The organism is Bacillus sp. 1A (assembly GCF_052682215.1).
In genome coordinates this window covers 3,235,291-3,350,633 of record NZ_JBQYLZ010000001.1, presented here as the reverse complement: position 1 = coordinate 3,350,633, position 115,343 = coordinate 3,235,291, and the positions used below count along the sequence as shown (strand labels likewise).

The window sequence follows — 115,343 nt, the reverse complement described above, 5'->3', positions numbered from 1 at the left end:
TTGCCAGTTCTTCTTGGGTCCAACCTTTTTCTGCTCGACAAACTACAATTTTATTATGCAACAATAGTAACACCCCTTGAGATAATTGTAATTTATTTTTTACAAATTGTAAATTATTTTTTACAGTATATTTTTAAAATTAAAAATCCTCATAAAAAAAGACATAAAGATTTCTCCCATGCCTACTAATCTTCTACTTCTTTACTATATGTACATAATGCGCTGTTTCAAAAACTTAATAAAAAAGAGAACTACTCTTCAAGCACTTCTCTCTTTCATCCAAACGATACATATAAAATAAATTATTAAAAATATACTATATAAACTCCATAACGTAAGTATTGCAGCTACACTTAAATAAAGAGTTTCAGGTAATAAGCGATCATAAAAGTCTTTTTCCTTGCAACTACCGCAATTACTGCTAGAAAAGAAGGAAGTAAGAACATGAAAAATACAGTGATATATACTTCCTTATCAAGCTCTTGATTGCTATACGGATTGAAATATAGAAAAACAATTGAAAGGATAAAGATACTTTTAGCAGCTACTACCCCTATATAATTCTTCATCATTCCCCGCCTTCCAATAGCAATGTACTTAATACTTTCCATTCCTGCTATCTATATCTTCCGCTCCATACAGAACTCTCTTTGGGTTCACAACAATTAAAACAACTGCAACTACTAAATAAAAAATCGCGTTATACATGATTAGATCGATTAAGTTTCCGTTTATGATGCCAATAAAGAAATTAAAGAATTGATGGATAATGATTGGAATGATTAGATTTTGATTTAAGTTATAAAATGCAGTCATGACGATTTTTATAGATATGATAGAGATCATAAAAAATAGAATATATTTAATTAGGTCCATGCCTACAAATCCTGTAGTAAACCAAATAGGTAGGTGCCACATTCCCCACCAAAACCCTATAATTAACGAAGCTATTAATGGTGAATGCCTCTTTTGGAGTTCAATTTGCGCAAAACCTCTCCATCCTATCTCTTCTCCCAATGGCCCCGCAAGAAAGTTTTTAACAAAGAAATAGATTAGCATTCCCCGTGAAGTGACAGTAAAAATAGAGTCTATTTCACTATTTTTAGACACGACAAATAAAATCATTAAAAATATGAAAGTTTGAATCACACTCACAACAAGTATTACAGAAACTTTAAGTTTATTTTTGAACTTGTCTTTTACAAATTGTATAAAGCTCTGCCCTGGATAGATTTTTTTAAATAGTACGGCAAAAGCAAAAGTTGAGGACCAAGACGATATACAAAACATTACATCAAAGATCCATGTAGGAAATTCCAACATACTTATAGCACCTACAAGCAAGAAAAGCGGCAAAAAAATGATATTGGTTAATACAATAAAACTCGCTACTGGTTTTGTTAGTTTCTTTTCTCTATTCATGCACAATCCCCATTTCAAACTAAGTATTTCGTAAACATAATAGTATTTATATTTACAGATACTTTCAGCTTAAACCTGGGGGTTACTCACAGGTCAATACATGTCTGCATTATTTTACAGGTGCATAAATTTCTAAAAATATACGTTCAAGTTCCTCTTCATATGTGGTAAGTAATATATTTATATACACTAGACCAAAAAGTTCATACCCTTGTTCTATCGCTGCTTTTCTTAAACTGGATTCCACATTATGATCAATACTTTCCCCACCAGTTGCCCACCTTCCATCTTCAATAACAGTATAAATACATTTTGGATGCGATAGAATTTCCCCTTCTAATTCTTTATCAAAGTCTTCTACTTTTCTTACGATTATAAATTTATCTTCTATAATACCTTCTTTATTAAAACTTATAACTCTTCGTAAAGATGTTAAAGTAACTGCTTTTTTTAAACTATCCGTATTCTTTTTCAAAGATTCATATTCATCATACGCAGTAAAATGCTCTATTTCTCCGTTTACTTCTAAAGGTTTCATTTCTTTTATTACGTATTTCCCTAAAAATTTCTTTATTTTTTCACAATCTTCTTGTACAATTTGAACCTTTTTTAAAAGAAGCTTTTTATATTCTATCTCCTCTAAAACTTCTTGTTCTTTCTCTTCCAACAATGATTTTATTCCCTCTATACTCTTACTTTTTCTTAATTCCTGAATTTTTTTTATTTCGATATCCATTTCCCTATAGAAATTGACCGTTGTTATATCATATATATCAAAATTATTATATTTTCTATACCCATTCTCAATATTTTGCTTCGGCTTGACCAAATCTTTTTCCTCATAAAACTTCAAAGTATCTCTAGATACATCTAAAAATTTAGCAACTTGTCCAATTGTATACATTACGTTCTCCTTTATCATTGCTACTTCATCTTTTACATTCATACTGCATATTCTGTGAACTATCGAATTCTCCTTCCAACAGTCATATCTTTTTTCATAAAAAAAGACACAGAGATTTCTCCCCATGCCTACTAATTCCTACTTCTTCACCGCATGCACATAATGCACCGTCTCAAAAGCTTTTAAATAATCGTTTCGTCCTTCAAAATATAATGTATGAATATCCTCTGGTGATAAGTGCTCATAAATGAGTAAGCCTACCTTCTCTAACAGTGCTTCCATTTCAGCATAAGAAAAACACGATTTCATCGGTTCTCCGCCTACTGCAGCCATTTTCACCATATTTTCAACTCGATTGGACAATCCTTTTTCCGTAAATAAGTTTTCATCCGGATAATCGAATACGATAGAGCTCCCCACTGGAACCATCTCGAATAAATTTTCTATTAAACTAGAAAGCTCCTCTTTCGTTAAATAGTACGTAACACCTAATAGGCTAAAGAAAGTCTTTTTATTTTCAAATCCTTCATTGCATAACTGTTCACCGGAAAATCCTTTCGTGAAATCCATCGAAACAAAATGAAGGTTGTTTGGAATCTCAAACTCCGCTTCTTTTATTCTCTCCTTCTTAAACCTTTGCGTAGAAGGATGATCCAGTTCAAATATTTCTATTTTATTCTCTAGCTCTCGGTGTCTGAAACTGAACGTATCTAAGCCTGCACCGAGTATGACGTATTGTTTTGCTCCTAATGTAATCTCATGTAGTAATACTCTTTCACAATATGCCGCACGTGCTAAAGGTGTTGGTGATAATTGAACTTGCGTAATCCACTTTAATATTTCTTTCGGATTATCTTGAAACTGCTGTGCAATGTCTGTATTGAAAAACTGTATTCCTTGAACCATATTCGTTTCAATATCATTACGTTCTTTTTGTGGAATAAAATCTTTAGCTACATAATCATCAAAGATTTTAGGACAATCAAATTCACTATGATATGCCCTGCTGAAAGCTGATACTAGAGACGTTACACTTGATTCACCTTTTTTCACGCACATACACTCCTTCATTTTTACAACAAAAATAGGGTTCCCCTGGCCAGGAGAACCCTATTATACACTTTATTTTTATGTTGGTAAATTATAGCATAAATAAGTTTTTTTGTCAAGTTTTCAGCCTACTACTATCCGACACTTTGTATATTCTCTGGCAGGAAAATTGAAACTACATACACAATTTTCTGCATTATTTATCCATTCTTTTTTGAGCAGTATTAGTATCTTGAGATACTGGTATATGTTCGGTAGCTCTAGATAAACCTATTTTTGGCATATTAACATAGATTGCTTCAGAAGCACCTTTTTCTATTTGATACGTTTCGTGAAAAACACCGACACTTCCATTATCTTCAATCTTATTATTGTATGATTTCCAAGCATTTGAATGATTTTTCCCGTGAGCATAGTTTACTAATTCATCGAATCCCTTCCAGTATTGAATTAAAACCACCTTTCTCCAACTAAAGAAGAATTCTGTATGTAAGAAACCCCATTGTGGGTTTTGATACAATTCTTTAATCATAGGTCCCATAGCATTAAAAACTGGTATCCACTTCCAAAATTTTAATAGGTTATTAATACGCATACCAATAATAAAAACAACAAATTCTTGATCCTTACTATTGGCTATATGCCTGCCGTTAAAAATTTTATCCCCCACTTTACTCCCCCTTTTTTACTGAACATAAATCATGTGTAACTCCCAAATTAACCATAACACTTTTCCATTAATTTTCCAATCACTTCAACATAGATTATGAAAGGCTGTATTTAATAATAAAGGGTATTTGTTTCCTATCTTTTTATTATTAAATCTCCTTTTCACCAGGAACATTTTCATAATATATTTCAATAACGTTAGCATTGCCGCCCCCTTTCTAAACAGAATATTTTTAGTTCATTTCAGTTAGGACAACATCACACTACTTCAATTTCACAACAAAAATAAGCTTTTTTATAAAGTTTTCAACCTACTAACACTCCGACACCTTGTATATTCTCTGGCAGGAAAATTGTCGATTCACATCGAATGTTCCAAATTATAAAAAATACATTTGGAGGCCAATATGAAACGATTCGTCATTATTACCGTAGGAAAAACACACAGCGGAAAAACTACATTTGCAAGAGCATTAGAAAAAGAGTTACCCCACTCTTTCGTTATGGATCAAGATAACCAAGCAGAATTTATTAACGTGCATTATGAAAAGTTACAACCGGCTGGAGGTGCTAATACTTTTAAGCACGGCCTTTCAAAATTCATTGTTAATTATGCGAAAGAACATACAAATTTACACCTTATTATTTGCAACTCCAATCGCAGTAAAAATGGAAGGTTATTTTTACTAAACGAATTATTTCCACAAAATGAATATGTACGCATACTCGTTCACTTTGACATTCCAGATGATGTACTTTACGAAAGGGTAGATCGAAGCACGCGCAGTACCAATATTTTTAGAGGTAGTTATTCTAGTTTCAAAGAAGTTCTGAATCGCCAACAGGCCGAGTCACTTCACGAAGATGTCGTAGATCCTATAGAAAACGAAGCTGACTATTTGTTTGTAATTCGTAATAGCAAAGATGTAAACTCTATTATCGAAGAAATTATTCATCTAGCTAAAGATTTGTCCCCTACTCCAAAATAAAAGAATTTAAAAATTACATAATCATAGATTATTATGCAAATCCTTCCTCTAAGCGCCGAACATGGTATATAATGATAAGATAATCTACTTCTATATGCTCAATTTTACACAAAACAGCTCATGCATATGAAAGAAAAGAGGTATAAAAATATGAAAACAAAACAAACAATCGCTGCGTCTACACTAGCTTTAGCAATGATTGCTGGCGCAAACTCTGCTCATGCGGAAGTAACTGATGCTACTCCTCAGCAAAGTACGGGAGATCGATTAGCTGAACTTAAGCAACATAGACAAGAGTTAGATGCGAAATTGCAGCAACACAAAGAAAACGTGGATCAAACATTGAATGAACTTAACCAAGTTAAGGAAAATGTTGATACGAAGGTTAATGAACTACATGAGCGTAAACAAGTTGCTGATGAAAAAATTAACGAAATGAAACAACGTAAACAAGAGTTAGATGCAAAACTGCAGCAAGATAAGCAAATCGCCGAAGATAAAATCGCTGAAATTAAAGAACATAAAAAACAAGTAGAAGACAAAGTTGCTGAAGTTAAAGAACATAAGCAAAATATCGATAACAAAGTGAATGAGATTAAAGAACATAAACAAACTGTCGATGAAAAAGTGAATGAAATTAAGCAACATAAAGAGAACATTGATCAAAAGGTTAATGAACTTAAGGAAGTTAAAAAACAAGTAGATGAAAAATTAGCTGAGTTAAAGAAAGCGAAACAAACTGCTGAGGACAAACTTGCTGAGCTAAAAGAAAATAAGCCTAACACTGGGAACACATTAGAGGAACTTAAGAAAATTAAAGGCAATTTAGATAGTCTTTCCGCTAACTTAGAACTAGCTAAACAAGATATAAAAAACAAACTAGCTGAATTACAAAAAGCTAGAGAAGATTTACTAAATAAAATTAACGAAATGAAACAAGCAAAACAAACTGTTTCAGACGATTTAACAAAGAAAAAACAAGACTTAGATATTAAAATCAACGACTTTAAACATACTGAGAAAAAAATTGACGACAAATTAGCTGAGGTACATACAACGAAGCAAAATGTAGATAACAAAATTAATGAAGTATCTCAATCGAAACAAACTGAAACAAAGACTGGTACTACAAACACAAACAATAACGCTAGAGAACTTCCTAACGCTGGTAGTGAGCAATCAAACAATATGGCTTTAGGTATGTTATCTGTCTTAGGCGGCGTTTTATTAGTAACACGAAATAAAATTAAAGCGTTATTCTCAAAATAAAGCCCTTATAATTATATTTTATAAAAAGGACAACCGCACATTTATGTGCGATTGTCTTTTTTCTTTATATTAACTTCCCATCTCGAAGCGTCAATATACGATCACATACATCAAGCATTCTTTCATCATGCGTAATCATAATTGCTGCTTTTTGACTTTCTTTCACTTCACGTTTCATCATTTCCACAACTTCACGTGCGCGTTTTGAGTCTAAGCTTGCAGTTGGTTCATCCGCTAATATTAAATCAGGGTTGTTCATGAACGCACGAGCGATTGCTACCCTTTGTTTTTCCCCACCAGATAATTGATTTGGATAATGATTTTTTCTTTCGCCTAATCCAAATGCTGCTAATAAATGATCTGCTCGCTTTTCGGATTCTTGTTTACTGTCTTTTTTTAGCTTCGCAATGTAAAGCAATTGTTCTTTTACATTTAAATACGGAACAAGATTCGCGAACTGAAAAATGAAGCCGATTTTTTTCAAGCGAATGTCTGTCATTTCCTTTTCTGATAACTGCGTAATATTTTGCTCACGAATGTAAATATCCCCTTTTGACGGTGATAATAACGCACCCGCGATTGATAATAACGTACTTTTCCCTGATCCAGAAGGACCGACAATTCCGATAAACTCTCCAGCTTTCACATTAAGCGACATCGGATGAAGGGCTGTTACTTCCGTATTCCCTTCTCCGTACACTTTACTTACTTTGTCTAATTTCAATAATGAAGTCATTACATCCCGCCTCCAATTGCTTCTAATGCATCAACTTTTAATACTTGGTATAACGAAATAAGTGTTCCTAAAATACTAATGACGATGAAGATTGCTGCATATTGTGCAATCATCGGTGTTGTTAATAAGAACGGCATACCCGCTGGTAAAATTTGTTCTAATCCTTGTACAAGAACAATACTGATTACCATCGCAACGACTGATAAGAATAACGCCTGTACGACTAAACTATTTGCTAAATAAGAGTTTTTTGTACCGATTGCTTTTAATACGCCTAATTGCTGTGTTTTTTGCAATGTAATGACGTAGAAGAATACACCGATTAGTAACGCAGCGATAACAAGTAAGAATGCAATGATCATCGTTAATGTTCCTTGCTCTTCTTTAAATCCTGGAATACTTTGCAGTACTTCTTTTTTATCGATAACATGTACATTTTTAATTTCTTTATCTGTATTCAGCGCAATTGCACTATAATCTTTTTGGTTTGGTTGTGAAATAGCGCCCCATACGTCTTCATTTACATAAACGACTGGTGTATGGCTAAACATTTGATCTTTCGTAAATCCAACGATTTTAAATTCTTTCTTTGAAACAGGATCGATAATTGTATCTCCAATATCGATTCCTTTTTCTTTAATTGATTCATCAGCAACCATTTCGTTGTTTGCTGTGCCTAATTTCTCACCTTTTACAATTTTCGGTTCTAAAAATGAATCACGTTCACTTGAGAAAATAGCAACATCCACTTTTTTCGAACTATCTTTCTTTTCATACGTTGAAACTTTCACACGAAACGGAACGGCCTCTTTCTCGCCTACTTGATTTACTACGTTATCTACATCATCTTTCTTAATTTGTGAACGAAGTAATTTATTTTCCGCATCCTCTGCTAATACAAACTTATTTGCCTCCATATTTTGAATCGATGAAGCATTATCATATGATAGTCCATTTGCTAATCCTGAAATAACAAGAACTAAAAATGATAATAACACCATAATCAGTCCGATTAATCCGTATCTTAATTTTGATTGTTTCAATTCACGCAGAGCTAAAAACATTTCGCTCGCTCCTTCCTCTTTCTTTCTATGCACTTATCATAAAAAAGAAATATGAACGGAATATGAACAGAAGATTACAGAGGAGAAGATTTAATTTTTGGAAAGTATTGAAAATAATCAGAATCCTTGATACAATTCAGTCAAATAATCTTGACCGAGTAATTTTATTTGAGGAGTTGATCTTGTTGAAGCCCATGTTAACACTCACTACTTATAGCCAATTAAAAGCAATAAGCGATCCACTTCGTGTCGAAATGATGATGCGTCTATGCGAACGTCCTTATACAGGACAACTACTATCTGATAAATTCGGCATTCCAAGGGCTAAAATTCATTATCATTTAAAAGAATTAGAAAAGAATGGTTTTATAGAAATTGTTTATACAGAAGAAAAGAATGGCATCATTCAAAAGTTTTATCAATCTGTCGCTAGAGGCTTCACCCCTGCCGCGGACCTATTACCTCATTTAGAAATATTAAGCGAATCAGGTCGCCAAATCTTTTTACAAATGACAGAAAGAACGAAAAGCCATATTCTCGCTGCACCAGAAGAAGCTTTTACATTACGGAAAGTAAGCGAAGACCCAGCAGAGTGGAATTACGTTTCATCTTGCTGGGAGTTTGATGCTACGCCAGAACAATTTCAAGTGTGGGTGAAAAAGTTTCATGAATTAATGGCTGAATTAAATGATATCGCAAAAGATGGGGATAAAGATCCAAATAGTAAATCATATTACATTTCTACTACTGCACTACAAATCGATGAAAAAGCAATGCAGCGCTTTGTGAAAAAAGAAGAAAAATCGTAATACGATTTTTTTTACAGTAACGGTCAAATTTATTTTACCGAATAATTTTTTTGTAAAGGAGTAGATTAAATGGACTTATTAAAAAATCGAAATTTCCTCTTATTGTTTTTAGGGAGAATTTTTACAAACATAGGAGATAGTTTGTATTATGTAGCCGCGATGTGGCTCGTATACAAGCTGAGTGGTAATCCTTTTTATTCTGGATTGGCTGGTTTCCTTACATTATTACCTTCTGCATTACAATTTCTTACTGGTCCATTCGTTGATAGATGGTCAATAAAAAACACTCTCGTCATTACACAAATTTTGCAATGCATGCTTATTTTAATCATTCCTATTACACACTACTTCGATCTATTAACAGTTCAACTACTACTCATCATCATGCCCATCGTAGCCTTTATCGAACAATTCGCCTATCCCGCACAATCAAAAGCTTTACCACTTCTACTGCATAAAACACAACTATTAAAAGGAAATTCTCTCTTTTCATTTGCGTATCAAGGCATTGATTTAATTTGCACGACGCTTTCTGGCATATTAGTAGCACTACTTGGCGCAATCACTTTATATGTAATTGACTCTATTACATTCGCGATTACTGCCCTTTTGTTCTTTTCATTGAAAATGCCAAAGCAAGCAGAAACCAATACATCACTTTCAACTAAACAATATTTCACTGATTTAAAAGAAGGTTTTTCGATTGTCTTCCGTTCATTAATGGGCGTATTCTTAATCGGTTCAGTAGTCGCTAATTTTTCAATTGGTATGACAATGGCAATACTCCCTTCTTTCGCTGATTCTTTAGGAGGCGTGAAATCATATGGCTTCTTCTTAGCTGCTATATCAGCAGGTAGTCTCATCGGTGCATTATTCAGTTCATGGGTTGGCAAACGTAATGTTGGCCGTGTCTCTATTATTAGCTTTGCAGCCGGTGCTATCTTTTGGTTTCTCTCTACGATCGTACCGTTTCAATGGCTGTCTATTCTCTTATTCGGTCTAGCTTGGATTCCAATTGGTGCGACCAACATATTATTTGCGACAATTAGTCAAATTGTAATTCCAAATCAGTATATTGGACGCATAAACTCAGTCATGCGAAGTATGGGCACAATTGCTATGCCATTTGGTTCTTTAATTGGTGGATACACCGCAAATATATTTAGTAGTCAACTCATTTTCGCGCTCGCTAGCATCGGGATTTTATTTATTTCTCTCGTATGGCTACTTCATCCGAAATTACGAGCATTGCCGAAAGCTGATGAGATTACAGCGGATACTTTTGGGGTTCGGTTTAAAGAAGAACGCGGGAAAGGTGCGGCTTTATAGTAGGAACAAATTTAACCCCGTTCTAAATTTCGGACGGGGTTATAATTATAGTTATTTAATTTTGAATGAAAAATACTTCACTAAAAATATAACAATAGCACCAACTAAAACGTTCAATTACCGATTTGATGGCCAAGACCCCTGCATTTTCCTTAATTGAATAATTTGGCCTGTATGATAGGCATCATGAAGCATGATGTCCAGTAATTTCTCCTCAAGTGAATTTTGTTCAAGCTCTTTTTCGGAAATTGAGCTCAATACCTGTCTTAAATTACGCTGAGCATTTTCAGAACGTTCAACAACTTTCTTCCATTCCGTGTCATCATTGGATTGCTCGGTAAGATAAAAGGTGTCATTACCGTCGAGATTATGTATCCATTCACGGCCTTCTAAGTTTGCAGCAATCCTCTCTTTGTAATAAATGAGATGATTAACACTCTCCCAAATGGTATTCGTTGCCTCATCAGATGGTTTCCACATAGCCTGTTCGGCTGTAAGTCCTTCTATAGCATGTTTAAACGGTGCATACCAACTCTCTTTATCGAATGTTGAATCTAGTACGTTTAATAACAAGTCAATTCGTTTCAAAGTAATTTCCTCCCTACACAGTTCAAGTTTTAATACAATCCTTATAACTCTGTAGAGATTCTACATGTTTAAATAAACTTCCTCCTGAGCTCACTCCACAAACTCGTCCGATTATGTAATGAAAATGACTCACATTTTTTTCACTTTACACGTATACTAGAAACCAAAAAAGAAGAGGCCCTTCCGAATCAGCCTCTTCCATCTATTTCGGAAGCTCCACCTGAACAGTAGTCCCTTCCCCTTTCGTACTATACACTGAAACGTTTCCGTTATGCAGTTCTACAATCTTTTGCACAATCGATAATCCTAAACCGCTACCTTCTACGTTTCTTGCCCTAGCTGTATCTACTTTGTAAAAACGATCAAATATACGATCCATCTCTTCTCTTTCCATACCGATTCCGTTGTCTGATATAGAGATCATCACACTTGATTCTAATTCTTCTACAACAAATTCAATCGTTCCACCATCGTTTGAAAACTTAATACTATTCGTGAAAACATTACTCCATACTTGATGAAGTAAGTTTTCATCACCTTGAATTGTAATGTCCGGCACATCAAACTCAACAGCGATATCTTTCTCACGCCATTTCCATTCGAGCATAAAAATGACGTCTTTAATTTGCTTCTGCAAACTAAACTCTTTTATTTGCAACACTTTCTCTTCTTTATCTAATGAAGCAAGCGTAAGTAACTGTTTACATAAACTAGACATTCGCTTACTTTCACCCTCAATAATTCGTAAGTAATGGTTTCTTTCTTCTTCACTCATCTTTTCTGTTTGCAACGTCTTCGAAAAACCTTGTATAGAAGAAAGCGGCGACTGGAATTCATGTGAAACGTTTGAAACGAATTCTTGTCTCATTTCATCTAATTCTTTTATACTTTTCGTCATCTTTTGAAAATTAGTTGCTAATGTACCAATTTCATCTTTTCGATTTTCATCTAATTCGATATCATATTCACCACTTGCAATCTTTTGAGTCGCTTTCGTAAATGTTCGAATGGGACGAACGATATAACCTGCTGCAATCGCTATAAAGACAATACTTAATAGTACGATAAACCCAAGTAATACCGCTAAGAAAATTCGCATCTCGCCAAATTGGTTCTGAATGTCAGGACGAATAAATAAAGCGTACTGTTTATCACCGTGTTGCACTGGTACACCGACACTATTTATTAATTCATTATCGAAAAAACCTGTAATAAAGAGACGTGTTGGATACGTAGAAACACCATTAAACGTTTCCCCTTGCAATACTTTATGAACCGTATCATCACTAATAGACGTCTTACGAAACGCATTACCGATACGTTTTCCATTCTTTTGATCATCGACAATATAAATTTCATACCCTAGCTTCGCAATAGAATGTAAATACGCCTCTTTGTTTTCTTCACTTTGCTTTTCATATAACGATTTAACTTCTTCCGCATACATTAAAATCTTTTCGCTATTGTACGGTTTTAACTTCACTTGATAGTACACATTTGTTAATAAAAAACCGATAATACTGCTCAGTAGCATGATCCCAACCGTCATAAAAACAAATCTAGAGTATAATGATTTCATTTTATTTCAACTCCAACTTATAACCGAGTCCGCGTACTGTCGTAATTTGAAAATCATCCGTTCGTTTTGAGAAACGATCTCGCAGCCTTTTCACATGAACGTCAACTGTTCGTTCATCTCCTTCAAAATCCATTCCCCATACTAATTCAATCAGTTCTTCTCTTGAAAATGTTCTCCCAGGATAACTAGCTAATTGTGATAATAATTCAAATTCCTTTAACGGAAGTAAAATCGTCTGGCCGTTACACTTCACCTCAACACCTTTACGATCAATTGTCGTCCCGTGAAGTGTGATAATGTCTGCACTTAGCATTTGATAACGGCGTAATAAAGCTTTCATACGGAAAATGACTTCAGCTGGTTCAAATGGTTTTACGATATAATCGTCCGTACCAGAAATGAATCCTTTTTCTTTATCGACTAACTGATCCTTTGCAGTTAATAAAATAACTGGTATATCATGATACTTCCGGATTTCTTCACATAACGTATAGCCGTCAACGAACGGCATCATAATGTCTACGATCGCAAGATGAATATTTTCCTTCTCTAATACTTCTTGCGCTACCTTTCCATCTTCGGCCTCAAAAACTTTAAACCCCTCTTTTTGTAAATGGTAATGCAATAATTCTCTAATATGCTTATCATCATCAGCTAATAAAATATGTATCATCTTCATTAAACCCTCTCTCGTTCATCCTTCTACATCACTACATTAAGAAACAATTGGATTTTTTGCAAGAAAAAGAAAAGGATTCCTTAGAAGATGCTTTTGTTATCATTGTGGTCAGCTGCTTTATTTTTCTTATAACTTGATGATCTACTCTGGTGTACGAATAAGTAATTTAATACTTTTTTAGTAAGTGACATAAAGGAATTCAGTAATAGCCCACCTAAACAAACGGTTAATATAGTTCCAATACCAATTGGTCCATGTAAAATCGTTGCCATTATTAAGAATATAAGGTAAATAAATGTTCGTGAAATAAAGATATTCGTTCTAATTAGTTCTTGTATGATTAAGGTTAATCGATCAATTGGAATGGGAGCAAAATTTGTTTGTAAATATATCGCAGTTCCTAATCCTGTAATAACTAGACCAATCCCAAAATAAATCATTTTACTGTACCATATTTCAGGTGTAATTAAATTGCGTAATAAAAATAGCCACACATCAATACCAATACCCGTTATGAATGCTGTTAATAACCCTAGTACCTCTGGTCTTTGTCTTTTTAATATCGAATTACAACATATTAATAATAAAGCTATTATTATTTCCCAGCTTCCCACAGTAAGCCCCATATTTAAAGAAAGTCCTACTAAAAGTGCATCAAAAGGTGAAGTGCCAAGATCTGATTGTATTGTGAAAGAAATACCCAGGGTTAATATTAAAATTCCTAATACATAAAAAACATACTTCATTTTAATCAACCTCTTCATCGTCATTTTTGTTGCATTTACTATAAAAATATTTTATATTAAATGTAACTTCAAATTATTGTATTTGCAATAAAAATAAAAGATAAGGAGTTCATTATGAAAGAAATTCTTCGTGAAATTGGCATGATTGCAAGGGCATTAGATTCTATTAGTAATATAGAATTTAAAGAATATGAGCTTACAAAAGGTCAGTATTTGTACCTTGTACGAATATGCGAAAACCCAGGAATCATTCAAGAAAAGCTATCTGAGATGATAAAAGTAGATCGTACAACAGCAGCCCGTGCTATCAAAAAGCTTGAAATCAATGGATTTATCGAAAAGAAAGAAGATGAATCTAACAAGAAAATCAAAAAACTTTTCCCAACAGAAAAAGGGGAAAATGTCTATCCTTTTATTAAAAGAGAAAATGATTATTCCAATACTGTTGCATTAGAGGGATTTTCCGAAACAGAAGCGGAAACTATTTCTAATCTTCTTCAAAGAGTAAGAAAAAATATAGAAAAAGATTGGGAATTTGTAAAAAAGGGAAATAAGAGAATTTATTGATTATATAAAGGAGCGAACTATTTAAATGACTACACATATAGAAAAGTGCATCCTTGAAGATATACAAAAACTTCAAGAAATTAGTTATGAAACATTTAATGAGACTTTTAAACATCAAAATTCACCCGAAAATATGAATCACTATTTGGAAAAGGCATTTAACTTAAAGCAATTAGAAAAAGAATTATCCAATATCTCTTCTCAATTCTTTTTTGTCTACTTTAACAATGAAATTGCTGGGTATCTGAAGATCAATACTGATGATGCTCAGTCTGAAGAAATGGGCGATGAATCACTTGAAGTGGAGAGAATTTATATAAAGGGCTCCTTTCAAAAACATGGTCTTGGTAAATATCTACTAAATAACGCTATTGAAATTGCAATAGCAAATAATAAAAAGAATATTTGGCTAGGCGTATGGGAAAAAAATGAAAATGCTATTGCTTTTTATAAGAAGTTAGGTTTTGTACAAGCTGGCTCTCACTCCTTTTATATGGGAGATGAAGAACAAATTGATCTTATAATGATTAAAACACTCATATAACTTTTTTTGAAAGGTGGGCTATTGTGTATATTCCAAAGTATTTTAAAGTCACAAATGTTGATGACATTTTGGATTTTGTTCAAAAAAACTCTTTTGGAACAATCGTCACAACAAAAAAAGAAAAACCAATCGCAACTCATTTGCCCTTTGGATTAACTAAAAAAGGTGATGACTATTTTATTACTGGACATATGGCTTATGGGAATCCTCAGTGGCGAACATTTGAAACTTGTGAAAATGTTCTTGTAATGTTTCAGGGACCGCACTCTTACATCTCTTCTTCTTGGTATGAACATGAAGAAGTTCCAACATGGAATTATCAAGCCGTCCATATATATGGTAAAGCAAGTATTTTAGATAAAGAGGAATTAATAGATGAATTAACAACAATGCTGAAAAAATATGAAAAGCATCGTGAAAGTCCAGTATTATGGGATAAACTTTCCCCTGCTCTCTTAGAAACTGAGCTGAAAGGTATAGTTGGATTTAAAATTAAAGTGGGAGACATCCAGGCTGCCTATAAATTAAGTCAAAATCGAAATGAGACGGATTATATTAACATTATTGATAAATTGTACGATGAAGGAAATCCAGATGCGAAACAAATGGCGGAACTCATGGGGAGTAGATTAAAAAGGCACATATAACCCATTGTTATTCAACTCTCACATTTCAAAATTAAAGAACAGACTGGAGCGTTCTATCGGCAGTTTTTCTTTAGAATGTAAAAGATTGAACTGAAAGTTAATGGCGTTTAATAAAAAAAGAATCTATTTTGAAAAAAGATTATTCAAAATAGATTCTTACGTTTTAGTATTAAGATTATTTTAATGAAAAGTAATTTCTATGCTTTAGAAATATCAACGAATCCTTCTCCAAATACGTCACGAACATCGTGTATAGCAATGAACGCAGCCGGATCCGTAGTTTGAACAATCCTTTTTAGCTTTACTACTTCTTGCTTATTAATAACAACATACAGAATTTCCTTCGGAGTTTTCGTGTAATAACCATGGCCTGAGTACACGGTAACCCCTCTGCCCATTAATGTAGTTACCTTCTCCGCAATTTCATTCGGGTTATCAGAAATAATCGTAATAGCCTTCTTCGGATTTAAACCTTCAATTACAAATTCCATCACTTTCGTTGCTACATATAACATAATAATTGTTATCATCAGTTTTTCTGCACCAATGATGAAATAAGATGAAAACGCAACAATTAAATCGAAGAACAGTAAACCATAGCTAATGCTCCATCCTAAATATTTATGCGTCATCCTTGCTAAGATGGTAGTACCTGCTGTCGTTCCACCAACGCGAATAATAAGACCAATTCCGCACCCAATAAATATTCCTCCGAAAATGGCATTTACAAGCATTTCATCCGAAGCAATCGTCCAACCTTCTGTTAAATGAAGAAATAGCGAGTTCGTAACTACAGCGATAATCGTATAAATTGTTGTAATCTTATTTAAAAATTTATAACCAGCTATTAACAAAATCGCATTTAAAATTAAGTTAACTAAGCCTGGTGACCATTCAAATAAATAATACGTAATAATCGTGATACCAGTTACTCCACCCTCACCAAACTCGTTCGGGATAACAAACAAATTGACACCTAACGCAAAAAGAAATGCACCAATAATAATAAAAATAATGTCTGTCGTTCTTTTTTTCATACAGTACCTCACTTCTTATGTAAATATTTATTCTGTCATAAACTCTCACCATTATATCGTGGAATATTCAAATCGAACAGTGGTTTATTTTTATTTTAATATAGGATGATAAAACAACTTTATCCTATATCCACATGTAATTTAAAAAGTAAAACAACTGTATTTATTATGTACTACAAGTAAAGTTTTGATTTCACATGCAGTTGATGCTAAAAAATGAATATAAACACTCGCACAAACTTCGAATACAAAGCAAATAGGCGAAGCTATAGAATAGACTTCGCATCAAACATTTGCTTCCAGGGATTTATATTCATACATTCCAGAAATAATTTTACTTATCTTTCTCCATATATTCTTTAATCTTTCGTTCTTCCCACTCTTTTCCGAATACCCCAAATGGAAAAGTTGTCAAACCGTGTATAACGATACCGATCCCCCAACCTGCAAGTGGATATAAAAACCATAATTTACTTGAATCCGAGCTTATATTTATAATAAAAAGCATTAAGTTCACTAGTATATAAACCGTTAAATGAATGTAAAATGCTTTTAAATTCTCCATTCTTTTTTTAGCTCGTAAATAAACCTCATCTTGCTCCACCCTTAAACACCTCTTTCAATATTTTTTTTAAACTCGCTCCGATCTAAACATCATATTCTAATCGAAAATCCCTTATTCTCAAAAATTCACAAAATAAAAAATTCTTCTTCATTGCAGAAAGATTGCAGGTGCCAGTGAATACCCTTTTTTGTTCGTAGTACGATACCTTTTAAAAAAATAAAAAATCAAATTTCATAATAGAAATAAAACCTTTAAATCTGTATAATAAAATTAACAGTGAAATTTTAATACAGAAAGGTTTTGGTAACATGCTAGGTATTGATGTCAAAAAAACAGATGAAGAATTAATTATTTCATGGCAACTAGCTAAGATTCAAATTCCATTAAGTGAAATTATTGAAGTTACAGAAGATGAAACCTATGCTGGTGTAGAAGAAGAAAACGTAATCCGAATTGGAACAGCATACGCTACAACAGATCGGATTTTAATCAAAACAGTAAAACAAAATTTTTTATTATTTACGACGAATAGAGTCGCAATTTTGAATAAAATCAATGCATAAGCAGTACGATAAAACATTTGTCTGAATAGTTTTATCTAATTCAACTGTATACCCGAATTTTTAAAATCATTATAGATACAATGATTTACTTTAATCCCGAATATAAAATAAACAAAAAGTACCCAGCAAATAATCATACATATGATCATTTGCTGAGTACTGCATGATACATTTGTTATTTACAGTAATCTAATTAAGACCAAATCCAAACATCATCATTATTTTCAACGTCGCTCTTTACATCATGAACTTTTTCAATATGATTCGTTGTGTTCCAGTTAATAGAACTTCCACCCCAGCCTACAAACTTCATATCAATTTTTACTTTCTCGCCCGTATGAAATACTTGTCCCTTCGTTAAGAAAACATCAATATTAACTTTCTTCCCGTTTAGTGATGGATACTCAACTACGACATATTTAGTAGAACTTTCTCCCTCCTCTTCCCTCGTTCCTACTTTTGATACTTCCCCAATCACATAATCAGGAGAACCATCTTTTTTCATATGCATACCTAATTTATTTGACGTATTTTCAACTGTATTTGCAATCATATATTCAGTAAAATTACGCATCATAGATCCAGTAGCTTTTACTTCATCTCCGACTTTCACGTTTGAAAGAGAATCTATATACACACTAACAGGTTCTTCATATTGCTTAGATTTTACGAAAATTACACCGTTATCTACTTCTACTACTCGCCCTTCTAACGTTGAGAAATCCGATTCAATAGAAGCTGCACTCGCTTTTGTTACTTCTAGTCCTGGTAAATTTGTTCCTGATAATGCTGCGATCCCTAAAGCACCTGCTAAAATTAATTTTTTCATACCCATTATGAAACATCTCCATTCATGATGATTTTATTTTTGATTGGATATGACCAACCTGTAACTATTATAGTTACAGGTTGTACGAAATAGCAACCATCTTTCTTATGCAATGTTGCATAAGAAAGATGGTTTTTAAATATATTCAACACAAATGTTAAATTCTTGCATCACAGCAGGTAAACGGATTGATGATGAAGAAAATAAATGTGATGCATCATATTTATCAATGCTACAGTTTGTATAATTGTAGTCCATTACATTATGTAAGAGAAAGAAACAGTAAACAAAAACATAGACAAAAGTAGGCAAAGTAGTTATTTACACAAGAGTATCAAATCCAGGTCAGAAAGATGATTTAGAAAATCAGGTTGAGTTTCGCAAATGCACGAGGGATGATTGTAGATAAAGTTATCAAAGATATTGGTAGCGGATTAAACTACAAAAGAAAACAGTGGAATAACCTGATTGACAGTTGTATGGAAAGAAATATTTCGACGATCATCATTGCACACAAAGATAGATTTGTACGTTTTGGATATGATTGGTTTGAAAAGTTTCTTCGTAAAATGGGAGTGGAAATTATGATTGTTAACAATGAAAAACTATCTCCTCAAGAAGAACTTGTTCAGGATTTAATATTTATCATTCATGTATTTAGCTGTAGAATATATGGGTTGAGAAAATACAAAAAGAAAATGTCGGAGGATGAAGACTTATGAAAAGAGCATATTTAATAGAAATCAAACCGACAACTGAACAAATTAGTAAAATCCGTCAAACTATTGGAGTGTGTCGATATGTATATAACCTGTATATCTCTAAAAATAAAGAGGTATATGAGTCGGAGGGGAAATTTCTTAGTGGCTATGACTTTTCCAAATGGCTAAACAACATTCATACAAAAGAGTGTGACCAGTGGATTAAAGAAGTGTCGAGCAAAGCGGTAAAACAAGCGATTATGAATGGAGATAAAGCTTTTAAGCGATTTTTTAAAGGTTTATCTAAGTTTCCACGATATAAAAAAAAGAAGAAGCAAGATGTGAAGTGCTACTTTCCGAAAAACAACAAAACAGATTGGACAGTAGAAAGACATAGAGTAAAAGTTCCTACAATTGGTTGGATAAGGTTAAAAGAGTATGGATATATTTCAAAAAATACAACTGTAAAAAGTGGTACAGTATATCAAAGAGCAGGAAGATACTATGTGTCTATACTCTGTGAAGTGAAAGAAGTAAAATCAAATGTAACTCTAAATGCAGTAGGTCTAGGAATTGATTTGGGAATTAAAGACTTTGCTGTACGTAGCGATGGAAAAACTCACAAAAATATAAATAAAACAGTACAAGTAAAAAAGATAGAAAAACGGTTAAAACGTGAACAACGCTCTTTATCACGCAAATTTGAAAATATAAGAAAGAGAGGTGAACAACCTGCTGTTAATAAGAGAGCGAATATAGATAAAAACATTCTTAGGGTGCAAAAACTACATGCTAGGCTAGCAAATATTCGATTAGCGTATGTAAAGTCTATTGTAAATGATGTGGTGAAAACCAAGCCAACGTTTATTACAGTAGAAGATTTGAATGTGAAAGGTATGATGAAGAACAAACATCTATCTAAAGCTGTAGCACAACAATGTTTTTATGCTTTTAAAACATTGTTATCAACGAAATGTAGGGAATATGGAATTGAACTACGGCAAGTGGACAGATTCTATCCATCTTCTAAAACATGTTCATGTTGCGGTCAAAAAAAGTCGGATTTAAAGCTGTCTGACCGAGTATATACATGTGATTGTGGAAATGTAATAGACAGAGATTTAAATGCATCTATCAACCTTTTACAAGCAAAAAAATATACAATACTAACGTAAATAGATTGTATATATGTACGGTGGGCTACATCGGAATTTACGCCTGTGGAGTGTCACAGCAAACTGTAGTAGCAAGTGATTAGCGAGGCAGGGCACGTAGAAGCAGGAATACTCTAAGAATATACATTTGTCTATATTGTTAGTAGCAGCGGAGTTAACATGTTAATAAAACCAAAGAGGTTACAAGCAGGAGATACCGTGGCGACAGTAAGTCCTTCATGGGGCGGTGCAGGTGATTCTGAAATAAGATGGCGATATGAGCAAGGAGTAAAAAGATTAGAGGAAATTTTTGGTCTTACGGTTATTCCAATGCCAAATAGTTTAAAAGGTAGCGAATTCATTTATAACAACCCACAAGCCCGTGCGGAAGATTTAATGACAGCATTTAAAGAGACGCGCGTGAAAGCAATTATTGCAAATATTGGCGGTGAAGATAGCATTCGCTTACTTCCTTATATAGATTTTAATGTAATACGTGAAAACCCGAAAATTTTTATGGGATACTCTGACGTTACTATTTCACATTTATTTTGCCATAAAGCAGGTCTTTCCTCTTTATACGGTCCAGCAATTTTGACCGATTTTGCCGAAAATATAGAGATGGATCCATATACAGTTGAAATGGTAAATCGGACTCTCTTTTCAAATGAGACAATTGGCGAGATTCAACCAGCTCATGAATGGACAAGTGAGCGTTTAGAATGGATAGAGGTAAATAAAGATACAAGGCGTACGATGCAACAAAACAATGGCTATGAACTACTTCAAGGCTCTACTACCGTACAAGGACGCTTAATTGGTGGTTGTATAGAAGTATTGGAATTTGCAAAAGGAACGGAGCTTTGGCCTGAGAAAAAATATTGGGAGAATCGTATCCTTTTCTTTGAAACTTCTGAAGACCATCCAGAACCAAGCTATATAAAGTATTGGTTACGAAATTATGCAGCACAAGGCATTCTGCAAAAAGCAAAGGGCATCATTTTTGGTAAACCAAAAGACGAAATGTATTATGAAGAATATAAACACGAAATACTGCAAGTAATGAAAGAACATAATTTAGAAGATTTGCCGATTCTTTATAATTTAAATTTTGGCCATACCGAGCCGAAGTTTATTTTACCTTACGGTGCGATGGCAGAAATTGATTGTGAAAATGTATCCTTTTCTATTTTAGAGAGTGGCGTGGAATAAATAAAAACACTCCTATGAGATATGACTGTGAATTGATACTTTTTAAAAGTATATAATTGGAGGGAGATTACGTTTATGGAAGTAACATTTACAGTAAGTAAATGGGATGAAAAACCAATCGATGATACTAGAAAAGATTTCCCTATTAATATTGCTCATGTTGAATATGATATTGATGGTGAATTAAAAGGAAAAGCTTTTGTTGAATACTTATTATATTATTTAGACTCAAATATAAATGATGGTCACTTGGCTACTGCTAAAATTTCTGGATTTTTACACTTTGAAGGAATTTATAAGGGGCAACAAGGGACATTTACAGCTATAGAGCAAGGAATATTCGATAAAGGAAATTTAGATTCCCCAGGAACAATTATTAAAGCTACCGGTAACTTAGAAAATCTGAGAGGATCCTATCATTATCAGTTTACAGGTCAAACTAGTAAACTGATTTTAGAGTTTGAATTTTAGCAAAATATCCTATAATTTAGTGGAAAGGACATTTCTTGTAATACTAGGAATGTCCTTTTTGTTGACGGGCTTATTCATTACTTTTCCTATCAATTAAAGAATAATCCCTGAAAAGCTCCCCTTCATAACTTCTTTTTCAAGTTGATTCACACATATAAACATCGCAATAATCTTTGTACGTTTTCTTCATCAGGTTCTAATTGTTCAATTATTACGTCACAAAGAATATTTACTATTAATTAGTGACTTTTGATCAAATGAAAACCGCCTCTTATAGAGTACAGTTTTACTTATATCCATTCTTATGCAAATTCTGAAGCATATTCTTCGTATACCTTTAATGTATTAAGCAATCGAGCTGATTCAATCATGATTTCGTTCGATGAATCAGTTACACAAATGACAATAAATCGATTATCATCTCTGCCTCCAAACAATCCTTCTGATTCAAGTTCCATTAACACATTTAACGTTTCTTTCAACAGTGTATTTACTCGTATATTAAAGTCATCTTCGACAATATCATGATATTTCTTAATAATTTTGTTCACTTCATCAAACATTCCGAAATCGTCCCATTCGCTCCACTCAATAGCGCCGTATCTATAATAATTGTATAAAGGGTCCGATTTATTAACTTTGATTAGTCTTTCTTTATTAGCCACTGGTCCAATGCTATTGACACAATCGTCTGTTAATATGGCGTACCCATATATTGTGTCGACACCGCACCTAGTTATAAGTTCGTTATAATGACAACGGATTGCATTTTTCAACTCAACATAAAAACTTTCTTGCAGTTGCATTTTCATCGTATTTCCTCCGTTTTTTGTAGCGACCTGTCGTTACATATTTCAATCTTAACATGAAAATCAACATGTAACGTTAACTGAGCCAAAATAAGAAAAACCGAAACTAAAAATCATTTCGGTTTTTCAATCTAAAGAAGTCTATATTTACTTTAAAGAATGTACAAACAACCCGCTGCGCAGTTTTGGTTCAAACCACGTTGATTTTGGCGGCATAACTTCTCCAGCGTCTGCGATTGATAATAAAGCTTCCATTGATGTCGGATATAATGAAAACGCTGCTTTATATTCACCGCTCTTTACAAGGCGTTCTAGTTCTTCTAATCCGCGGATTCCTCCGACAAAATCGATGCGTGAATCAGATCGCGGATCGTGTATTTCAAGTACTTGGCTTAATAAATGATCTTGCAGAATAGATACATCTAAACCTTTCACGAGATCATTCGCATCAAACGTTTCCTCTTTCACTGTTAGTTTATACCACTTCTCGTTTACGTACATACCAAATGTTTTCGGCTCATTTGGTTTATACGGAGACACAGCTGCTTCTTCTACATAAAAGTATTGCGTGATTTGTTTTAAAAACTGTTCTTCTGATAAGCCGTTTAAGTCTTTTACAACTCGGTTATAGTCCCAAATGGATAATTCATCGTGAGGGAATAAGACAGATAGGAAGAAATTAAACTCTTCTTCTCCAGTATAATTCGGATATTGTTCTCTTCGCATGAGCCCTACTTTTGCAGCTGATGCAGAGCGGTGATGTCCATCTGCAATGTAAAGACTAGGAATATCTTCAAATGCGTTTACTAAATTTGCAATTACTTCTTCATCAGCTATTTTCCACGCAACATGCCTAACGCCATCTTCTGCTGTAAATGTAAAGATTGGCGCATGTTCTTCTTTCCAGCTTGCAATGAAACGTTTCACTTCTTCTTTTGTACGATACGTTAAAAAGATTGGCCCCGTATTTGCGTCACACACATCTACGTGGCGAATACGATCAAGTTCTTTTTCATGACGCGTTCTTTCATGTTTTTTAATTGTATCATCTTCATACTCGTCAATCGATGTACAAACGACAAGGCCTGACTGCGTTCTTCCTTGCATCGTCAGTTCATAAATGTAAAGCGCTGGCTCCTCATCTTGAACGAACACTTCTTCTTGTATAAATTGCTTTAAATTTTCACCCGCTTTTTCATATACGCGATCATCGTACGGTGAAAGTGCCGGGTCTAAATCAATTTCTGCTTTATCAACGTGTAAGAAAGAATATGGATTCCCTTTTACAACTTCTCTTGCCTCTTCACTATTTAATACGTCATACGGTAAAGCTGCTACTTGTGCTGCTTTTCCTTCTACTGGACGAATAGCACGAAACGGTCGGATTTTTGCCAAGTTTCTCTCTCCTTTACACAATCATTCGAACAGCTACAACACCTGTGATTTTGCTTATATTTTCCACAATATTCTCTTTTATTATATCATCAATTCCGTTATCAATATCAATCATTGTGTACGCCCAAGAATGTTTACTACGATTAATCATATCCGCAATATTAATATGATGTTCTGCTAAGCATCCTGTAATTTGTCCTACCATGTTCGGAACGTTTTGATGCATGATTGTAATACGTTTCTTTCCTATATAAGGGAGTTCGACGTTTGGATAGTTTACTGAATTACGAATATTTCCTGTCTCTAAATATTCACGTAATTGGCGCGCTGCCATGATTGCACAATTTTCTTCTGATTCAGATGTAGATGCACCAAGGTGAGGAGTCGCAGTTACATTTTTCATCTTTATCACATTCTCATTCGGGAAGTCCGTTACGTAATGCGCAATAACCTCTTCTTCTAACGCTGTTTGAAGAACCTTTTCATCTACAAGTTCTCCTCTAGAGAAATTGAATAAACGCATTCCTTTTTTCATCTTCTCTACAGCATGTTCCCCAATAATTCCCTTCGTTTGATTCGTAAGAGGAATATGAAGTGTAATATAATCACATGTTGCGAAAATTTCATCTAAACTAAATGCTCTTTGTACATGTGTAGAAAGGCGCCATGCTGTTTCAACTGAAATGTAAGGATCATATCCGACAACGTCCATCCCTAAAGCTAACGCATCGTTCGCAACTAAAGCACCGATTGCGCCGAGGCCAATTACACCTAGACGTTTCCCTGCAATTTCTGATCCAACGAATTGTTTTTTTCCTGATTCAACAAGCTGCGGTACTTCTTCACCCTCTAAATTTTTCGTCCAGCTTACACCGTTAATAATGTTACGTGAAGACATAATCAGGCTGGCGATAATAAGTTCCTTTACTGCATTGGCATTCGCTCCTGGTGTATTAAATACTACAATCCCATTTTCTGTACATCGCTCGACAGGAATATTATTTACACCAGCACCAGCTCTTGCAATCGCCTTTAAGTCTTTTGAAAATTCTTCTTGATGTAAAGAATAGCTGCGAAGTAAAATACCGTCTGGGTGATCCATTCTATCCCCTACCTCATAACGCTCTCCGTCAAAAACTTGCAAACCCTTTTCCGCAATTTGATTTAACGTTTGAACACGAAACATATCCCCATCTCCCTATCTATTCTCAAGCTCAAATTCCTTCATATAATTTACTAATTGCTGTACACCGTGCACTGGCATCGCATTGTAAATACTAGCACGCATACCACCGACTGAGCGATGTCCTTTTAGCGTAACGAGACCGCGTTCTTTCGCTTTTTGTAAAAACTGATTGTTCAGCTCTTCTGATGGTGTTGTAAACGGAATGTTCATAAGTGATCGATACGTAGGATCAACTGGTGAAGTAAACAATTTTGATTCATCTAAGAAATTATAAAGAAGTGAAGATTTCATTCTATTCTGTTCTTCAATCGCAGATACGCCGCCTTGCTCTTTTAGCCACTCTAGTACAAGTTTCGTTACGTAAATACTAAAGGATGGTGGTGTATTATATAAGGAGTTATTTTTGCTGTAAGTTTCATAGTTTAACATCGTAGGACAAGAGCGATCTGCTCCCCCAATTAAATCTCTTTTTATAATTGCAATCGTTAAGCCCGCTGGCCCTAAATTCTTTTGCGCTCCCGCATATATAAGGCCGAACTTCGTAACATCATATTGTTCTGATAAAATATTTGAGGACATATCCGCAACGAGCGGTACTCTATCTAAACGTGGAACGTCCACATATTTCGTCCCCTCAATTGTATTATTCGTTGTAATATGTACATAATCTAGTTTTTCATCATTTGGTAAACCATCCAGTTTAGGAATTGTAGTAAACTTCTCTTTTTCAGAAGAAGCAAGCACTTGTACTTCCCCTATTTTTTCAGCTTCTTGCATCGCCTTTTTAGACCATGAGCCAGTTAATACGTACCCTGCTTTTTTGTACGTATTCATTACATTTAACGGTATCATAGAGAATTGTAATGACGCACCGCCTTGTAAAAACAGTACTTCATACTCATCAGGAATGTTCATTAATTCACGAATTAGGCTACTTGCTTCATCTATAATACTTTGAAAATAAGAAGATCGATGACTCATTTCCATAATAGACATGCCTGTCCCGTTATAATTTACAAGCTCCTTTTGCACTTTCTCTAAAACTGGCAAAGGGAGTATTGATGGTCCAGCTGAAAAATTATATACTCTCTCCATCACCCTGATAACCTCCCTATTTCTTATTTTTATTAATTTTTAAACTTTCTGAATTATAACCTAAAATATAATACGTGGTCAATTTGTTTTCTATTATTACGGCGTAAGACGCAATGGAATCGCTTGCATGTGCAAACTACTTTTTATAAACATACAAAAAAGTGTTAAGTACATAATCGTACTTAACACTCTAGTAATAAAGTATAATTGCTAATTGTCCGTGAAGAACCGATCAAAAATTTGATAAATAGCAGAAAGACCAATGAGCCAATAAATAGTGTCCACAAGCGCCGGCATAGAACCAAACCATTTCTCAACTACATTGTAATCTAACGCTACAAACAACCAATTCAAACCGCCAAGAATCACCAAAATTACTGTAAGGTAAGACAAAAATTTCATTATGATTGCCCCCTAGGTGATAAGATGGTGAAAGGCCTTTCACTAGAAATATATGTGGTAAAATTCAAAACTTACCTATTTAATAAAAATTATTTTCGGTACCAGCCGTTAATAACTGCCTCTGCTTCTTTACTATGTATTTGATACGCATGCGTACTATTATGAGAGCCAATAAACCAAATTGAAAAACCTTTAAAATACGGTTTCGTTTCTAATATATCTCGGTAAGCACGCCATCCGTTTAATTGTACGTCCTTTGAAAACACATTAGATACATCTGGATTCCACGGATTTTGTAGTCCAAGTTCACGTGCTGGAACGTTAAATCCACCAAAATAAACCGGTTTTCCTGTTGCATTATGTAATTGTTCTAACTGCTGCACAACATTTTGCCCACGATTATATACTGTTGTGGCAAATAAACTTTGCTTCACTTCTTCGTATGATGGATTTCTTTTTCCTGAAACTTCAAACCAACTATCAATACTAACAATATCCACCTTTTTTAAATATGGACGATTTATTTTTTCTATAAACTTCGCTTCATAAGATGGATCAAAGCTTGCTGTTAACCACCAATTCATTTGATACAAAACATTTCCTTTATATTGCTGACGGACGAAATCAATCGTATCGCTCCAATATCCTTCTGCATATTCCATATTCACGAAATTAGAGGCAATCTTGAGCCCGTACACATTGTATTTACTTGTAATCGAATTAAAAATATCTTGTAGAATAACCGTTTTCCAATTCCAGAAGAAATCATTAATATTACTCGGATTCCATTCCGTTTCCCCAACATTTCCTTGCTGAATATATGGGAACGGTTCCACAATAACTTGAATATTACGCTTTAATAATTCTTGAATTAAAAGAATAGCCTGTTGCTTTTGCGCTTGATTAATTACCATGTTCGTAGAAGTCACATTCGGAATATCTACCTGAATCGGTACATTTACTGTATTTAAATTTAAGCGCTCTACATCAGCTAACACTTTCGCCACATTTCCAACTTCCCATACCGTTACATTTCCTGATTTGATTTTTCCAGATTGAACAGTATTTACATCAGCCTGTACATTTCCTTGAAAACAAAAAGAAAACAACATAATAAACACTCCTAAAAAACTTATTAAACTCTTATTTTTCTTCACAACTTTCCCCCTATAATTTTTGGCATTCTTGCTTATTCTATACAATGTTTCACATATATTCCACAAGAATATTTAGTGAAATTTCATCAATAAAAATGCTATTCACCCTTTATCCATATCTTATTCATACTAACCTCCTAAAAATAGTAAGATAAATAAAAAAGGAGCGTATTTCCGCTCCTTTTTTATCTTTTTAAAATTGAAGTTATTGGATTTTTTCTGATAACCTAACCACATCTAATTTTTTATATAAATAAATTTTTATCTATATTCGCTTTTTGTTTGTATTACTTTTATATTTACTTCATTAGATTGTTTAATATCATCTTTAAATTCTTGTTTGACTTTTTCTATATCAGCTGCAGTACCACTTCGACTGGTTGTCCTGGACCCTGCACATAACGTTTTACTCCTATAAAAATAGCAATAACCACCACATAACTTATAATTTTTTTTACTAGAATACTCCTTTAATTAATGATTTATATCTGGATTATAGATGTGATTTTTTCATAAGTTAATGACTTCTATCTAACTATCTAACTTCTAATCTTACAATATTGTAAGATTAGAAGTTACAACGTGTATATTTTATGTTAGAAGACCCCCTCCTTAATTTGTTTGATGTTGGGATAGCGTTAGTAAATAGATGGGAGATACTGTCGAAAAAAGATAAAAATGACTCGATTATTTTTCGTTTGATTATATATAAACATTTATGTAAAATGTTTATATATAATCAAACGAAAATACGATTTATCTACTTTTTATGCAAAAACCAAACAAAATTGATGAATATTATTAATACCAATAACAACATGAACCAATACAGAAATCATACTTTCATAAGTGAAATACTAAAAAAGTGAAAATAAAATAATATGGATCCTTTAAAAAAGTTACAACCCTATGAAAAACAAGATTGTAACCAAAAATAGCTTGAAAAGAGGGAGAAAATTATGGAACAAAGGAAATATTCAGTAACACCTCAAGATCGAATGAATTATATACTTGGTCTTTATTCCGCAAATCAACAAATTAATGCCGTTCTTTATTTTCCTATAGGTATATCAAAAAAAGTACTTGAACAATCAGTAAGAATAACGTTACAATTACAGCCCGTTTTAAACAGCCGTTTTGTAGAAAGTGATATGCCTTACTGGGAGGAACATTCATCTAGTACTAACTCACCAATTTGTTTTTTTGCAGAAGGAGATGATCAAAATCTTGAAGTGATGGCAATAGATTTTATAAAGGAATCTGGAGATCCTATTCAAGGGCCTATGGTTCAGACAAAATTATTACGAGGCACTTCAACAAATATATTAGTTGTTAAATTATCTCATCTTTGTTCAGATGGTGCTGGAGTCAAGGAATATATTAATTTGCTGGGAGCAATTTATACTCACCTTTCTCTGGGACAGTCTAAGGATGAAATTATAAAGAGATTTAATGCAAAAAATGAGGGTTTTCGCGATCAATCACCTGTATTCAAATATACTGGAATAACAGACATAAAAAGTGCGTATCGTCCCAGCCAAGAACAACAAGCAGCATTATGGTCTTTTCCATCTCAACCTAACAAAAATACTTATCCAAAAATGGCCGTGCGACGGTTAAGCCGTGAGCAAACTCTACGTTTAACCCTATGGACAAAGGCACAACAAGCTACCTTAAATGATGCAATCCTGACTGCATACTTCCGCTCTTTATCACATTTCGCTGTGTATGCAGAACCTCGTACCGCAGAAAAAATGGTTGGTTTAACAATTGATTTACGCCGATATCTCCCTAATCATACAACTGGTTCAATTTGCAACTTATCCGGGATGGAAATGCCAGTGATTAAAATGGAAAATGATGACTCATTTAATCAAACTCTAGTTCGAGTCAAAGAATCAATGGATACAATAAAATCTCAAAATCCAGGTCTTTCTTCAGCCGCAGGAATGGAGTTACTGGCAAGTAAAAAGCTATCTGAAGTTAAGGAAATGTATAAACAGCAATATGAATGGGCTTTACAAATGGGAATGGCTTTACCGTTACTTACTAATTTCGGATCGATAGCTGATGAACCTATTAAGTTTGGTGAAGTTCAAGCTCAGGACGGGTATATAACATCACCAATTATGTATGCACCATTCTTTACAATGGGGGCAAGCTCTTATAATGGGAGACTTACATTTACAATTGGTTATCATTCGCCAGATACTACAAAAGAAAAGGTAGAGCAATTTTTAGAAAGTGTGGTCAATGAACTATCAAAATTGTAACGGGAGTATCACCCTAAGCTCAATAAGTTAAGTTTATAAATCTAGCCAAGAAGATTCCTTCCTCAAGGAACGCGAAGTGAGTATGTGAGAGATGAACTGGCTTCGGACATAGGATATAAGGAAGCCAGTTTAGTTGTTCGCCATACATGGGGTACCGGCCCATTCCCATTAACCTAAGAAAACAGATGTGAGATACTTTAAAATATTAGCTTGATGCACATGGTTAGGCGCCCTCAAATGCTTGGATTAAAATCATTACAAACAGCTTAAAAAAAATGCTGCAATAGAAGTTATACATATAATCAAAAAAGGACAAACTATCCAAGGTGAATAGTTTGTCCAAAACCATAAACTCTATGGTTTAACAATATATAATTCAGTTCCGCTAAAAGTCTTTTATTCTCTTTTCATATCCTACTATTTTTGCATCCGAACGAACAATAGAGAATTAGAATAATGACTTAATACTTGCTAGAACAGTAAGTATTCCTATAACAATTACAAATACATTACTCATTTTCCCTTTGTATTTAGCCAGTACTGGTACTTTATTGATTGCATACATCGGTAATAGACATAAGATAGCAGCAACTAACGGACCGCTAAGGGCATCAATGATTCCAAGAATACTTGGATTTGTATAAGCAACATACCAGCATGTTAATACGACAAAAGTAAGAATCATTGTCTTAACTGTTTTCTCTCCTAAATCTTTCCCACGTTTTTTACCGGACTTAATAATCATGTCACGCATTACCTCATACGCTCCTATATAATGGCCAAGGAAAGACTTTGTAATAGCCACAAACGCAATGATAGGAGCCGCAATAGTAATTACTGGCGAATTAAGCTCATTAGCAAGATATGATAGGATTGACAAGTTCTGTTCTTTTGCCACCTTAAGATCATCTGGAGTCAAACTTAAAGTACTGCTCCAAACAAAGAACATAACAACAACGAATGTCATGATATAACAAACTTTTTGTATTTGAGCACACTTGGCATCAGTAGCATCTATTCCATACGTAGCTCTCTGTTTCATAACGAATGACGAAATCATAGGAGAATGATTAAACGAGAATACGATGATTGGTAGTATCATCCATATTGTTCCAAAATATCCTGTTCCAGTTGAAGCAGTAGAAACACTTGAAAAACTTAGCATTGACGTATTCCACTGTGGAATTAAAGATATTGCGATAAAAAGTAGAGAAACAATGAAAGGATATACTAGCATGCTCATTATCTTTACAGTAATATCTTGACCAAAATTTAGTATAGTGATAAGACCGAGTACTAATACAAGCGATAAAATGGCCCTTGGAGGCTCCGGCATGTGCAATTGATGCACAATAAAACTACTTGCAGTATTTGTAAGTGCAACCGAATACATCAGCACGATCGTATAAATTGAAACGAAATATACAATGTTAAAAATGATACTTGCCTTATTTCCGAAATACTCTCTTATTGTACCTGTAATCCCCTCATCGGCAGAATTAGAAGCATATATCATTTTAGCAAGTGCCCTATGTGAGTAATACATAACAGGATATGCAAGTATGGTAATTAACAGCAATGATAATAAACCACCTGAACCTGCATTAATAGGTAAGAAGAGTACTCCTGCTCCAATTGCTGTTCCAAATAGACTCAATGCCCAGGTAGTATCCTGTTTATGCCACTTTTTAGGGTCTAGATATTTCTCATTTTTTACTGCAGTATTATCAACTTGAAATTCTATGTTTTTTGCAGTATTCCCATTCATATAATAATTCCTCCTAGTTTTCTATTCTTACTTCTCTATTTAAGGCATCGGAATATAGACCGTTCTTGAAAAATGAATTGCTTACAAAGTGCGCCACATCGTATATCCTTCTTCTAAGTTAATCAAAATCAAAAAATTGGCGAAGCATCAACCTGACGGGGTTGTTACAAATTACAAAATATCCCAATTATATAGTGGTATATTTTATTAGTAATTCCCCCAATATACAGACATCCTTAGGCGAACAATAGAGAATAGATTGTTAACTTTTTCACAATATATCCGGTAATTGTTCATTGATTTGATTATTTCTCTCCAAAGATTTTATTTTTAATGGCAATCCCTGTAGGTGTAGCTGCAATTCCACCTAAACCTGTCTCTCTTAATTCGCGAGGCATCTGTCTTCCAACTCTATACATCGCTTCAATAACTTCGTCAGCATTGATGATATTGTTTACGCCGGCTAATGCGATGTCCGCTGCTGCTAAAGCATTTGCCGTTCCAATGGCGTTTCTCTTTACACAAGGAATTTCTACTAAACCAGCGACCGGATCACAAACTAAACCGAGTAAATTTTGTAATGCAATCGAAAAAGCTACAGAAGATTGATGTGGCGTTCCACCTGCAGCTTCAACCGCAGCTGCAGCCGCCATCGCTGAGGCACTGCCTACTTCAGCTTGACATCCTCCGTACGCTCCTGAAATACAAGCGTTGTTTGCGACTATCGTTCCAAATAACGCTGAAGTAAATAGAAAATGAATCATATCTTCATGACTTAACTGCAATGTATCTTTAATACTAAAAAGGACTCCCGGAATCGTCCCACTCGCACCTGCTGTTGGAGTTGCACAAATAGCTCCTAATGCAGCATTTACTTCATTAACACCGATAGCACTTTGAATCCCTAACACCATCAAATCTCCAGAAAGGGTTTTCCTATTTTCTCGATAGTTTTTAATTTTAACAGCATCACCTCCGGTTAAACCAGTTGGAGAAAATACACCGTCGCCCTCGATACTTTTATTTATAGCATTTTGCATAGTCGCTAAATTTCGTTCCATTTTACTCCAAACTTCTTCATAAGTAGATTTAGTTTGTTCAATTTCCTGTTCAATTGCTAATTCATAAATTGTCTTTTGGCTTTTATTAGCTGCATCCACAATTTCTTTTATGGCCATATACATATTTTTTCACTCCTTAATGTAACTAAAGAATAATGAGCTTAGCTATATTGCTTAAATTTCCTAATTCCTCCTGGACATTACCAGGCAATAGCGTATCCAAAGCGAATGCATATAAATATTTCCTGTTTTCTTCTAAACTATGAAAGTTGTTTATTTCCACATCATATTGTTTAAAGATCCTGCGTAAGACAAATTCAAAGTCAGCTCTTTCAGAAATCGCAATAATAACTGGCAATGGCCCCTGCAGATCTAAACTAAATCCGTCAATTTCAACATGTTTGATTTCAATTAATCCACCGCCAACCGAAATCCCCATCGTTCTAATACTTCGATTTTCATCCTCTACATATACATCTGCCGTATTTGGATGGCCAGCAGGACTATCACCTGCTTCTTCAATAAAGGTAATTTCAATTCCTTTAGATTCTGCTATTTCAATAGCATCTGGCACTTTGCTGTCATCGGCAGCAAATCCTAATATCCCAGCAATAATTGCAAAATCAGTTCCGTGACCTTTATGGGTTTCAGCAAATGATTCATAATACCTTACCACGACTTTTTTTGGAAGACCTTGAAATAATTTATTGGCTACCGTTCCAATAGCCAAAGCACCTGCAGTATGTGAACTTGAAGGACCTATCATTATGGGCCCAATCACATCAAAACAACTTTTGTATTTAACAACCTTTTTTTCCTTGATAGATGCTACATTCATGTTCATATAAGCACCCCCATAATTTATTATTTTTAATTGCAGTTGAATCTACGTTATTAAAATGACTGATTCAAAACGAGACCTTATTGAATGCGCTTTCATTATCGTGTCAAATACACTTTTCCTTTTGATCACATACCTTTCTTAGAGTAATCATGTCAGTATGTCCAAATTTAAAAGGTTACTTACAATGTCATTAGGATTTTTGCAAAAAAACTAGGTTTGATACTTTCTCTAGAGGTAATAAATTCTTTCTCGACGCCCTCATTATAGCTTGTATATTTATGAGTACAATATTTTTTTATTTTTAGAAAGATTGAATAAACAGAATCTTGAATGGGTAATAGATTACCCTTAGCATGTAGCAATTGTGTCCTTTGTTTGAAGCTGTATTAGTTAGTAGAAAAGCAAAAATAACACAGAGTTCCTTTCATTAACACATTGATTATATTGGAAAATCATTATAATGATACTTATATTATCCTTTGTTGAAATATTTAATTTTGGACATGAAAGCTGTTGCAATAAATGATTAATATAGATAGCAAGTAATAAATTAATGAACTATAAAATCATTTTTGAATATTAATCATTAATTTTGAATTAATATTCATTTTTCAGAAAAAAGGAACTTCTCTTTTTTATAATCTTAACTTAAATGGTAATATCCAAAAATTTACACCATCCCCTTTACAGTTATGGAAACCCTAATTAGATTTAAAAAGAGAGAAGAGCTCATCGATGCTCCTCTCTCTTTTTTATTTACTTAAGATTACTATTCAAATTGCTTATTGCATCTTTAAGCTGACTTTTAAATTATAAACTTTAATTTCCATACTTCTTTACAAGCCGATAAATGAAAAAAGTATATGTTCCTTCAAAATTAAGTTATAAAAGAGTAATGTTTTCCTGTAACATATTATTCATCCTTCTATTCACAGACAGTACGCTTCCACACTAAATAAAATCTCTCCGTAAACGTCCAATTACACTAAAAGAATCGATTACAATATATACAAAAAAGCAGCTAGCCAAAGCTAACTGCTTACTAATTTATAAAATTTCAGTAAAAGAATGTATTAATTTTGAAGTGTGCAAATTGGAAGAGTGACTTCAACTATGGTTCCCTTATTCACTTCACTCTCAATAAATACCTTCCCCTGGTGTGTTTCAATAATTTTATAACAGACCATTAATCCTAAGCCGATTCCCTCTTCCTTAATACTGTAAAAAGGTTCTCCTAAATATGGTATACGTTCTTTTGGAATCCCACATCCTTGATCGATAAAGCGAATCCTTATTTGATTATTATCAAGTTTATCAAACTGAATCAAAATTTCTCCTCCTGTTGGCATGGATTCAATTGCATTTTTTATAATATTAACAAATACTTGTTTTAATTGATTTCCTTCACATGGAATCAGTGGAATGCCAGGTGTAAAATCAATTCTAATTTTTATATTATTCATCATTGCTTGAGGTTGCAGTAGCATTAAAACTTGATCCATTAGCACACTAATATCATTAGGTTGTATCTTTACCACCTGTGGTTTGGCTACCGCCATAAATTCATTAGTAATACTTTCTATACGCTCAATCTCTGATGATACTATATTTATATAACCCCGATTATTCTCAGTTTCCGTTGATTTTAGTAATTGCATAAACCCTTTCATTGCGGTTAATGGATTATTAATTTCATGAGCCATTGCAGTCGCTAATTGTCCTACGACAGCAAGTTTTTCAGATTTCCGTAGTAATTCTTCTGTTTTTAGCCGTTCAGTGATATCACGAGAAATACTTAGGAAAACTTTTTTACCATTTAAGTTAAAAACACGGACACTAAACTCAGTTGTTATTATTTTTCCTGTTGGAAAAACATATTCATCTTGCAAAGTGAAGGAAGTTTGTCCCTCTCTAATTTTTTCTAACAACCTTACAATCATTTTAGAATCTTGTGGTACTACATTTGGAAATGGTAACGAGAGCAGCTCTTCTCTACTATATCCAAATCTTTTACAACCAACAGGGTTTACCTCAATGAATCGACTTGGAACATGATTTTCATTCAGCTCTACTACATATACTGCATCAGTTGCTTGTTCGATTAGTGCACGGTACTTCATTTCACTATCTTTTAATTGTTGGTGTAATCGCTGTCGTTCTCTTTCTGCTTGTTTTCTTTCAGAGATGTCTCTACATATTGCAGATAAAGCTATCACATTTCCTCTTACGTCTAGTATAGGAGAAACTGTCAGACTGACATCAAGAAGACTTCCATCGTTACGTCGTCTAACAGTTTCTAATCTGGTAACTACGGATTCACCCGTTAGAATTTTCTGAATATTTTTAAGTGATTCTTCCATTAAGAAATCTGGTACACAGGGTAATCTCTTACCTATGATTTCTTGTAATGACCATCCAAATATCTTTTCATAAGCTTTATTTGCTTGTAAAATATGCCCTTCTCGATCAGAAATGGTAATAGCATCTACATTATGCTTTATAAATGATTCTAGTAATTCTTTGGTAGCTCTTAATTCTGATTCTACCTTTTTCCTTTCGGTTATATCGACTATAGAACCAACAACTTCCATAACTTGTCCATTTCGTTTAATCGGCCTAAGTGCAATAAGAATAATCGTTTTATCATCTGGCCAGGGTAATTCGAATATAATTTCTTTCCCTTCCCATGCCTGAAGATAATACTTCATCAATTGTGGAACTAAATGTGGTGGAACAATAGAAGCATCAATAGTCCGTAAGCTTTTCCCTACCACCTGTTCAGAATAAAATCCTTTTTGATAATAAAACTGTCCATCACATAAAGTGTGTATAAAGTGCTTACCCACTTTTTTAAATTTAAAAATCCCTCCTTGAAGCTCATGTACGGTATCTGTGAGTTCTTGCTTGGATTTTTTTAATTCCCGATTCATTTTAGATAAGTCCTGTGTTAAATAATATAATCTCTGGTAGGCTTCCATAAGAAATAGCCCAATTAAAAGCCCTAAAGCTATATATAATAAGCCTCCAGTGTAAAGTAACTTAGTATTAAAGAATACACCAACTAACCACTTTATTCCGACAAAAACAAAAAAATATAAAGATGCACTTTTAAAAGGATGAAGGTTTTTAAAATATGTTTTAAAAGTAACAAATAGGATACCCAAACCTAAATAAGCAATCACAGGAGGTTCCCAGTAACCTCCAATGTAAAAGATACGCATTATAATAATGCTAATTAATGTAATCCAACCAGCAATGCGACCAAAGTAAATAAAAGATAGAATAAGAGGAACAACTCGAAGATCGTAGGAAAATCCCATGTATGGAAAAGAAAAGAGCATCAAAGTAACTGCAATAATCCCTCCATAGAATTTTTCGAAATATCGCCTGGAATGAATCAAAAACACTTGAATAAATATCGCTGCGCTAACTAATAAAGAAAAAATAGAAAGATTGATGAAATAGTCTTTAATAATCATGTAATGTCCCTCCTTGCATTAAGTGTATTCGACAAAAAAGCTAAAAATCCTACAAATTGTATAAACAGTTCAAATGCATAAATTTTAAACTAGGATAAAATCTAGAAAAGTAAATAAGGAGCACAGCAGATGAGATATTTTAATGAAAAATAGTTCAAAAAAGATAATAGTAACCGTTGACTACTATTATCTTTTTTCTTTAAGTTATCGTAATATGTCTGAAACTCTAAGGGACGTGGTATGTCATTTCATCAAACAATGATTATATGCTGAGTCATGAATATAGAAATTTCAGCAGTAATTTTTGAAAAATAACATAAAAAACAAAACTATCTTTGAAAATGGAAAAAAACTATATAAATGTCAACTAATCTATGTACAAAAACGTTCACTTAATTTTGCATAAAATCACTCCACTTAGGAAGCTAAGTAGTTCTTCAAGGTCGATAAGAACACCTGTAGATGCTTCAGGATAACTACATAATTGTATGAGTTATGTACTTGAAACCTTTCGGTAAAACCATACACATAATACAACTAACTCCTTGGTTCAATATTTACTTTTTCGCTGAACAAATTCTTTTTCTTGAGCAAATTATTCTAAGATATAAGGAGATATATGCCATTGCAATTTTTCAATTAACTTGGTGTCTAGTTTATTGTCCAGCTCCAATTAATGCGTTTTTTCGGGTTCAGTTCATTATATTTTCTACTTTGTCTTTATACACAATATATTCTTTACCATCCACTACTGCTACCACCGCAAATTCATCTTTTGGATTAAATGAAAGCCAGTCAGCCCACATGTTTGTATTTGGTCCTCCACCCCACATATTATGAACAGTGTTTTTAGTTAAATTCATAACTTTATAAGACGCATTTGGTGCATTTGTTCCAGTCTTTATTTCAAATGTGTATGCGTTATGAATTTTTTTATAAAAATAGAAAATGTTTGATGGACGAAGCTGATTCATAAAATCCTGTTCTTTTTTCTCTGCAATTTTTATCCCTTCTTGTAATGTGACAACATCTGTTCGTAATGTTTTCCAACTGTCTTTCGCTGCATTCAAGTTAGATTTTAAGAATGTAAATTTATTTAGATCCGCTTTTTGAGATACATTCTCAATATGTCCCAGTACGCCCGAATATTGAGAGTCTAAATCATCCCATTGCGTGGACATATAAGTAAGAGCAATAATAGCATTATCAATCGCACTATGCATATCACTAATATTATGAAACGCAACTCCTACTACACGATTTAATGTTATCTTATAATCTACATTTTGACGTAATTTTGCTACTTCCGGCTCTAGCCAGCCTAACTTACCTCTTGCATCACCTATCATTATCCCACCAGCAATCAATGTGGGAAGAAAGGGGATCTTTACCATGTCTAATCCCTTAGATTCTATATCTTTCTGATAGTTTACTTGCCCTAAAAGGTCCTCTAGACGCTTTTGATCATCCTCTACCGCAGCTCCTTGGTTTTTTAAAATAGACTGCAAGGTCTCTTTATGGCCCCCAAATACTCTAACATCTTCTCCAATAGCACTTTTAAATTTAGTTAATTCTTCTATTAATACTTTTGCAGACTTTTGATTTTGTTGAATTTCCTCCCGTAAATCCGTAATCCCTTTTTTTAAAGTATCTCCATTCCCAGTATTGATCGCCTCTACTAATGTTTCATAATGATTTTCAAATTTTTTATCGTATTCAATAATACCTGTCAATGTATCTAAAAGCTGTTTTCTTACTTTCGTATTCCATGAAACTGCATGTGCTCTTGCATTCTTTTGATCTTGTACAATTTTACTAGGTAAATCTACATATCCATTAATAGTAATTCCTTCAAAACTCACATCTGGATTATTAATTAATAAATAAGAATATTCATTCATAGATTTTGCAAATAACCCAGCATCTTGCACAATTTTTTTCATCTTTTCTTCATTTGCTGAAAGAGACATATCTCCATTGTTAGTTTGTTCAATTTCACTTGCAAAAGTTGCTACTGGTGTGACTGCATAAGTGGTTGTCATAGTTAAAAATGTTGATACAGCGAGTAGTTTGTAAGGGATTTTTTTTATCATTTCATACTCCTCCTATATAGGTTTTGATTTTCAGTTCATTTCTTCTTTAAAAGTGATGTCTTTCAAAATTTTTAAAAGTAAGCAAAATTGCACGATTATCTTGGCATTTGGATGAAACTTATATAAGTGAAAGGCGAAGTCTTTAATGAGACTCCGCCTTTCTGGTGTATAAGGATTTATTAATTGTTGCATTACTGTTTAACAGTGTAATCATAGACGCTCTACGTTTTGGTTCACTTTGCAACAGAATTAATATTTCCCTATTTTTGCGGGATAACAGGTTCCACTTCTAATGCTTTTATCCCTTCTTTTAATGTCACCGCATCTGTTCGTAATGTTTTCCAACTGTCTCTAGCTGCATTCAAGTTAGATTTTAAGAATGTAAATTTATTTAGATCCGCTTTTTGAGATACATTCTCAATATGTCCCAGTACGCCCGAATATTGAGAATCTAAATCATGCCACTGCGTGGACATATAAGTAAGAGCATTAATAGCATCATCAAGCGCCTTATGCATCTCACTAACACTATTATGTGCAACTCCAACTACACGATTTAATGTTATTTTATAATCTACAGTCTTACGTAATTCTGCTAATGTAGGCTCTAACTTGGATAAATTACCTTGTGCTCCGAGTACTATTAGACCACCAATTAACGGTAGGCCAAAAAGGGCACCCTTCATTACATTAAATCCATCAGATTCTAATTGTTTATAATAGTTTACTGATCCTAATACTTCTTCTAGACGCTTTTGATCGGCCTCAACATCTGCGCCTTGGTTTTTTAAAATCGAATACAAGAGATCTTTATTGCTTCCAAATGATCTAACATCTTGTCCAATTGCGTCCCTTAATTTAGTTAATTCTTCTATTAATTGTTGTGCAACCTTTTGGTTTTGTTGAATTTCACCTCGTAAATCTGTAATCCCTTCTTTTAAAGTATCTCCATCCCTTGTATTAATCGCCTCTACCATCGTTTCATAATAATTGTCAAATGTTGTATCGTATTCAACAATACCTGTCAATGTATCTATAAGTTGTTTTTTTACTTGCGTATCCCATGTAAGAGCGTGCGCTCTTGCATTCTTTTGATCTTGTACAATTTTACCAGGTAAATCTGCATACCCATTAATAGTAATTCCTTCAAAATTCACATCTGGATTCTTAATTAACATATAAGAATAGGCATTCATAGATTTTGCAAATAACCCAGCCTTTTGCAAGGTTTCTTTCATCTTCACTTCATTTGCTGAAAGCGACATATCTCCATTGTTAGTTTGCTCAATTCCACTTGCAAAAGTTGTTACTGGTGAAACGACAGATGTTGTTGTCAACGTTAAAAACGTCGATACAGCGAGTAGTTTATAAGGGATTTTATTCATCATTTCATATTCCTCCAATATAGGTTTTAATTTAAAATTCTATTCTTGTTTGAAAGCAATGTCTTTTGAAATGAATTCTGCATCTTTATGAATATCATTCCAACTTTGTTTAGCAGCTTTTAAATCATCCGGTATTAAAGAGAATTTGTGGTCTTGCATAGAATCGATATTATCCAGTAAATCTGTATAATTTGCGCCCATTGTATTCCATTGCTTTTGAATATTTGTTAGAGACAATATCGCTTGATCTACAGTCTGGTATAGATATGCCAATGTTTCTTTCGCGTTAGTAAGCGAAAGAACTGCTTGATTAGCTTGATCTGCTTTCATACTTAATTCCCCGATTTTGTTAGAAATTTCGTTATAGGAGTCCATATGCTTAGATGCCGTGACACCAGCCGCAGTTCCTAGACCGATACCAGCTGCTCCAAGAGCTGAAAGTCCACCAACAACAGCCGGTGTTGCTGTGCCACCAGTTACAACAATTACAACTGCTCCTCCAATAGCTGCAATAACTAAAATAGCTGCTCCCAATCCACCACCAATTGACCATGCTAATACATCATCAAAATGTTTTTTCTGAGTAGAACGAAGTTGCTCAATTTCAGCTTGAAGTTGTGGGATCGTTGCTTGTTGACCTGCTAATATTGCAGTTAATCCACCTTTCCCATCTGGACCACCAACATTATTTTTAAAATCTGTAGAATTTTGATATAGTTTCCCTTTGAAGTCTTGTAGCATCTTAATTACATCTGTTACCTCTTTTGAATTTGTATTAATTGTTGTAATTAAATCATTTATGCCCTCTTTTAGACCTGCCTTATCTTTCTTTTGTACAGTATCTACTAATGTGTCGTAATAATTTTGAAATTGTTCATCGTAATTTACAATATTACGAGCTGTTTTTTGAATCTGTGGCTTCGCTGTATCTAACCAATAATTCGCATTGATTCGTGACAGTTCTTGATTAAGGTGAATATTTTTGAGCAACTCTCCTCCTTCTGATCCTAAATCGATATTAGATAAATTTACATTCGGTTGCTTAATCATTGTTTTTGCGTACAAATCCATTACAAGAATATGAGACCCTGTTTCAGCCAATGCTTTCTTCAGTCCCTCAGGACCTAAAGCATAATTGCCTACTTTTTGTTCTTGAGCGGTGGTTTCTTGTGCAAATGCATGAATAGTGTTACCAGTAGTAGCAGTTATAACCGTTGCCAGCGTGGCTAAAGTTAGCACTTTGAATGGGAATTTTTTCATCACTTTTCTCCTTCTTTCGCTAGATTCTTATAATCTTTATAGTTTTTTTCAAAAACGTAATATCAAAATTTATATACCTGTTCTTCAAGGTAACTTATTACATTTTTTAATTGTCTTAATGTATCTTTTTGAGACTGCTCGTTAGTTACATCAACATTAGTAGATAATTTTGTAATGTTATTTTTTATTAAATCTAAATCTTCTTTATAGCGCTTAAGTAGGTCAAGTTCTACATCTACTTGATTTGCAAACGTATGCAAATCATTTTGTGAAAGAAGAAGCATTGATTTTTGCAAATCTGCTATTGATAGTTTCGTTGTTAAATCATATATTTTTTGGTTTTGTTTCTCTAAGTCATCTAAATATGATCGCTGCTCTGCTGTTAGTTTATTTACTTCTGCGAAGACACCAAATGTTTTCTTAATCTTTTCAGTATCAATGGCTTTCATCAGGTCATATTCTTGCGTTTTTGCGGCTGCAGCTGCAGCTATTTCACCTTGTTTGCTTTTCTCAATTGCTTCACGAGCTGCTTTTTTGGCCGATTCAATTTCTAGAGCAGTTTTACCTTGTTCTGTCGCTTCTTGCGCCGCTTTTTTCTCAGCTTCTAGAATAGAGTTGTTAATTTCTTTTCCTTTGTTATACGCTGCCATCCCTGCTTGAGCAGCCGGTTCAATAATTTCTTTTGAAAGACTATAAATTTCTTTGAATATAGCAAATCCCTGCTCATTTAAAGCTCCTGGTATTAATGCAATTTGTTGTAAATCATTTTGAATTGCTTTTTTGGTATTTAATATTTCATTTTTTAACTGATCTATTTTTCCTGTTCCATCTGTACCTAATATGCCTTGCGCAGTTGCCACATTAGTATCGAAATCTTTTAATTTTTTATCAAGCTGTAATTTAAGATCTGTTAATTCATTAATTTGTCGTTGCGCATTTTCTTGATTCGTCATAGCCATTTCTTGAAGAACTTCAAGTCTATCCGAAAACCCTTCTCTATCTTCTTTATTGTCTACATACGATTTTAATGTCGGGTAATAGCTATTAAATTTCGTTACAAATCCTTTACTTTTTGAATTTAATAGAATTAACTGTGGATAGAGTTCCGATGACCATTCCTTCATATCTTGTTTAATTAGGAATTGATTGGTATTTAAAGCTGGGACTTCCTCTAGCTGTACATTAGGACTCATTAAAGATTGATCAATATACGTTTGGATTAATTTAGATTGCGCACCTAATTTTCGTAATGATGAAGAAATATCCATGCTTTCCTGTTGAGTTTCTGCTTGAACGATTGGTGCTGCGAGAGTATTGATAGGAATAGTTGCTCCAGTTACAATGGATGTTATTAAAAATCCTGTCATTATTTTATTTTTCATTCCGTACACTCCTTTACCATTGTTTTTTATAACTTGATTCATATAACTTGTATGCCCTAGCGCTAGGCTCTCTCCTTGCACACGCATGGGGAATGGGAAGTCTTTCGGATAGGGTGTTATCGTTATTATTTACTTCTAAGAGGATCTAAGGATTTTACTTCCCTCTCATTTAGATACTCTATTTTTCAAATAGTAAACGATAAAAATTCATCAGCTATATTTGAATTAGCTGCCCAATGAGTAGTAAAATATTATTTCCCCCTTAGAGCTGCTGTTTAACTTACAGATCCGTGAAGATAGATAATCATTGCTTCTAGAGTTAATCCTGTCATGACCTTTTTTTAATATCAATTTCATAATATGGTTTTTAGTTTTGTCAGCAATAGCCTTACAAGACTACAAAAGATGAAATTATACTGTACATTGCTTATACTTTTATTGCGGAATAAATTCACTTTTGCTATGTAGAAACTTAAAACCCATTTTTACAAAAATACTACTTTTGAGATTCTAAATACCTTAAAAATAAACTGATTATTAAGAAAATTATTCACAACATAATGTTACTTGCAAATTTAATAACCTCTATCTCTATTAGCTTGCTCTTCTCCCTTCTGTGTGGTCATACCAGTTATGTTGTTCATTAAAACATTAAATTTCCAATGCGTAAATAGCAAAATTTTGTCGATTGAGCTCGATAATTTAACTATTAAGTAAAAATACGAGTCTAATTAATTATACCAATATAATTAATTAAGAATTACAGCTCTGTAATTGTAATGATTACAAATTAAAGTGTATACGGTTAGTAAATAACCATTTTAGCTCAACCAAGCAATTTTATTTTTAAAAAAATACTTATAGAATAATTTAATAGGTTTTTTTATACTTTTTTCCTTTTATTTGGTTATGTATAATTGCATATAATATAGATATATCAAGTGATATATGTTATATTATTAAACTTTATGTAATAGTCCCTAATATCACTATTATTAAATACTTAACATGAAGATATTAATCTATAAACTTATTCCTCGTTATAACTATGGGTTTTAAAATATAAAAAAAGCTGCAAAGCTTTCTCGAAAAGAACCTTTGCAGCCTTCTGTTTTTTTATCTCCTTAGAAAAATAATGGATAGTGTACTCTTTAAAATTAACAACATGTTATAAATCTTACCCTTGTCCTTTGGCTTCACTAAATGTTTCATGGACTCTTCAAGATCTATTTGAATACATATTCCTTTTCTAGATCAATCACATACCCTTTCTAGAGTAAAAGAAACAGTATGCTCAAGTTTTAGAGTTACTTGCGCGTATATTAAAGTTTTTTCACAAGAAACTGATACTAAGCTTATATTACGGTATATTTTTCACGATACTGTCTAGGTGTCATGTTAGTTGATTTTTTAAAAACCCTTGTAAAATAACTTTGGTCGTTAAAATTAAGCCAAGCACAAATATCTGATAGTGGATATGTAGTGAGTGTTAATAATTTTTTTGCTTCTTCCACTCGTTCCCTTTGAATAAATTCACTTAAAGGAATTCCCACTTCTTTTTTAAATAATTTAGATAAATAAGTAGGCGTAATATCCAAATGATTAGCGAGTTCATTGAGAGATATTCCATCGTAAACATTTTTACTAATATGGTTCATACATGTAGTAACCGCATTTGAAAATTTTTGCGCATTGAATTCTTTCACTCGATCTGCAAAAGTACGTAAGGCATCTCCTGACAATCGCCTTACAGAGTCCACGTTCTCTAGTTGTTCCATGGTTTGGATATACAAAATACTAAGAGCAAAAGCAATGTCTGGTGGGAGATTACCTTCTATCGCATATCGAGTTGCTAAAGTAATCGCAATAATCCCATGGTTTTTTTGGTTTCTGAGTGGATCCGCTGTTAAAATTAATTCCGTATCTTCCTGCGAAACTGCATACATATATTGCAACAACTTCTTTTTATTTCCCTCTTTGATTGCTGAAAAATAATTATGTACTAATGCCATGTTATGAGTTTTTGGTTTATTTTGTTGACGTTTTAAAATATATAGATCAGGTTTCACAATTTTATAGGGAACTTCCTCTAACACTTTATTTTTTTCTACAACAATATCAACATCTAACTTTTCATTGAAAATCATGTAATGCAATAAAATTCCCATATCAATTAAAGAAGTTTTTTTAACCTCAGGTAGGGATTGAAAATAGGTTAGTCTTTCTTGAATATTATTATTTGAGTTAAATTCTTTTCGAAGTTTAAAGGTTACATCATCCGATCCCTTTGGATATATAGTGGGGCCAATTATTATAGTCCCTTTTATATAATCATGATTTTCTATATGAATTAGGATGAAATTTTCAAGATAACTGTTACATCTGAAAAGTGGCAAATTATAGGGATCATTTTCTTGATAAATGTCACTAAGATGTTCTTCTTTAGAAGAATAAAAAGGGCTACAAACATCCTCAGAATTAGAATGATATAAGATTTTTTTGTCTGTGGATAAAATGTGAACAGGTACATTAAAGGCTTTATGTGCGAGATCACACAAGTGTTGTATATCGATAGAATTATTCATTACCTTCTCCTCTTAATTAGATTACTGATAAATTTTTACATCGTTCCTGTATAGGTTCATAAATTATTTTCCGTCAGGTATAACTCACGACAAAATATTACTATAAAATATCAAATTAGTACAATTTACGACAAAATATTACTATATTTTTTTTATGAAAATCATATATTATTTATTTGTAAGTAGCATCTAAATATCAGAGTAGTTAGGAAAAGTGTGAAAGAAATAGATTCTTTTCTTATAATTTTCTAAACGACAATGAAATGAGCTGAGGTCGTTTCTTAATTCTCCAAGATCTAATCATAGAACTTGGGAAAACCGTGAAGAACCTACAAAATACAGAAACAAGGGATGATTGGAGTATACAACTCTAGTAAGTAATAGCTTCTTGCTAATCCTGCGAAAAATCTAGCCTTTGCGGATACATTGCCAGACGAACTAGAATATGCCCCAGGTACATTACAAATAGTAGGCTAAACAGTGACAGATACAATTCGATACAGACAAAAGTAAATTTAATGTAAGAAAAGAAAACGAAGAATTTTGGGATGTGACACATACAGAGTGGCATACAATGGTACTCCATGCGAGGGACAAGCTGGAAAAAAGATTAAAAATACAGTGAAAGTCCAAGGAGATACTGTATCACCGTAAAAACTAACAGCCAAAAATTCAATCACTTGGACAAACTGAGATTAAAAAAGTGGATGCTGCAAATTCGAATATAAGACTGATAAACTGCTATATTCCAAATTTTGACAAACATAATAAAGAAGTCGAAAATTTAACAGCAGATGAAAATGATAAAGCTATTTCTGAACCACTGTGCTTCGGAAAATTCACGTTGGAAGAAATTCAAGCACCAAATAGGTCTACGTTATTTAAAGATCTAATTGAGGGAAAGGTCTTATCATCAGTACAAAAATAAAAATAGAAAACACAAAAAGCGAATGGAATATTAAAAATACTGACGATATAGTGCCAACTGTTTTTATCTAATTGGCACTATATTACTGGTCGCAACATTAGTTTTAGTTTCCGCAAAAGCGGAAGAAATAAATAGATTCAAAAATTATTAGGGATAGCAGCGGTGACACAACATATAAATATTTTTTTATATGTTGTTAATCTTTGTAGTATCAATCTTTATGCTACCTAGCTTTATTACTCCACCACATAAACATATTATTTATTTTCTAAGTACAATGGCTATTACTTAACAAAAACAACACCTCTAATTAAGAGGTGCAGTCACATAGATCCAAATTAATAGTAGACATTAGACACTTATTTCACAGTAAATTGACCTTAAAATAATAGTTACTGCAATATCAGGATTTGTTTATTCTATAACAAAAGAAATGTCACTTAAGCATTCTTTGTATGCTACTTTTAATTAATATATATGACACCCTTAATTTTCCACTCTATTTTTAGTTAAGAATCAAAATACTGAAGCCAATGAAATTGTATTACATTGGCTTCAGTATTTCAGATTTAAAATTACGAATAAAAACAAAATAGCGTTTAAACACCCTGTTTTCAATCGTGTGAAATTTAATCCTTATCGATACATATGACATTCACACGATCGCTAAAAACCCTTAAAAAGCAATCTGAGAGTCCGTTTTTCTGATTAACAATCATTTTTTAAAAATTTATGTGAAAAATCAATATTTAGTAAATCTTATTATCCGAGACACAATTATTGCCGTAATCAAGATAATAAGGGCGGTTATCAAGCCAGATTCTCCAATCCAAATCTCAGTTTGATACCCTGTACTTGCACGTGCGAAAGGTCCTTGAATAATAGCATTCCAAGTAGCATGGATAATAACCGAAGGCCAAATGCTACCTGTGAATAGTCGTAAATAAGCTGTAATATAACTGAATGGTACAATACAAAGATAGATACCAAGTACTGAAAGAACGACAGATGATCCCCCTACATATAGACCAGCAACAACTATTGGAACATGCCACGTTGCCCAAATCACTCCACTAATAAGGATGGGCCGTGAAAACTCTGCATCGATTAGCCTTGTGAGCATATAACCTCGCCAACCCATTTCTTCTCCCAAAACTGGGATTAAGCTAAGCAAACTTCCGAAAATGCCGCTCAATACTACTAGATAAATGAAACTGAATGGTGCCGTTACATACTGAAGTCCAAGCATATTGTAGATTGGTTCTAACATACCACCTTCGGGATGCTGAAACCTCGCAATTCCGCTCAACCAGGCGATAGAATAAGTAATTCCACAAATAATCATAGGGATTAGCAGAGCAAAACCGATCCCCTTCCATATCTTTAAGTTACCGAGACTAAAAGATACATCTTTAAACCCTTCTTTCAGTATTATGCGAGTCAAAATAGAAGAAATTGCTGGGGTAAACATATATACCACAATAAGTGGCATACTTTTCGTAATTATTACTACTACATTTAAGATAATAGAAGTAATGATTAAAATACTCAGAAAGAGTTGAAGTCCTATTTTAGCACGTTGGATTTTATCTTTATTGTGAAACGATTTTGCGTGTAATATCATTGTAATCCGCCCTTCCCCTTTCATTCACTTGTTTATCGAATTTACTTCTTGTCATTTCCACAGACACAACTTAGAATAAAAACATTTTGGCATACAGATTAATCCATCTTTAAAATCCCTCCCAAATTTATAATCTAGTCTTACTTGCGACTCATCAATGTAATTATTATTTATAAGTTGTCATAGCCGATAGTACAAAAATGTAATGATTAGCAAATGACCTGTGTCAATTAACCTTATGACAATATGTAACTAGAAAATATGATATGGAATAAATAACAATTGAATTAAGGCAATTGATTCGTGCAAGTACAATGAATCAATCTTGCTTTTACAAATAATTCAATTGAGGTGGAAAAAAATGAATAAGAAAAGAATAATTGCAATGGTTAGTACAGCTTTATTAGTCACAGGATGTGTAGAAGTAGGAAAGGCTCAAACAGTAGCAGTCGAAAATTCAGGTCAATCCATACAAAAAAATATAGTTAAATCAATACAATCACAGGCTTACCCATTAAAAACGATAGAGCCGTCAAAATCATTTGAGGATTTAAAACCACTTAAGAAAATGATTGGGAGCGCACAATATGTAGGCTTAGGAGAGAATACTCATGGAAGCTCTGAAATTTTCACTATGAAGTTTCGCCTTGTGAAATATTTAGTTACTGAGATGGGTTTTACAAATTTCACAATGGAAGAAGATTGGGGAAACGGCTTAAAGCTAAATGAATATATCCAAACAGGAAAAGGAAACCCTAGGGAATTTTTAAACTTGTTATATCCTACTGATGAAATTATAGCCATGATTGAGTGGATGAAAGATTATAATGCTAATCCATCCAATAAAAAAAAGATCCAATTTATTGGGCTCGACTTAAAGGAATTGGACCAAGGTTGCTTTAATAAAGTAATTGATTATGTAAGGCTGCATCGACCAGATTTGCTGGTAGAAGTAGAAGAAAATTATAAAGAATTGTCGGCTTTTAATGGAAGTACACAGGAATATATGAACCTTGCTCCTGAAATAAAAGAAAAGTTCAAAGCAAACGCTGAGAGAGTAGCTCGATTACTAAAAGATGAGAATAATCAAGCCAACACAGAAATAGTTTCACCCGAGTACATCTGGGCGAAAGCAACGGCAAGTGTAATAGAGAAATTTACCACAATGCTAATTCCTAACGACTATCCAAGTGTGTTAAAGCTACATGAGCAATACTTGGCTGATCATGCAATGTGGGCACAAGAGACATTGGGTGGTAAAACGATGATATGGGGACACAATATTCATATAGCTAAAGGAATTATCGATGAGAAATTATACCCTTATGTTGCGGGGCAGTATTTAAAGGAACGTTTAGACAATAATTATGTCACAATTGGCAGTACAACTACGGAGGGGAATTTCACCTTATACAACGACACCGGAGATAAGATTATAACGGATCCGATTCCACAAGATGTAAATAGTTTCAATTATACCCTCGGAAAAGTACCATATAACATGTTTTTATTGGATAACCGTCACCTTAAAGGACCAGCAAAGAAATGGGTTAAAGCAAAAAGACCATTACTAAGTATAGGGGCACGACTCTTACCGAACGAATCGGCATACTTTGATAAATCATTGCTTGAGCAATTTGATATTATTTTTCATATTCGAAAAACAAGTCCATCTCATATTAAATAAAGTGAAACTTTAATCAGTGGGGGTTTTCTTCATCCCCCACTGATTATTAGTTGAACCAATCGGACTTTTATGGGCAGTTGATCCTCCACCTAAATTCTTTGCTTTCGCTGCATTTTGAGGTGGGGGTCTTACTGCCCATTAAAGCGGGATAAAAGTACAAAACAATCCCTTCTTGCATCTGCAAGAACGGGATTGTTTTATGGTGATTGATATAAGCATCTTTTTTAACCAGAAGTAGGTTACTTTCCCCTTTTTAGCATCATTTAGAAATGTCATATGACACTTTTACACTAGTGAGAATGACAAAAAAAGCAGTACAATTCGGTTATTACATAGATAGGAGCGATGAACTTTATGAAATCAAGATTCATCCAGAATGGTTATTTTTTATTGCTAACTTTCGTTACAGGATTGTTTTATTTTTGTTTTTATCTAATAGCTCTGCTATTCAGTTTCACCCTTTCATTTACGGTAATTGGGATTCCACTAGTTATACGTGTACTACAGACTACTACACCTTTTATCCAATTCGAGCGCATACAGACGAAAATTTATACAGATATTTCAACAGACTCTTATGATAAAAGTATAACAATAGATACATCGAACTGGACTCAGGTGAAATTAGTGCTTACTGATCGTCGCACTTGGTCTGCTGTCTATTGGTTAATGCAGAAATTAGTAATTGGCATTTTTAGTCTCATTAGTGCAACCATTTTTTATGTAATGCCACTTATGTTCCTGTTAGCACCACTACTGTATCGCTACATTGAAATGAATATTATATTCATACAGATAGATACGTTTGCCAAGTCACTCTTTGTAATGTTTATGGGTATAGTATTTACCGCCATAAGTATTAAAATAGTAGATGGTTTAACAAAGAAAATTGGGGGCTATACACGTAGCATGATCCGGAAACTAAATCAATAGAAGTTTGCCTTCTGTCAGAGAATTGCAGTGTAAAATTAAAAAGTATAACAATGTATGAAGGATTAATTTATAATATAGGAAGTAAAAAGGTAGGCTACTTAGGGGGTAAATGACTTGTTAGATATGGTTAAGTATTGGTTTTGGTACGATTGGATTATGTTAGGAGTCCGTATACTTGTTAGTGTCTCTATCGCCATAACCACATTAGATTTTCAGGATAGTTTAACATTGCCAATTTGGATTATTATTCTTTGGGAAATTATTGCCTTCTCTGTTCCATGGGTAGCCTTACTATTCAATTATAAATATTATTTGTTCACAGAAATACTGCTATATGGTGGACTGTGTATATATTTAACTTCTTTATTTCCGGGAGCTAACGTTACATTTCTTATATCGGTTTTTCTGATTGCTGCGAATAGTAAGCATTTGTCCTATTATTGGACAGCTCCAACAACAGTTTTTATAACAACTGGAATTTTCTATGCGGTTGCGCCAAGTAATAGCTATTGGATTATGGTTACCAACTATGGACTTGCTTATGTAATGGGCTTCGCTTTCCATTTATTAATCGTCAATCATAAGCAAAATGAAGCGATTCGTAAACAAAACGCGGTACTTGAGCAATATATGTCTCAGATTGAACGCATTACACTGGCAGAAGAACGGAACAGACTGTCGAGTGAGCTTCATGATACAGTTGGTCACGCTTATACTTCTATTATTATGGGGATGGAAACGTTGCGTACCGAACTTGCTACTGAAATGGGTATACAGAGGCTAGATTCTCTGCTTGAAATGGGACGGAAAAGCATCGAGGACGTGAGAGGTTACCTACATCAAATGGATTCTCCGTGTCAATCGCCTTCCTTAATTCAATCTCTACAAAATCTTGGAGCCGAATTTCAGGAGCACGCTCAGGTAAATGTAAGTTTTAGGATATTCGGAGAGGAATATGAATTGTCTCGGCAAGCGAAGATAGCCTTCATTCGTTGCTTACAAGAGTCCCTTACGAATGCAGTACGTCATGGACAGGGAACTGAAATTATAGTTTCATTGCAGTTTGAACAACAATATACGAGGTTAGAAGTTCAAGATAATGGAAAAGGAAATGTAGAATGGCAGGAAGGCTTCGGTATGAATGCGATGAAAGAACGGGCAATGAACTTGCAAGGTCAATTGTCTGTATATACAAAGCCAGAGGAAGGAATGCTTGTTACATGTACCATACCGCGACAAACTGAAATAAAAGATGGACTTATTCGTTTGTTAATTGTAGACGATCAGCCATTTGTTCGGGAAAGTTTGAGGACACTACTCGATAGATATGAAGATTTAAATGTAGTCGGCTTGGCTGAGGATGGCAATCAAGCCATCGATTTGTGTGGGCGCCTTCAACCCCATGTTATACTTATGGATTTAGATATGCAGCACATGGATGGAATCGAAGCAACCAAAAAGATTAAGCAACAATGGCCACATATCCGCGTATTGATTTTTACAACGTTTCAAGATACCGAACAGGCATTGGAATCACTTCGCAACGGTGCGGATGGTTTTTTACTTAAATCTATTGAAACGTTGGAGCTAGCTAATACGATCCGACTTATTCACAAAGGCGGGACACTAATTGATCAGGGAATGTCTCACAAAATATTTGAGAAGTTTGATGAGCAAAAAGAGACACCACAATCAAAAGCAACCGCTTATGAGCTAACAGCTAGGGAGATAGAAATATTGCAGCTAGTAGCAAAAGGCCTTCGATACACTACCATAGCATCAAGGTTATATTTATCGAGTGGTACGGTCAGAAATTATGCTTCCACAGCTTATACAAAGCTAGGAGTCCGTAACAAAGAAGAAGCCGTTCAAAAGGCTCTAGAAATTGGAATTATTGAATAACAAAATGTTTTGCGTTGTATAAAAATGAGCAACTGGAACAGAGTAAATAAGGCCCGTTATCGTATAAGTAAATGTTAAAACACTTACTGTTTTGTCATAATAAAATCATTGAATCTTATCCTATAAAATAGCCTACTATCCACTTAACTGATAGTAGGCTATTAAAATTACTTAAGAACTTAGTTATGTTCTAATTTAACAGTTTTCATCAGTGGAAATATTATCACTTCGGCTCTAAAGTTAACACTTTCCCCTCTATCCCCTCCGTATTCAATGAAGTCGTATGATACGTTCCGTTTATCCAATCATCGATTTGATCATGATACCAATCGCTTCTAAAATGTCCTGATTGTCCTGGCCCTACAATATGATAACCGTTTGACATATCTTTCGTATCAATAACAAATCTCCAAGAAGCTCCGTGATTGACAATACCGTTATCTCCGTAACTCGCTGCTTGAACGGTAACTTGGCTTCCGCCAATTGGAATTGGTTTTTCACGATTAAATGCAAGTAGTGCTAACATACTAGATGATTTTGAAATTGGATGTGTGAACGCCAGTTGATGGTAATCGCCCCACTTCCACTCCGCAACATCAGGTCCATATTCCTTCTGTAATTTCTTCATTACATTTTCGTACGATGTATGCACAACTTTCGTGAAGCCTCCGTACTTCGTAAACCAAGCGCTATTTCCTCCTTCTACTTCTTTTCGAATCAATTCATCAACAACTTGTGACTTCCCTTCAAATAACTCCATCACATCTTTCGGTATTTCTTTTGAAAATAACGTATTTGAAATCTCTTTCATTAATAAATGGAATAGTAATGGTGCTGCTTCATCTTTACTATCGTAAAAATTCCACTTTGTTAATTGTTTTACGCCTTCTTTCTCTACTTCATTTAAAGATGCTTTATTTAACTCTTTTAACAATATAGGAGCAAATTCTTTCCCGTATAAATTTTTTTGATCCATCTGTAACTCTTCTAGATCTTTCACCGTATACTTTTCTTTCTCTTGTAAAAATTCTTGAATACGCATTTGTCTATATGGCTGCGCCCACGTATTACTAATATGGTACGGATAATTATCATCTACAATTTTATTATTCGCCGTTGAAATAAACCCTTGTTTTGGATTGATTACTTTTGGCAATTGATCATATGGGATATACCCTTCCCATTCATATTCATCTGTCCACCCTGGCACTGGCAAACTCCCATCACCTTTTTTACGCACTGGTATATTTCCATTCGCTTTATAAGCAATTGTGCCGTCATTTGATGCAAATACAAAGTTTTGAGTTGGAGTATGAAAATCTTGAAGTGCCGTTTCAAACTCATTCCAATCTTTCGCTTTATTCATATTTAATACAGCCTTTAATTCAGCGGAAGGTTCCAAAGCAGTCCACTTCAAAGCGAATACTGTTTTTGTTTTCTCTTTTCCTTTATCCGCAAACTCTGAAATAACTGGACCATGCCTCGTAACCGTCACATTATACGGAATTGTTTTCCCGCCTTTTACTTTAATAGATTCATCAACAACTGTAGCTTTCTCCCACTTATCGTTATACAAAAATTCATTTTCATTACTAGGATTTCGCTTCTCAATATATAAATCTTGCACATCAGGACCTGTATTCGTAACGCCCCATGCTATTTTGTCATTGTGTCCTAATATAACACCTGGCACACCAGCGAAAATAACGCCACTCACATTCAAATCTTTCATTTCAAGTTGTGATTGATACCAAATAGAAGGTGTCGCAAGAGATAGATGAGGGTCATCCGCTAAAATCGGCTTACCAGATGCACTCTTCTCACCGCTTATGACCCAGTTATTACTACCATTAAACTCTGGAGGAATGATCGTTTTTGCAAAACTTTGTGCTACATTCACATTTGTATTTTCCAGTTCAGCTAGCAATCTAGGCGCATCTTTCGGATATGTAGGAAATAGCTCATTTGCTTGCTCTTTCGGTAAATTTTTCAGTGCCCAATATCGAAATGCTTGTCCGTGCCAATGTCCGCCTAAGTCAAACGCCATATACTTTCCAATCGTTAACGTATCAACAATAGACCATTCAGTAGGCTCATAACCTAATATAGTAAACTCAACTGGCAATTTCTTTTCCTCTTTCGCCTCGCGTATAAAAGCGTTCACCCCATCAGCAAATGACTGCAGGGCATATTTTGCTTCCCCGTCATATTGACTAACAGATGCTTCGGCTGCTCGCCGTAAACCGAGCGTTCGAAACAACTTATCTCGATCAACAGCTGCTTCCCCTACAACTTCACTCAACATCCCAGAAGCTTGCCTTCTACTTAAATCCATTTGAAACAAACGATCTTGCGCTTGTACATACCCTTGCGAAAAATATAAATCATGTGCATTTTCCGCTTTAATATGCGGTACCCCTTTACTATCCCGTTTTACCTGAACAGCATGTTGTAAATCCTCTAGCTTTATCGTCCCATCTATCTTTGGCACAGAACTAAGCGTATATATGTTCAAAAAAATCACTGTACAAATAAATAACAAAAGAACGATACTACTAGACCAAATAAAAATTCTCTTACCTCTAGTTCGTTTCTTCTTTATGACGACTTCCATATAACCCCTCCTTTCTCAAACAATTCGCTTTTATTTAAAGAAGAACCTTTTAGAAAAGTTGAAAAACCTATACTTTCTCATACTATGGATCATACAAACTACATACCTCTCTCTTATGTACGCCTTCCTTTCTTTCAATGAAATCTACTCGCCCTCTCTTACACCAATTCCTCAAAATCCCCTTCACATAAGCGAGCGTTCGCTTATTATGTTCAAATGCAATTTTAAGCGCCTCTATTACTGTCTTTCCTGAAACCTTTTGTATCCACTCTTTTAATTCCTTCACGATATACGGAGATAGACTACTTATATATTGTTCGTAAAACTGATAAACTTCACTATGCAAAGTATCCTCTTCTATCTCTTCTTCCTTCTCCTCAGTAACTTCTTGTAAACTACTATTGTCCTCTTCTGCCGGCATACCAAAATGCTGCAATAACAATGGAATCTTCCATTCTTCTTCAAGACATTTACGTAAAAACGTATGTATGAACTCTTTATTTTTCACAGTCTTTAATTCCCGTAACACACACTTCTCTACATTCGTATTTAAAATAGGGTTATAGTGTAGCCAATTTAGTATGTATAACTCTTTCGTTTCCGCATCGTATAAAATCTTTCCGTATGCAACAAATCTATTTAACAGCTTCTCAACAGTCTCCATACTGTAGCCCGTTTCCAGTTCTGCCACACGCTTCGGTAATACGTAAATTCCACATTGCTTCGTTTTCGTACCAGTTAACAAATATATGTAAAAATAACGCTCCTCTGGCGTTAAATCTAATATGAATTCATCTTGCCAAAAGTTCACCTGCACATTACGGTACACCGCCATATGTTTACCTCCTCCTTATATTCATAAAAAGGCAGATTTCAATCCTTCAATATACATATAGGAATGAGGGCTTGGTTTTTGCATTTGAACTCCAAATTTTTTTAACTACTACAACGACGGTTTTATTTTTTCGCGTTTTTTTGTTCTTGTAGTTGTTTTTGTTTTTGTTTTGTTTTTTCTTAGTGATTTATTACTTGGTAGGTGCTTATGAGGGGCTTGGAAGGGGCTTCATAGGGGCTAAAATAAAAAAGGAGCTGTTCCAAATTTTCATTTTGGATAGCTCCTTTAAAGTCTTTATTATTTTTTCTTGCATCAATACAACCTTCTACATACCATTTATTTATTTCTGCATAGAGTCTAACATCTTCACTAAAAAGGCAGCTGCCTCACCACGAGTTGTTGTACCTTTAGGATTAAACTTGTTATCTCCAACACCAGTAACAACCTGTAAGCTGTATAATCGCTGAACAGGCTGTTTGTATGCGATCAAATGTTGATCTGTAAATGGTAATGCGACTAAATTACCTGTAACACCTTTATACTGTAATGCCTTGTCAATCATAACCGATGCTTCTTCACGAGTGATTGGTGCATTCGGGTCAAAAATGCCTCCACCACGGCCGCTAATAATTCCTGCACTTGCACTACGTTTAATACCATTATGCAGTGAAGGATGCGCATTGTTAATGTCTACAAATGACTTATTTCCTTCTGGTAATTGTAGAGCATTTGAAATTAATGCAGCAAACTCAGCTCTCGTTACATTACGATAAGGCGCAAATACACCATTACCTTCTCCGTGCATAATACCTAGACTGTGTAGTTTACGAATATGTCCCTCAAACCATCCACCTGTAATATCATCTTTCGGCTTTTGTACTTCTTCTTTTGGTACATTGTAGTTAATCTTAATCCAACTGGGATTATAGAAAATCCATTCTCCATTCCCTACTTTGTACCAACCGTTTTTAACTGCTAACACTTTGTAACGGTCACCTTTTGAAGCTTTACGAACGGTTTGATGTTCAAGTCCTGCACCGCTACGTACATTTATACCATCACCATTAACGACTAGCTCCATGCTAGGTTCCGCTGGATTAAATTCATTTGAATCAAATAGCTCATTTCTTTCTTGTAAAGGCGAGTCAATTTGTGCGTTAACATTTGCATACCATTGAATACCTTGTACGAAGCCATTCCAATTCCCACGAGAAATTAAAATGTCAGGACAGTTTTTTCCGCTCCATTGTTGATGCCTGTAAATGTGGTCCGCGCTAATTCCTTCTTTGTTCATTAAATAACCTGCAAGTCGCTTTGCATTCTCTAACGCTTTATTGTAATCTCCATCTTGGTTAACTGAAATTTCGATACCGATAGACTCTCTGTTTCCTGAACCATCACCATCTCCTGCATGCCAACCATTTTCATTTGTTGGTAGATGCTGATAGATTTGTTTATCGTCTACAGTAAAATGCCATGAAGCAGTTCGGAACGTACCTTCTGTTGCTTGTTTATACAAATATTTCGCATGATTTTCAGCATTCGCACCACGAGCTGTGTTTGCAGTCTCATGAATTGTAATGTAACGTGCTTTCATCGGATTGGCAGGGCGAATATCAGGATTTCCTGCTGGAACAATCCACTCTACAAACGGGACACCTGCAAGTGTTCCATATTTCTTTGTAGTCATCGATGCACTATACTGAATAGCTCTTGGCTTTTCAACCGGCTTCATTTCGCGAGTAGAACCATCATTTCGACCGTCTACATGTTCAAAAGCCTTTTCAATGTTTGAAATAGCTTCATCTTCCGCTACTTGACCTTTTTTTGCTTCTTTCATTTTATGTAACTCTTCTGTTTCATCATGTTTATGTTTAAATTCTTCTAGAAGAATTTTCTCATTCTCTGATACTTCCGCTTCGTTAATTTGCATGTGATCTGGAGTTTCTAAATTGAAATTAGAATAACTTAATCCGCTCGCTCCACGTTCCCCTTGTGCGATACGAAGTTGATCCGTTTGAAGATTTTTATTCTCTTCTGCTGATATTGCTAAAGGTGCGCTCCCTAACATTACTAAACTTGTTGATAGTGTGATTACTCGTTTTTTAATATTCATTGCTGTATGAAATACCTACACAGTTCGTGTAAGCATCCTAACCTCCCTTTATTTTCTCATTCGTGAAAAACTATAAATCTACTATATATGTATAAAACTATGTTTATTCCACCCTTTAATAAATACTTTCATTTTATCCCCAGCAGGTGAATGATAGTTTCTATAAAATCCCTTAACAGACATTATTTTATAACCAATTGCAATTGCCGTCAAAAGCACTTCCCCTCATACACACTACTACTCTCAAAAATAGATGAGGATACCTTTTACTGATTTTCTTCAACAAGAAGGATCTTTATGATTTTTCATACCTATCGAATAAATCCTGTTTCTTTGTACTTTTTTCCTTGAAAATATTAACATTTTTACATTCTTGCGATAATATAGATGTAATCTTTTATATTGAAGGGATTTTTATTTGGAAAAGATTTCTCATATTGATAGCTGAAATGAAAAAGACCAAAAAATGATGAAGAAAAACGAGAGTACATACGAAATTCAGCAGATGGGATATACTTTGAAGAGCTAGAAATAACACTGCTAGAATGGCTCGAAAAAATAGTTAAAATATTAAAAAAAATGTACGAATTTATGAGATAATACGTTAAAGGGGATGAACTGATTGTTACATACGATGGTTTATGATAAAGCGAAGTACCATTATGAAGGTAATTTTCCTGAGGACTTACCAATCGATCAAGCTTTTGTACATACCGGTATGTTTTTAGGATGGATAATTGAACATCATTTATGTAGTGAAGAATTTGAAGAAGAGTCTCAAGACGAAATTAACCAGTTTAAACTTAGACAAATGACTGGCACAGAAATTTATATGAATTGGGATGGCGTTTTGGCAGACGATATGTTAAATGATGAGGGCAACCAATTCGCCATGTATTACTTTCATAATGATGAGGAATGGAAGTATATAATTGATTACTCAGACGTTTTTATAGATGAAGAAACTCTCTACCACGTGAAAGATACTTGGGAAAACTATTTCAAATTAAAAGAAGTTATTGATAATAGCTATAACTTTTGGAAAGACAACTTACAAAATAAGTAATTATAACAAGTCGATTTCTTATGTTAATAAGGAATCGACTTTCTTATTATCTAATTTGCTGATTAACACCTCACCCAAAGATCATTTTACTAACGATACTATTATTGATACCGAATTATCTATAACAGAACGTTCTGGACGTGATTTCATTAACACTGTTAATCCAATTAAGGATGTGACTAATGTTTGCGCTAATGCTTTAGCGTTCAAATCACTTTGAAGTTCTCCTGATCGAATTCCTTTCGTAATTAATTCTTGAAAAACAACTGCAAGATACATTTGGTGTTCTCTAGTCAGTACTTCAAATTTTTCATTATGAGGAGCAAGTTCAACCATTGTGTTAATACAAAAACAACCTTTACTGAACGCTTTTTTATATTCCTCTTCCACTATATTTTCAAAAAACGTCCGAATTGCTTCTTTTACAGATTGTTCGTTTTGAAGTTTTGTTCGTATATTAGCCGCATGTAAATTTGTGTATCTCCTTAATGCCGCTTCAAATAACCCCTCTTTATCACCAAAGGCTGAATATAAACTCGGCTTTTGTATTTCCATTTTAGCAGTTAAATCGCTTAATGAGGTAGCTGCGTATCCCTTCTCCCAAAAAAGTTGCATAGCAGCATCCAAAGCTTTTTCTTCATCAAATTCGCGTAGTCGTGCCATTTAAAACAATCTCCTTTCTACATCTAGTTATTAAGATTACACATCACCATTTGTGTACCAATCAGTATAGTATATATCGTATTAAATTATAAACGATGTGTCAAAAAATCACATTAAATTCAAAATAAACTTGACATATATGTTTCTTCAAGATTATATTTTACTTATAAAATAACATACCGTTCGGTACGTTATTTTCAACAATACAAAAAGGAGCTGATTTTATGAATAGTAAAGAAAAAATGATGACCATTCGAAAACATACTCACACTCATATACATTCACCTGTTCATGCAACAATGTCTCGTTATATGACTCTATTATTCGCAATAGCTTGCGGAATGGCTGTGGCAAATATATATTTCGCTCATCCACTTCTTGATTCTTTATCAAATGAATTTAAGATTAGTCATTCAACTATCGGTATTGTAATTACTATTACTCAAGTTTGTTATGCACTTGGATTACTTTTATTCGTTCCACTTGGTGACTTATTAAACCAAAAGAAAATAATAATTGTCCAAATGCTTTTATCCGTTATCGCTTTAATTATAATTGGAGTCGCCCCCTCAACCATCGTACTTTTTATAGGTATGGCCTTAGTAGGAATTCTTGCAACTGTTACGCAAACACTTGTCGCATATGCATCAATTTTAGCTAATCCAGCAGAACGTGGACGCATAGTAGGTTTCGTTACAAGTGGCGTTGTAATAGGTATACTCCTTGCTCGTACATTTGCAGGCACATTAACAGATTTAGCTGGATGGCGATCCGTTTATCTCACCTCCGCTATCCTTTTACTCTGCGTAACTTTTTTGTTACACCGAAATTTACCTACTCTTGAACATAAAAAAGTGACAACTCTATCTTACCGAAAATTAATATACTCTGTTTTCTTATTATTTATAGAAGAACGACTTTTACGCATTCGCGGAATATTAGCATTGCTTATTTTCACTTCATTCAGTATTTTATGGACTTCTTTAGTATTGCCCCTAAGTGCTACACCACATAATCTTTCACATACAGCTATTGGTGCGTTCGGTCTTGCTGGAGTGGCGGGTGCATTAGCTGCTACTAAAGCTGGACAATTAGCTGATAAAGGATTAGGCCAAAGAACAACCGGCATAGCCTTATCATTATTAGTACTTTCATGGCTCCTAATTAAATCTATTAACCACTCTCTATTGTTACTAGTTTTCGGCATTATCCTTTTAGATTTAGCTGTGCAAGCTGTACATGTCACCAATCAAAGTATGCTGTTCACAGTGCGTCCCGAAGCAAGAAGTCGACTCACTGCCAGTTACATGATTTTTTATTCTATCGGTAGTGCAACAGGTGCCATTCTTTCAACAAACATATATGCAAAATATGGTTGGGATGGAGTATGCATATTAGGTGTATCTGTTAGTGCTTGTGCTCTTTTATTTTGGATAATAACCTTACGGCGATCATCACAGCTGAACAAAGAATAATTTACTTTTTAACACAAATCAACGGCATTTTCATATAAAAAATGCCGTTGATTCACAATTTTATGATAAGGAATCCTATACTTTCGAAATACATCTATTAAAAATTCCCTTTAACGTTTTCAACAATCTCATTTATCGTATTCCGATCAAACTTATCACTAATTTCGTATGGTTCACGGTCTCCTACTAATTGTACGCCTACAATATCATTGCGATCCTTACCATATTGCACTTCAATAATAGATCCACGCTCTATTTGTTTCCAAACGAGACTTGCTTCATCTTTATTATCTAAAATCATACAGTCCTCAATATTTTCATCAACCCCAATTAACTTGTTGTCATCTATAAACCCAACCTCGTATTGTTGACGCTCTTTCGCTTTGCTGCTTACTAATATACCTTTGCTACCATATGAATAATCCATATAGTCCTTCTTCTCAGATTGTACCGCTTTCGTCTCTTGTGCTTTAGTTTTTTCAGCGTTCCCACAACCCATGATAAGACTAATTGGCATCACCGTAGTTAGTACTACTCTAGTAAATTTCTTTATCATTTATAAGCAACTCCCCATACTTACATTTAAATTCCGTTTATCAATTTATTAAAAAATAACATGATATAAAATAGGCAAAGCCAACGATAAAATATTAGTTGCATTCCCACAATTTAATTAAGGACCAGGCCATTTAAACCTAGTCCTACATAACTTTACCTTTGCTTCACATACTTAATTGTATTGAATGAAGTCTCATTAAATAATCGTAAGTTTTCCCCATCATAATCTTGAACTTTATATGCTATTTTCTTTTTTTGAATTGTATCTTCTACACCGTCTACTAAACGTTTATTGAGATGTAAATAGATTGTAAAAGCTTCCTTATCATATTCCCAAGTTCCTTCAATATAATTCTTTTTATTTGGATACTCACCTTTACCATACGTTTCAAATGTCTTATCACCCTTTAGAATGAGTGACATAATGAAACCGTCTGTTCCTTTGAATCCCCAATTACCGATTAATTCCGTACCATCTTTCACATTCTTCATAACGTTATCCGTATTAATTCCAGCTTTCTTATCTAACTCTTTCAAATCTTTCACAGATACTGTACCGTCACCGATTTTAATATCCCCTTCAAGATCTTTGAATGCCTTAAGCCAGTAAATATCTCCTTCTTTCACTAACTTTTCGGATTTCTCGATTAACTCTTTATCAGTTTTATCGCCTTTTTCTCTTTTTTCTTTTCGGGTGAATACTTCATTTATTAAAGAAAAAGACTCCCTAAAATAACCAATTGCTTTTTCAAAATCCTTTTGTTGATTTACATACTCTGCAGGGGGATCTATCGACTCGAATTTATCTAACATTTTATTTAATTCTTTCACACTATCTACTACATCTGATTTCTTTTTCTTACCGTCAAAAACCTCTCTTGTAATATTGTTATGCTCCGCAAACAACTTATCAAACTCTACCCCTAATTTATACACTTTATTAGGATAGTCTTCCTTTGAAACTTTTTCTTTCTTACTATTAGACTTCGATTCTTTTACTTTAGACTCTTCCGTTTTCTCCTGTTTAGAAGTGTTCGTTTTCTCAGACACTCCACAACCAAATAACAACATGACCGGAACTGCTACCCCTAGTAGTTTCTTTGCATTCATGACTGATTTCTCCTTCTACTTAAATAGATTACTCTTACTATACCCATCCTCTTTTTTATCTTGTAATTAAAGTTACAATCGCAATAACTCCTAAAATCGGTCCCCAATATTCCATTTTTATAAAAAATAGTGAATGCTTTTTGTTAAACATAACTTTTTCACCAGTTTCGGCATCTATATAAACTTTCCCATTTGGCTTATTAATATATTTTCCTAAATACCAAGACATAACCCCTGATATAATTAACATTACCGCCATTGGCCAACTATGGTCTTGAAAATATGTAGCTTCCCCCGTTATAGATCCAAAGATAACCTTACCCAAAAGAGTATTAATAATTACAATAATTGCGACTAAAAAACCCCAACCAGACCAAATAATCATCTATTTCTCCTCCTAAAGCGCACAACTTTGTACCTTATGTTAATTTGAACTGCAAACGAAAACATTAAAAAAACCGAATATTCAGACGTAAATAATTATATTTATCCTACATTCGATTCTAACTTTAGTGTTCTAAATGCAAATGAACCAGACATAATTTGTAATATTGTTGGAATAAGTAAAAAGAATAATGACATAAATAACGTAACTATAGGAATCACAATCATACAAACTCCATAAACTTTATTATTAACCTTGTTTACTAAACATGATAAAATAAGCAACCCTATTTGAACCGTTAAAATAATAGAGTAATAAGCTAAAAGTTCATAATCAAAACCTTCCATAATATTAAACGCTACAACTATTAATAGTATGGAAATAATAATTCCTATAATGCCACCAATTAAACCTAGTACGAATTCAAGCGTTCTTTTCAATTCAATCCCCCTTTTATGAGCCACTAACAACTTGTATATTTTTCCCATTCACCATCATACCAAATATTTATTGGAAAAACTATACATACTTTCATTCTTCCTTACCTTACAGCGACCTTCTTACCATTATAGATAGCTTGTAGCAGTTACAAAATCAAAGCCTTCAAAATCACTAACTGGTTTCGATGCCTTTAGAAAGTAGACATACCTCTTGAATACAATTAGTATTAACATAAGAAATATGAAAGACTTAAAAAGGCTCTTACATGAAGGAAGGAAGTGCACAACTATGGATTTTAAAACAGTTATGCAAGAACTTGAGACTCTAGGTAAGGAACGAACGAAAAAAATATACATATCTAACGGCGCCCACGAGCCAGTTTTTGGCGTAGCTACAGGTGCCATGAAACCAATCGCTAAAAAAATAAAATTAAATCAAGAATTAGCTGAAGAGCTTTATGCCACAGGCAACTACGATGCTATGTACTTTGCAGGCATTATTGCCGACCCAAAAGCTATGAGTGAATCGGATTTTAATCGTTGGATGGATGGCGCATATTTTTATATGCTATCTGATTATGTAGTAGCAGTAACTTTATCGGAGTCAAATATTGCACAAGACGTTGCTGATCAATGGATTGCAAGTGGGGACGAGCTTAAAATGTCTGCAGGCTGGAGTTGCTACTGTTGGCTTTTAGGAAATCGCAAAGACAATGAGTTTTCCGAAAGTAAAATTTCCGATATGCTTGAAATGGTGAAAGATACAATTCATCATTCTCCAGAACGAACAAAATCTGCTATGAATAATTTCCTAAACACAGTAGCAATTTCATATGTACCACTACATGAAAAAGCAGTCCAAACTGCAAAAGAAGTTGGTATAGTTGAAGTCAAACGTGATAATAAAAAAAGCAGTTTGCTACATGCTACAGAGAGTATTCAGAAAGAACTTGATAGAGGAAGACTAGGTTTCAAACGTAAGTATGTAAGATGTTAAACAGATTCGTATTTGGGTGTCAATTTGATAAAGATTGACACCTTTTTCATTCAGGTTATATATCCCCTCATTTACTTTTAACTTATATTAAAAAATAATATCCTGATAACCTACTTCCATTACCTTTTCATTTAATAAACGAACTCCTACACCATTTTCTATATCCCACGTACAATTAAATGTAATTCCAACCTCTCGTCCTTCCGTAATATCTGCATACGGAACAACAATACCATCTAAACTGACCATCTCTAGCATTTGATCAGTTGTTTCAACTAATGGATAACTTTCTCGCACTCCAATATCATATCCTAATTCACATCGCCTTTGTTTATAATAGTCTAATATAGGTAGTAAACTTATTTGTACCTCTTCCCAATTTTTTATTAATGATTGATACGCTACATACTGCCCTTCATCAAACACTCCATCTTCTTCACCATCTATCATCAAATCAATCTCAGTTACATTGCCTATAAAAGTTATAGGCATACACTTAGCCCAAGCATAATTATATTCAATCTCTCCAAAAACTGAATCGTTCACTCTCATTTATCCGTCATTCCTCTCGCACTTATTACTAAGGTGTCCCTGCTTATCGTTAACTCCCATCAACATTTAACATTTGAAATATTCTTTCAAAAACTTATAAAACGTTGGCCAACTCTCCTTTAATTCTCCATTTAAAAGTAATTCATCTCCACCTTCAAAATTCACTGAGTAAACTTTATCAGTTACACTATCAAGGACCAATGCAGCATTTGCTGTCATTTCCGTTAATACTAAATACTTATTAGGAAATCCATGTTCCTTTCGAGCAATAATTGTGTAGTATTCAATATTATTCTCTTCATCTATAATATCAAGTAGTTCATAAGGAACGTGCTCTTCCCAAAATGGTCCTGCAAATCGATAATAAAACTCTCTAAATGTATTAGACACTTTTACACCTAATCTATTCATTACTTCATTCACCTGATCTTTATCTTCCCGTTTATATATATCTTCTTCCAAAACTTCTTCTAAACGATTTGGCAAAGCATGCATTTGTATCCCTCCTTTACAAGGTTTATCTATGTGTTTATGAAATGAATTTGCAGCTCCCTGCAAACTACCTGTACGGCATAGAACCAATAAATGTAACCTCTAAACCATCAAACATATCTTCTCTTTTCGCTTCATTATATTTAAAATCATAAAGAACAATAACAAAGTTAATATCGTTCGCTAAACTATCTCCATTTACTAGCTTTTTTATTTTAGGAATAATTCGTTCACTATAAGAAAAATCACTTAAAATATGTTCAACTTCCCTTTTATTATTCTCATAAAAACAAATTTCAATATTATCTTCATCATAATAACCGAATTCAAAGCTCATCCCAAACTTTGAATGAACTGAATTACCATCTATCGTGTAATCTATATCGACATAATCCTCAAGATCTTGGAGTGATTTAGAAATTCCAAACCAAACTGAAACCATTCCACTATATTCCACTTTCCCACCCCATCTAGCCGGTCTATAATTCATATAAACATTCTTCACTTTACTATTTTTGTAACCTCAAACTAGAAATTAACTCATTTAAACTATTCGAAACCTCTGTAAACGACCCGCGTTCAAATTCCTTCAATTGAGCCTTTCCACTTACATTATTTAAAACAACTAGTGAACCATTTCCTTCTCCCCTTATCTAGTCCCTTAATAACTCGTGATTAAGTCTTCACCTTCATATCTAGGGTCTTTCTCCACTTTACCATCTTTTGTTTTGATGACTTTTAGTCTACCTAACCACTCTGCTCCGTTATATGTCTCTTCACTTACCCATACATTATGCTTTTTACCGTCTACCTCAACTACTAATGTTGGGTGTGTAAATATGAATTCCTCCTCTACATGCCTACCTACTATTTCTGCATGTAATGATGTACCTTCTTCAACTAATTTACTATTCTGATACCCTTCGATAATAGGTAATCCAATAAATACAAAGAATATCAGTCCAAATACGATTACTTTCTTCTTTGTACTCCATTTATTCTTTTCTTTCAATTCCTTCTGTCTCGCTTCTCTTTCTTCGCGTTCATCCAAACTCTCATTTAAAGCGTCTTCCCATGCCTTAATTTCCGCTTCGATTTCTGCTTCAGCTCTTGCTAATTTTTCTAGTTGTTCATCGGTGGCTACCATCTCATATGAGTTATCTCCAACCACACGAATTTCAGCACCATTTTCTTTTACTTTCCGCAAGTTTTTTTCTGTACAATTAAACTCTCGAATGATTTCCCCTTGTGTGTTTACAAGTCTAACGTAAATGTTTTTTTCTCCTTCTTCTTAAACATCTAAACTCCCCCTTTATTTGTCTCCTATCATAGATAACCCTACTGCAATTAAGAGAAAGAAAACGATAATAAGGAAAGTCTTCCCTTTGCTTACTTGTGTTGTACAACCTTCCAAGACAGCCCATATAAGAATTGGAAAAAGAAGAATACCTAGGAGAATATCGACCAACTTGTTGCTACTCTTCTTTAGTGGTTTTTCTTCTTCTACTATCGGTTTTATCCGAACAGCTTCTTTTCTTATTTGTTTCGGCTTCTTTTTCTTGCGTCTATGATTCACCCAACATACCCCTTTTAGAATAACTTTTTACAACTATAAAAATACCATCTATTATTATCTACACTTATTCACTAAAACTCCCTAGTTCCTCTGTCCAAAAACATCCTTCTGTTAAAGCAGCTGCATCAATTTTTCGAAGTGCACTAGAAATCCACTCCACCAAACCTTTAGGTATATTTTTTTCAATATAAGCCTTTCTTCCATTGGCAGCCTTTACTTCTTTTATAAATTCCACATAGACAAGTAAAGATTCTGCAAACTTCTCTATCGTACTATTTATAAGAACGACTTTATTTTCATTGTCATAATCTATATATACGAGTTGTGATTTAGATTCATCAATACAGATTGGATTTCCACTACCAGTAAATCCAAAGTATATAAACTTATCATACATCGTACCTAATTCATTTTGTATCTCGCTCAACCTTATCCCGCCGCCGTTATCCGCAGATTCAAATGTAAGAAATGGAGGAGCAGACTCGGGAAAACCTGCTTTAATTAAGAAGTCTTTCGTTTCTTTCGAGAATGAAAACGAGTGAATGATTTTTTCATTATAATGAATTAAACCGTATATTTCTTCATTCCAATTCACTAAAAAATCTTGTGGTGAGATCATTTTATCCTCCTGCATATCATATTATTATCTCTGCTCCATTTTTAAATTACTTATCAACTCAACTAGGGAATTAGAAAGAAACTCCTTTTCTTCTGTTTCAAAGTTTTCTATTAATACTTCTCCTGTTTCATTGTCAAAAATAATAGCCTTATCTTCCGGAGAGATAAATCCTATCTGTATATACCTAAATTCTCCCCCTTCACTCTCCTCATACCGTTTCATTATTTGAATAAATTCTACTATAGATTTATTCGGTTCCACAGGTTCAAGGACAACTAATTTTGTACCGTAAAAGCCTTGTATGCCTAAGAACCAATAAGAATTAAAGTATTCTTTTATCGCATCGTGAATATTTACACTCAGTTCTTTCTCAATTTCTATAAAATTATCTATCTTATTTTTCTCAAGAGGTTTCCAATATACATATCCTTCTTCATCTGGATTACTTAAATATAATAAAGGATCCACTTCTGTATCCCACGTTACTTTAGGATACGTTCCATATTTTTTCTCCCATACATTCATAAGTGCTTTAAAATACCGATCTAACGCTTTTTTTATTTCCATGTTTTACCCTTTCCACTAACACCTAATAGGATTTCATTTCCTACTGAATTATTAATATTTGAAAAATAATTGGATTTCATATTCCACCTTAATACTAATAGTAAAGTTATATAGCGATTCTTATTACTTTTCCACTACAAATCTCTTCAATCGATCCTGCCTTATTTACACGTATTCTCTCGATTAAAGTCAAATGCTGCTTCAATACCATTTTTCAGTAATTTTTGTAATAACGTATCTAATCCTGCTTCGAAATAACATTGAATTTCTTCTTTATATAACGGTAATAGGGTATGAAAATAAACCGGCCAGTCACCCTCTATTCTTTTACCATCTTCACGAAATTCCATTTTGAATGCCCCTGAACACTGTGGAATTGGTGGCACAATCATAACACCAGAAAATTCCGTCTCTTTACTATATGGATGAATTGACGCATTGCAATCTTCCTTACCTTCATCTAATTGATTCGGAAATATAAGCCATTGCCCTAATCCATATTCCCTTGTCGTTTCTCCAAATTCTTGTAAAAGACGCAAAGGCCAACTGTATTTCGAACTCGCCAAAGCGGTTACTGAAACATCCCAATCCTTCGGTAGATGCATGACAAGTTCTGAATAACCACTATCTACACTTGATGGAGCTGGCATACGGAAATAGCTATTCCGATATGTCACTACTGTATGGTAATCAACTATTTTATTTGGTCCAACATCATATAATTCTACATCGGTAACCCTTTTTGTATTTGCTTCTATATGATTCGTAATCAGTCCATAATGCTGCTGAATATGTGATTTAAAATCTTCTATTGAGGTTGGACGTATCACTGGGTTATTTTCTATTTTTTGTTCATGATTTTTCTCATCGGATTCCCATACTAACTGAAAATTAAACCCCTTTAGTTCACTTTCCACAACACAATCTTTAAATTCATCTGATACGAATGTTTGTACAGATACAATTGGAAAATCTCCGTATTTATGCTTTGTGTTCATTGTACAAAAAATATGTTCACCCTTAATTTTATCTGCAATAAAAGCAAATTTATCGAATCCACCAAAATCATCAGGTTTCGCATTTTTATAATCAATACATGCCAATACGTTTAATACATGTATTGCATAGCATTCGTATACTTCATGAACAAGCGGAAGAACTTCAACTTTCCCTTTTATTAAATCAAATACTACTTCTATCGCTGCTTTTGTAAAAACAAGTGGTATTTCACTTAATAAATCAGATACTTCTCCTTTGTTTGACAATTTCATTTGCAATGGATTCCACGTATTAATTACTGATTGACCTTGAAAATAGTTATTAAAAATTTCTTGTCCTTCTTCATTCTCACACTCTAATTGATCAAACTGTGAATCACTAATAATTTTCCATATTTTCATTATACTCCGCCTTTTAATCTATATAAAATACTAATTGCCCCTGTCAACAACCATTTCTCATCTATTTTATCCTTTAATGCTTTTTATCGCCTACTGCTTATATGTATTTTTTATCTCACTATATTCTTTACTATTTCTTTTTTACGATTTAACTTCTTCTAATCATGTAACTTATTTAAAAACTCCGTAAAATCATTAGCCACAAAAAATACATTTTCCCTCGCTACTTCCTCTGCCTCCTCAGCCGTAATCCCTTCACTTTCCATCAATGTTTCCTTTTCCCATGCCCCCTCATGTTCCCAAAAGACGACAATTGGATCTTCTTCATGATTTTTATAATCAAAGCAAATTAAATTTCCTGCTGGATCAAATGCGAATGGTACCAATTCATTTGGCAGAGTAGAAATATACTGGTTATATACTTTAACGATATATTCACTACTATCTACATCATAAGAAAGTAAAGTTCCAAATACCTTTGTTATCGTATCTATTTCAAATTTATAAGGTAATACAGCTGAACCATTATTATTTGTAGCACATTCTACATAGTCACTTGGAAATATACACCCTATCTCTTTTCCCACATTGTTTATATATTCTGCTGAAACTGGCTCATCCGGTACTGGCCATGTTAAGTCATTTCTCATTTAACTTCACCTCCTAACAAATCACATCACGTTTATCCAAAATAACTAATTGCATCATCAACCAACCATGCCAGTCGTATGTCTTCTTTTGTAATCGTTTCATTGTTATGTAAGTCTTTCCACGCAATCAAATCAATTGACGCAGTCCACAAAATGTTGTCACCGCCTTTTGATGCACCGATTCCTAATGCCCCTGTGACAGCTGCTATTTCAATCACATTTTCTGAGAATCTATTTTCAAATCTACTTACTTCACTTGATTTACTCAATTTCGAATACATTCCTTTCATCACCCACAGGCATAAGTACTTTGTGAGTTTTCCTGTTTTATTATAATTGGTCATGGTAAAGCCTATATAGAATTATAGCTATAATTCTATATAGGCTTTTTTTCACTTGGAATTTTAAATTTATTTACATCATATTCTTTAATTATATATACTTTTATAGCTTCAAAATCTTTACCAAATGCAAGAGATGGATTTTTTAAGAAATATATTATTTCTTCCTCGTCATAAATTCGGGCTTTAATTATTTCTTTGTCCGAGTGAAACGATAAATTGACTCCTTTGTAAAAATATTCGTAGTATCCCTCTTCATCCTGCTCACTCTTATCTTCAAAAGGAATAGATTCAATATGATATATATTCCCATTTACATTTATTGATTTCATACAGCACCACTTCCTTTTCAAGAATATTCATAAGAAATTAAATAGTCTCTGTCAATCATACCAAAAATAAGGGATTTACTTTTAAAATTTATAAAAAATATATAGGATTAAATTTAAATCTTTATATTTTTTTTCATATTACTTCATTATCTCTGTACAATTGTGTAATGTGTCACAGAAGTAGACATATTGCAATGAGTTGCAGTGAAGGGGAATATAAATAAGAAGATCAATCTAGAAAGACTATCTAGTTTGATCTTTTTTTATTGAATTTTTAATTAATGCATTTTTACCCTTAAAATAATATAATCAACGGGTAGATTATTATTTACATCCTCAAAACTGGTCTAATTTTAAAGTTAAATTCATTTGTTATATTTTTCAATGAATAAATGTTTGTTCCATCTACACTTGTACGGGGCAATATATCCGAAAACGTAAAACGCATGAAGAATATGTTGCGGAACTATTAGAAAAACGTGGGTACAATATGCCGCAGAGGTTTTAGAAGTTCATGGCGATGTTATAGGAACATACAAAGGCGCTAGAAATACCACAGAACACAAATGTAACTCATGTAAAAATATATGGGAGGCAGCATCAACAAATATTTTAAAAAGAAAGGGAGAGAAACATTATGTCAAAGTTATTACGTGAATTATCTAAACCAGATAGTGAGGCCCTGCGTTCCGAAGCACTAGAACAGTTGAAAGTTACTTCAGGTAAAATTGTTGCTTGTGATCCTCTTATTTTTAATAAAAATCACTTCGAACAAACAATTCAGCCAGGTACATATCCAATTGTTGCTTGGTGGCATAAGGAAGATGGAGTCATTGCTGGTGCTGAATTGAAATTGTCGGAGTCAAAAGCGGTAGGATGGAAGATGGCAACAAAACCAGAACAAAATGTCAGTGAACTGGAAGACGGATATATTTTTGGTTACCCAGTTGATACAGGCTTAGGGTGCTTTGCAGATGTTGAAGCAATTGATAAGTTAGAAGAAATAGAAGATAGGTTACAACAAGAACTAGGAGAAGAATTTACTAGTTTGTATGATGATCTTATAGATGACATACTAACAGAACATGATGAAGATTGGGGAAATTGCGTGGTTTGTGAGGAAACAGGAAGTAATATCATTATATTCCGTTCAGGTTATGGAGATGGATTTTATCCTTCCTATTGGGGAATCGATGAAGCAGGAAAAATCGTTTCACTTGTTACTGATTTTCAAGTGCTACATGAGGAAAATTGAGGACAATATCAATAATGATATAAGAATCAATATTTTTTCTTTTACAGCGTCAAATATTCCTCGTCTAATATTTGCAAATAACCCGTGGGATAATTTCCTTATATACTACTGGTTCTAATAAATAGGGTTATATTCTTAAGTGAATATAACCCGTCATTTTATCATGATAGAGGTGAACTTCAGACACTCTACGCTCCGAAATTACTTTTTCTATGATTTCCTGGCGATTATATTCTACCTGCACCGTTTCACAGTTTCCCCAATGAGTAGGAGCGGATTTTTCGTTTGACTCAAATACATCTAGAAGACGATTCAATATCTCTTCCTCGTTAAATGCTACAGTCGGATACATTGCGATTGTAAAATAATTCGGTTTCATTTTACTACTCCTTTTATTTGCTTTATCACAGCCAAATAAGTTTAAATCCCTTTCCCACTATTAATCATGTAACTTATTTAAAAACTCCGTAAAATTATTAGCAATATAGAATACATTTTCTCTTGCTCTTTCCTCTGCTGCTTCTTCCGTAATCCCTTCACTTTCCATCAAAGTTTTCTTTTCCCATGCTCCCTCATGCTCCCAAAAGACGACAATTGGATCTTCTTCATGATTTTTATAATCAAAGCAAATTAAATTTCCTGCTGGGTCAAATGCGAATGGAATCAATGCTCTCGGTAATGTATCATCGTAGTCATTGAATACCTCAATAATATTTTCATCATCATCCATATCATAAGTTAGTAATGTGCCAAAAACTTTTCTCTTCCCCTCAACTTCAAATACTTCTGGGCTAACATGTGCTCCGTTATTCTTCATTACACATTCTATATAATCTAAAGGAAAATGAATGCCCAACTCTTTTTCCACAGTCTTTACATTTTCTCGCAATAAAGGCTTATCTGGTGATCTCCATTCTACTTTATTCATCTCGCACCATCCCTCTGAATTTCCTCAATTAATTACTACACATCTAAAACAGTTATAAGAGACCTTAATAAATTACATTTAAAATCTTATTTATATCTGTCATACAGTCTTTCACTAAATCGTAAAAACCAACATGTACATTATCTTCATATACCCAAAAAAGGTCTGTTCCATATGGTGCTTCAAATATTTCTAGCATTTGAGGTGCAATTGAAGACATTGATTCTGCATTAATTATGCAAAAGTTTTTTGGATTGTTTACATATTCATCATCATCCACTTCTGAAAAGATGTTCCAACCATTTAATTGAGAAATAGAACTTTCTTCTCGAAAACTATATCGAATAGGTACTCCATTCAAAACATTTCTAGATACAATAAACCCTCCATATGCATCATTTCTATTTGTCATGTTCATACCCCTTTACAATATTAATAAGGCAATATCATTACAACTTCTAAAGTCAGCCAGTTCAAAATCAGAATCATTAAACACTGCCCCTATTAATCTCTTTATTCTTAGTCTTATCCCTTTTACAATCTTTATTATCTCTTATCCATCTTACGCTTTATGTATGCAGCAATTTCTGTTTGTCCGAATTCTTCAGCATATTCATAAGCATTCATATTCTTAAAGTTTTCTCCAGTGTATCTAATTGAAATATCTATTCCTTTTTCAACTAGTAACTCAACTACTTCTTTATGTCCGCCATAAATTGCTCCAAATAGTGGATTTCTTTTTGCTAAACTTACATCCAATTCGGCACCAGAGTCTACTAAATATTTTACTATTTCCAAATGTCCTGCTCCTGCGGACAAATTTAATGCAGAAGCATCAAATGTACCGCCTCTAGTATTCATATCTATCCCTTTATTAATCAAATACTCAACAATTTCGATATGCCCTTTCTTTGCTGCAATATGTAACCACGTACCAAATGGTGTCATTGAATGTAAAAATTCTGGATTATCACCTATTAGACGTTTTACTTCATTAGTGTCACCAAGCTTAATAGCATTTCTTATTGTTTTATTTATACTTTTCTCCTCCACAACATCACCTCCTATATTTCTGTTCTCTTGTCTAGCTATGTCTCTTACATTTGCAGAAACATGAATTATTCAACCAAAGATTTATAATCACTCTTTACATTTTTTAATTCTTCTATTACATTATTTATTCTTATCGATAAATCTTTTATTTCCTCTACTGTCAATTCACCTTCTGCCTCTTGAAGGTTAAACATACTTAGCCTCTTTGTTATACCTTTAATACGCCCAACAAAGACCATATGATGATCGACTGCTATTTCTCCTATGGCAGTATCAACGATAACATCTTCAATCTTTCCTACATTATCAAATTCATCCGCTAGCTTTGCTATAGCATATCGATACCCTCTCTCTTCATCTAATAACTCTTCATACGCCTCCCGAATTGCATGAAATAATTCGTTATACTCCCAATCTTTCATACATCCTCCCTCAAAAAAATCCCCACGCTTATGTAAAAATAATCTTTCAACACAAATATGAGGACTTCCTTATTTCATTTCTATACTTTATACATTTTATTCGTTAGAATCTTCGTCTTTCAATTTATATACCCTATCTCTTTTCTCATCACTTTTGACAAAAATAAGCTTTTCTTCTTTAACAAACCCTTCTAATAGTAAGCATACTTGCCCATATGCTTTAGGCTTATTCGTTGTGAATCTTTCATCTGATACTTTACCAGCTCGTATTAATTGTTCGCATAACTCAAGTGCACTTATTTCTTCAGAATTAATTAACTCTAAAATATCCTTTTGTAAGGGCGATAAAGGTACGGGAATCTCAGCTACCTCCACCTTTTCTGGTTTGTTTTCTTCTTCAAATAAATCTTCGAATGAAATTTGATTCATACTTCTTTTCCTTTCTAACGATTGATTTGTATAACATGAACTGAATCCTATAGCGTATGTATTATTATGTATTACTTACTTTTTTCATAAATCTCAAACTCATGTACATCGTTTCATATAGTATATTTCGATTATACCAAATATACGTTCTGTTTTCTATTGTAGAATTCGTTATAATAGGAATGAAAATAATTATGAACATTTTTCTCGTTATTAGTCGTATAATTCCTGTAAAAAAATAGAAATAAAATCTATAAAAGATCCTCTTTTGAAAAAACGAATCAAAAGAGAGCCCTTCTTTATGACTATATTTCCTATCCATATCTTCTGTCTAAAAGACTAGTTAATTATTATGCATTTCTACGTTTCATAAATAATATTGCTCCAAGAGTTAATAACAAAAGACCGGCTCCGACTGAGAACCACATAAAGGACGTATTTCCACCTGTAGCTGGTAATGTTCCAGCTTTTGATGTTTTTCCTGTTTTAGGTTGCTCTAATTGCGGCTTTTCCTGCTGCGGTTTTCCTAATTTTTCGGCTTTGAACTTCACTGTATGGCCCGCATCTTCAATATCAACGTTGATTGCTACTAAAATATCATCTTGATATAGTTTTTCAAATACTACTACTTCTTTACCTTGTAGTTTAGATGCATTAAATGTGAAATCAAGTGTGATAGAACCATTCTTCTCTTTTGCCGTAAACTTAGATTCTACTGCTACTTCTTTACCATTTACTAGTAAAGGTTTCTTAGTTGCTTTATCCATTAGTTTACCTTTTGTAACATATTTTTTTCCTACAATTAAGTCTTTGTATTCCACTTTATCTTGGATCATGACAGATTCGTTTGCATACATCTCTTTTCCACCGTCTGCTTTGTTTGTTGCGGTTGTTTTGATGGTTGGTTCTACGAATCGAACTGTTTGCCCTACATCGTTAATGTCAGATTGAATTGCCACTAAAACACCGTCTTGATATACCTCTTCAAACACTACTACTTCTGTTCCTTGTAGTTCTGCACCTACGAAAGGAAAGTCTAATGTTACAAAACCATTCTTTTCTTTTGCTGTAAACTTAGCCTCAGCTATTACTTCTTTTCCATCAATTAATAATGGTTTGTTCATAACTTTGTTCATTAATTTACCTTTTACAACATATTCTTTTCCTACGATCAAGTCCTTATATTCCACTTTATTTTGGATCGTGATGGAATCTTTTGCATGCATCTCTTTTCCACCGTCTGCTTTGTTTGTCGCTGTTGTCTTGATTGTTGGTTCTACAAATCGAACCGTTTGCCCCACATCGTTAATGTCAGATTGAATTGCCACTAAAACACCGTCTTCATATACCTCTTCAAACACTACCACTTCTCTCCCTTGCTGCTCTGCACCAACGAAAGGAAAGTCTAATGTTACAAAACCGTTCTTTTCTTTTGCTGTAAACTTAGTCTCAGCTTTTACTTCCTTTCCATCAATTAATAATGGTTCGTTCGTAACTTTATTCATTAGTTTACCTTTTACAACATATTCTTTCCCAACGATTAAATCTTTGTATTCCACTTTATCTTGAATCGTGATGGAATCTTTTGCATGCATCTCTTTTCCACCATCCGCTTTATTTGTAGCTGTTGTTTTGATTGTTGGTTCTACAAATCGAACCGTTTGCCCTACATCATTAATGTCAGCATGAGTTGCCACTAAAACACCATCTTCATATAGTTCTTCAAACACTACCACTTCTCTTCCTTGCTGCTCTGCACCAACGAAAGGAAAGTCTAATGTTACAAAACCATTCGTTTCTTTTGCTGTAAACTTAGTCTCAGCTGTTACTTCTTTTCCATCAATTAATAATGGCTTGTTAATAACTTTGTTCATTAGTTTACCTTTTACAGTGTACTCTTTACCAACAACTAAGTTAGTGTACTCTACTTTGTCTTGGATCGTGATAGACTCCTTTGCATGCATCCCTTTTCCGCCATCAGCTTTGTTTGTAGCTGTTGTTTTCAATGATGGAATCTTTTCAATTTCTGCGCTAGCCTTTGGTAACATTAAGTTAAAGAAAAGAGATATGACAGAGAGTAAAGCTAGAATCCTAATTACATATTTCCTCCCCATATTTACAACCTCCTGTTTGATTTAGATTACAAACATTTAAAATATTCTTACCAAAACACAATTCCATTATAAAACAAATAATTACATACTTTAAAATTTTATTTTAATTTTCCGAATTTTAATTATAGGAATTTGCCAATGACTTGTTATGAAATGAAGCGTATTTCCTGAAACAAACTAGGAATTACGTGCTCGATTTAATTTATACATGAAAGATGATTCGGTGAGAATCATTGAGGAAAATAGGTTGTTGGCAAGAATAAACGATGAGTTGTGTGTAACCATATATAATAAGTATAAGATGAGATATTCGATACAGTAAAAAATGAGACACCTATCCTATGATAGGACAGCTATCATAGGATATCTATTTTCAAACACCTTATATCTATAACTCTAGTAGAGATCATTTTTGTGTATGAATATATTCTCTAATTAGTTTCAGATCACTTTCTCTCTTTTCATCAGGAGAAACTCCTAACCTTTTATACTTCCATATAAGTAATCTCTCATAATGATTATAATTATTCTCTTCCTCTAATACAGTATAATCAAATTCAACATCAAACTTACCAGTAGAGTATAACTCAAATGTTACATTAGTCCATGGTTCCTGCTTATTTCTTTTAAATTCTTCCCATAACTCTCTAAAGATACTGTCAAGAAGATTTAATTGGTGATCAGTCTCATCTTCATCAATCCCTTCCATATCTTCAATATCTAAACTGTATATCGGTTCCTGCTTATTTTTTGGATAGTAGAAAAATACCGTCGAATCACTATATTTATCAACTTCTGAATATACCATTACTTTTTCCCATGGTTCTGGAATAATACTGTTTAACTGCAAAGCTACTTTTTGATAAATACTTTCCACGTTCTCTGCATTCATTTACTTTCCTCCATTCTAATAATATCTTTTTGTCAAAATAAAAAAACTGAAAGTCTGTTTATCTTGCCTCCAGTTTCTTCACCCATTATTCTATCGGACCCATAAATTGAGTAATTAAATAAACATGCTCAATAAGTTTAACCTTTTGTAAGTTTTCTACTTTTTCTAATCCACCTAATGGAAGTAACGGTGTGTAACCAAAACATTCATCAATTTCAAGACTTCCGTACCTGTGTATTGCCTGCTTGTAAGGCATCCAATCCAATACTTTCTCTAGAAAATAGTCATCTTTCATATTTTTAAAGAAAAACTTAAATTTTCCACCTGCTACATCTACCGTACCTCTTCGATACTTAAGTAATAATAAATAGTTATTTTCCCACACAAGAATATCTCCCATACCTGTTGTAAAAACCGGGATAGCCTCTTCATAGCGGATATAACTTGCCTTTAATATATCTAAATATTCTTCTGGGTTTATCAACCTTAAATATCCGTTTAACATACTTCCAAATCCATATTGTTTCCATAAATCTATTATTTGTTCAGGAACTTTACCTGTATACTTTTCAACAATCTCTTGCGACGGCTTTTCGAAACATATAAAATCACTTATCTTTTCCATTGATTTCTCCATTTTCTACTCCCACTCATTATCTATTTAACTAAGATATAACTATTACTGTACCCCTTTTAAAGGTTATTATTTTTCACTTCCTCAAACCACTCATCATCAAAATCATCCGCCGTTTTTATATCATCATTTGTATGGATTAAATCATACTCATATTCAGCTTTAAACTTACCACTCTTAGTATCGTATATTAATTTCATCTCAGTTGGCATATCTTTTTCGTATTCTTTGCATAACATTTCAATTCCTTCAATATCTTCACTTATAATTTGTAGAACCTGAAACATTTGTTCTGGAGATACATCATATCTTTTTTTCCCATTTTCCAATGCATCATTAACCTTGTGACACTCTACATACTTATTGTTAATGAAATAAAAGAAACTACTAGAAATCATATCTTCTTCACATGAAGCGTACACATATACTTTATCAGCTCTATTTTCAACATATTCCATGCATATAGATATCATATCAGCTTGCAATTCACTAAACCTTTCCTCAAATACTTTCATATTACTTTTTCACTCCTTAAATTAAAATTCAAATAGCAACGTCTTGATACCCCACTTCAGTTACCTTTTCATTTAGTAGACGTATTCCTAATCCATTCTCTCTATCCCACGTACAATCGAAAGTTATCCCAATATCTCGCTCTTCATGAATACCTCCATATGGGACTACAATTCCAACTAATGTGATCCTCCTAAGTAATTGGTCAATTGTTTCGATATACGGATAATTTTCATTAAATCCAATATCATACCCTAATTGTTGACGCTCTTGCTTGTAATAGTCTAAAATCACTTGTAAAAAAACTTGCTGCAATTGTTCCCAATTTTGCAATAATGAATTATAAGCAGTATATTGTCCTTCATCAAACTTACCGTCTTCTTCACCTTTCACTATCAATGCTATTTCAACTTCTTTTCCACAAAATTCAACGTTAATGTCCTTAACCCATCCATATGTATACTCAATCTCACCAAAAACTGCATCATTTATAATCATTTTTAACTCTCCCTATTTACTCCCTTGGATTCATATCGATTTCTCTATTCGTATGAAAGTTACCCACTGATATTAACTGTTTTTTCCAGTCGTTTCTATACTCAGTATAGTACTATCAATTGCTAATTTTTCAATGAGTTTTTTCGCCTTACCGTATGGAAATCTCTCTACTATTATATAAGGAAGATTTTTTGAACCCTTTAGCAAATCAATTGCGGAAATCTCAAGCTCTAATACGTTCTTTATTCTTATTAAATCTTTCAAACCTTCACTAGGAGTTTTCACTAACACTATATTACATATATCAGACGACTTATGTATCGTTTTCTGTTCTATTTCACTTACACAACCACTATTCACCCATTTTTTAAAATCAGCGGTAATTACAGTAGCATGGTTTGGATTCATGTCCCCAGAATCAATTACTACCACCTCTTTTTCCTCTGCATGTTGAGCCATTAAAAATACATTACCCCCACCGTCATCACCAATTGAGACATACCCCCTCGCATACTCATCTACTTCCCAAACCTCGTTCCTTTCTGCAATATGCTCCGTACCATAAATAAGTAACCCACCACCTATTGAAAAGCCATTTGTACATCTCAATAATTCCTTATATACATTAGGTAATGTAACATTCATGCGATTTTCTACTGCTTGAATTTCAATATCACTCGCTGCCGACTTTTCTATCAAATCTGGAATATTAGATAGATTAATCATTTAATAATCCCTCCTGAACTATCAAGATATTTAAACTTATCGCCTGTCATCTCTCTATAATCGTTTCGCAATAGATTTCATTAAATTCATAAAGTATGTCGGTATGTAAGCCTTCATTTTTCATTTGGTAAGTAGACAATCATTTTCCCTTCCATGTACTCACCTTTCCATCCACAAGGCCATCCTCCCATTTTATACACCTTAAATACCTTTTCATAAAGTGAAACTTTAATCAGTGGGGATGAACAAAACCCCCAGTTTCACTTTATTCAATACCTTGATTAAGAACATAAATACTAAATCTCCCCAGCAACTTGATCTAAATTATGTAAGACTGTTTGAGTTTTCATTCGCTTCTTTAAGTGTTAACCCTTGTTCAAATAGCTTATCAATTTTATCTCTTAACGCTCTTTTTCTTGCTGTCTGTTGGTATGCATTTCTATTTTTTATACCTAAATTTCAATTGTAAAATGAGGTTTTCTAAGCTATTAGTTATTTTTTTATACTCATTTAATTCAAAATCCTCAACTAAAATTTCACCTGTATTGTTGTCTAGCACTATTAACATCCCATTTGATTCATAACCAATTGGGATATACTTAAAAATATCATTTTTAGATTCCGCATAGTCTTTGACAAGTGAAATAAAATAATCTGGTTCAATCCCTGGAATAACAGGATGCAAATTAATATTATAAGAAGAAATCCATCCTGTTAATTCTAAAAACCAATACGAAGTGAAATACTGCTTCAACGAATCATGTAACTGAACGTTGTATTGACTTTCAATTTCATCAAAGGAAAATTCCACTCCCTTCTCCATTGGTTTCCAACAAATATATCCATTTTCGTCTTCTTCACCCAAATATATAAATTCATCTACATCTTCATTCCATGCTATTTGCGGTAATGAGTTGTTGTACTCCATCCATTTATCTATAAATCTTCCGAAATAGTCTTTCATAACCTCTTTCATATTAGAAATCACTCCTCAATAAAGAATTATTCTTCTGGTAAGTGAATACCGATGAAAATGTCAGTATTACTTAGCTGACTGGAAACTACATCCAGAAATTTCAATCCATTTTCCGAAACACTATGTTGGAAATGTATATCAATTATTTTTTTCTCAAAGTTGTCTCCGTAATCTTTAAAGTACTGCTTATCTTCAATATATATTAAGTAATTATTAATTTTTTCTTGTAGTACATCTAGATGCATTTCTTCATATTCCCAGTCTAGATAGTCTATTATTAACAACTTTAGGTTTTTACCTTCTACTCCAATTGCATCTATCTGATCCAAATCTATAACTGCCATATTTTCTCCTATCCTATATATGTCTATTGCAATAATCTACAATGTACTCATATATATTTTTTTCTTCATTAGGATCATAAAGATCTGTCTGTTGAGATTAGGTAGTTTCTACATTTTCAAATCCTGATATGATGTTATCTATCGTTTCTATTAATTGAATTGAATTTAAATTATTTATATAGTCTAAATAATCCCCTAATAAAATTATAACATGCCTATGTATAAAAAAAGCACTTGTTGCCTTTCGTAGACAATCAAGTGCATTAATTTCATATGTTTTTTAAATAGCATAAATTTTGTAGGTCTTAGCTTGATCTTAATCATATCTTTCTATAAAATACTGCAGTCCAATTGTATCTAACACTCGGTCTACACTTCATATCAGACATTTTTTCATATAAAGTGAAACTTTAATCAGTGGGGGTTTTCTTCATCCCCCACTGATTATTAGTTGAACCAATCGGACTTTTATGGGCAGTTGATCCCCCACCTAACTTCTTTGCTTTCGCTAAATTTTGAGGTGGGGGTCTTACTGCCCATTAAAGCGGGATAAATGTTCTTAATATATTATTTTTGTAACTTTAAATTAGAAATTAACTCATCTAGACTATCCGAAAGCGCTTCAAACGAACCTCGTTCAAAATTCTCCAATTCAACCTTACCACTTACATTATCTAACACAACTATCAAACCGTTCCCTTCTACACCTATTGGAGTCTTATCAACCTTATTATGATTGTTTTTATACCCTTCTAAATTACTTTCGAAGGAATCCAATTCAATATTTGGTAATACAGGTTCTAACCTAATATAATGATTATCAATAAATCCATCTAAATCAGCAAACCAATAAGAATTAAAATAATCATCAATTGAAGTGTGCAATTTAATTTCAAATTTTTCCTCAATCGTCGTTAAATCATTCTTATTATTTTTTCCAATAGGTTTCCATGAAATTTCTTCATCATCATCCATTTCACCTATATATATAAATGAATCCACTTCTTCGTTATATGGCGTTTTAAATAAAAAATCTAACCCTTTATCAAAATATTCTTTTCTTAAATTAAAATATTTGCTCATAGCATCCTTCATTACCAAAATAATCACCCTTACTTTTTTAATAGTTCAGCATATTTTGGTCATTCCCCCAAATTCCTGCGCTTTTCTCAGCATTATGAATCCCTCCTAAACCTGGATGTAGCTTTGAGGGTACATCCACAGCTTGACCTTCACCAACAATGTGATGATGTAATAAAGTGTCATTATATAATTCTTTTAAATCATATTGGGGGAAATGTTTTCTAAACCTAAAAATCTCTTTAAGTTTATAGACTTTGTATCAAAATTTTAAAAACCTTTTATTCAAAACCGATAACAATCCATTCATCTACAAAATTCCAAAAGCGAACATTATATTTAGGCTGGCTCTTAGCTGACCAAAAAGTAGCATTGTTATTCTTACAATTTTCATAATCTATAGCTATGTAGCTCCCCATACCATTACTAAAGAATCCAAAAGATGTTTTTAAATTAATCCTTATAGGTTCTTCCAATTCATCTATAATCCCCCACTCTAAGTCATCATCCCCAAAGTAAGTTATAGCTTCTAATGGCATCAATCCCATTGATTCACTTGTGTAATCATAAAATCCATTATGAACATTTTCGTAAAAGTCCCTAATAGATTCAGGGATTTCTCTCCATGAAGATTCTAATTCCTCATTATTAAAACTATCTTTAGGATTTCTTCCTTCATAATATAAATCTTCTCCACCTTGATTTTTTATTGTATACAAGCTTGAATAGGTGTCCTCATTTACCATCAGTTCAATATCCTCAAGGTATTCTGATAAGTAAGCAATAGTATTAGATAAATTATTATCTACATATTTTTTCCATATACTTAAAATTTTCTTGATTCTCTTTTCTCTATCATGTTCACTAAATACTTCCACCCATAAATCAGGAATTAAAGATAAGTTTATATTCTTAAATTCATTTGCATTAATCAATTGAATATCTTCATTATACTCTCTTAATATATCTAACTTAGAACTCATTTTTTTCCCATCCTTTTTAATATTATTTTATATTATTCTTTGTTAAAATCACCAATTTGTTTTTGCAATATTCTTTCAAGTTGTTTTTCTCTTGTAATCATCTTGCTCCTAAAGTCAGAACTAACTTCTATCTCATCTGGTGTTCCCTTTTTATAATGTGTCCATTCTTCATACGATTTAGATTGCTTTGAAGTGTTTGCAGATTTACTTAATCCTGTAAAGTTTTCTGGGTTCTTTAATACTTCTAACTGTTGTTTTTCTTTTAAATTACCAAAACCATCCATACTTGCAATTCTGTCCATAGACACAATATGATCAGCTTCTAGTGAACCTATAAAAGTTTTTCCAGGAAGAGCTTGATCTTCCGTTTCTATCTTTTTATTGTGGCCTTTATTTACTTGTTTTCTTATTTTTGCTGTCGGTGTTTTTTTAATGCTTCATATTCTTCATCTGTAATCTTTCTCTCACCGTACCTAGGAGGAATTCTACTTTCATCCGTTCCCTTAGTTTCACTCTTAGCAACAGAAAATAACGCTCCAAGTGTTTTTCTTTCTCCTACATTCCCAACACCAGCTGCCAAAGGTTCAGGGAATACATTCGGGATATAAATATTTTTAATCTTCTCTCCGACATTCTTCATACTATTCGGCAACTTATTCATGAATGCCGTTACTTCTTCCAACTTACCAACTATTTATAAAGTTAAAGCATACCAATCAATTAAAAAAGCACTTGTTGCCTTTAATTGACAATCAAGTGCTTTAAGTTCATGTGTTTTTAAGTAGCATTAAATTTGTAAGTTTTATGGCGACAGTATGACACCTTTGATATGTCGTGACAACTACTACGTTAAAAATTACGAGTTTGTACGAGTTCGTTAGTTTTATGTCCATTCCATGTCTTTGTATTCGTCGCACAGTAAAATGTCATCTCGCCTAAGCTCGTATTTCGTTTTCTATTCTAGAATTGCACATAGTACTCCATGATGGTACAACCATCATGGAGTGCGTACTTCAAAATGACCTTTTCTTTTTTTGTACACTTCAACTATACCTTAATTCAATCAGCCCATATATTCCGAATGACTAAAAAAACAATTTTATTGTCTCTATAAAAATAGGCTCCAAAGTTTAAAGTACAACGTCCTGATAACCTACCTCAGTTACTTCACCTTTCACAAGACAAAGGCCTAATCCATTTTCCATATCCCATGTACAGTCAAACGTAAGTCCGATATCAAGAAAGTCGATAAGGTCATTATCTGGAACAAAAATTCCAGCTAAGGTTATTTTTTCGAGAATTTGAGTAACTGTTTCTATTAAAGGATAATTTTCGTTAGATTCAACATCGTAACCAAGTTCATATCTTTTTTGTTTATAATAATCTAATATAGGCTCCAAAATACTTTGTTGTAATTGTTGCCATCTTTCTATTAAAAAATTATATGCCATATATTGTTCTTCCTCAAACTGACCATCATCTTCTCCCCTAACTATTAACGCCACCTTAACTTCGTTCCCAAAAAACTCAATGTTTTTATATCCAATCCAATCATAATTATTAAACTCAAGTTCGCCAAAAATTGCATCATTTATTTTCATTATATATATCTCCTTTATTGTTTACTAGCAAATCCATTTGGCATAAACGCTCCTGCATTGATTTCACCTACTCCACCAAGATGTCCAAATTTGCTGTTGATCTCTGTTGGTACAAGTTGCACTATCTTTACATCATTCAATTCATGCCAAGTTAACTTATTTGCACGTCGATATTTCTCTATTTGTTTCCATGTAATTCCACCAGATTCCATCCCAAACTTACGTGCTAATTCAGGAGAATTATTCAATTGCTCAGCCAATTTTTCATCAGCTTGAGTAAAATTAAGACGTCTTGCTGCTGATCCATATCCAGCAGTGCCACCTACCATGTAATTGATTTCTACCTGCGCCTTTGATACTGGCGAAAAATCAGGAACTCCATTTTTATATTGAATACCTTTAATCCCAGCTTCATCTAATATACGTTTCAATATAGGGTCTGGTGGTGGTTTAAGCGTACTTAAAGATTCTCCTCTGATTCCTTCAAATTCAACCTTCGAATTAACTGGTGAAGGTGTCTGATTATACCTTGCTTCATAAGAACTAGCAAAATCAGTTTGTCTAAAAGCAGGTGGAACTTCAGCCTCTCTATTACCCGTACCCTTAACCCCACCACTCTCCAAATTCGAGATCCTACTCTGAATACTCGCCTTTGAGGCATCATGGGCTTCTTGGAATTTCCCGCTATAGTTCGTTCCAGATCTAACGACACTTCCATCTGGCAGTATTTCTACACCTTTAGCGAATGGTGTTACGGAGTCCACAACTTTTGCTAGTTTAATTTCAATTATATAATACTAGTAATTTCTTTTTTCCCTAATTCATAAAAATAATTTTTATACATTCAAAGCATACCTATCTATAAAAAAAACACTTGTTGCCTTTAGTCGACAATCAAGTGCTTTAAGTTCATCTGTTTTATAAGTAACATTAATCCGTCACTATTCTTTTTTCAATAGTCCAACTAAAGTTAGTTGATTTGGATATTTTACATATTTACTCGCTAATAATGCATTCCTTAATTTAACAGAGAATATTTTAAGATTTATTTTGCTCTTCATATTCTTTCATCTCTTCGAATTTTCTTCGTTCATTTTCATTACTCGGTTTCTTCCCTAAATATTTATATTCAAAATAATCCACTCGGTCATTCGGTCCAAAAGTAGATTGATACCATTTAGTATACCCATAATGAATTTTTAATTTCCCCTCAGATGTCACAATCATGTCAAAAGAATACCAAGGTTCCTGATTATTTTTTATAAATATTTCCTGTAACTCTACACTTAAATGAAATAATTCATCATATTTCTTATCATATTCTTTTTCACTCACATTAAATACATCTGGTATATCATGGGAATATATATATTCATCCGATCTATCTGGGGTATTGAAAAAGAATAATACCCCACCCTCTTGGTTATGAATCTCTGCATTAAAACAAAAGATATCCCATTCTACGGGAATTGTATCATTTATTTTTTGAGCTATATTTTGATAGATTTTATTTAATTCTAATTCGAACACTTTTACATCACCCTCCTGTTTTATTTAATATTTCACGTATTACCTTACGTTGACCTTCAATTTGATATTTTATTTTAAATAAGTTCGGTCTTAGCGATGAACCTAAGTATACTGGTTCCATCTTTACTGACACTTTTTTAGGAGGCTTTCCACCTAACGCATTAGCCCACTCTTGCTCCATATTATACCACTCTCCACCAGAGCGATTAATTTGTCTATTTTGAGCAATCAAATTATCTATATCTCCAGAACCATGGAATTGAGTTCCTATCAAGTGGCCACCATCATCATCAGGTAACCTATCTTCACGGCCTGCTGCCACTTGCATTCCTTTGTTTCGTTTTCCTTTTTGAAGTATTAATTCTCCTGCCTCAACATCTACTATTCTACCAAGCTCATCTGTTGTATATTTATAACCATCCTCGGTAACATAACGCACGTTTGGTGCCAGTTCTTTTCTTCCATTTTTCCCTTTAATAATGTGCTTCCCAAGGTCCCCCTCTTGTATTTCCGTTATCTTAGGAGGATTACCCGTACCCTATGTTGTAATCTTAAACCCTCACAATAAAAAAGCAAACCATGTAAAACCTTATTAAACTACTTCTTTTTCTTCCACTACCGGCAATTCATAAGCTGTTTTATATTTCATCATGCCATATACAATGTTTACAAGCCTTCTCATAATACATACCAATGCTTGTCCTTTTGTTTTTCCCTCTTTAAGTTTCTTTTGATAATATGCATGAAACACTGGGTTTCTGGGTAACTTACTTCCTTTCGCTACTTGCACTTGCTGTACAGCTAAATTATAAAATAAAGCGTGTAGCGCCCTGTTTCCTTGTTTGCTTTTATGCACCTTACCTTTCCCACCAGAACCAAAGTAAACAGGCGCAATCCCCGCAAATCGTGCTAATTTGTTGGCATTTGGAAATCGTCTTACATCTCCAATTTCTGCAATTAATGCTGATGCCGTCACAAGTTCTATTCCCGGCATCGTTTCTAATTGATAATCTAGTAGTTTTACTAGCTGTTTTAATTCTCTCTCGATGTATTTCATTTCTGTCTTTTTAAACTCAATATCCCGTACAATACTTCTTACTAAAAAATCTCGTGTTTCTTGATATTCCTTCATTGTATGTCCATCTTCTTTTACAAGTTTTAATATTTCGCTTGCTTTCTTTACTGAACATGTATTATTGCTAACATCTAATAAAAAAGCTGTTAATTGCTTTATATTTGCCCCCTCTAAACAAGAGGGTGACGGATATTGCTGCCAAAACGCTAATGCTGTTTTTCCATCTAACTCTGAGAAAAACTTTTTATAACTTGGATAATGGTGATTTAATTGAATATGTAATTGGTTCTTTAATGCACTTTGTGCTTTTACTAATGCATTCCTTCTTGAAACCAATTGTTGTATCGACCAAAATAAATCGTTTGGCTTTGCATCTGGCAATTGATTAAATTTGTTTACCAATATGCGTGCCACGCATTCCGCATCCCAACTATCACTTTTTTGTGTCGTCACATGGCTTTTCCGCTCTAAAAATGATAAAGCTGGATTTACTTCTTTCACTACTTGTTCATGATCTACTAAATATTTCGCTAACGCTCTTCCATAACCACCAACATCCTCTAAACCAAATACAACTGATACCCCAGCACTCACATATGTCTCTACTTCTAATAAAAACTTCGAAAATGCAGATGGTTTATTCTCAAATTGTATTTCTCCTAGTTTCTCTTGCCAACAATTAATAATAACAGCCGTATGATGCTCCTTATGTAAATCTACTCCTACATACAAATAGTTCTGCCTATTATGCATAACTCATCCCTCTATTCAATGATTTAGTCATATATAAAAATGTCGGCAACCTTAGTTCGAGCGTTCATCTTCCGATGCGCATAGGTACGCAAGCCTATCCATTTTCCATAACTCTAGTAGTATGTATAGTAAAATGAGCTAATTTTTTAAGTGAGTTTATAAAATAATTGCTGCATGTTGTCCTTTTGTTTGTATTTCCCCGTATTTATACATGCCGCGATAAAAATTCTCTCTATCTAACATGCGTTTCACTTGTACTTTCGTAAATTGTTTACCTTTCGCTGTGCAGTAGCCTTCTACATTCAATTGTTCTGCCAATTGCGTAAGTGACCAATTTTTAAAAATGTGTCTTAACTCAAATAGTCTACATACAACTACTGCTTTCCCAGCATCTACTTCTAACACCTTTTGTCCTTTTTTGGCCTTGTAGCCAAAAAGTACGCCACCACCTGCATACCCACCTCGTTCAGCCTTCTTTTTTCTACCTCTGCTTAACTTTAATGCAATTTCAAGTCTTTGATATTGGTCTAATAGTTCTAACATGCCATTCACCAAAAAGTCATTTGGATCATGTGTGTAAATACTATAGCTTGATTGTTCAATTGCCTTCACATCTACTTCATGTTTCTTTAGTTCTCGTTGTATTAATACTTTCGCCATATCAGAGCGCCACAATCGTGATGTATTCAACACAACAACATAGCTTACTTGTTTATACGCCATATCGGACAATAGCTCTTGTAGTCCATCACGTTCAACTGTTAATCCCTCTTCATCAACAGTCGCTCCGCTTAATCCTCTATCTTCATACACACGAAGTAGTTCTAAATTATTTTCGTTACAGTAACGTTCAATCTCTTCTACTTGATACGCTAAACTATACCCATCACGTACTTGCCCTTCCATTGAAACTCGTATGTAACCAAACACTTTCTTTTCCATCATAAATTCCCTCCCGTTACAGTAATTTGAGTCCCTGTAATGTTAACCCGTTTTTTTGCAGATAACGTGTTGGTAACGTAAATCCGTTAAAACGTACTTTACGATGACTTCAAAAAATAATACAACCCTTTATTTTTTCTTCTACTCTCGTTATACACTGTACAAAGCCATTACAATCTATAAAAATTTAATACTTCGTGCACTTATAAAATTATAATGTGTCTACCTATTTCTATCCTAAAACGCAAAAAAGCACTTGTTGCCTTTAGTTGACAATCAAGTGCTTTAAGTTCATATATTTTTAAGTAGCGTAAATTTGTAAGTTTTATAGTAACAGTATGACACCTTTTGTACATCATGACAAATACTATATTAAAACTTACGAGTTTGTACGAGTTCGTTAGTTTAATATACATTCCATGTGTTTATATTTATCGCCCGGTAAAATGTTATCTCGCCTAAGCTCGTACTTTGTTTTCTATTCTATCATTGCACATAATACTCTATGATGGTACAACCATCATGGAGTATCTATTTTCAAACACCCTATTATTTTTTCTATCCACTTCACATAAAATTTATTTTTCATTCATCATTATATTTTTTAATTGTGTAATTTACTTAAAAAATCAGTAAATGTATCTGCAATGTAAAATACATTTTCTCTTGCGATTTTCTCTGCTTCTTCTGCCGTAATCCCTTCACTTTCCATCAGCGCTTCCTTTTCCCATGCATCTTCATGTTCCCAAAAAACAACAATTGGATTTTCTTCATGATTTTTATAATCAAAGCAAATTAAATTTCCTGCTGGGTCAAATGCAAATGGAATTAATTCTTTAGGTAATGTATCACTAAAGTCATTATATACTTCAACTATATATTCGTCACTATTTTCATCAAAAGATAATAAAGTCCCAAAAACTCTTTCATGATTATTCACATTAAATATTTCTGGTTCCACATTAGCACCATTATTCACAGCTACACATTTTATATAATCGTTTGGAAATTTAACACCTATTTCATTACCAATTTCCCCTACAAAATCTTCACTTACAGTTGCATCAGCAAATTGCCACTCTACTTTTCTCATCTAATTCCATCTCCCCATAATTTATTTCCACCTAAGTGATTTACTTTATGTACTTTTGAAATAACTAATTGCATCTTGCCAGGGACTTGATGGTGATGCCAAGTTAATCCTTTTATTCTTGCCTTACCAGCATTTATTTGAGCTAATTGATCTGGAGAAAACAATTCTTTTGGAATCTTGCCTGAATCAATCGCTTCTTTTAATTTCCTTGTACATTCCTTAAATTGTGCCTCATCTGGACTAATATGTAAATTCTTATCTAGTCTCATTGTAAATTTAACATCGTCCCCTTTAAATATTGGGAATCCTAAAATATCAAAATCTACTCCTTTTTTCACATGTGTTCCTCCTGCTAAAGGCTTATTTAATATATTATTTTTCGTTTTAGTATTCAAATATGTTTCTGTTAGTTCTACAACTTCTTTAAACTCTTCAACACTATCATCCCCAAATTCTTTGATGGTAGTATCATCTACTTGTTTTAAGAAATCTTCAACACTATCATATCCCTTAGGCACAATTGATCTATTAATCAAGTTTCCGTCTTTATCGTAATTATTTTTAATTACTTCGTCAATTTCAGATCTATGAACAGGATTACCCGTATCCTTAACCCCACCACTCTCCAAATTCGAAGTTCTACTCTGAATACTCGCCTTTGAGGCATCATGGGCTTCTTGGAATTTCCCGCCATAGTTCGTTCCAGTTCTAGCGACACTTCCATCTGGCAGTATTTCTACACCTTTAACGAATGGGGTTACGGAGTCCACACCTTTTGCTAATGTACTTTCAATTATATAATACTAGTAATTTTTGTTAGCCTGAATTCATAAAAAATAATTTCTAAAAATCTATAGCATGTCTATCTATTAAAAAGGCACTCGTTGCCTTTCGTAGACAATCAAGTGCTTTAAATTCATCTGTTTTAAGTAGCATTAAATTTGTAAATTTTGTAGTAACAGTATTATGACACCTTTTTATATGGTAACAAGTAATACATTAATACTTACGAGTTCATTATTATTGTGTCCTTTCCATGTCTTTTCAATAAAATATCATCTCGCCTAATTCTCACGCTTTTCTTTCTAATACAGTTGTAAAAATAAAAAATTCAATAGCCACTACGTTCTCCTAACGTTGCCATTGAATTCCTTTACTAAGCATGTACCTTTGTCAGCGTCCAAGTAACCAATAAAATAGGCACATTTCTCAATTTATTTTTCTATTATCACCCCTCCCAAATCCAAAACATTTTTATTATTTCGAATTCAGGAGGTGAAAAGTTTAAATGCATTTGTAGTAACACATGGTGTTATTAAAATTGCACGTGGCCAAAAATAGCACATTCTAGATGGTTATGCAATCTTGATATTAACTTATAAGAAAATCTTGATCGGATTCAAGGGTGAAGGCATACAATCCTTAGGTCTATCTATAATATTTGATACACCTTTCTTGAAAAGGAATTCTATCATCAAGCAACACCTCTTCTTGCAGGATTTTTGTTATATTCTCTATTTTCCCAATGAATAATGCGTAAAAGTCGCCCGAATTTGGATATAAAAACAGACCATATCCCTTTGGTGACAGTATTTTGTTGGCCATCTTGATCTTATCGGGTAAAAATTCATAATTAAATGCTTCTAATCTCTCAAGTTCTTCTTGTGTTGCTAATTCAATTTGGTGGGCAAATTCGTAATCAAGAATAAAATTGACAATTTCTTGGTATTGCTCACCTTTATAGTCAACGTATAAAAACTGTTTCGTTGTCAATCCATATTTTAATAGGTCTTCATGTAAGTCATAACCTCCTTGTTCCTTCAAAAATGTTTCCAAATCCTTGCTATCAGGAAATATAATCTGCGCTATCCCTTGATCAGGCATCTTAGCTTCCTCCCTTTTATTGAAATAATTCTCCATGCTTGTTAGGAATATATTCTGGGTAGTTTTTACGATAAAATTGATCGATCATCTGAAGCACGGGATCCCACTCAGGGTATGGCTCACGTTCTCTAAATACCATTTTTGCTTCTGGAGTATTCATCAGAAAATTATCGAATTGAGTAGGTACTGGCAACCCTAGTTGTTTCCTTACATGGATCAAGAATAAGATTTCAAAAGGATAAAATCCGTATCCGAAATCGCCAAATTCACCTAGCTGTCCGATTTCAGAAGCTAATGCAGAATGATACTGTGACATTATCGAAATTAGATGTTCTATTTCTTCTAAATCACCAGTCGACCAACGTTCCAGCACTTCATCATAAATATTCAGGTCTTCAGGGATTGAGCCGCATCGCAGTTCAGCTTCCTTAAACTTATTTTTCACAGCTAGATGCAATTTTTTATTCGTTCCCATGATGGTTTTATTTCTATACTGCAAGTACAGCTCTAGCAAAAACCAAATATGTCTATCCTCTTCATTGGCATCTATTAAATGTTCACCGAAGTGATGAGTCATAAAATCATATAATATATTTTCTTCTTTCTCCCATCCATACATTGCAAAATGAACTAATGTGAGGACGACTTCTCTAAACGTATATCCCAAGATCATTCCTGGATACCTGCTTGTATAGAGATCCTGTCCCATGCACTGGTAAAATAAAACCTTCTGCATGTTCTTTAATCCTTCTGCATTGTTTCCACCGCTGATCAATACATCGTTTTTCCATAATGACAAGTGATATGAGGAAATTTTGCTTAGATTTATTAATAGTATGTGATCTTTCTCTGTTTCATTTTGCTCAACGATTTTCTCAATCTTTCTTCTACTGACATTATATTTATCTTTCACATCTTCAAATTTGATTCCATCCACAAAATTTTTGCTATATTTTTTAAAAGCCATTTCTAACTTTTTTTGGTTTATCATTGTATCCTCCCTATGAATTAATCTATTTCCTTCCATTCCTTTACCTGTAACTCATCAACGCCGAATCCAATATCAGTGATCTTGATATCTGTTTCAACTCTAATAAAATCGAATTTTAGACCAGGATTCTCCTCCATCAGTTCCTCTAAGTTATCTTTAAAACTGTCATACCTAGGATCTTTGCTGTTAACCATGCCTTGGAAATACTTATCTCCGCCCTTTTTCTGTTTATTCGAGTAACTAAAACTAGCGGAATCTGATGCCTTTGATTCAATAATAGTTAACTTTGGCGGCGGCCCTTTCGATAGGAATGCTGCATCTATACCATTTCTCCCCACTTGGAACAGATCGGAAACATCTTTACCTAAATCACTGTCTCTAGCTACGATTTTTGTCACTTCTTCCCCAAAATCACCTTTATCATGAGAAAAATATTTAGAATTATCGATTTTTCTTTCATACTCCTTTGCAACCTTCAAGTCATAATGATCACTAATAACATCTTTCGTATCCAACTTGTTGGCCAATTTATTTTTTTCTCGCGTTAATCTTTTGACTTCTTTGTCATTTTCCTCTATTTTCAATCTATTTATTTCTTTATCTAACTCTTTAATTTCTTTTGAGATATTGTCTGAAATGTTACTGCCATAACCAACTTTACCCGTAGCCTTAACCCCACCACTCTCCAAATTCGAGATCCTACTCTGAATACTCGCCTTCGAGGCATCATGGGCTTCTTGGAATTTCCCGCTATAATTCGTTCCAGTTCTAGCGACACTTCCATCTGGCATTATTTCTACACCTTTAAAGATTGGGGATACGGAGTCCGCACCTTTTGCTACTAGACCTTTAATGAAGTAGTCCGCATCATTAATCTTATCTACGGTTTTCCAACCTTGTATTTTTAAATTTTTTAATAGATTATTTTCCTTAAGCGATTGTACCACATTTTTACCCAAATTTGGATTAAAACCAGGCATTCCTTCTTTGAATTTTAATAATTTCGCTAAATCAGCTAATTCACTCGTGCCTTTGAATGCTTTTACTCCTTTTCCTACTGCTCCAACAACTGGGATGGCATCTAATCCGCCAAAAATGATGTTTCCTACCCGCTCTTCTTGGCTCAATTTCCTATGTGTTCCCCAGTCTTCCCCGTCAATACCGCTTTTTATTTGTACAGCGCCGTATACAACTGCGGCAGCGGTTCCGAGTGGCGGGCAAAGGATTGTTGTGATGATGATTCCTAGGCCTATTCCTATGTCTCGCACCATTTCTAGTTTTTTCTGTTCATCTTCTATCGATTTGTATTCAAACCCTCGTGTGGATGGGACTACTTTCTTATATTCTTCATAATTTAGTTTTGCATCTGGATTTTGTTTTTTTAGTTCTTTGTATTCTTCTTTAAGTACGTTATCAAATGCAGGTGAATCTTTAAAAATATCTTCTACTGTTATTTTATCTTTTTTTGTTTTGATTGTTTGTGGTACGCTTCCGTATCCTGCGTGCGCATCTGGTAATACTGTCGTTGTTGTGGAGCCAATTCGGTTATCTGTTTTGAAACTGAGAATAGATGTATCTCTCATTTTTTGAGCAAATTTATCCATTTCTACTAAAAAAGGTTTATCTATATGTTCAGAGACCAATCGCCCTGCTTCTCCGCAATATTTTTGTAATGTCGAATAGCTATCAAGTAATTCTCCTATTTTTTGCGATTGATCTTTTGGGTTAAAATGTATACTGCCATCTGAGTCTAAATCTCGTATTCTTCCATCAATTTTTTTCAATAATTCATTTGCGCGCTGTAATTTTATGAGTGCATCTTTTGTAATTCTATTCATACCATCCCCCATGTTTTGCCATGGTTCAGGTCTATATTTCACATCCATTTCGTTTTCATCCCCCAGCCGTATGGTGATTTCTACAACTTACTTAATATTTCACGTAATTGTTCGTCCTTTTCAAGCATTTCTACACATGCGTCCCTTACAAGTGTCGCCGACCTAGAATAGTGTTCAGCAAATTCAAGTGTTTTGTGCAATATATCAGGATATTTTTCAATTACTCTCATCGCTTCACCTTTTTGATAAAAATCACTGCTTAATAAACTCTCAATATTCGTTCCAATGACGTCTACATGGATTTTATATATATCTTCTAATTTCATTACTATATCAAGTAGTTCTTGAAAATTAACTAATACTTCTTCTCCACCACCAGAACCACCATCTCCCATTGATACTTGCATTATTCAATACCTCCTAACGAAAATTGTCTCGGGTCAATTAATTTTTTATACGGCATTTTTAACACGTCATACAATTTCTTATTTACCGCATAGAGACTCACCCAGTCATACCGATTACGTTCTACATCAATTTGAACGAAATCTTCTCCTTCAGTGAAATATAAGAAACATTCCCATTTTCCTCCTCTGTTACTCCGAGGCCTCGTATATGTTTCTATCGCTATAACATCTTTATTTGATAAATCTTTTTCCTCAAATGTTTGTTGTTCTTCTTCTGTCATTCTCTTTGAGAAAAATGTATCTTCTATGTCCCTTGGTTCTCTCAATAAGAAAGGGATGCGTGTTAATAAGGAAAAATATACGTCTGGCTTTGGTATGTAGTCGATCTCGTATTTTTTATTTGGCTCTATTTCCGTTAATACAGCCACTCGGTCTTTATCCTCTTTTAAAAAGCCAATTAATACATTATTCATTCTCGTGTATTCATGACAATTTTCATATTCTTTTAATAGCTCAATCATTTGAAAAGCGGCAGGGGTAATTCCATTTTCACTTGTAAGTAAGCCCTTTTCTTTTAAACTCGTAGTTGCTTTCGTGACACATTCTTCATCAAGTAAAATAATTACGTCACGGTTTGGCAATCCAAATATATCCGTAACCCCAGCTGCACCTGCGAGAACATATAATTCAGCAGGTGCAAAAATCATTTCTTTCCCCATTCTTTTATCCCTCATTTCTCCATCACAATTTTTTTATCGCCCTTACTTCCGATATATCGCCATACGTTTGAATACTTTTCTCTAACTCTTTCAAAGCTTTCGTATGTCCTTCAAATGCCTCTACCATTTCTGAGTTATATTGAATGATTAAATCAAGATAACTTAAAAAGGCATCTCTCGTTTTTCCATTCCATTTCGCACATGTAACGTACGCTTTTAAGTTTTTCGCTTGATTTAAAGAATCTTTCATGCCGTTCTCTATGTTTTGTGCGTAAGAAATGGCACTTGCAGTGTTACTTCCTATAATTTCAACCTCTTTACCACTCATATTAGTTCCCTCCATTCTTTGTATACTTAATGGATAAGTTTTTCAATTTCCTTTTTCTTTTCTTCAAAAGCTCTGGTCGCTGCAGCGTATGCTGACGCTTTCTCCGCTTCTGCTTTCGCTTTATATTCCAAATACTTTGCATAAGCTGTACCTATCGCAGATCCAACATTGCTTAATTCACTTTTAAAATAGGATAGTACTGTATTTAAGTCTTCATCCTTCTCATGACGTTTTTGTTCAAATTCCACTGCTGGAATTTTATTTGCTTCTAAGCCATTACTTTTACTCTCATAATCTCTCTTCGCTGATTCAGCCTCTTGAATGTATTGCTTTAACTCTCTTTGTTGATCTTTTAAATAATCATGTAATGTATCATACTGATCTCGTTTCCTCGCGCTTTCTGTAAAACCGGATGCATTTAAAAAAGCATTGTACAATTCATCTAACATCTTTCTCCCCCTTTAGCACAATAACTATGTAGTTAAATTCGTATATTTAAACATGAATATTCATTACATTGAGAATTTATAAATAATTATTTTTGCATATTGCTATTTTATCAAAGGGGTTTTAACATTTCCATATTTTATAAAAAGGTTTCGCATTTTTCTTCAATTAAATAGCAATGAATATTTATTATCTAAAAATTGTAGTTTCATATAGATTATTGAAATTTTATCCACATTAAGGAAATGAATAACAAATAACCATCATTTACATGTTATAATTGCGATGTATACATTTAATTGTATTAGATGTATATGTGTAATACGTATATTTAATAAAGTTAAATTAAACTGGGGAGGCTTTCGCAAATGGGCAAGAAAACAAGCAAAGCTAAAAAAATTTTCGGATTCGTAATCACCGCAGCACTAGCAACTACAACGATGGTAGGCACAGCAAACGCACAAACAACTACGAATAACTATAAGGTAGCTAGCAATGCGACCACTGTATTTACAGATGTACCAAAGGACCACTGGTCAAAAGATGCTATTGATTACTTAGCAGCAGCAGGACTTTTTAACGGATATGGAAATGGAAAATTTGGTTTTGGGGATAATATTACTAGAGGCCAGGTAACTTCTTTAATCGCTCGTTATTTAGGTTTAACAGCAAACAATGAACAGAGCAATATGTTTAACGATATTAAAAATCATATGTTTGAAAAGGATATTAAAGCTATTGTACAGGCTGGAATTATGACAGGTGATGGAACAGGTGCTTTTCGTCCAGATGATGCATTAACTCGTTATGAAATGGCAGTAGTATTACAAAAGGCATTTCAATTACAATCAAAAGGACAAAATAACTTTAAAGATGTACCTCAAGATCATTGGGCTTATAAATTTGTAAATACGCTACGTAGTAACCGAATATCCTACGGTGATGAGGCAGGTAATTACAATGGCAACATGCTTGTGAAACGTGAGGAGTATGCACAATTTTTATATAATGCAATAGCAAAAAACAGAGATTATAATTTCAACATCAATACAAAAGAAGAAATGAAACAAATGTTAACAACAGCTTTACAGGATGGGACGTTTGGTCCATTTAAATTAAATGCATTGGGTAAAGATATATCTGAGGTAAAAAAAGAATTTGGAGTACCTGATGTTTGGAAGCAAGCACCATGTACAGAATGTGATGCACCTAATACAGCAGTATACGGAGATTATAATATTGACATGTACCCTTCGGACGCTAGATATATATGGGTAAAAATGGATATCACTATCGATGAATTAAAAGAGTGGTTTGGTGAACCAGATGGAATCGGAGAGGATATGACTAGTAAAGGCTTTATATATAATCGAGGAAGCTATTCTCTTTATTTCAGCTTCTCTGATGGTTATATTCAACGCGCTGAAATATCTAAAAGTGAACATCATTAATACGTTACAAGCAATATAAAATATATAAAGCATAAAAAAATCCTTCAAGAACGTGCCTTTTCTTGAGGGATTTTATTTTATTTTGTTCCTATCTATTTAACATAATACAAAGCTGTAAAACTCCTACTAATTAAAGTTTCACTTTATTTTTCTTAGTGCTCCGCATCCCATTCACTTAAATACGTTGCGTATTCTAATTCATCTGGATCATCATATAACATAGAAATAAACTCTAATTTATTTCCATCACAATCTAGAAAATATACGCTTGCAGCTGGCATCCACCTTTGGACAATCGGCTCTTGGTTTCCTTTCCCTTGACTCCCTACTACCTCTATTCCACGTTTCTCTAACCACAATTTGGAAGCCTTTAAAAACTCTAAATCTACACGAAAAGCGAAGTGTTTCGTCTCAAACTCTTCATTCGTATGTACTTCCCATAATCCGAGCATTTGCTCTTTACTTTCTCCTACCCAAAAGAACGCAACTCGTCTTTCCGATAATTTTTTTGCTACTGTTAAGCCTAACTTATTTTGATAGAAATCTACCGCCTTTTCTAAATTCCTTATATGTAAATGAGTTTCATATATGCTTTGTATCATTATATATTTCTCCCTCCCCTACATTCTGATTTTTTAAAATATGTTTTGTTTTTATCATACAAATTAATATATTTTTAAGCATCCTACTTTTGTATAATTCTTCTTTCCTACAAATGTATAGGTATCCAGCTTTAACTAATGTCCCAACGCTGGAATTCAATACAATGAAACTAGTGAGATTTTATTCCCCCACACTAATCATACTTTTATGGAAAGTTTGCTCTCACCTACTTTCCTCCCATTAGAAGTTTTACTACCCACAAATAGCAGGATAAAAATTCTATTTACATTCATAAATTTTTATAATGTAATAAGATTAACATCTTAATAATAGAGGAGGAGCCATTCTGGATAAAACCAAAGTTATGGCTTATTTTAGTGCAACGGGTAATATATTCCCTGTTGAAGCAATTACCGACGCCCTAAGTATCGAGCCTACAAGAACTTATAAAAAAGGTGATGTTGTTGCAAAACGTGATAATCCGAATCTTGTATCCACCAAAACCCTATATAGAAAAGAAACTAATTGGACTTTCAGCACCGGCTATCAAGAATCATACGATATAAATAATCAGTTGCAAGTTATTCTAAAATCCCTTGAAGGAAAAACAGAGCAATTAAAACATCTCAAGAAGAAGTATGGTTTACAGTTTCTTTTTATGATAGTGATTCAAGTGGAGAATAACGAATCACCGGCAATGTATTTACAAAAAAACATTATTGACTTTGCTAGTTTCATTCAAGCAGAAATTCATTTTGATCTATATATTTCCTAAAAACAAAAACGCTATTGATATTGGAATCAATAGCGTTTTCTTATGTGACTTTATGTTTTATCTTGTTTGTACCCAAAAGCAAATTCTTTTTATATAACGTATTACTTCAATTTCCCCTCAAAGACAATCTTTCTACCGCACGGTTCAACTTCTGTTTTGCCGTTTTTCTTCACTTCATGAAAGATTGGTTCTTCCATACGACGAGACGGTGCATAGCCTTCTTGTTCCATACGTGCTAAGCAGTCTGTAATTGTTTCGTTTTCGAGTACTTCAAATTTCTTTTTATTAGGTTGTTTTGTCATGCCCTAACCTACTTTCTATTTTTCTTGATGCGAATTGATTCTTCATGTAGACCATATAGACCATTGCGAGAATTCCCATTATAATCATAACCGCAATAAAAAAGCTTGTATACTGTATTTTTTCTATAAATACGCCTCCTAATACAGGTCCCATAATACTTCCTAAACTAAAGGCGATTCCAGATAATATATTACCTGCTGGTAGTAAATGTCTCGGTAATAAATCTGTCATAAATCCAAGACCTAATGAGAAGCACGATCCAATGACCATACCCGCTAACAGCATACAGGCAAAGACGATCCAGTAATATTGATCAAATACTGCTGCAAGTAGGAAAATACCTGTACTTACGCTGAACGTCCACGTTAAAATACGATCTCTTCCATATTTATCACTTAATATACCGAGTGGCATTTGTGTAATAATGCCCCCAACTGCAAACGCTGGTAATAAGAAGGATACATCTGAAACAGACCATCCTTTACGAAGCGCGTATACTGGCAAGTTACTATTTAACATTGCTTCCAGTACGCCGTATGCAAGTGGTCCTAGTAATGCAATCCAACCTAATCCAACAACTTGTTTATAACGAGAAAATGATGATTCACTCTCCACTTCTCTTTCATCTTGCGCCGGGAATGCATTTTTCGTTGGAAGTAATAATAGCCAACCTATTAAGCAAAGTATGGTAGATATAATAAATGGTGTTGCAAGACCGTACTGCACAGTGCTTGCTAAATACGGGCCAACGGCAAAACCAATTCCGAAGAATACACCGTATATCGATACTTGTCTCCCTATTTTACTCGGGTCTGATGTTGTCGTAATCCATGTTTGTGTTCCGACATGAAGCATATGATCTCCGACTCCAACTAGAAATCTAAGAATAAACCATACCCAAAATGAAAAAGTTTGTGTAAAAAAGAATAATGAAATAATAACGAGAAACCCACCAATAACGATAATTGGCTTCATTCCAAACTTTTGCATCGGTTTTTCAAGAAACGGTGAAATAACTAATATCCCAATGTATAATGCCGTCGCATGAATACCGTTAATACTTGAACTAACCCCTTCTTGTTCAAAAATCATTGCAATGGCCGGTAAAAGCATCCCTTGTGACAAACCCGAGATTGCTACAATTCCAACCATAATCCAAAAAGTAAAACGCATCGACATCCTTTTCCCTCTCCTTCTCACGCTTTCCACTTTTCATTATAAACTGTTTCTCCAAATGCGTGTACGAATATTATGAATAAAAAAGAAGCTAAAAGAATGAACCTTTTAGCTTCTTATCCTTCCCATACTTGCGCTTTCACATTGTTATGGAATTGCTTGAAATACGGATGTTTATAAAAAGCAGTTTCATACACGTATTGCTGTGCATGAGCAATTGGTGGCTGCGGGTATTGCATTTGTAAAGGAACTACAGCTGGTGAAACTTGCATATACATCGGAGCTATCATTATTTTTGTATATAAGTGATGATTATATGGTGAATGCGCAATTAAGAACGGATGATGCATGGATAATCTCCCCTTTTACCTACAATGTTATAGTATATGCAATACTTATCATTTTGGGGATTCTTTCTATTCTAACCAATCCTCAACATGTTTTATAAATACATCTAAACAATCAATAAACGGCGAATGACCGCAATCCTCTAACACTTTCAACTCTGCATTCGGCAAATGTTTTGCTAATTCCTCACCGACTACTTGCGGTACGACGTAATCTCTGTCACCTTGTATGACAAGTGTCGGAGCTTTAATATAATGAATTTGCTTATTTCCCTCTACAACCCCGTTATGTTCATCCGAAATGTTAAATGTAATGAGTGCATAATTCACATCTACGAAATTACGTTGCGTTAACATATCGTCTAAATACTTTTCGTAACGATCCGGTTCCGGTTGATTATGTGTATATATTAATAGATTCCATACTGTACGGTAATATAATTTATTCATATTTTTTATCGCATCTAGCACTGGAGCGATTTGTACGGGATCTTGTGCGATTTCTTCTTTCGTTTTTAATAAACTCGTTACGATTGGTTGCCCATTAATATCTTTTTTAAAAATCGGATAACCTTTCATCCCTACTGATTCTACTAAAATTAATTTTTCGACAAACGTTGGATGATTCGCTGTAAATTGCATCGCAACACCACCGCCCATTGACCAGCCCATTAATGAAAATTTCTCTAGTTTTAATTGATCAATAAATAGTTTTACATCAACCGCAAAGTCTTGTAATGAATCTATCGATTGATTATATGTTGATTGGCCAAATCCTCTTAAATCAAGAGCGTAAATATGGTATTGATCTTGCAACTTTTCAATAACTAAATCCCAGTGTTGTGACGATGTCATGTTCCCGTGAATGAGTACAAGAATTTCTGTATTTTGCCTTCCAACTTCCTGATACGCAATCGTTTCTCCGTTCGATAGTGAAACAAACTCCATTGTTGCAGGCTTAATCATCACAAGTTCCCCCATTCTATTTAATAGAAAGAAAATTCTTTACTTACTTAAAGAATAACATACAGAATGTATGTTCTCAACATAAAGCCTATACGAAATTTTTACATAACTCAACATGTCTATTACTAGACAATTATTATAAAAAAGTATATAGTTAGCTAGGTAACTAATTTGAAAGGATCAAAATACATGGACGAAAAACAACATTTTTTTCACATTGTCAGCCAGACTTCTCGAAAATTCACAAAGAAATTTAATGAACGCGTATCTCCAACTGGGCTATTCAGTGCGCAATGGGCTGTTATTTTCCGCATTAATCAAACCGGTTCTTGTACGCAAACAGAATTGTGCCAGTACTTAAATGTTGAATCACCAACGATGACTCGTACGTTAACACGTATGGAAACGATGGGCTGGATTATTCGTACAGAAGGAAAAGATCGCCGTGAGAAGCTCATTTCTTTATCAGAAACAGCGATAAAAATGATTCCGGTATGGCAAGAAGAAGTTGATACTTTCGAAGAAAAAACACTAGAAGATATTAACGAAGATGATTTACATCAAGCATTTGAAGTGTTACAACAAATCATTAAAAATTTAGATTAAATTGGAGGGATGACGATGCAAAGTGAGAAACTTTGGACGAAGGATTTCCTCGGAACTTGTTTTAGTAGTCTATTTCTCTTCTTAACATTCTATATGCTTATGACTACTCTGCCTGTCTATGTAATAGACGGACTAAAAGGAAAACCTGAGGAAATTGGTTTAGTTGCAACTGTTTTTCTTATTTCATCTGTTTTATGTAGACCATTTACAGGAAAATGGCTCGATGAATTAGGGAGAAAGAAAATTTTATTTATTTCACTTTCATTATTTTTAGCTGCTACCGTTATGTATTTCGGTGCGCAAAGTTTATTTTTATTACTTGCCCTTCGCTTCTTACATGGTATTGGGTTCGGTATGGCAACCACTGCAACTGGTACGATTGTCACAGATGTTGCGCCAGCTCATAGACGCGGCGAAGCACTTGCCTATTTCGGCGTATTCATGAGTTTGCCGATGGTAATTGGTCCTTTTTTAGGTTTAACCATTATTTCTCATTTTTCATTTACTGTACTATTTATCGTTTGTTCCGTATTTTCATTGCTTGCATTTTTATTAGGACTACTTGTAAATATTCCGCATGAAGCACCAGTAAAGAAACAAAAACGAGAAAAAATGAAATGGAAGGACTTAATTGAACCATCCTCTATTCCAATCGCTCTGACAGGATTTGTTTTAGCCTTTTCTTATAGTGGTATTTTATCCTTTATTCCTATTTATGCGAAAGAAATCGGTTTAGGAGAAGTTGCTAGTTACTTCTTTATTGTATACGCACTCGTTGTTGTAATTTCACGTCCATTTACAGGAAAGATTTTTGATCGCTTCGGTGAAAATGTACTTGTTTACCCAGCTATCATTATTTTCACAATTGGGATGTTCATTTTAAGCCAAGCGCAAACTCCGTTTTGGTTCCTTGGCGCAGGTATGTTAATCGGTTTAGGTTACGGAACATTAATTCCAAGTTTCCAAACGATTGCGATCTCTGCCGCTGCAAACCATCGACGTGGTTCTGCGACAGCTACGTACTTCTCATTCTTTGATAGTGGTCTCGGTTTTGGTTCTTTCATTTTAGGTATCGTCGCAGCGAAATCAAGTTATCATAATATGTATTTTATCGCAGCTATTATCGTTGCTTTCACTTTACTTCTCTATTATGGATTACACGGACGAAAACAAAAATTCAAGAAACAACATACAGACGGAAAAGTTTCCGCTTAACACGAATAAGGAAAGTAAACTTCCCCGTTTACTTTCCTTATTTTGTATTTATTTCAATAGAAGCGTATACTTATAATAGAAATAAAAAGGAGGGACCGATATGAAACTTAAAAAATCTCCCCTACTCTTACTCATAATTACATTTATATTTGTAATTACAGGGCTCGGTTTTACATACTTCAAACATAATAAAACAATCCCATCGAAAAATAACGTGACGAAGAAAAATTGGTTAGATGATCCTTACTTACGTTGGTCGTACACACATATGAAAGAATTCACTTTAATTAACGAGGTAAATAATAACCCGGATCACGTTTCCCACTTCTCTACCGCATCACAAAACTTAGACGATTTTGCTGTGGAGCGTAGATTTGGACATACAACTCCTCTAAAAAAACTTTTAGACGATAATAAAACGGATGCTTTTGTCGTTGTACATAATGGACAACTTGTTTATGAACGATATTTCAATGGATATAACGAGAGTGAACCTCATGGCATGGCATCATTAGCAAAGGTTTTTACCGGTGCAATTATACAATCTCTCGCTGAAGAAAATCGTATTGACTTAGAAAAAACAGCTGACGCATATATAAAAGAATTAAAAAATACACCGTTCGGTAATGCCTCGCTTCAGCAATTATTGGATATGCAAGTTTCTGTAGAATACCCTACTCACGGATACGAACATCCAGCGTTAGAAAATCAAGATGCACAACTATATTTAGCGAGCAATATTTTACCTAGAGATAAAAACTACGACGGTCCGATGAAAATTTATGATATGTTACGAGAAGCAGAAGAAACTGCACCGCCTGGTTCCGATTTTTCTTACGATAACGGATCAGCCGAAACACTCGCTTGGGTGATTCGAAAGATCACTGGTAAATCATTAGCTGAAAATGTTAGCGAGCGCATATGGTCTCAAATTGGTATGGAAGAAAATGCTTATTATGTCACCGATGAAACAAAAGTTGAACAAGCTAGCGCTGGTTTAAATGCAACTGCTAGAGATATGGCTAGATTCGGGCAATTACTATTAAACAACGGGGAACATAACGGAAAACAAATTCTCCCTTCTACTATTACTGAAGGTATAAAAAATGTCCAAGAAGGTGAACTTGCAGTTGGCCCTGGAGCTTCCATTTCTTATCATAATCAATGGTGGATTCCGCACAATGAACAAGGTGCTTTCGAAGTGTTAGGTAGTTATGGACAAACACTTTACATCGATCCGAAAGCAAATATGGTCATTGTCCACTTCTCTTCTAACGCTACGCCAAGTAATGAAATACATTCAGTCTACTCAAATATGTATATTGATATTGCACATCATTTAGAGAAGCTTCCACAGTAGTGGAAGCTTTTTCTTATTAGGGTGTTTTATTTGAAGCCACTATCCTCATCAAAGTTATTCATCATTAAACTTTTTCTTAGCAATCCAATAATACGTTACGAAGAGTGTCAATAAGATCCAAATAATCGTTAGTAGTACATTGACCATTGCAGTTGCATTCACTCCCCCCGTGACTAACGTTTCTATTGCGTGTTTACTCATACTGGCTGGATTAACCTGATCTATTATTGGATTCAAACCAACGATTATTCTACAAGCTAAAAGAAAAACAATTGAAATTAGCGCAATAATACCTTGACTGTGAAAAATAGCACTTATCATAGTTGTGAAAGATACGATAAAAAGAACCCAAATTAAATAAAATAGTAATCCAGTAATCATGTGCGAAAACGGAACAACAGTAAAAAGATAGTTTGTATATAGATAAGAGGTAAAGTATCCAATCATTACACTAAGCGCTACGATTACATAATTTGATACTATTTTCCCCACTATATATGAAGTAACCGTAACAGGTCTCGTTAAAATAAAGGCCAACATACCGTTAGCTTTATCTGTTTGAATAGCACCCATCATAGAAATCACTAGAATCATAAGTCCGAGCTGATCAAACTGAGACCCCAAAGTACTCGCTAATACTTCGCCTCCTTTTTGTGATGTCATACTTGGATCGATGGTAATTCCCTGCCCTCCACCTAATGCTCCTAAAATGGATGGTAAGTAATGCGTTACTATTGGCTGTGTTGCCCCTAAAAATATAAAAACAATTGGTAGCCAAATCACCTTAAAATCACGTAACATTTGAACACATTCTTTTTTTATCAATACCATTAGATTATTCATTTTTGCACCACCAATTTCAAGAAAATTTCTTCTAAAGTATCGTTGTTTATTTCAAATTTAACGATGTCCACTTTATGTTCGAGTGCATTTTGCAGTAACATATTTTTATTTATTTCAATACTGTCAACCTTCACTTTGACTTTAAGCCCAATTACTTCTACGTCCTTCACATAATGTAAATTTTTCACAACGTCAATCCAATCTCGATCTTTAGCTGTAATTTCAATGATTAATTTATTTTCGCTATTGCGGTGCAAAAGCTCAGTAATTGTTGTATCTTCTATCTTTGTTCCATCTTTAATCATGACAAATCGTTCACAGATTTCTTCTGCATCACTTAATATATGGGTTGATAATAAAATGGTCGTATCTTTTTTTATTTCTTCAATGAGATTTAATACTTCCCTTCTACCTATTGGATCTAATGCAGATACTGGTTCATCCATGACAATAAGCGCCGGTTTATGCAATAATGCTTGTGCAATACCAAGCCGTTGTTTCATTCCACCAGAAAATGTACTAACCTTTGCATTTTCTTCGCCCTTTAGTCCAACTTTCTCCAACATTTTTGGAATTGACTTTGACAATTCTTCTTTTTTCAATCCCGAAAGTTGGCCCATAAACGTAAGCGTTTCTCTCGCTGTCATCCAATGAAAAAAATTAGGATATTGAGGTAGATAACCAATTTCTCTTTTCATTTTTGATATTTTTATCCCATTCAATAAAACTTCACCAGCAGTTGGATTAGTAATATCCGAAATTACTTTTATTAATGTGGATTTCCCTGCTCCGTTTGGTCCAATTAATCCGACGCATTCCCCCGCTTGCAGTTCCATCGAGAAATTATTGACAGCAGTTTTTCCTTTAAATGATTTTGTTACATTTTTAATCTCTAATTTCATAATTTCTCACTGTCCTTTCTTCCTATAACAAAGTACAAAATAGGTCCCAATATATTAACGAAAAGGATAATTAACGTCCATACAAGTACATTTTTTCTTGTTTTCCTATGACGATATAAATCAATGAATGCAATTAAAACTAAAAGTGCCCCCACTGCAATAACTGGCAATATAATGGGTAGAAAAGCCATAATATCAATGTCTTTAAGATCATTCAATCCATAATGTATTTTCATTGTCATCACTCCTTTTAAATCTCATTATCATTATTGATAATGATAAAGTAAAAACAGATGGATTGCAATCATTATTCTCATTATTTATAATGAGAATAAAAAACAATACATAAGGTGATATAATGAGTAATAAAGTTGAAATCTTAATGCATCCGGTAAGAATGAAAATTTGCCAAGTGTTAATGAGAAATAAAGAAGATGGGCTAACACCATTAGAAATGGTAAAAATCATTAAAAATGTACCACAAGCAACACTATATAGACAGCTACAAACTATGGTTGATTCTGGTATCGTCCATGTAATTAAAGAAAAAAAGGTAAAATCTGTTTCTGAAAAATATTACGCAATCAATGAAGAAGATGCAAAAATTGAAGGAAGTGAGTGGAAAGGATTATGTGATGAGGAAAAGTTAAATTACATTTCCTATTACCAATTATCACTTATGACACAATATCAAAGTTACCTTAAAAAATTAGAGGAACAAAACAGTCAAGAAGATAATGCTACTTTTTCTGTAGTGGAATTAAAGCTAGATGAAGAACACTTTATGAACTTTCAAAACGAACTTAATGAATTAATGAATAAATACTACCATACCCAAAGTAAAGGTGACGAAAAAGAGGCTCCTGTTCGGACCGTCGCTATTACAATTATTCCAGAAACGTAAACTAACTCAATATAAATAATACAAGCCGATGTTTCCTATGTTAAGGAAACATCGGCTATTTTCATTTCAAAAATTGTTTAGCTTCTGTTTTAACTTCTGCTGTAAGGCTAGCGAAAAAACTGATCTAGAATTCGAATGTGCTTAAAGCCCCTGTCTTTCTTTTATTAAATGAATTCTTTTCTTTCTTTTCTCATGCTACTGTCATACCATCCACACTCTCTCCAAACACTTTGTAAAAAGAAGCATGGGTAAACTAATAAATATAAATTAGGAATCCACCAAGAAATATCGAAATCTAAACGGATTGTCCAAAATGCTAGAGCTTGTATTCCTGAACAAAAAGTTAAAATTAATGATAAGAACGCCAAGTGGCTCCAAATATGTTTTTGTTTAGAATGTAATTACATGAGCATACCCCTGTTGTTCCCTCTTATTAAAGGAGGAACTATTATGGGATTTGGTGGTAGTTGCGATTTTGCTGAAGGTTTTACTTTATTAGTTGTATTGTTTATTTTATTAATCATCGTTGGAGCTGCTTGCTTCTGCTAAAAAACTATTAGAAAAGACACTCTTATCATAGTGTCTTTTCTATTCTCTTTAAAGAATTTATATCGACCTCATAATTATTCCCATATGGTCTAAGCGCCGAAAGTTCTTCCTTTGGCCCATAAAATAATACTTTCAACTCATCATCTTTATACTGAACTACAAAGAAGTCATCAAATTGGTCAAATGTGTTTTGATTGATCGTGATAAACCCTTTTTCTTGGGCAGTTGTTTTAACACTTATTCTTCGTCCATCTTTAATGACATCATATCCATGCTGATTCGTCACTTTGGATAGCTCACCATTCGTATAAAGAACACAAAAAAATTCACCTAGACGACCTATAAGATGCCTTAATTCAGTCGCCTTACAACCAAGAACATTCATTTCAAATCGTAACATTTCAAAATATGCCTCATATAACTTTTTAATTTGTGAGATTCCTATTTTATCCTTATCCCCATAGACAAGAAGTTTCCCATTATCCCACTCACCTACAACAGATTCACAATCTGTCCCTTTAGGTTTGTGAAAAACTAATCCTGTATAAGGATAATTTTCACCTACATATCTAAAAGTTTTTTTATTTATATATATAAACAGATTTTCATTAACAGCTCTCCCTTTGTTATAACGGTTATAACAATAATCAGCAGGATTAATACTCCCCGGTTTTGTATTAAATTTTGTTATTAATCTGTCCTTTATCTCTGCAGATATTACAGTATCGCCTATCTTTTCTTTAAGAGCCTCTATAAATTGCTCATAAATAGTCAATGTAATCCTCTCCTCATGTTTCTCAATGGTTTTAAGCCTAGTAGAACTTGCAATCTATAATTTGGCCTAATTGTAGAATAATATATTTAAAGTTCTTCATAAATTTTTATAACTTACTATATAAATTTTACATTTAATTAATTAAATTTCATAGACTATTAGAGTAAAATATAAATTGGAGAATTTTATTAAATGCTCAAAATAAAGATAATACTCCATTAAGAGCTCGTTTATTTAGGAAACGTGCCTTTTTTTTATTGGCTTTTTAAATAAGGTAAACGTGAAGAAGCATTATAAAAAGCAGGGCAATAATATTAAATTAACTTCCATTCGAAGGAGTTTAAGCCTTGCCTGAATGACTATAATGACTATTTGGTTGAGCAATCGATATGTTGTGCCGAAACGTCAATATATTAAAAAAGGATCTCTCTTTATCAAGAGAGATCCTTTTTTTACTTCTTCTTCTTTTCTGTCGGTTGGCTTTGTTTAGCGAAATTAGATGAATCATCGAAATTCGGTTGCTTTTTACCAGCATTATTACTTCTACCTTTTCCCATATGTAATGCACCTCCTCTCGTCCTTACTATTCCCAATAAAAAAATCCTCTTGCATCCAAGGGGATTTTTTGTTGTGCTATTATTAATAATGCCCAACTATTACCGCAGTACTTCCAACACGGTCCTATCCTAACTTTTAACCATGGTGTTGATCGTGGCCATCAAGCCTATGATTATCTATCCGTCTTGGCGTTTTCCTTTAAACGATACCCTAGTCTTCGATCGCTTGATAGGTCGTGGTCCAGAAGTCTTGGATAAGATGCGATGGGGCCGGAGTGGACATCCCAACCTGGGTGAACAGAATTCCAATAAACTGTTTATCTGGATCAGCGTAAGCTGAAGTACCGGTTCCACCATCCCAGCCGAATTGACCAATAGACGCGTAGTCTCCAAGATAGGTACGCACCGCCATCCCAAAGCCCCAGCCACCTTGGATCCCTTGTCCGAACGACAAATGGACGTTATTTTTGGCCAAATCGTCTCGGTATACTTGTTGTTCCGGAGTAAGACGGTTGGTGGTCATCAGCTGGACTGCGGGCCTAGACAAGATCCGTTTAGTACCGTGCACCCCTTTATTCAAAAGCATCTGCAAATACGCGTGATAATCGTCGACGGTTCCAAGCAGTCCACCACCGCCTGCTTGGAATGCTGGAGGTTTGCTGTAACGTCCACCCGCCCCCTCATCCCACACGATGAATTCACCTGTCTGCGGATTGGGGTTGAAGGCTGGTGGAAGCCGATCAATCTTGAGCTGAGGTACGTAGAATCCAGTGTCCTTCATTCCTAGCGGATCGAATATGCGTTCGCGCAAGAACGACTCGAACGTCTGACCCGTGACCCTGGCAACAAGAACGCCGATTACTTCTATACTGATATGATACTGCCACCGCTCTCCGGGCTGATAGCTTAGCGGAAGTGCACCTAGGCGACGCATAAACTCATCTGGATCGGGCATATCCTGACCTGGCGTGTCGAATATCCCCCTCTCGAAGAACGCGTTCATGATTGGAGAACCCATCAACGTGAGATCCACTCCGAGCCCGAATGTGGAGGTCAACAAGTCTCGTACAGTGATAGGACGTCGTGCTGGGACGGTCTCTTCTAGCGGGCCATCGGGCTGTTTCAACACTTGCCGGTCGGCGAGTTCCGGTAGCCATTTGTCTACTGGGTCGTCTAAATGCAGTTTGCACTCATCGAGCAGAACCATTACTGGTGAAACTGCGATTGGCTTGCTAGTGGACGCCAATCGAAAAATCGTGTCCCGACGCATTGGTGCACCACCATCATGCCTCATTGTTCCAAGCGCTTCGACATACGTCTCGCCGTTTCGGCTGACTAAGGCGACGAGCCCAGGAATCTTTCCTGAATCGACATGCCGCGCCAATATATTGCGCATTTTGCGCAATCCTGTTTCAGAAAAGCCCTTATTGTTTTGTCCCATTTTGTTCTCCTTTAGTTTAGATTGAGATTTCTAATACATATTGACAATCAATTATTAGTTCTTCAAATAGAAAAATTCCCCTTTTTAATAATTTCGACAAAATGCATTTATATACATGGAGGCACCATGCATCACTATCAACCTAAGATAGGCCACATTTATGGGGATTTAATAATGGGAAATGCAATCATTAATAACATTGATATAGCCATAAAAAAATATGATTACAAGATTTGCGAATTGATTATGATACATCTAAAAACACCGATATTCTTTCAAACAAGTAAAAAAGCGCCCTATAACCAGGGCGCTTTACTCCAACCTAATGACTAATAGTAGCAGTTGGATATAATGTTGTTCCTCCAATTGAAACCTTTATTTCATTTGTTAACGGAACGTTTTGTTCATTAATAATTGTTCTCCACCATTCCCATGCAAGACCTGTACATTCTCTTGCTACAATTTTTATATTTTTTGAATTTGGTGGAAGAGGGATAACTGTAGAGTAATGAGCCGTTTTGTCTTTGCCACTACCTTCCCATGTTTTATGTGTTAATACTTCTTTCCCATTTTGATCAAATGTGAATTCATCCCAAGATACATCAAATTGAGCAACGTAAGCACCGTAATGATCAAGTGTCATTTTAGCACTTGAATATTCTGTAGTTGTCGTCTCGATATAATCTGTATTGTTATGAACAGCAGCAGTTGCATTATCTTTTAAGAAAGTGCTTGTATATGAAATTGGGTATGCTGGATTTTTAAAACTTAATTCAGCATTATCTTTAATGATATTTCGGATTTCATTGAAATCTTTTGTAACAACCTTGTTATGCTCTTTCGCATCTCCGCCTAATACGACAGCAGTAAAGGTACTTTCTTCAAAAATATCTTTATACTGTCCACTCGTTTCGACGCTGTTATTCTTAAGTAAAGCTTTAAAAGCAGCTTGTACATCTTTACTCTTAGATGTGGTTTCTAATTTTACATAAACCGTTCTACCATAAGCTACATTTGAAACCATAACAGGTGGAGCCGCATTACTTACTCCTTTACGAGTTAACTCACCAAAAGTAACACTATTATCAAAGAGATCAGATGGATTGTTTGGTAGTTCAGCACTTACAGTATAAAATATTTGTTTATATGCGGCCACCATCACTTTCTTTTCTCCATTTGCTACCGCATTAAAGTCAATATTTAGACTGTTATCAAGATATTTAGCGTTAACATTAAGAGCACTTGCGATTTGTGATTTACTATAAACCATAGATTCTGTATATTGCATTCTTGCAGGTAACGTATGTGTTGTAGAATACTTTTCATTCCAAGTAGATACTAAATCGTCTACTGCTCCAGCCACATTACCATATGTCGGATTTTGAACAGTGATTGTATTTTCTTTTCTCATACCAGGTAAGTCTATACTAATATTCAAAGGCTTTCTCTTAGCCACTAATAAACTCGGTTGATTGTCTGCAAATGCTTTATTGGCAAGTTGTACAGCTCCTGGATACGTACGATTTACTACAGAATCAATAATCGAAATATCGACTGGTGACGTTGTAAGTGATTTTTTCTCGCGTTCCACTACTACAAATTTACCATTTGAATTGATACTTTCTTTCGGAACAAAACTCTCTACTTTATCACCATTTACAGCTAAAACCTCTTGATTATTGTATTTAAGATTTCCTATACCAGTATCAATACTACTAGCATTTTTAGTTATATCAGTTGCATTACCGGCTTGTGTTTCTGCGAAAGAAATAGATGAATAATTAAGAGTGCATAAACTAACTAATAAACATGCAAGGAACTTTCTTCTCTCGGTATTTTTCTTATTATTCAGAAAAATCACCCCGTTCTTTTTTAGTAAGATATAATAATGATTGATATATGATAGCTAACTAATAACCTTACATAAACGCTTTTAAAAGTTCTTGAACTAAAGGA

The 115,343-nt window shown here is 33.9% G+C and carries 122 protein-coding genes and 6 pseudogenes (1 of these 128 running past the window's edge); 27 read left to right on the top strand and 101 right to left on the bottom strand.

Annotated elements, in window-relative coordinates; genetic code table 11:
• The 6 genes from ACUN0F_RS17100 to ACUN0F_RS17075 all read right to left on the bottom strand — a co-directional run.
• Window positions 1-64, bottom strand: the start of a protein-coding gene (locus tag ACUN0F_RS17100; protein ID WP_000903049.1) for a helix-turn-helix transcriptional regulator. The gene continues 137 nt to the left of window position 1, outside the view; the window shows 64 of its 201 coding nt (coding positions 1-64); the start codon lies at window positions 62-64; its stop codon lies beyond the left edge, outside the window.
• 289 nt (window positions 65-353) lie between these two features.
• The gene (locus tag ACUN0F_RS17095; protein ID WP_445539782.1) at window positions 354-569 is read right to left on the bottom strand and encodes a hypothetical protein; all 216 of its coding nucleotides are present in this window, start codon (window positions 567-569) and stop codon (window positions 354-356) included.
• Window positions 570-597: 28 nt separating this feature from the next.
• Complete coding sequence (locus ACUN0F_RS17090; RefSeq protein ID WP_445539781.1) at window positions 598-1,422, bottom strand: lysostaphin resistance A-like protein; 825 nt, start codon at window positions 1,420-1,422, stop codon at window positions 598-600.
• A 109-nt stretch (window positions 1,423-1,531) separates the two neighbouring features.
• Complete coding sequence (locus ACUN0F_RS17085) at window positions 1,532-2,326, bottom strand: MerR family transcriptional regulator (protein ID WP_098190716.1); 795 nt, start codon at window positions 2,324-2,326, stop codon at window positions 1,532-1,534.
• A gap of 138 nt (window positions 2,327-2,464) precedes the next feature.
• Window positions 2,465-3,385 carry a class I SAM-dependent methyltransferase gene (locus tag ACUN0F_RS17080; protein ID WP_264461102.1) on the bottom strand — a complete coding sequence of 307 codons (921 nt, stop codon included), beginning with the start codon at window positions 3,383-3,385 and terminating at the stop codon, window positions 2,465-2,467.
• Between the two features lie 187 nt (window positions 3,386-3,572).
• The gene (locus ACUN0F_RS17075) at window positions 3,573-4,046 is read right to left on the bottom strand and encodes a DUF4188 domain-containing protein (RefSeq protein ID WP_264461101.1); all 474 of its coding nucleotides are present in this window, start codon (window positions 4,044-4,046) and stop codon (window positions 3,573-3,575) included.
• Between the two features lie 406 nt (window positions 4,047-4,452).
• Here ACUN0F_RS17075 and ACUN0F_RS17070 point away from each other — a divergent pair, with 406 nt between their 5' ends.
• Window positions 4,453-5,034: an AAA family ATPase gene (locus tag ACUN0F_RS17070; RefSeq protein WP_445539780.1), complete on the top strand. Its 582-nt coding sequence runs from the start codon at window positions 4,453-4,455 to the stop codon at window positions 5,032-5,034.
• A gap of 150 nt (window positions 5,035-5,184) precedes the next feature.
• The gene (locus ACUN0F_RS17065) at window positions 5,185-6,303 is read left to right on the top strand and encodes an LPXTG cell wall anchor domain-containing protein (RefSeq protein ID WP_445539779.1); all 1,119 of its coding nucleotides are present in this window, start codon (window positions 5,185-5,187) and stop codon (window positions 6,301-6,303) included.
• Window positions 6,304-6,367: 64 nt separating this feature from the next.
• On the opposite strand, the gene ACUN0F_RS17060 is transcribed toward ACUN0F_RS17065, so the two are convergent.
• Complete coding sequence (locus ACUN0F_RS17060; protein ID WP_445539778.1) at window positions 6,368-7,039, bottom strand: ABC transporter ATP-binding protein; 672 nt, start codon at window positions 7,037-7,039, stop codon at window positions 6,368-6,370.
• The gene (locus tag ACUN0F_RS17055; RefSeq protein WP_445539777.1) at window positions 7,039-8,103 is read right to left on the bottom strand and encodes an ABC transporter permease; all 1,065 of its coding nucleotides are present in this window, start codon (window positions 8,101-8,103) and stop codon (window positions 7,039-7,041) included. Before ACUN0F_RS17055 ends, ACUN0F_RS17060 begins: the two co-directional genes overlap by 1 nt.
• A gap of 185 nt (window positions 8,104-8,288) precedes the next feature.
• Here ACUN0F_RS17055 and ACUN0F_RS17050 point away from each other — a divergent pair, with 185 nt between their 5' ends.
• Together ACUN0F_RS17050 and ACUN0F_RS17045 are read left to right on the top strand one after the other, a co-directional pair.
• Window positions 8,289-8,912: an ArsR/SmtB family transcription factor gene (locus tag ACUN0F_RS17050; RefSeq protein ID WP_445539776.1), complete on the top strand. Its 624-nt coding sequence runs from the start codon at window positions 8,289-8,291 to the stop codon at window positions 8,910-8,912.
• Window positions 8,913-8,981: 69 nt separating this feature from the next.
• Window positions 8,982-10,241, top strand: a complete 1,260-nt coding sequence (locus ACUN0F_RS17045) for an MFS transporter (RefSeq protein ID WP_445539775.1) — start codon at window positions 8,982-8,984, stop codon at window positions 10,239-10,241.
• A gap of 117 nt (window positions 10,242-10,358) precedes the next feature.
• On the opposite strand, the gene ACUN0F_RS17040 is transcribed toward ACUN0F_RS17045, so the two are convergent.
• From ACUN0F_RS17040 to ACUN0F_RS17025, 4 genes are all read right to left on the bottom strand, one after another.
• On the bottom strand, window positions 10,359-10,829 hold the full coding sequence (locus tag ACUN0F_RS17040) for a DinB family protein (protein ID WP_215561724.1): 471 nt from the start codon (window positions 10,827-10,829) through the stop codon (window positions 10,359-10,361).
• 202 nt (window positions 10,830-11,031) lie between these two features.
• Window positions 11,032-12,408: a sensor histidine kinase gene (locus tag ACUN0F_RS17035; RefSeq protein WP_445539774.1), complete on the bottom strand. Its 1,377-nt coding sequence runs from the start codon at window positions 12,406-12,408 to the stop codon at window positions 11,032-11,034.
• Window position 12,409: 1 nt separating this feature from the next.
• The gene (locus ACUN0F_RS17030) at window positions 12,410-13,087 is read right to left on the bottom strand and encodes a response regulator transcription factor (protein ID WP_000781966.1); all 678 of its coding nucleotides are present in this window, start codon (window positions 13,085-13,087) and stop codon (window positions 12,410-12,412) included.
• A gap of 80 nt (window positions 13,088-13,167) precedes the next feature.
• Window positions 13,168-13,833 (bottom strand): YczE/YyaS/YitT family protein, encoded by a 666-nt coding sequence (locus ACUN0F_RS17025; protein WP_215561726.1) that lies wholly within the window; start codon window positions 13,831-13,833, stop codon window positions 13,168-13,170.
• Window positions 13,834-13,947: 114 nt separating this feature from the next.
• On the opposite strand from ACUN0F_RS17025, the gene ACUN0F_RS17020 reads away from it, so the two are divergent.
• Genes ACUN0F_RS17020 through ACUN0F_RS17010 form a run of 3 tightly spaced genes read left to right on the top strand, consistent with a single transcriptional unit; the run spans window position 13,948 to window position 15,591 of the window.
• Window positions 13,948-14,400, top strand: a complete 453-nt coding sequence (locus ACUN0F_RS17020) for a MarR family winged helix-turn-helix transcriptional regulator (RefSeq protein ID WP_215561727.1) — start codon at window positions 13,948-13,950, stop codon at window positions 14,398-14,400.
• 25 nt (window positions 14,401-14,425) lie between these two features.
• Window positions 14,426-14,944, top strand: a complete 519-nt coding sequence (locus ACUN0F_RS17015) for a GNAT family N-acetyltransferase (RefSeq protein WP_137036289.1) — start codon at window positions 14,426-14,428, stop codon at window positions 14,942-14,944.
• A gap of 23 nt (window positions 14,945-14,967) precedes the next feature.
• Window positions 14,968-15,591, top strand: a complete 624-nt coding sequence (locus ACUN0F_RS17010; RefSeq protein ID WP_445539773.1) for an FMN-binding negative transcriptional regulator — start codon at window positions 14,968-14,970, stop codon at window positions 15,589-15,591.
• Between the two features lie 197 nt (window positions 15,592-15,788).
• On the opposite strand, the gene ACUN0F_RS17005 is transcribed toward ACUN0F_RS17010, so the two are convergent.
• Both ACUN0F_RS17005 and ACUN0F_RS17000 read right to left on the bottom strand, forming a co-directional pair.
• Complete coding sequence (locus ACUN0F_RS17005) at window positions 15,789-16,628, bottom strand: YitT family protein (protein ID WP_000747486.1); 840 nt, start codon at window positions 16,626-16,628, stop codon at window positions 15,789-15,791.
• A 334-nt stretch (window positions 16,629-16,962) separates the two neighbouring features.
• Window positions 16,963-17,232, bottom strand: a complete 270-nt coding sequence (locus ACUN0F_RS17000) for a 2TM domain-containing protein (protein WP_215561729.1) — start codon at window positions 17,230-17,232, stop codon at window positions 16,963-16,965.
• A 269-nt stretch (window positions 17,233-17,501) separates the two neighbouring features.
• Between ACUN0F_RS17000 and ACUN0F_RS16995 the strand changes: the two genes are divergently transcribed.
• Window positions 17,502-17,756 carry a SunI/YnzG family protein gene (locus ACUN0F_RS16995; RefSeq protein ID WP_137053173.1) on the top strand — a complete coding sequence of 85 codons (255 nt, stop codon included), beginning with the start codon at window positions 17,502-17,504 and terminating at the stop codon, window positions 17,754-17,756.
• A gap of 193 nt (window positions 17,757-17,949) precedes the next feature.
• Here ACUN0F_RS16995 and ACUN0F_RS16990 read toward each other — a convergent pair whose 3' ends face one another.
• Window positions 17,950-18,591, bottom strand: coding sequence for a hypothetical protein (locus ACUN0F_RS16990; RefSeq protein WP_445539772.1), 642 nt, complete (start codon window positions 18,589-18,591; stop codon window positions 17,950-17,952).
• Window positions 18,592-18,895: 304 nt separating this feature from the next.
• On the opposite strand from ACUN0F_RS16990, the pseudogene ACUN0F_RS16985 reads away from it, so the two are divergent.
• The 4 genes and pseudogenes from ACUN0F_RS16985 to ACUN0F_RS16970 form a co-directional block, all read left to right on the top strand.
• Window positions 18,896-19,307 (top strand): annotated as a pseudogene (locus ACUN0F_RS16985) (IS607 family transposase); the annotation flags it as partial.
• Entirely contained in the window at window positions 19,304-20,461 is a 1,158-nt protein-coding gene (locus tag ACUN0F_RS16980) for an RNA-guided endonuclease InsQ/TnpB family protein (protein ID WP_199713800.1), read from the top strand. The pseudogene ACUN0F_RS16985 and the gene ACUN0F_RS16980, both read left to right, overlap by 4 nt.
• 159 nt (window positions 20,462-20,620) lie before the next feature.
• On the top strand, window positions 20,621-21,652 hold the full coding sequence (locus tag ACUN0F_RS16975) for a S66 family peptidase (protein WP_445539771.1): 1,032 nt from the start codon (window positions 20,621-20,623) through the stop codon (window positions 21,650-21,652).
• Window positions 21,653-21,727: 75 nt separating this feature from the next.
• A complete protein-coding gene (locus ACUN0F_RS16970) occupies window positions 21,728-22,123 on the top strand; it encodes a DUF3224 domain-containing protein (protein ID WP_000454105.1) in 396 nt (131 codons plus the stop codon).
• Window positions 22,124-22,216: 93 nt separating this feature from the next.
• Here the strand turns inward: ACUN0F_RS16970 and ACUN0F_RS16965 are convergent.
• From ACUN0F_RS16965 to ACUN0F_RS16935, 7 genes and pseudogenes are all read right to left on the bottom strand, one after another.
• Window positions 22,217-22,350: pseudogene (locus ACUN0F_RS16965) on the bottom strand (enoyl-CoA hydratase); the annotation flags it as partial.
• A 75-nt stretch (window positions 22,351-22,425) separates the two neighbouring features.
• A complete protein-coding gene (locus ACUN0F_RS16960) occupies window positions 22,426-22,935 on the bottom strand; it encodes a DUF4303 domain-containing protein (protein WP_445539770.1) in 510 nt (169 codons plus the stop codon).
• A gap of 144 nt (window positions 22,936-23,079) precedes the next feature.
• Window positions 23,080-24,327 (bottom strand): DUF1015 domain-containing protein, encoded by a 1,248-nt coding sequence (locus tag ACUN0F_RS16955; RefSeq protein ID WP_445539769.1) that lies wholly within the window; start codon window positions 24,325-24,327, stop codon window positions 23,080-23,082.
• 13 nt (window positions 24,328-24,340) lie between these two features.
• The gene (locus ACUN0F_RS16950) at window positions 24,341-25,513 is read right to left on the bottom strand and encodes a 3-phosphoglycerate dehydrogenase family protein (RefSeq protein WP_445539768.1); all 1,173 of its coding nucleotides are present in this window, start codon (window positions 25,511-25,513) and stop codon (window positions 24,341-24,343) included.
• A gap of 12 nt (window positions 25,514-25,525) precedes the next feature.
• Window positions 25,526-26,608: a 3-phosphoserine/phosphohydroxythreonine transaminase gene (gene serC / locus ACUN0F_RS16945; RefSeq protein ID WP_445539767.1), complete on the bottom strand. Its 1,083-nt coding sequence runs from the start codon at window positions 26,606-26,608 to the stop codon at window positions 25,526-25,528.
• 210 nt (window positions 26,609-26,818) lie between these two features.
• Window positions 26,819-27,010, bottom strand: coding sequence for a DUF378 domain-containing protein (locus tag ACUN0F_RS16940; protein ID WP_000670803.1), 192 nt, complete (start codon window positions 27,008-27,010; stop codon window positions 26,819-26,821).
• An 89-nt stretch (window positions 27,011-27,099) separates the two neighbouring features.
• Entirely contained in the window at window positions 27,100-28,167 is a 1,068-nt protein-coding gene (locus ACUN0F_RS16935; protein WP_097889850.1) for a glycoside hydrolase family 113, read from the bottom strand.
• A 959-nt stretch (window positions 28,168-29,126) separates the two neighbouring features.
• Between ACUN0F_RS16935 and ACUN0F_RS16930 the strand changes: the two genes are divergently transcribed.
• Window positions 29,127-30,440, top strand: coding sequence for a condensation protein (locus ACUN0F_RS16930; RefSeq protein WP_088063990.1), 1,314 nt, complete (start codon window positions 29,127-29,129; stop codon window positions 30,438-30,440).
• A 448-nt stretch (window positions 30,441-30,888) separates the two neighbouring features.
• Here the strand turns inward: ACUN0F_RS16930 and ACUN0F_RS16925 are convergent, their stop codons facing one another.
• From ACUN0F_RS16925 to ACUN0F_RS16880, 10 genes are all read right to left on the bottom strand, one after another.
• A complete protein-coding gene (locus ACUN0F_RS16925) occupies window positions 30,889-32,208 on the bottom strand; it encodes an aromatic amino acid transport family protein (protein ID WP_088063991.1) in 1,320 nt (439 codons plus the stop codon).
• A gap of 305 nt (window positions 32,209-32,513) precedes the next feature.
• Window positions 32,514-33,392 carry an L-serine ammonia-lyase, iron-sulfur-dependent, subunit alpha gene (gene sdaAA / locus ACUN0F_RS16920; RefSeq protein WP_088609326.1) on the bottom strand — a complete coding sequence of 293 codons (879 nt, stop codon included), beginning with the start codon at window positions 33,390-33,392 and terminating at the stop codon, window positions 32,514-32,516.
• A gap of 22 nt (window positions 33,393-33,414) precedes the next feature.
• A complete protein-coding gene (sdaAB, locus tag ACUN0F_RS16915) occupies window positions 33,415-34,113 on the bottom strand; it encodes an L-serine ammonia-lyase, iron-sulfur-dependent subunit beta (RefSeq protein WP_445539766.1) in 699 nt (232 codons plus the stop codon).
• Window positions 34,114-35,186: 1,073 nt separating this feature from the next.
• Window positions 35,187-37,592 carry a PAS domain S-box protein gene (locus ACUN0F_RS16910; RefSeq protein WP_098920590.1) on the bottom strand — a complete coding sequence of 802 codons (2,406 nt, stop codon included), beginning with the start codon at window positions 37,590-37,592 and terminating at the stop codon, window positions 35,187-35,189.
• Between the two features lie 692 nt (window positions 37,593-38,284).
• Entirely contained in the window at window positions 38,285-39,685 is a 1,401-nt protein-coding gene (gene hblB, locus ACUN0F_RS16905; RefSeq protein WP_264461081.1) for a hemolysin BL regulatory component HblB, read from the bottom strand.
• A gap of 260 nt (window positions 39,686-39,945) precedes the next feature.
• Window positions 39,946-41,073, bottom strand: a complete 1,128-nt coding sequence (gene hblA, locus ACUN0F_RS16900; protein WP_264461080.1) for a hemolysin BL binding component B — start codon at window positions 41,071-41,073, stop codon at window positions 39,946-39,948.
• 36 nt (window positions 41,074-41,109) lie between these two features.
• A complete protein-coding gene (gene hblD, locus ACUN0F_RS16895) occupies window positions 41,110-42,330 on the bottom strand; it encodes a hemolytic enterotoxin HBL lytic component L1 (RefSeq protein ID WP_445539765.1) in 1,221 nt (406 codons plus the stop codon).
• Between the two features lie 62 nt (window positions 42,331-42,392).
• The gene (gene hblC, locus ACUN0F_RS16890) at window positions 42,393-43,712 is read right to left on the bottom strand and encodes a hemolytic enterotoxin HBL lytic component L2 (protein WP_445540832.1); all 1,320 of its coding nucleotides are present in this window, start codon (window positions 43,710-43,712) and stop codon (window positions 42,393-42,395) included.
• A gap of 1,355 nt (window positions 43,713-45,067) precedes the next feature.
• Window positions 45,068-46,297: a helix-turn-helix transcriptional regulator gene (locus tag ACUN0F_RS16885; RefSeq protein WP_264461078.1), complete on the bottom strand. Its 1,230-nt coding sequence runs from the start codon at window positions 46,295-46,297 to the stop codon at window positions 45,068-45,070.
• A gap of 1,670 nt (window positions 46,298-47,967) precedes the next feature.
• Entirely contained in the window at window positions 47,968-48,849 is an 882-nt protein-coding gene (locus ACUN0F_RS16880) for a CPBP family intramembrane glutamic endopeptidase (RefSeq protein ID WP_098057124.1), read from the bottom strand.
• A gap of 361 nt (window positions 48,850-49,210) precedes the next feature.
• Between ACUN0F_RS16880 and ACUN0F_RS16875 the strand changes: the two genes are divergently transcribed.
• From ACUN0F_RS16875 to ACUN0F_RS16865, 3 genes are all read left to right on the top strand, one after another.
• Entirely contained in the window at window positions 49,211-50,536 is a 1,326-nt protein-coding gene (locus ACUN0F_RS16875) for an erythromycin esterase family protein (RefSeq protein WP_445539764.1), read from the top strand.
• 354 nt (window positions 50,537-50,890) lie between these two features.
• A complete protein-coding gene (locus ACUN0F_RS16870; protein ID WP_264461076.1) occupies window positions 50,891-51,469 on the top strand; it encodes a sensor domain-containing protein in 579 nt (192 codons plus the stop codon).
• Window positions 51,470-51,583: 114 nt separating this feature from the next.
• Complete coding sequence (locus tag ACUN0F_RS16865; RefSeq protein ID WP_445539763.1) at window positions 51,584-53,371, top strand: response regulator; 1,788 nt, start codon at window positions 51,584-51,586, stop codon at window positions 53,369-53,371.
• Window positions 53,372-53,594: 223 nt separating this feature from the next.
• Here ACUN0F_RS16865 and ACUN0F_RS16860 read toward each other — a convergent pair whose 3' ends face one another.
• From ACUN0F_RS16860 to ACUN0F_RS16845, 4 genes are all read right to left on the bottom strand, one after another.
• A complete protein-coding gene (locus tag ACUN0F_RS16860) occupies window positions 53,595-55,985 on the bottom strand; it encodes a penicillin acylase family protein (RefSeq protein ID WP_264461074.1) in 2,391 nt (796 codons plus the stop codon).
• 82 nt (window positions 55,986-56,067) lie between these two features.
• A complete protein-coding gene (locus tag ACUN0F_RS16855; protein ID WP_445539762.1) occupies window positions 56,068-56,820 on the bottom strand; it encodes a DnaD domain-containing protein in 753 nt (250 codons plus the stop codon).
• A 340-nt stretch (window positions 56,821-57,160) separates the two neighbouring features.
• Complete coding sequence (locus tag ACUN0F_RS16850; protein WP_445539761.1) at window positions 57,161-58,936, bottom strand: S-layer homology domain-containing protein; 1,776 nt, start codon at window positions 58,934-58,936, stop codon at window positions 57,161-57,163.
• 81 nt (window positions 58,937-59,017) lie between these two features.
• On the bottom strand, window positions 59,018-59,149 hold the full coding sequence (locus ACUN0F_RS16845; protein WP_327973199.1) for a hypothetical protein: 132 nt from the start codon (window positions 59,147-59,149) through the stop codon (window positions 59,018-59,020).
• A 409-nt stretch (window positions 59,150-59,558) separates the two neighbouring features.
• Here ACUN0F_RS16845 and ACUN0F_RS16840 point away from each other — a divergent pair, with 409 nt between their 5' ends.
• Window positions 59,559-60,002 carry a DUF7832 domain-containing protein gene (locus ACUN0F_RS16840; RefSeq protein WP_445539760.1) on the top strand — a complete coding sequence of 148 codons (444 nt, stop codon included), beginning with the start codon at window positions 59,559-59,561 and terminating at the stop codon, window positions 60,000-60,002.
• 81 nt (window positions 60,003-60,083) lie between these two features.
• Here the strand turns inward: ACUN0F_RS16840 and ACUN0F_RS16835 are convergent, their stop codons facing one another.
• On the bottom strand, window positions 60,084-60,665 hold the full coding sequence (locus tag ACUN0F_RS16835; protein ID WP_445539759.1) for a TetR/AcrR family transcriptional regulator: 582 nt from the start codon (window positions 60,663-60,665) through the stop codon (window positions 60,084-60,086).
• Between the two features lie 224 nt (window positions 60,666-60,889).
• Between ACUN0F_RS16835 and ACUN0F_RS16830 the strand changes: the two genes are divergently transcribed.
• Window positions 60,890-62,140, top strand: a complete 1,251-nt coding sequence (locus ACUN0F_RS16830) for an MFS transporter (RefSeq protein ID WP_445539758.1) — start codon at window positions 60,890-60,892, stop codon at window positions 62,138-62,140.
• A 97-nt stretch (window positions 62,141-62,237) separates the two neighbouring features.
• Here the strand turns inward: ACUN0F_RS16830 and ACUN0F_RS16825 are convergent, their stop codons facing one another.
• The 4 genes from ACUN0F_RS16825 to ACUN0F_RS16810 all read right to left on the bottom strand — a co-directional run bounded on the left by ACUN0F_RS16825 (window position 62,238) and on the right by ACUN0F_RS16810 (window position 64,633).
• Window positions 62,238-62,696 carry a hypothetical protein gene (locus ACUN0F_RS16825; protein ID WP_264461068.1) on the bottom strand — a complete coding sequence of 153 codons (459 nt, stop codon included), beginning with the start codon at window positions 62,694-62,696 and terminating at the stop codon, window positions 62,238-62,240.
• Window positions 62,697-62,851: 155 nt separating this feature from the next.
• Entirely contained in the window at window positions 62,852-63,808 is a 957-nt protein-coding gene (locus ACUN0F_RS16820) for a DUF3994 domain-containing protein (protein ID WP_000992215.1), read from the bottom strand.
• A gap of 55 nt (window positions 63,809-63,863) precedes the next feature.
• Window positions 63,864-64,193, bottom strand: coding sequence for a hypothetical protein (locus ACUN0F_RS16815; RefSeq protein WP_445539757.1), 330 nt, complete (start codon window positions 64,191-64,193; stop codon window positions 63,864-63,866).
• Window positions 64,194-64,294: 101 nt separating this feature from the next.
• Complete coding sequence (locus ACUN0F_RS16810) at window positions 64,295-64,633, bottom strand: DUF4064 domain-containing protein (protein ID WP_000831563.1); 339 nt, start codon at window positions 64,631-64,633, stop codon at window positions 64,295-64,297.
• Between the two features lie 289 nt (window positions 64,634-64,922).
• Here ACUN0F_RS16810 and ACUN0F_RS16805 point away from each other — a divergent pair, with 289 nt between their 5' ends.
• Window positions 64,923-65,630 carry a DNA alkylation repair protein gene (locus tag ACUN0F_RS16805; protein ID WP_445539756.1) on the top strand — a complete coding sequence of 236 codons (708 nt, stop codon included), beginning with the start codon at window positions 64,923-64,925 and terminating at the stop codon, window positions 65,628-65,630.
• Between the two features lie 87 nt (window positions 65,631-65,717).
• Here the strand turns inward: ACUN0F_RS16805 and ACUN0F_RS16800 are convergent, their stop codons facing one another.
• The 12 genes and pseudogenes from ACUN0F_RS16800 to ACUN0F_RS16745 form a co-directional block, all read right to left on the bottom strand.
• The gene (locus tag ACUN0F_RS16800; RefSeq protein WP_445539755.1) at window positions 65,718-66,182 is read right to left on the bottom strand and encodes a DUF6985 domain-containing protein; all 465 of its coding nucleotides are present in this window, start codon (window positions 66,180-66,182) and stop codon (window positions 65,718-65,720) included.
• A 66-nt stretch (window positions 66,183-66,248) separates the two neighbouring features.
• Window positions 66,249-66,677 (bottom strand): SMI1/KNR4 family protein, encoded by a 429-nt coding sequence (locus tag ACUN0F_RS16795; RefSeq protein WP_048566061.1) that lies wholly within the window; start codon window positions 66,675-66,677, stop codon window positions 66,249-66,251.
• A 64-nt stretch (window positions 66,678-66,741) separates the two neighbouring features.
• Window positions 66,742-67,164: an immunity 22 family protein gene (locus tag ACUN0F_RS16790; RefSeq protein WP_445539754.1), complete on the bottom strand. Its 423-nt coding sequence runs from the start codon at window positions 67,162-67,164 to the stop codon at window positions 66,742-66,744.
• Window positions 67,165-67,183: 19 nt separating this feature from the next.
• Window positions 67,184-67,318 (bottom strand): annotated as a pseudogene (locus ACUN0F_RS16785) (SecY-interacting protein Syd); the annotation flags it as partial.
• A 17-nt stretch (window positions 67,319-67,335) separates the two neighbouring features.
• Window positions 67,336-67,881: a hypothetical protein gene (locus tag ACUN0F_RS16780; protein ID WP_149237180.1), complete on the bottom strand. Its 546-nt coding sequence runs from the start codon at window positions 67,879-67,881 to the stop codon at window positions 67,336-67,338.
• A 105-nt stretch (window positions 67,882-67,986) separates the two neighbouring features.
• Window positions 67,987-68,250, bottom strand: a complete 264-nt coding sequence (locus tag ACUN0F_RS16775; RefSeq protein ID WP_445539753.1) for a hypothetical protein — start codon at window positions 68,248-68,250, stop codon at window positions 67,987-67,989.
• Window positions 68,251-68,314: 64 nt separating this feature from the next.
• Window positions 68,315-68,869, bottom strand: coding sequence for an SUKH-4 family immunity protein (locus ACUN0F_RS16770; protein ID WP_088113425.1), 555 nt, complete (start codon window positions 68,867-68,869; stop codon window positions 68,315-68,317).
• Window positions 68,870-68,893: 24 nt separating this feature from the next.
• Window positions 68,894-69,436 carry a SecY-interacting protein Syd gene (locus ACUN0F_RS16765; protein WP_445539752.1) on the bottom strand — a complete coding sequence of 181 codons (543 nt, stop codon included), beginning with the start codon at window positions 69,434-69,436 and terminating at the stop codon, window positions 68,894-68,896.
• A 161-nt stretch (window positions 69,437-69,597) separates the two neighbouring features.
• Entirely contained in the window at window positions 69,598-70,836 is a 1,239-nt protein-coding gene (locus ACUN0F_RS16760) for a suppressor of fused domain protein (protein WP_445539751.1), read from the bottom strand.
• Between the two features lie 158 nt (window positions 70,837-70,994).
• Window positions 70,995-71,486: an SMI1/KNR4 family protein gene (locus ACUN0F_RS16755; RefSeq protein WP_064469101.1), complete on the bottom strand. Its 492-nt coding sequence runs from the start codon at window positions 71,484-71,486 to the stop codon at window positions 70,995-70,997.
• A 50-nt stretch (window positions 71,487-71,536) separates the two neighbouring features.
• Window positions 71,537-71,776: pseudogene (locus ACUN0F_RS16750) on the bottom strand (DUF7021 domain-containing protein); the annotation flags it as partial.
• 86 nt (window positions 71,777-71,862) lie between these two features.
• Window positions 71,863-72,159, bottom strand: a complete 297-nt coding sequence (locus ACUN0F_RS16745; RefSeq protein WP_166688617.1) for a hypothetical protein — start codon at window positions 72,157-72,159, stop codon at window positions 71,863-71,865.
• A 637-nt stretch (window positions 72,160-72,796) separates the two neighbouring features.
• On the opposite strand from ACUN0F_RS16745, the gene ACUN0F_RS16740 reads away from it, so the two are divergent.
• A complete protein-coding gene (locus ACUN0F_RS16740; protein ID WP_445539750.1) occupies window positions 72,797-73,414 on the top strand; it encodes a DUF4241 domain-containing protein in 618 nt (205 codons plus the stop codon).
• 127 nt (window positions 73,415-73,541) lie between these two features.
• On the opposite strand, the gene ACUN0F_RS16735 is transcribed toward ACUN0F_RS16740, so the two are convergent.
• The 36 genes and pseudogenes from ACUN0F_RS16735 to ACUN0F_RS16560 all read right to left on the bottom strand — a co-directional run bounded on the left by ACUN0F_RS16735 (window position 73,542) and on the right by ACUN0F_RS16560 (window position 98,616).
• A complete protein-coding gene (locus tag ACUN0F_RS16735; RefSeq protein ID WP_059303617.1) occupies window positions 73,542-73,793 on the bottom strand; it encodes a hypothetical protein in 252 nt (83 codons plus the stop codon).
• A 60-nt stretch (window positions 73,794-73,853) separates the two neighbouring features.
• Window positions 73,854-74,342 carry an SMI1/KNR4 family protein gene (locus ACUN0F_RS16730; RefSeq protein ID WP_445539749.1) on the bottom strand — a complete coding sequence of 163 codons (489 nt, stop codon included), beginning with the start codon at window positions 74,340-74,342 and terminating at the stop codon, window positions 73,854-73,856.
• A gap of 64 nt (window positions 74,343-74,406) precedes the next feature.
• Window positions 74,407-74,754, bottom strand: a complete 348-nt coding sequence (locus ACUN0F_RS16725) for a DUF2185 domain-containing protein (protein ID WP_097905404.1) — start codon at window positions 74,752-74,754, stop codon at window positions 74,407-74,409.
• Between the two features lie 134 nt (window positions 74,755-74,888).
• Window positions 74,889-75,395 (bottom strand): ankyrin repeat domain-containing protein, encoded by a 507-nt coding sequence (locus ACUN0F_RS16720; RefSeq protein WP_445539748.1) that lies wholly within the window; start codon window positions 75,393-75,395, stop codon window positions 74,889-74,891.
• 65 nt (window positions 75,396-75,460) lie between these two features.
• A complete protein-coding gene (locus ACUN0F_RS16715) occupies window positions 75,461-75,817 on the bottom strand; it encodes an Imm3 family immunity protein (protein ID WP_445539747.1) in 357 nt (118 codons plus the stop codon).
• Between the two features lie 96 nt (window positions 75,818-75,913).
• The gene (locus tag ACUN0F_RS16710; protein ID WP_353837890.1) at window positions 75,914-76,246 is read right to left on the bottom strand and encodes a DUF3895 domain-containing protein; all 333 of its coding nucleotides are present in this window, start codon (window positions 76,244-76,246) and stop codon (window positions 75,914-75,916) included.
• 350 nt (window positions 76,247-76,596) lie between these two features.
• On the bottom strand, window positions 76,597-78,360 hold the full coding sequence (locus tag ACUN0F_RS16705) for a VaFE repeat-containing surface-anchored protein (protein WP_445539746.1): 1,764 nt from the start codon (window positions 78,358-78,360) through the stop codon (window positions 76,597-76,599).
• A gap of 406 nt (window positions 78,361-78,766) precedes the next feature.
• Window positions 78,767-79,252 carry an immunity protein YezG family protein gene (locus tag ACUN0F_RS16700; protein ID WP_445539745.1) on the bottom strand — a complete coding sequence of 162 codons (486 nt, stop codon included), beginning with the start codon at window positions 79,250-79,252 and terminating at the stop codon, window positions 78,767-78,769.
• An 85-nt stretch (window positions 79,253-79,337) separates the two neighbouring features.
• Window positions 79,338-79,877: a T6SS immunity protein Tdi1 domain-containing protein gene (locus ACUN0F_RS16695; protein WP_445540831.1), complete on the bottom strand. Its 540-nt coding sequence runs from the start codon at window positions 79,875-79,877 to the stop codon at window positions 79,338-79,340.
• Between the two features lie 68 nt (window positions 79,878-79,945).
• Complete coding sequence (locus ACUN0F_RS16690; RefSeq protein WP_445539744.1) at window positions 79,946-80,401, bottom strand: immunity protein YezG family protein; 456 nt, start codon at window positions 80,399-80,401, stop codon at window positions 79,946-79,948.
• Between the two features lie 28 nt (window positions 80,402-80,429).
• Window positions 80,430-80,897, bottom strand: a complete 468-nt coding sequence (locus tag ACUN0F_RS16685; RefSeq protein ID WP_445539743.1) for a DUF2004 domain-containing protein — start codon at window positions 80,895-80,897, stop codon at window positions 80,430-80,432.
• A 72-nt stretch (window positions 80,898-80,969) separates the two neighbouring features.
• A complete protein-coding gene (locus tag ACUN0F_RS16680) occupies window positions 80,970-81,623 on the bottom strand; it encodes an SMI1/KNR4 family protein (RefSeq protein WP_445539742.1) in 654 nt (217 codons plus the stop codon).
• Window positions 81,624-82,062: 439 nt separating this feature from the next.
• On the bottom strand, window positions 82,063-82,599 hold the full coding sequence (locus tag ACUN0F_RS16675; RefSeq protein ID WP_445539741.1) for a SecY-interacting protein Syd: 537 nt from the start codon (window positions 82,597-82,599) through the stop codon (window positions 82,063-82,065).
• 26 nt (window positions 82,600-82,625) lie between these two features.
• The gene (locus tag ACUN0F_RS16670; protein WP_445539740.1) at window positions 82,626-82,943 is read right to left on the bottom strand and encodes a DUF6572 domain-containing protein; all 318 of its coding nucleotides are present in this window, start codon (window positions 82,941-82,943) and stop codon (window positions 82,626-82,628) included.
• Window positions 82,944-83,510: 567 nt separating this feature from the next.
• The gene (locus ACUN0F_RS16665) at window positions 83,511-84,026 is read right to left on the bottom strand and encodes a SecY-interacting protein Syd (protein WP_445540830.1); all 516 of its coding nucleotides are present in this window, start codon (window positions 84,024-84,026) and stop codon (window positions 83,511-83,513) included.
• 37 nt (window positions 84,027-84,063) lie between these two features.
• Complete coding sequence (locus ACUN0F_RS16660; RefSeq protein ID WP_327973243.1) at window positions 84,064-84,261, bottom strand: hypothetical protein; 198 nt, start codon at window positions 84,259-84,261, stop codon at window positions 84,064-84,066.
• A 43-nt stretch (window positions 84,262-84,304) separates the two neighbouring features.
• Window positions 84,305-85,006 (bottom strand): SMI1/KNR4 family protein, encoded by a 702-nt coding sequence (locus ACUN0F_RS16655; RefSeq protein ID WP_445539739.1) that lies wholly within the window; start codon window positions 85,004-85,006, stop codon window positions 84,305-84,307.
• 32 nt (window positions 85,007-85,038) lie between these two features.
• A complete protein-coding gene (locus ACUN0F_RS16650) occupies window positions 85,039-85,308 on the bottom strand; it encodes a hypothetical protein (RefSeq protein WP_445540829.1) in 270 nt (89 codons plus the stop codon).
• 104 nt (window positions 85,309-85,412) lie between these two features.
• On the bottom strand, window positions 85,413-85,667 hold the full coding sequence (locus ACUN0F_RS16645) for a hypothetical protein (protein WP_445539738.1): 255 nt from the start codon (window positions 85,665-85,667) through the stop codon (window positions 85,413-85,415).
• A gap of 33 nt (window positions 85,668-85,700) precedes the next feature.
• Window positions 85,701-85,893, bottom strand: a pseudogene (locus tag ACUN0F_RS16640) (hypothetical protein).
• A gap of 243 nt (window positions 85,894-86,136) precedes the next feature.
• Window positions 86,137-86,607 carry a DUF6985 domain-containing protein gene (locus ACUN0F_RS16635; RefSeq protein ID WP_219919291.1) on the bottom strand — a complete coding sequence of 157 codons (471 nt, stop codon included), beginning with the start codon at window positions 86,605-86,607 and terminating at the stop codon, window positions 86,137-86,139.
• Window positions 86,608-86,621: 14 nt separating this feature from the next.
• Entirely contained in the window at window positions 86,622-87,371 is a 750-nt protein-coding gene (locus ACUN0F_RS16630; protein ID WP_445539737.1) for an HNH endonuclease, read from the bottom strand.
• Between the two features lie 274 nt (window positions 87,372-87,645).
• Window positions 87,646-88,137: an immunity protein YezG family protein gene (locus tag ACUN0F_RS16625; RefSeq protein ID WP_445539736.1), complete on the bottom strand. Its 492-nt coding sequence runs from the start codon at window positions 88,135-88,137 to the stop codon at window positions 87,646-87,648.
• A gap of 7 nt (window positions 88,138-88,144) precedes the next feature.
• On the bottom strand, window positions 88,145-88,654 hold the full coding sequence (locus ACUN0F_RS16620) for a DNA/RNA non-specific endonuclease (protein WP_445540828.1): 510 nt from the start codon (window positions 88,652-88,654) through the stop codon (window positions 88,145-88,147).
• Window positions 88,655-88,729: 75 nt separating this feature from the next.
• Window positions 88,730-89,965, bottom strand: a complete 1,236-nt coding sequence (locus tag ACUN0F_RS16615; protein WP_445539735.1) for an IS110 family transposase — start codon at window positions 89,963-89,965, stop codon at window positions 88,730-88,732.
• A gap of 156 nt (window positions 89,966-90,121) precedes the next feature.
• Window positions 90,122-90,907 (bottom strand): recombinase family protein, encoded by a 786-nt coding sequence (locus ACUN0F_RS16610; RefSeq protein ID WP_445540827.1) that lies wholly within the window; start codon window positions 90,905-90,907, stop codon window positions 90,122-90,124.
• Between the two features lie 203 nt (window positions 90,908-91,110).
• Window positions 91,111-91,317, bottom strand: a complete 207-nt coding sequence (locus ACUN0F_RS16605) for a hypothetical protein (protein WP_445540826.1) — start codon at window positions 91,315-91,317, stop codon at window positions 91,111-91,113.
• 194 nt (window positions 91,318-91,511) lie between these two features.
• Window positions 91,512-92,000 (bottom strand): SMI1/KNR4 family protein, encoded by a 489-nt coding sequence (locus ACUN0F_RS16600; RefSeq protein ID WP_445539734.1) that lies wholly within the window; start codon window positions 91,998-92,000, stop codon window positions 91,512-91,514.
• Window positions 91,997-92,770: an HNH endonuclease gene (locus tag ACUN0F_RS16595; RefSeq protein ID WP_445539733.1), complete on the bottom strand. Its 774-nt coding sequence runs from the start codon at window positions 92,768-92,770 to the stop codon at window positions 91,997-91,999. Before ACUN0F_RS16595 ends, ACUN0F_RS16600 begins: the two co-directional genes overlap by 4 nt.
• Before the next feature lie 658 nt (window positions 92,771-93,428).
• Window positions 93,429-93,884, bottom strand: a complete 456-nt coding sequence (locus ACUN0F_RS16590; protein ID WP_001113307.1) for a hypothetical protein — start codon at window positions 93,882-93,884, stop codon at window positions 93,429-93,431.
• A 16-nt stretch (window positions 93,885-93,900) separates the two neighbouring features.
• On the bottom strand, window positions 93,901-94,875 hold the full coding sequence (locus ACUN0F_RS16585) for a hypothetical protein (RefSeq protein ID WP_000609923.1): 975 nt from the start codon (window positions 94,873-94,875) through the stop codon (window positions 93,901-93,903).
• Window positions 94,876-94,892: 17 nt separating this feature from the next.
• Window positions 94,893-96,761, bottom strand: coding sequence for an ADP-ribosyltransferase (locus ACUN0F_RS16580; RefSeq protein ID WP_445539732.1), 1,869 nt, complete (start codon window positions 96,759-96,761; stop codon window positions 94,893-94,895).
• A 32-nt stretch (window positions 96,762-96,793) separates the two neighbouring features.
• On the bottom strand, window positions 96,794-97,120 hold the full coding sequence (locus ACUN0F_RS16575) for a hypothetical protein (RefSeq protein ID WP_048559976.1): 327 nt from the start codon (window positions 97,118-97,120) through the stop codon (window positions 96,794-96,796).
• The gene (locus tag ACUN0F_RS16570; RefSeq protein ID WP_220779552.1) at window positions 97,120-97,839 is read right to left on the bottom strand and encodes a DUF5081 family protein; all 720 of its coding nucleotides are present in this window, start codon (window positions 97,837-97,839) and stop codon (window positions 97,120-97,122) included. Before ACUN0F_RS16570 ends, ACUN0F_RS16575 begins: the two co-directional genes overlap by 1 nt.
• A 22-nt stretch (window positions 97,840-97,861) precedes the next feature.
• Window positions 97,862-98,167, bottom strand: a complete 306-nt coding sequence (locus ACUN0F_RS16565) for a WXG100 family type VII secretion target (protein ID WP_000014540.1) — start codon at window positions 98,165-98,167, stop codon at window positions 97,862-97,864.
• 26 nt (window positions 98,168-98,193) lie between these two features.
• Complete coding sequence (locus ACUN0F_RS16560; protein WP_445539731.1) at window positions 98,194-98,616, bottom strand: hypothetical protein; 423 nt, start codon at window positions 98,614-98,616, stop codon at window positions 98,194-98,196.
• Between the two features lie 366 nt (window positions 98,617-98,982).
• On the opposite strand from ACUN0F_RS16560, the gene ACUN0F_RS16555 reads away from it, so the two are divergent.
• The gene (locus ACUN0F_RS16555) at window positions 98,983-100,065 is read left to right on the top strand and encodes an S-layer homology domain-containing protein (RefSeq protein WP_445539730.1); all 1,083 of its coding nucleotides are present in this window, start codon (window positions 98,983-98,985) and stop codon (window positions 100,063-100,065) included.
• Between the two features lie 152 nt (window positions 100,066-100,217).
• Here ACUN0F_RS16555 and ACUN0F_RS16550 read toward each other — a convergent pair whose 3' ends face one another.
• Window positions 100,218-100,667 (bottom strand): VOC family protein, encoded by a 450-nt coding sequence (locus ACUN0F_RS16550; RefSeq protein ID WP_445539729.1) that lies wholly within the window; start codon window positions 100,665-100,667, stop codon window positions 100,218-100,220.
• 365 nt (window positions 100,668-101,032) lie between these two features.
• On the opposite strand from ACUN0F_RS16550, the gene ACUN0F_RS16545 reads away from it, so the two are divergent.
• Window positions 101,033-101,443, top strand: coding sequence for a DUF4279 domain-containing protein (locus ACUN0F_RS16545; protein ID WP_264461035.1), 411 nt, complete (start codon window positions 101,033-101,035; stop codon window positions 101,441-101,443).
• 101 nt (window positions 101,444-101,544) lie between these two features.
• Here the strand turns inward: ACUN0F_RS16545 and ACUN0F_RS16540 are convergent, their stop codons facing one another.
• From ACUN0F_RS16540 to phaZ, 4 genes are all read right to left on the bottom strand, one after another.
• Window positions 101,545-101,745: an NETI motif-containing protein gene (locus tag ACUN0F_RS16540; protein WP_000166305.1), complete on the bottom strand. Its 201-nt coding sequence runs from the start codon at window positions 101,743-101,745 to the stop codon at window positions 101,545-101,547.
• Entirely contained in the window at window positions 101,729-102,925 is a 1,197-nt protein-coding gene (locus ACUN0F_RS16535; protein WP_445539728.1) for an MFS transporter, read from the bottom strand. Before ACUN0F_RS16535 ends, ACUN0F_RS16540 begins: the two co-directional genes overlap by 17 nt.
• Before the next feature lie 113 nt (window positions 102,926-103,038).
• The gene (locus ACUN0F_RS16530; protein WP_000546484.1) at window positions 103,039-103,272 is read right to left on the bottom strand and encodes a hypothetical protein; all 234 of its coding nucleotides are present in this window, start codon (window positions 103,270-103,272) and stop codon (window positions 103,039-103,041) included.
• Between the two features lie 66 nt (window positions 103,273-103,338).
• Window positions 103,339-104,250 (bottom strand): intracellular short-chain-length polyhydroxyalkanoate depolymerase, encoded by a 912-nt coding sequence (phaZ, locus tag ACUN0F_RS16525; RefSeq protein WP_142954112.1) that lies wholly within the window; start codon window positions 104,248-104,250, stop codon window positions 103,339-103,341.
• A gap of 174 nt (window positions 104,251-104,424) precedes the next feature.
• On the opposite strand from phaZ, the gene ACUN0F_RS16520 reads away from it, so the two are divergent.
• The 3 genes from ACUN0F_RS16520 (at window position 104,425) to ACUN0F_RS16510 (ending at window position 107,416) form a co-directional block, all read left to right on the top strand.
• On the top strand, window positions 104,425-104,841 hold the full coding sequence (locus tag ACUN0F_RS16520) for a MarR family winged helix-turn-helix transcriptional regulator (protein ID WP_046954781.1): 417 nt from the start codon (window positions 104,425-104,427) through the stop codon (window positions 104,839-104,841).
• 15 nt (window positions 104,842-104,856) lie between these two features.
• Window positions 104,857-106,056 carry an MFS transporter gene (locus ACUN0F_RS16515; RefSeq protein WP_215561784.1) on the top strand — a complete coding sequence of 400 codons (1,200 nt, stop codon included), beginning with the start codon at window positions 104,857-104,859 and terminating at the stop codon, window positions 106,054-106,056.
• 100 nt (window positions 106,057-106,156) lie between these two features.
• Window positions 106,157-107,416 carry a serine hydrolase domain-containing protein gene (locus ACUN0F_RS16510; RefSeq protein ID WP_264461033.1) on the top strand — a complete coding sequence of 420 codons (1,260 nt, stop codon included), beginning with the start codon at window positions 106,157-106,159 and terminating at the stop codon, window positions 107,414-107,416.
• Window positions 107,417-107,470: 54 nt separating this feature from the next.
• Here the strand turns inward: ACUN0F_RS16510 and ACUN0F_RS16505 are convergent, their stop codons facing one another.
• Genes ACUN0F_RS16505 through ACUN0F_RS16495 form a run of 3 tightly spaced genes read right to left on the bottom strand, consistent with a single transcriptional unit; the run spans window position 107,471 to window position 109,397 of the window.
• Entirely contained in the window at window positions 107,471-108,259 is a 789-nt protein-coding gene (locus tag ACUN0F_RS16505; RefSeq protein ID WP_445539727.1) for an ABC transporter permease subunit, read from the bottom strand.
• Window positions 108,256-109,161, bottom strand: a complete 906-nt coding sequence (locus tag ACUN0F_RS16500) for an ABC transporter ATP-binding protein (protein ID WP_264461031.1) — start codon at window positions 109,159-109,161, stop codon at window positions 108,256-108,258. Before ACUN0F_RS16500 ends, ACUN0F_RS16505 begins: the two co-directional genes overlap by 4 nt.
• Entirely contained in the window at window positions 109,158-109,397 is a 240-nt protein-coding gene (locus tag ACUN0F_RS16495; RefSeq protein WP_000690914.1) for a PLD nuclease N-terminal domain-containing protein, read from the bottom strand. Before ACUN0F_RS16495 ends, ACUN0F_RS16500 begins: the two co-directional genes overlap by 4 nt.
• 122 nt (window positions 109,398-109,519) lie before the next feature.
• Between ACUN0F_RS16495 and ACUN0F_RS16490 the strand changes: the two genes are divergently transcribed.
• Window positions 109,520-110,065 (top strand): transcriptional regulator, encoded by a 546-nt coding sequence (locus tag ACUN0F_RS16490; RefSeq protein WP_264461030.1) that lies wholly within the window; start codon window positions 109,520-109,522, stop codon window positions 110,063-110,065.
• Window positions 110,066-110,229: 164 nt separating this feature from the next.
• On the opposite strand, the pseudogene ACUN0F_RS16485 reads toward ACUN0F_RS16490, so the two are convergent.
• A pseudogene (locus tag ACUN0F_RS16485) lies at window positions 110,230-110,466 on the bottom strand (DUF5360 family protein); the annotation flags it as partial.
• Window positions 110,467-110,515: 49 nt separating this feature from the next.
• On the opposite strand from ACUN0F_RS16485, the gene ACUN0F_RS16480 reads away from it, so the two are divergent.
• Window positions 110,516-110,614 (top strand): YjcZ family sporulation protein, encoded by a 99-nt coding sequence (locus ACUN0F_RS16480; RefSeq protein ID WP_088064019.1) that lies wholly within the window; start codon window positions 110,516-110,518, stop codon window positions 110,612-110,614.
• Between the two features lie 25 nt (window positions 110,615-110,639).
• Here the strand turns inward: ACUN0F_RS16480 and ACUN0F_RS16475 are convergent, their stop codons facing one another.
• From ACUN0F_RS16475 to alo, 3 genes are all read right to left on the bottom strand, one after another.
• On the bottom strand, window positions 110,640-111,389 hold the full coding sequence (locus ACUN0F_RS16475; RefSeq protein ID WP_445539726.1) for a DUF7225 domain-containing protein: 750 nt from the start codon (window positions 111,387-111,389) through the stop codon (window positions 110,640-110,642).
• A gap of 768 nt (window positions 111,390-112,157) precedes the next feature.
• Window positions 112,158-113,387, bottom strand: a complete 1,230-nt coding sequence (locus tag ACUN0F_RS16470) for a serine hydrolase domain-containing protein (protein ID WP_445539725.1) — start codon at window positions 113,385-113,387, stop codon at window positions 112,158-112,160.
• 322 nt (window positions 113,388-113,709) lie between these two features.
• Window positions 113,710-115,248 carry an anthrolysin O/cereolysin O family cholesterol-dependent cytolysin Alo gene (gene alo / locus ACUN0F_RS16465; protein ID WP_445539724.1) on the bottom strand — a complete coding sequence of 513 codons (1,539 nt, stop codon included), beginning with the start codon at window positions 115,246-115,248 and terminating at the stop codon, window positions 113,710-113,712.
• Window positions 115,249-115,343: the final 95 nt, after the last annotated feature.

Coding starts and splice junctions, on each gene's coding strand:
- serC (WP_445539767.1), bottom strand. CDS start 26,608: ATGGAGAGAGTATATAATTTTTCAGCTGGACCATCAATACTCCCTTTG.
- ACUN0F_RS16805 (WP_445539756.1), top strand. CDS start 64,923: ATGGATTTTAAAACAGTTATGCAAGAACTTGAGACTCTAGGTAAGGAA.
- ACUN0F_RS17090 (WP_445539781.1), bottom strand. CDS start 1,422: ATGAATAGAGAAAAGAAACTAACAAAACCAGTAGCGAGTTTTATTGTA.
- ACUN0F_RS16880 (WP_098057124.1), bottom strand. CDS start 48,849: ATGATATTACACGCAAAATCGTTTCACAATAAAGATAAAATCCAACGT.
- ACUN0F_RS16990 (WP_445539772.1), bottom strand. CDS start 18,591: ATGGGTATGAAAAAATTAATTTTAGCAGGTGCTTTAGGGATCGCAGCA.
- ACUN0F_RS16470 (WP_445539725.1), bottom strand. CDS start 113,387: ATGGGACAAAACAATAAGGGCTTTTCTGAAACAGGATTGCGCAAAATG.
- ACUN0F_RS16600 (WP_445539734.1), bottom strand. CDS start 92,000: ATGAGAAAAGTAGAGTGGCAATTTGCTGATGCAACTGTAAGTGAAGAT.
- ACUN0F_RS16740 (WP_445539750.1), top strand. CDS start 72,797: ATGTCAAAGTTATTACGTGAATTATCTAAACCAGATAGTGAGGCCCTG.
- ACUN0F_RS16755 (WP_064469101.1), bottom strand. CDS start 71,486: ATGAGAAATGACTTAACATGGCCAGTACCGGATGAGCCAGTTTCAGCA.
- ACUN0F_RS16580 (WP_445539732.1), bottom strand. CDS start 96,761: ATGGATGTGAAATATAGACCTGAACCATGGCAAAACATGGGGGATGGT.
- ACUN0F_RS16835 (WP_445539759.1), bottom strand. CDS start 60,665: ATGGCACGACTACGCGAATTTGATGAAGAAAAAGCTTTGGATGCTGCT.
- ACUN0F_RS16725 (WP_097905404.1), bottom strand. CDS start 74,754: ATGACAAATAGAAATGATGCATATGGAGGGTTTATTGTATCTAGAAAT.
- ACUN0F_RS16825 (WP_264461068.1), bottom strand. CDS start 62,696: ATGATAAAGAAATTTACTAGAGTAGTACTAACTACGGTGATGCCAATT.
- sdaAA (WP_088609326.1), bottom strand. CDS start 33,392: ATGTATATGGCCATAAAAGAAATTGTGGATGCAGCTAATAAAAGCCAA.
- ACUN0F_RS16970 (WP_000454105.1), top strand. CDS start 21,728: ATGGAAGTAACATTTACAGTAAGTAAATGGGATGAAAAACCAATCGAT.
- ACUN0F_RS16700 (WP_445539745.1), bottom strand. CDS start 79,252: ATGAATGCAGAGAACGTGGAAAGTATTTATCAAAAAGTAGCTTTGCAG.
- ACUN0F_RS16590 (WP_001113307.1), bottom strand. CDS start 93,884: ATGCCTGATCAAGGGATAGCGCAGATTATATTTCCTGATAGCAAGGAT.
- ACUN0F_RS16815 (WP_445539757.1), bottom strand. CDS start 64,193: ATGATTATTTGGTCTGGTTGGGGTTTTTTAGTCGCAATTATTGTAATT.
- ACUN0F_RS16715 (WP_445539747.1), bottom strand. CDS start 75,817: ATGAAAGATTGGGAGTATAACGAATTATTTCATGCAATTCGGGAGGCG.
- ACUN0F_RS16550 (WP_445539729.1), bottom strand. CDS start 100,667: ATGATACAAAGCATATATGAAACTCATTTACATATAAGGAATTTAGAA.
- ACUN0F_RS16745 (WP_166688617.1), bottom strand. CDS start 72,159: ATGAAATCAATAAATGTAAATGGGAATATATATCATATTGAATCTATT.
- ACUN0F_RS16860 (WP_264461074.1), bottom strand. CDS start 55,985: ATGGAAGTCGTCATAAAGAAGAAACGAACTAGAGGTAAGAGAATTTTT.
- ACUN0F_RS17005 (WP_000747486.1), bottom strand. CDS start 16,628: ATGAAAAAAAGAACGACAGACATTATTTTTATTATTATTGGTGCATTT.
- ACUN0F_RS16870 (WP_264461076.1), top strand. CDS start 50,891: ATGAAATCAAGATTCATCCAGAATGGTTATTTTTTATTGCTAACTTTC.
- ACUN0F_RS16560 (WP_445539731.1), bottom strand. CDS start 98,616: ATGTTAGATGAATTGTACAATGCTTTTTTAAATGCATCCGGTTTTACA.
- ACUN0F_RS16690 (WP_445539744.1), bottom strand. CDS start 80,401: ATGAAAGTATTTGAGGAAAGGTTTAGTGAATTGCAAGCTGATATGATA.
- ACUN0F_RS17030 (WP_000781966.1), bottom strand. CDS start 13,087: ATGAAGATGATACATATTTTATTAGCTGATGATGATAAGCATATTAGA.
- hblB (WP_264461081.1), bottom strand. CDS start 39,685: ATGATAAAAAAAATCCCTTACAAACTACTCGCTGTATCAACATTTTTA.
- ACUN0F_RS17015 (WP_137036289.1), top strand. CDS start 14,426: ATGACTACACATATAGAAAAGTGCATCCTTGAAGATATACAAAAACTT.
- ACUN0F_RS16610 (WP_445540827.1), bottom strand. CDS start 90,907: ATGGAAAAGAAAGTGTTTGGTTACATACGAGTTTCAATGGAAGGGCAA.
- ACUN0F_RS17065 (WP_445539779.1), top strand. CDS start 5,185: ATGAAAACAAAACAAACAATCGCTGCGTCTACACTAGCTTTAGCAATG.
- ACUN0F_RS17025 (WP_215561726.1), bottom strand. CDS start 13,833: ATGAAGTATGTTTTTTATGTATTAGGAATTTTAATATTAACCCTGGGT.
- ACUN0F_RS16655 (WP_445539739.1), bottom strand. CDS start 85,006: ATGAGTTCTAAGTTAGATATATTAAGAGAGTATAATGAAGATATTCAA.
- ACUN0F_RS16615 (WP_445539735.1), bottom strand. CDS start 89,965: ATGCATAATAGGCAGAACTATTTGTATGTAGGAGTAGATTTACATAAG.
- ACUN0F_RS16765 (WP_445539752.1), bottom strand. CDS start 69,436: ATGGAAATAAAAAAAGCGTTAGATCGGTATTTTAAAGCACTTATGAAT.
- ACUN0F_RS17035 (WP_445539774.1), bottom strand. CDS start 12,408: ATGAAATCATTATACTCTAGATTTGTTTTTATGACGGTTGGGATCATG.
- ACUN0F_RS16570 (WP_220779552.1), bottom strand. CDS start 97,839: ATGGGGAAAGAAATGATTTTTGCACCTGCTGAATTATATGTTCTCGCA.
- ACUN0F_RS17085 (WP_098190716.1), bottom strand. CDS start 2,326: ATGTATACAATTGGACAAGTTGCTAAATTTTTAGATGTATCTAGAGAT.
- ACUN0F_RS16565 (WP_000014540.1), bottom strand. CDS start 98,167: ATGAGTGGTAAAGAGGTTGAAATTATAGGAAGTAACACTGCAAGTGCC.
- ACUN0F_RS16500 (WP_264461031.1), bottom strand. CDS start 109,161: ATGAAATTAGAGATTAAAAATGTAACAAAATCATTTAAAGGAAAAACT.
- ACUN0F_RS17055 (WP_445539777.1), bottom strand. CDS start 8,103: ATGTTTTTAGCTCTGCGTGAATTGAAACAATCAAAATTAAGATACGGA.
- sdaAB (WP_445539766.1), bottom strand. CDS start 34,113: ATGAACATGAATGTAGCATCTATCAAGGAAAAAAAGGTTGTTAAATAC.
- ACUN0F_RS16730 (WP_445539749.1), bottom strand. CDS start 74,342: ATGAATAAAGTAGAATGGAGATCACCAGATAAGCCTTTATTGCGAGAA.
- hblC (WP_445540832.1), bottom strand. CDS start 43,712: ATGAAAAATAAAATAATGACAGGATTTTTAATAACATCCATTGTAACT.
- ACUN0F_RS16735 (WP_059303617.1), bottom strand. CDS start 73,793: ATGAAACCGAATTATTTTACAATCGCAATGTATCCGACTGTAGCATTT.
- ACUN0F_RS16645 (WP_445539738.1), bottom strand. CDS start 85,667: ATGAATAAGTTGCCGAATAGTATGAAGAATGTCGGAGAGAAGATTAAA.
- ACUN0F_RS16855 (WP_445539762.1), bottom strand. CDS start 56,820: ATGGCGGTGTACCGTAATGTGCAGGTGAACTTTTGGCAAGATGAATTC.
- ACUN0F_RS17060 (WP_445539778.1), bottom strand. CDS start 7,039: ATGACTTCATTATTGAAATTAGACAAAGTAAGTAAAGTGTACGGAGAA.
- ACUN0F_RS16885 (WP_264461078.1), bottom strand. CDS start 46,297: ATGAATAATTCTATCGATATACAACACTTGTGTGATCTCGCACATAAA.
- ACUN0F_RS16520 (WP_046954781.1), top strand. CDS start 104,425: ATGGACGAAAAACAACATTTTTTTCACATTGTCAGCCAGACTTCTCGA.
- ACUN0F_RS16695 (WP_445540831.1), bottom strand. CDS start 79,877: ATGGAAAAGATAAGTGATTTTATATGTTTCGAAAAGCCGTCGCAAGAG.
- ACUN0F_RS16670 (WP_445539740.1), bottom strand. CDS start 82,943: ATGGCAGTTATAGATTTGGATCAGATAGATGCAATTGGAGTAGAAGGT.
- ACUN0F_RS17095 (WP_445539782.1), bottom strand. CDS start 569: ATGAAGAATTATATAGGGGTAGTAGCTGCTAAAAGTATCTTTATCCTT.
- ACUN0F_RS17045 (WP_445539775.1), top strand. CDS start 8,982: ATGGACTTATTAAAAAATCGAAATTTCCTCTTATTGTTTTTAGGGAGA.
- ACUN0F_RS16555 (WP_445539730.1), top strand. CDS start 98,983: ATGGGCAAGAAAACAAGCAAAGCTAAAAAAATTTTCGGATTCGTAATC.
- ACUN0F_RS16795 (WP_048566061.1), bottom strand. CDS start 66,677: ATGCATGCTTTGCCAAATCGTTTAGAAGAAGTTTTGGAAGAAGATATA.
- ACUN0F_RS16585 (WP_000609923.1), bottom strand. CDS start 94,875: ATGATAAACCAAAAAAAGTTAGAAATGGCTTTTAAAAAATATAGCAAA.
- ACUN0F_RS16505 (WP_445539727.1), bottom strand. CDS start 108,259: ATGAATAATCTAATGGTATTGATAAAAAAAGAATGTGTTCAAATGTTA.
- ACUN0F_RS16535 (WP_445539728.1), bottom strand. CDS start 102,925: ATGTCGATGCGTTTTACTTTTTGGATTATGGTTGGAATTGTAGCAATC.
- ACUN0F_RS16710 (WP_353837890.1), bottom strand. CDS start 76,246: ATGAATCAAATTTCATTCGAAGATTTATTTGAAGAAGAAAACAAACCA.
- ACUN0F_RS16665 (WP_445540830.1), bottom strand. CDS start 84,026: ATGAGCAAATATTTTAATTTAAGAAAAGAATATTTTGATAAAGGGTTA.
- ACUN0F_RS16675 (WP_445539741.1), bottom strand. CDS start 82,599: ATGAAAGAGGTTATGAAAGACTATTTCGGAAGATTTATAGATAAATGG.
- ACUN0F_RS16495 (WP_000690914.1), bottom strand. CDS start 109,397: ATGAAAATACATTATGGATTGAATGATCTTAAAGACATTGATATTATG.
- ACUN0F_RS16850 (WP_445539761.1), bottom strand. CDS start 58,936: ATGAATATTAAAAAACGAGTAATCACACTATCAACAAGTTTAGTAATG.
- ACUN0F_RS16515 (WP_215561784.1), top strand. CDS start 104,857: ATGCAAAGTGAGAAACTTTGGACGAAGGATTTCCTCGGAACTTGTTTT.
- ACUN0F_RS16925 (WP_088063991.1), bottom strand. CDS start 32,208: ATGAATGGGAATACTGCAAAAAACATAGAATTTCAAGTTGATAATACT.
- ACUN0F_RS17070 (WP_445539780.1), top strand. CDS start 4,453: ATGAAACGATTCGTCATTATTACCGTAGGAAAAACACACAGCGGAAAA.
- ACUN0F_RS17020 (WP_215561727.1), top strand. CDS start 13,948: ATGAAAGAAATTCTTCGTGAAATTGGCATGATTGCAAGGGCATTAGAT.
- ACUN0F_RS16980 (WP_199713800.1), top strand. CDS start 19,304: ATGAAAAGAGCATATTTAATAGAAATCAAACCGACAACTGAACAAATT.
- ACUN0F_RS16995 (WP_137053173.1), top strand. CDS start 17,502: ATGCTAGGTATTGATGTCAAAAAAACAGATGAAGAATTAATTATTTCA.
- ACUN0F_RS16635 (WP_219919291.1), bottom strand. CDS start 86,607: ATGAAAATAAATGATGCAATTTTTGGCGAACTTGAGTTTAATAATTAT.
- ACUN0F_RS16530 (WP_000546484.1), bottom strand. CDS start 103,272: ATGCATCATCCGTTCTTAATTGCGCATTCACCATATAATCATCACTTA.
- ACUN0F_RS16910 (WP_098920590.1), bottom strand. CDS start 37,592: ATGATTATTAAAGACTATTTCATCAATCTTTCTATTTTTTCTTTATTA.
- ACUN0F_RS16960 (WP_445539770.1), bottom strand. CDS start 22,935: ATGAAAATGCAACTGCAAGAAAGTTTTTATGTTGAGTTGAAAAATGCA.
- ACUN0F_RS17080 (WP_264461102.1), bottom strand. CDS start 3,385: ATGTGCGTGAAAAAAGGTGAATCAAGTGTAACGTCTCTAGTATCAGCT.
- ACUN0F_RS16950 (WP_445539768.1), bottom strand. CDS start 25,513: ATGTTTCGTGTTCAAACGTTAAATCAAATTGCGGAAAAGGGTTTGCAA.
- hblA (WP_264461080.1), bottom strand. CDS start 41,073: ATGATGAATAAAATCCCTTATAAACTACTCGCTGTATCGACGTTTTTA.
- ACUN0F_RS16830 (WP_445539758.1), top strand. CDS start 60,890: ATGAATAGTAAAGAAAAAATGATGACCATTCGAAAACATACTCACACT.
- ACUN0F_RS16875 (WP_445539764.1), top strand. CDS start 49,211: ATGAATAAGAAAAGAATAATTGCAATGGTTAGTACAGCTTTATTAGTC.
- ACUN0F_RS16820 (WP_000992215.1), bottom strand. CDS start 63,808: ATGAATGCAAAGAAACTACTAGGGGTAGCAGTTCCGGTCATGTTGTTA.
- ACUN0F_RS16770 (WP_088113425.1), bottom strand. CDS start 68,869: ATGATCTCACCACAAGATTTTTTAGTGAATTGGAATGAAGAAATATAC.
- ACUN0F_RS16575 (WP_048559976.1), bottom strand. CDS start 97,120: ATGCAAGTATCAATGGGAGATGGTGGTTCTGGTGGTGGAGAAGAAGTA.
- ACUN0F_RS16540 (WP_000166305.1), bottom strand. CDS start 101,745: ATGACAAAACAACCTAATAAAAAGAAATTTGAAGTACTCGAAAACGAA.
- ACUN0F_RS16930 (WP_088063990.1), top strand. CDS start 29,127: ATGGAACAAAGGAAATATTCAGTAACACCTCAAGATCGAATGAATTAT.
- ACUN0F_RS16650 (WP_445540829.1), bottom strand. CDS start 85,308: ATGGACAGAATTGCAAGTATGGATGGTTTTGGTAATTTAAAAGAAAAA.
- ACUN0F_RS16480 (WP_088064019.1), top strand. CDS start 110,516: ATGGGATTTGGTGGTAGTTGCGATTTTGCTGAAGGTTTTACTTTATTA.
- ACUN0F_RS16940 (WP_000670803.1), bottom strand. CDS start 27,010: ATGAAATTTTTGTCTTACCTTACAGTAATTTTGGTGATTCTTGGCGGT.
- ACUN0F_RS16685 (WP_445539743.1), bottom strand. CDS start 80,897: ATGATTATAAATGATGCAGTTTTTGGTGAGATTGAGTATACATATGGA.
- ACUN0F_RS16680 (WP_445539742.1), bottom strand. CDS start 81,623: ATGATTAATCTATCTAATATTCCAGATTTGATAGAAAAGTCGGCAGCG.
- ACUN0F_RS16510 (WP_264461033.1), top strand. CDS start 106,157: ATGAAACTTAAAAAATCTCCCCTACTCTTACTCATAATTACATTTATA.
- ACUN0F_RS16545 (WP_264461035.1), top strand. CDS start 101,033: ATGGCTTATTTTAGTGCAACGGGTAATATATTCCCTGTTGAAGCAATT.
- ACUN0F_RS16705 (WP_445539746.1), bottom strand. CDS start 78,360: ATGGGGAGGAAATATGTAATTAGGATTCTAGCTTTACTCTCTGTCATA.
- ACUN0F_RS16760 (WP_445539751.1), bottom strand. CDS start 70,836: ATGAAAATATGGAAAATTATTAGTGATTCACAGTTTGATCAATTAGAG.
- phaZ (WP_142954112.1), bottom strand. CDS start 104,250: ATGGGGGAACTTGTGATGATTAAGCCTGCAACAATGGAGTTTGTTTCA.
- hblD (WP_445539765.1), bottom strand. CDS start 42,330: ATGAAAAAATTCCCATTCAAAGTGCTAACTTTAGCCACGCTGGCAACG.
- ACUN0F_RS16800 (WP_445539755.1), bottom strand. CDS start 66,182: ATGAGAGTGAACGATTCAGTTTTTGGAGAGATTGAATATAATTATGCT.
- ACUN0F_RS16975 (WP_445539771.1), top strand. CDS start 20,621: ATGTTAATAAAACCAAAGAGGTTACAAGCAGGAGATACCGTGGCGACA.
- ACUN0F_RS16490 (WP_264461030.1), top strand. CDS start 109,520: ATGAGTAATAAAGTTGAAATCTTAATGCATCCGGTAAGAATGAAAATT.
- ACUN0F_RS16790 (WP_445539754.1), bottom strand. CDS start 67,164: ATGAATTATAGACCGGCTAGATGGGGTGGGAAAGTGGAATATAGTGGA.